Raw genomic sequence first — 113,156 nt, 5'->3', positions numbered from 1 at the left:
GACGCAGCCTTCGCGGCGATAGATGTCCCGGCCTTCCAGTTCCAGTGCGGACAGCGGCTCGAGGCCCTCGACCGGCTCCGTGGTCTGCTTCTGGAAGAACAGCGGTACGATCTCGGCCAGGCCACCGAAGCTGATCACCACCAGCACCAGCACCGCCATCAAACCGACGTTCTTTTCTATGATCTCGTGTTTCATGTCAGTCTCGGTCCTTCGTTGACTCAGGCGGTCTGGGGCAGGGGCGCGCCGCGCTTGGCGGAACCCTTGACGGTCATGGCCACGTTGACGGCCATGATCAGCATGCCGGTCACCCAGAAAAGGCCACCGATCAGGCGCACGATGTAGCCGGGGCCGCTGGCCTCGACGGTCTCGACGAAGGTGTACATCAAGGTGCCGTCTTCGTTGATGGCGCGCCACATCAGGCCCTGCAGGATGCCGTTGACCCACATCGCGGCGATGTACAGCACGGTGCCGATGGTGGCCAGCCAGAAGTGCACCGCCACCAGCTTGACGGAGTACATCTCGGTGTGACCGAACAGGCGTGGAATCAGGTGGTACATCGAGCCGATGGTGATCATCGCGACCCAGCCGAGGGCGCCGGCGTGGACGTGACCGATGGTCCAGTCGGTGTAGTGGGACAGGGCGTTGACGGTCTTCACCGCCATCATCGGGCCTTCGAAGGTCGACATGCCGTAGAACGACAACGCGACGACGAGAAAGCGCAGGGTCGGGTCGGTTCGCAGCTTATGCCAGGCCCCGGAGAGGGTCATCATGCCGTTGATCATGCCGCCCCAGGAGGGCGCCAGCAGAATGATCGACATCACCATCCCCAGCGACTGCGCCCAGTTCGGCAGGGCGGTGTAGTGCAGGTGGTGGGGGCCGGCCCACATGTAGACCATGATCAGTGCCCAGAAGTGGACGATGGACAGGCGGTAGGAGTAGACCGGGCGCTCGGCTTGCTTGGGCACAAAGTAATACATCATGCCGAGGAAGCCGGCGGTCAGGAAGAAGCCTACCGCGTTGTGGCCGTACCACCACTGCACCATGGCGTCGATGGCGCCGGAGTAGATGGAGATGGAGTAGGTGGCGGTGACCGGAAGGGCCGCGCTGTTGACGATGTGCAGTACGGCAACGGTCAGGATGAAGGCGGCGAAGAACCAGTTGGCCACGTAGATGTGGGAGGTCTTGCGGACCTTGATGGTGCCGAGGAAGACGGCTGCGTAGGTCACCCACACCACCGCGAGCAGAATGTCGATGGGCCATTCCAGCTCGGCGTATTCCTTGACCTCGGTGAGGCCCAGCGGCAGGGTGACGACCGCGCACAGGATGACCGCCTGGTAGCCCCAGAAGGTAAAGGCGGCCAGCTTGTCGCTGATCAGCCTCACCTGGCAGGTGCGCTGGACGACGTAGTAGGACGTCGCGAACAGGGCGGAGCCGCCGAAGGCGAAGATGACCGCATTGGTATGCAGCGGGCGAAGCCGACCGAAGCTTGTCCAGGGCAAGCCAAGGTTGAGTTCCGGCCAGACCAGTTGGGCGGCGAGAATGACACCGAGGGTCATGCCCACGATGCCCCACACCACCGTCATGATCGCGAACTGCCGGACCACCTTGTAGTTGTAGGTCGGATGTTCAAATGCTGTGCTCATGATCAGTTTCCCATCGATCGCGTAAAGGGGACGATCCCCCGGCCATAGTGCCTGCCCGGCAATTGCCTCAGAATGATGCAGATCAACAACCACTCAGAATTCTAGCCCAGCCTGGCAGTGAGAAGAACTTAGCCTCTGGTGGCAGTGAACTTTGGAAACTTGGCCGTGTCACAACTCGTTTTACCCGACGCTTTTACTCAGGAATTCAGCCAGGCACTCGCCGCCGGGCACCGTGGCGAGTGGCAGGTGCCCGACCTGGCGCCGGTGATCCTGGAGGGACCACCTTGCCGAGACGTGTTGTTGCTGGCGCATGGGGCCGGTGCCGGACACGATTCACCCTTTTTGCTTGAATGGCGCGCGGCGCTGGCCCGGGCCGGCGTACAGACGCTGTCATTCGAGTTTGCTTATCTGCGCGAGATGCGTGCGGCGGGGCGTCGGCGGCCGCCGCCCAGGGTGGCTCGGCTGGTGGAGGAAATGCGCCTCTGGCGTGACGTTTTGTCGCAGATGGTGCCAGGGGCGCTGTGGCTCGGCGGCAAGTCCATGGGCGGGCGGGTGGCCAGTCTGCTGGCCGCCGAGGACGGTGCACCGGGGCTGGTGCTGGCTGGCTACCCCTTTCATCCCGTGGGCAAGCCCGAGCGCCTACGGCTGGATCACTGGCCGTCGCTGGCTTGCCCTCTGGTGGTGCTGCAGGGTACCCGGGACCCTTTCGGTACTCGAGACGAGGTGGCGGGCTATGAGTTGCCGGCGCATGCGCGTCTTGAATGGCTCGAGGATGGTGACCACGACTGGTCGCCGCGGCGCTTGAGTGGACTGTCGCGTCAGGACCTGATGGCTAAGGCGGCGCGCGCTACCGCGGACGCCATGGGCAAGTCGTGAGCGCTTCTTTCTGCAAGGGTGGATATCACGGCGCTGTGGCGCCAGCCCTTGCGCCGTCTGGCTTTCGGCCCAAGTCGATGAATGCACGGGCAAAAGTCGGGACAAAAAAAACGAGAAAGATGCGTGGAGCGCGTTGACATCCCCCGGATGTTCTGTAGAATGCAGCGCCACGTGACCAGGGGTGGTTAGCTCAGCTGGGAGAGCACCAGCCTTACAAGCTGGGGGTCACAGGTTCGAACCCTGTACCACCCACCATCATGAAAATGATGGATGGACACGTAGAGTAGAGAGCGCTGGACCGGTAGTTCAGTTGGTTAGAATGCCGGCCTGTCACGCCGGAGGTCGCGGGTTCGAGTCCCGTCCGGTCCGCCAGCGTCTCTTCTCGAATTGGTCATCATTGCGGACCGGTAGTTCAGTTGGTTAGAATGCCGGCCTGTCACGCCGGAGGTCGCGGGTTCGAGTCCCGTCCGGTCCGCCACGATGACAAGCCAAAGACGACGTCTTCAGGAAACTCGAGACATCGCACCGTGTGAAATAACGTGGGTGATTAGCTCAGTTGGTTAGAGCACCAGCCTCACATGCTGGGGGTCACTGGTTCGAATCCGGTATCACCCACCACGCGGACCGGTAGTTCAGTTGGTTAGAATGCCGGCCTGTCACGCCGGAGGTCGCGGGTTCGAGTCCCGTCCGGTCCGCCAGTTTCACTCGATCCAGTTCGCTGGAAAAGTCCGGTCCTGTTACCGGCGCTTATTTCGGAAGGCCCCGCTGCTACGCAGCGGGGCCTTTTTCGTGTGCGTCAGGTCAGCGGTGGTGGACGAGGGTTGACTGGAGGGCTATCCAGGGAGCTGTTCCAGGAGGGCGATTCCAGGGGCTATTTTAGGAGCTCTTTCAAGAGCTCTTTCAAGAGCTATCCCCGGAGCTGGCCAGAAAGAAACCTTTGCCCGACGATGCGTTTTGCGCGCATTTTCATCGAGGGGGGTGGCAGAGGGTGGACTGCTATCATACAGTTGTTTGAAATTGGTCGATGAGTGGCGCCAATTGTGTGAGCGCGCCATCCGACACCGCCAACAACAACGCGCAGCCTGTGCTGCGAAGGACCGCCCCGTGACCGCCTATCCCCAGCTCTTCACTCCCTTGCGCCTGGGCCATCTGAGCCTGCCCAATCGTGTGCTGATGGGCTCCATGCATACCAACCTGGAAGAAGCACCGCGCGGCTTCGAGCGTCTGGCCGCCTTCTACGCCGAGCGTGCCCGCGAGGGAGTGGCGCTGATTGTGACCGGCGGCATCGCCCCCAACGCCGAAGGCGCCGTCTTCCAGGGGGCCTCGCAGTTGACCAGCGAGGACCAGCTCGAGGGACACCGTCAGGCCGTCGAGGCGGTGCACGCCGAGGGCGGACGCATCTGCATGCAGATCCTGCACGCTGGGCGCTACGCCTACTCGCCGGAGCTGGTGGCGCCGTCGGCGATCCAGGCGCCGATCAACCCCTTTACCCCGCGTGAGCTCACTGACGAAGATGTGGAGCGGCAGATCGACGACTACGTGCGCTGCGCGCGCCTGGCCCAGCAGGCCGGCTACGATGGCGTCGAGATCATGGGCTCCGAGGGCTACCTGATCAATCAGTTCATCTGTCGGCGCACCAATCAGCGGCAGGATCGTTGGGGCGGCGACTTCGACAATCGCTGTCGCTTTGCGCTAGAGATCCTGCGCCGGGTACGCGCGGCGGTGGGGGATCGCTTTCTGCTGATCTACCGGCTGTCGATGATCGACCTGGTGGAGGACGGCAGCACCCATGACGAGGTCATCGCCCTGGGGCGGGCGGTGGAAGCCGCCGGTGCCGACGTCATCAACACCGGCATCGGCTGGCACGAGGCCAGGGTGCCGACCATCGTCACCAGTGTGCCGCGGGCGGCCTTTACCGAGGTATCCCGGCGCATGCGTCAGGTGGTGGCGATTCCGCTGATCACCACCAACCGCATCAACATGCCCGAGGTGGCTGAGCGGGTGCTCGCCGAGGGCCACGCCGACATGGTCTCCATGGCCCGGCCTCTGCTGGCCGACCCCGCCTGGGTGGCCAAGGCTCGCGGCGACAGAGCGGATGAGATCAACACCTGCATCGCCTGCAACCAGGCCTGCCTCGACCACACCTTCCAGGGCAAGCTGACCTCGTGCCTGGTCAACCCTCGCGCCTGTCACGAGACCGAGCTGTCGCTGGAGCCGGCCGCCACGCCGCAGACGGTGGCGGTAGTAGGGGGCGGTCCTGCTGGACTCGCTACCGCCGTCAGTGCCGCCGAGCGGGGACACAGGGTCACCCTGTTCGAGCGCCAGGCCAGTCTGGGGGGGCAGTTCAACTTTGCCCGTCGGATACCTGGCAAGGAGGAGTTCGACGAGACGCTGCGCTACTTCCGGGTCATGCTCGACAAGACCGGCGTCGACGTCAGGCTGTCCTGTGAGGCAACGCTGGCCGACCTCGAGGGCTTTGATCACGTGGTGCTGGCCACCGGCGTCCGTCCCCGCCAGCTTCAGTTGCCCGGTGCCGATCATGCCAGTGTGCTGAGCTACGCAGAGGCAATCGAGTCACCCGGGCGGGTCGGGCGGCGGGTCGCCATCATCGGCGCCGGCGGTATCGGCTTTGACGTGGCGGAGCTACTGACCCACGTCGCCCCGGGTGACGACCCCCTGGCCGAGTGGTGTGACGAGTGGGGCGTGGATCTCGCCGTGAGCGCGCCGGGAGGGCTCAAGCCCGCACAGCGTCCCGAGTCACCGCGGGAGGTCTTTCTGCTGCAGCGCAAGAGCTCCAAGCCCGGAAAGGGGCTCGGCACTACCTCTGGCTGGGTGCATCGGGCCTCGCTGCGCCATCGGGGCGTCCAGGCGATACCCGGCTGCGAGTATCAGCGTATCGACGACCAGGGCCTGCATCTGAGCGTTGACGGCGAGGAGCGCACCCTGGCCGTGGACAGTGTGGTGGTGTGTGCCGGGCAGGAGTCGGTGCGCGAGCTGGTAGCGCCACTTGAGGCTGCCGGCGTTCGGGTGTCGATCATCGGTGGGGCGGACAAGGCAGCGGAGCTGGACGCCAAGCGCGCCATCGATCAGGGCGTACGTCTGGCGGCGTCGCTGTAGGATTGTCGACAATAAAATATGCAGATTCGGTAATCCTCAGGAGGTGCGCTGTCGTGCCTCATGAGGACCGGGCAGGTGGCGTCCGGCGCTGGCTTCCCGACCGTCGGCTACCTCGGCTTTGGTGCCTCTTGACCCTCTTAGGTCGAATTACGTCTGGACAATGAAACGCTTCTGCTGGCATGAGTTCTTATAGGTAAGGACGTTCAGCGTTGAAGACTCGAGCATCGTCATTGGCTAATGCTGTTCTACGCTGAGAGTACCCCCTCGACAAGGGCGATGGCAGGCAAGGGTGGGTGACGTCGTCCAGATCGAGTCCCGGGCATCACAGGAGGCATCGATGAGCATCTTCGACCACGTGCAGAACCGCTTCGCTCGCGTCCAGCAGGAAGAAATGTCCCTGCAGGAATATCTGGAACTCTGCCGTCAAGACCCTTCCGCCTACGCCAGTGCGGCCGAACGCATGCTGGAGGCCATCGGTGAACCCGAGGTGATCGACACCGCCAAGGACCCGAGGCTGGCGCGGATCTTTTCCAACAAGGTGATACGCCGTTACCCGGCGTTCAGTGAATTCCACGGCATGGAGGAGGCCATCGAGCAGATCGTGGCCTACTTCCGCCACGCCGCTCAGGGCCTGGAAGAGAAAAAGCAGATTCTCTACCTGCTGGGGCCGGTGGGTGGCGGCAAGTCGTCGTTGGCCGAGCGGCTCAAGCTGTTGATGGAAAAAGTGCCGTTCTACGCCATCAAGGGTTCTCCGGTGCACGAGTCCCCGCTTGGCCTGTTCTCGCCGGAAGAGGACGGCGAGCTGCTCGAGAAGGAGTACGGCATTCCCGGTCGGCACCTGCGCAGCGTGATGTCCCCCTGGGCCGCCAAGCGACTCAAGGAGTCCGGTGGTGACATCTCTCAGTTCCGGGTGGTGCGGCTATATCCCTCACGGCTCAATCAGATCGCCATCTCCAAGACCGAGCCTGGCGACGAGAACAACCAGGACATCTCCTCGCTGGTGGGCAAGGTGGACATCCGCCAGCTCGAGCTCTACTCCCAGGATGATCCGGACGCCTACAGCTTCTCCGGTGGCTTGTGTCGGGCCAACCAGGGTCTGATGGAGTTCGTCGAGATGTTCAAGGCGCCGATCAAGGTGCTGCACCCGCTGCTGACCGCCACCCAGGAAGGCAACTACAACCCCACCGAGGGCATGGGCGCGATACCCTTCGATGGCGTCGTGCTGGCCCACTCCAACGAGAGCGAGTGGCAGGCGTTCCGCAACAATCGCAACAACGAGGCCTTCCTCGACCGGGTCTACATCGTCAAGGTGCCTTACTGCCTGCGGGTCTCCGAAGAGATCAACATCTACAAGAAGCTGCTCGAGCACTCCTCGCTCAACCAGGCTCCCTGCGCGCCGGATACCCTGCGCATGCTGGCCCAGTTCTCGGTGCTGTCGCGGCTCAAGGAGCCGGAGAACTCAAGCGTCTACTCCAAGATGCGGGTCTATGACGGCGAGAACCTGAAGGACACCGATCCCAAGGCCAAGTCGATCCAGGAGTATCGCGACAGCGCCGGGGTGGACGAGGGCATGGACGGGTTGTCCACACGCTTCGCCTTCAAGATCCTGTCGAAGGTATTCAACTTCGACAACCATGAGGTGGCGGCCAACCCGGTGCACCTGCTGTACGTGCTGGAGCAGCGTCTGGAGCAGGAGCAATTGCCCAAGGAGACCTTCGAGCGTTACCTGCGCTACATCAAGGAGTACCTGGCGCCGCGCTACGTCGACTTCATCGGCAAGGAGATCCAGACCGCCTACCTGGAGTCCTACTCCGAGTACGGTCAGAACATCTTCGATCGCTACGTCACCTACGCCGACTTCTGGATCCAGGATCAGGAGTATCGGGATCCCGAGACCGGCGAGCTGTTCGATCGCCAGTCGCTCAATGACGAGCTGGAAAAGATCGAGAAGCCGGCGGGCATCTCCAATCCCAAGGACTTCCGCCACGAGGTGGTCAACTTCGTGCTCAGGGCGCGTGCCCAGAACAACGGCATGAATCCGGGCTGGCAGTCCTACGAGAAGCTGCGTGGTGTGATCGAGCACAAGATGTTCGCCAACACCGAGGAGCTGCTGCCGGTGATTTCCTTCAACGCCAAGGCATCCTCTGCCGACATCAAGAAACACGAGGACTTCGTGGCGCGGATGAAGGATCGAGGCTACACCGAGAAGCAGGTGCGCCTGCTGTCGGAGTGGTACCTGAGGGTGCGCAAGTCGCAGTAGCCGTGAAGGCACCGGGAGCGTCCCGGTGCCTGCCACCCTTGTCGACTGCGCCCAGGAGGTCCCATGACCTACTTCATCGATCGCCGAGCCAACGCCAAGAACAAGAGCGCGGTCAACCGCCAGCGCTTTCTTGACCGTTATCGGACCCATATCAAGCGCTCCGTGGAGGAGGCGGTGAATCGCCGTTCCATCACCGACATGGAGCGCGGCGAGAAGGTCTCGATCCCGAGCCGTGATATCTCCGAGCCGGTATTCCAGCACGGTAGCGGGGGGCGTCGCTCCATCGTCGCGCCGGGCAATCGCGAATTTCAGGAAGGGGATCGCCTGCGCCGTCCGGACGGTGGCGGCGGTGGCGGCGATGGCAGCGGCGAAGGCGGCGCTTCCAATCAGGGTGAGGGCATGGACGAGTTCGCCTTCACCCTGACGCGGGAGGAATTTCTCGAGTTTGTCTTCGACGGCCTGGAGTTGCCCCACCTGGAGCGCAAGCCGCTGGTCGACGTCGAGGAGGTGCGGCCGGTGCGCGCAGGGGTGTCCCGGGACGGGGTGCCGGCGAGGATCAACATCGTGCGCTCCATGCGCGAGGCCCAGGCCCGACGTATCGCCATGCGGGCGCCCATTCGTCGGGCCCTGCGCGAGGCTCAGGAGGCACTGGAGGTCGAGGAACGCAAGGATCCGGTGCTCAGAAACCCCGCTCGCATCCAGGAGCTCAAGGACGAGATCGAGCGCCTGGAGCGGCGCCTGGAGGCGGTGCCCTTCATCGACACCTACGATCTTCGCTACAACCACCTGATCAACCAGCCCCAGCCATCGAGCAAGGCGGTGATGTTCTGCGTGATGGACGTCTCCGGGTCGATGACCCAGGCCCACAAGGACATCGCCAAGCGCTTCTTCCTGCTGCTGTACCTGTTTCTCGAGCGCAGCTACGAGCGGGTCGAGCTGGTCTTTGTCAGGCATCATACCGCCGCCAAGGAGGTCGACGAGGAGGAGTTCTTCTACTCCAGGGAGACCGGCGGCACCATCGTCTCCAGCGCCTTGACCCTGGTCGACGAGATCATCGACAAGCGCTACCCGCCGGGTCAGTGGAATCTGTACGTGGCCCAGGCCTCGGATGGCGACAACTGGGACGATGATTCGGTGAACTGTCGCGAGCTCCTGACCAAGTCACTGATGGGGCGCCTGCAGTACTTCACCTACGTGGAGATCACGCCCCACGCCCACCAGGCCCTGTGGGAAGAGTACGAGCGGGTGGAGGCGGCCTATCCTGACCGTTTCGCCATGCGTCAGATCGTCGAGCCGGGGGATATCTATCCGGTGTTCCGTGCCTTGTTCAAGCGTCGCGCCGAGAGTTGACCCCTCGGTCGACTCGACAGCCGACCGGGGCCTTGCGGCCCCTGAACAAGCGCTACGCAACTCCGGGCGATGATAGAGCCCCGGAGAGGAGGGGAGCTCCATGACCACCTTGACCAAGCGCCACGCCAAGCCCATCGCCACCGGCTCCGACTGGAGCTTTGACGATCTCACCGAGTTCGAGGCCGAGATCGCGCGACTGGCAGACGAGTACCGGCTCGATACCTACCCCAACCAGATCGAGATCATCACCACCGAGCAGATGATGGACGCCTACGCCAGCGTCGGCATGCCGGTGGGCTATCACCACTGGTCCTTCGGCAAGCAGTTTCTGGCGGTGGAGCAGGCCTATCGGCGTGGTCAGATGGGGCTGGCCTACGAACTGGTGATCAATTCAGATCCCTGCATCGCCTACCTGATGGAAGAGAACACCCTGATGATGCAGGTGCTGGTCATGGCGCACGCCTGCTATGGCCACAACTCCTTCTTCAAGGGCAACTATCTGTTTCGGACCTGGACCGACGCCTCCTCGATCGTCGACTACCTGGTGTTCGCCCGCAAGTACATCAGCCAGTGCGAAGAGCGCCACGGTGTCCAGGCGGTGGAGCAGCTACTCGACGCCTGTCACGCCCTGCAGAATTATGGCGTCGACCGCTACAAGCGTCCGTCCCCGGTATCTCCCGAGGAGGAGGCTCGCCGTCAGCAGGAACGCGAAGACTACCTGCAGACCCAGGTCAACGCCCTGTGGCGCACCATTCCGACCGGTGATGTGGGCAGCATCGCAGAGCCCATGGCGTCCGAGGACGATCCGCTGGGGCTGCGAGGCGGCGGGCGTTATCCGCCGGAGCCCCAGGAAAACCTGCTGTACTTCATCGAGAAGAACGCTCCGCTGCTGGCGCCCTGGCAGCGTGAGGTGGTGCGCATCGTGCGCAAGCTGGCCCAGTACTTCTACCCCCAGCGTCAGACCCAGGTGATGAACGAAGGCTGGGCGACCTTCTGGCACTACACCCTGATGAATCGCTTGTTCGACGAGGGCGCGGTGGACGAAGGGCTGATCCTCGAGTTCCTGCAGTCGCACACCGCCGTGGTCAGTCAGCCGGCCTTCGATAGCCCCTACTACAACGGCATCAACCCCTACGCCCTGGGGTTCGCCATCTTCACCGACCTGAAGCGTATCTGCGAGGCGCCCAATGACGAGGACCGCGAGTGGTTCCCCGACATCGCCGGCAGTGACTGGCGCGAGACGTTGAACTTTGCCATGCGCAACTTCAAGGACGAGTCCTTCATTCAGCAGTTTCTCTCGCCCAAGGTGATTCGCGATCTGAAGCTGTTCCAGATCGTCGACGATGATCAGGAGGAGACCCTGGAAGTCGGCGCCATCCACGATGAGCGCGGCTACCGGCGGGTGCGCGAGGCGCTGTCCACGCAGTATGCGCTGTCGCTGCGTGAGCCCAATATTCAGGTCTATGAGGCGGATATCCGTGGTGATCGTTCGCTGACGCTGCGCCACGTGCAGGATCAGCGGCGACCGCTGGCACGCAGTGTCTATCCGGTGATCCGTCATCTGCATCAACTGTGGGGCTTTCCGGTCAAGCTGGAGTCCTGGGACGGCGACGAGGTGGTGCGTCGCTATCAGTGGCCGCTGCCGGACAGCGAAGAAGGCGCTTGAGACTCGGCAAGAGCGGCAAACGACAACACCCCGGGCCATCGGCCCGGGGTGTTGTCGTTCTGGTGTGGCTCAGGGGCGAGTTCTTTTCAGCCTACCCCTGGTAAATCCGACGCTGGGTCAGCCAGACGTCAAGGCTTGGCGGTCCAGGACTGGCACCACCCGCCCGGCTCCACGCTGTTCTGCGGGAACAGCTGGCAGCCTTCGGTCTCGGCGTTGAAGAACATGCAGTTGGCGCAGGTCTCTCCCTCTTCGTAGGCGGCGTTGCCACTGGCGTCGCTGGCGTTCTCGACGTAGCCGAGCGCCTTGGCCTGGGCGTTGTCGGTATCCAGGCGCGGCAGGCTCTGGGCCAGGGCGGTGCGGGACAGTACGCCAGCGCCCAGAGGCAGGGCGGCGATGCCCAGCAGACTGTGGCGCAGGAAGTCACGGCGGCTGTGCTTGGCCATGGTGGGGCTCCTCGTTGTGGCTCGATCGATGGTGATCGAAGTCGATAGTCGAACGGTCTTGGTTGGGTCCGTTTCTGCTGGACCGATGTTATCGAGTGTGCCCGGTGAGCCTGGGCGACCTCGTGCGCTCTAGGCGGCGCTGAACATTCAGATTAGCTAAGCCTTTGAGTCTTGGCGAATCCTCGCTACTCCGCTGCGGCAATCCGCCACGCAGGTGGTGCCTGTCGGGTGGTGCTGCCCGTGCCGCGCCGGCGCTGATATACTGCGCCGCGAGCACACCACATCTTGCCGTCTGTGCCGTGGGCTTGGTTGGCCAGGCGAAGACGGACATCGAAGGAGGGCGACCATGCAGAATGCAGTGATCCTGATCAATGCCGAAAAGGGCCAGGTCAAGGCGGTGGCGGAGCGCCTCGCCGAGGTCGACGGCATCAGCGAGGTGTACTCCACCTGTGGTCGCTACGACCTGGTGGCGATCGCGCGCACCCGTGATTTCGAGAGCCTGGCCGAACTCGTCACCGGTCGCCTGAACGCGGTGGAGGGGATCGCCGACACCGAGACCCTCAACGCCATGCAGGTGCACTCCCGTCACGACCTGGAGACCATGTTCTCGCTGGGGTGGTAGCAAGATCGCGTGTGCAGCCCGGTGACTGCGCCGGGCCGGCGCAACGCCGCTCGTTCGACGCGCCGGCGACCAGCACCTCTTCGCCATCTCGTGACTCTTTGCATCAAGGAAGCGTGTGGACCTTTCACTCGATCGCCTGATACCCCGCCCCCGAAACCTCCTTGTCTCGCTGGTGCTGGTCGCCGCGGGTGCCTTTCTGTGGCACAGCACAGAGCAGGGCTACCGTGATCGCATGAGCTGGATGGGGGTAACCGAGTGGGCCGAGCCCGGCGTCTTGTCCTTCACCCGCGTCATGCGCAACGATGGCTATCTGCTCGGATGGTCGGATGTCCGCGTCGGTGCGCTGTGGGTCAGCTATGAGCTACGCCAGAGCGGGGATCGACAGATCGGGCCGCGACCCGGTTTCCGCCAGGACTGGCGCACGCTGTGGCCTGTCAGCACCACGAGCTACTCGGGCAGTGGTTACGACCGCGGCCACCTGGCCCCGAACTACGCCATGGCCAAGGTGTGGGGAGAAGACGCCCAGGACGACAGCTTTCTGATGAGCAACATGATGCCGCAGAAGCCCGCGCTCAATCGGCAGCTGTGGCAGCGCCTGGAGGAGGTGGTGATGGACCACTTCCTGCCGCGCTTCGGCCGGCTGCAGGTGATCACCGGCCCGATCTACGCCGAGACACGAATCACCGATCTCGAGATCGATCGTCTACTCGATCGCGTCGGCTTCGTCGAGGTGCCGGTGGCGTTCTACAAGATCGTGGTGGTGCCGGGCGATACGCCGCTGGCGGTGGCGTTTGTGATGCCCCAGGACGTGCGTGGCGACGAGTCGCTCAAGCAGTTTCTGGTCAGCATCGACGAGGTAGAAGCAAGCACCGGGCTGAATTTCCTGCCGCGGCTGGCGGCGAGCCAGGAAGCCGACTGGGAGTCGGTCGCGGGGGTCGGCGACTGGGCATTGTCCCAGGTGGCCGAGTTGCCCTCTCGATTCGACTAGGTAGAGAGTTCGCGGGTGCCGGAAAGACGGCGGAGCTGGCTGTTGCTGTTCTGCTGCGTCAGGAGGGGGCGCAGAGGGATAGTGCAAGAGGAAGGTGAGGTAGAGGGATAGCCGGGAGCGGTGCAGATTTCAGGCACAAAAAAACCGCGACGAGGCGCGGGTTCTTGTTGATCCGATGTGGATCCGTTGTCTGCATGACGATGGTGCCCAGGAGAGGACTTGAACCTCCACGTCCATAAGGACACTAGCACCTGAAGCTAGCGCGTCTACCAATTCCGCCACCTGGGCATGTCATGCGATTCTCTTGTCAATCTTGCATCAGTCTGTCGTGTTCGTCGACCCTGACGAGTCGATGGTGCCCAGGAGAGGACTTGAACCTCCACGTCCATAAGGACACTAGCACCTGAAGCTAGCGCGTCTACCAATTCCGCCACCTGGGCGAACACGTGCTGCTTGACTGACAAAGAGCGTGACGACTTGCATCGTCGTGATCCCGAAGGATCGTTGGTGCCCAGAAGAGGACTTGAACCTCCACGTCCATAAGGACACTAGCACCTGAAGCTAGCGCGTCTACCAATTCCGCCATCTGGGCAAGTGGCGCGTATGTTACCGAATCATCTGAATAATGCAAGCGTCTCGATAGGGAATCGCGCGATTTTTTTTGCCGTTGTGACCATCGCCTGAATGGGCCCTCGGTGGGCGGCGGGTCTATCCACGGGCGCTTATGGTTGGGTCAAGGCCGCGCCAGCGCTATACTGCGCGCATGTTACGACAAATTTTCGACAAGACCGCACGCTCGCGCCCGGGAGTCGGCGCTCACCTGCCGTCCTCGACCCTGCCAAGGATGCCTTTCGCATGACCCATTGGACGCTCGACGCCGACGAACACGCTCTCCGCGAAGCCCACAAGTACGACAACCCCGCCCCGTCCCGCGAATACCTGCTCAAGCGGCTCGAGGAAATCGGGGCGCCGGTGACCCATGAGGCCATGAGTGATCAGCTGGGTCTCGATGACGAGGACCTGCGCGAGGCTGTGCGTCGCCGACTGTCCGCGATGGAGCGGGACGGCCAGGTGCTGCGCAACCGTCGCAACGCCTATGCGCTGATCGACAAGCTCGATCTGATCAAGGGCAAGGTGCTGGGGCATCGGGACGGTTTCGGCTTTCTATTGCGCGACGACGGCAAGAAGCCTGATCTGGTGATCCCCCCGCGACAGATGCGCCGGGTGTTTCACGGTGACCACGTGCTGGTGCGCATCAGCGGACGCGATCGCAGGGGCCGTGACGAGGCCACGGTGGTGGACGTCATCGCGCGCAACACCCAGACCATCGTCGGTGTGTATCGCGAGAATACTCCCGAGTTCGGGGTACTGATCCCCGAGAACAATCGGATCACCCAGGAGGTGATCATCCCGCACAGCGCCTGTGGTGGCGCCCAGGACGGCCAGGTCATCTCGGCACGCATAGTCAAGCAGCCCGAGACCCGGGTGCAGCCGGTGGGTGAGGTCATCGAGGTGCTGGGAGAGCGTATGGATCCCGGTATGGAGATCGACATCGCGCTGAGAAGCTACGAGATCCCGTCCGAGTTTCCGCCGGATGTCACCGACCAGATCGCCAGCATGTCCGCCGAGGTCGCCGAGGAGGACAAGCTCCACCGCATCGACCTGCGTGACAAGCCGCTGGTCACCATCGATGACGAGACCGCCAAGGACTTCGACGACGCGGTGTGTGCCTACAAGACGCGTTCGGGCAGCTGGAAGCTCCTTGTCGCCATCGCCGACGTGTCGCACTACGTGCGTCCCGGCAGCCCGCTCGATCAGGAGGCCATCGCCCGCGGCAACTCGGTGTACTTCCCGGGGCAGGTAGTGCCGATGCTGCCGGAGCTGCTGTCCAATGGACTGTGCTCGCTGAATCCGGACGTCGATCGTCTGGCGCTGGTGTGCGAGCTCAACATCTCCAAGACCGGGGCCATCAGCCGTTATCGCTTCTACGAGGCGGTGTTCCGTTCCCATGCCCGGCTGACCTACAACAAGGTGGCGGCGATCCTTCAGGACGAGGGGGAGGAAGGCGAGGCCCTGCGCCAGGAGTACAAGTCGCTGGTGCCGTCGCTGAAGAACCTGCACAGCCTCTACCAGTTGCTGCGAGAAGCGCGCACCGAACGGGGTGCCATCGACTTCGAGACCACCGAGACCGCCATCGTCTTCAACGACGAGCGCAAGATCGAGAAGATCGTGCCGCGCTCGCGCAACGACGCCCACAAGATCATCGAGGAGTGCATGCTGGCGGCCAACGTTGCCACCGCGCGCTTCCTCGACAAGCACGACCTGCCGGCGCTGTACCGTATCCACGAGCGTCCGTCGCCGGAGCGCCTGGACAAGCTGCGGCTGTTCCTCAACGAGATCGGCATGTCACTCGGCGGTGGTGATGAACCGACGCCCCAGGACTACCGTGACCTGGCCGAGGCGATCAAGGGTCGCGACGATGCCGACATCATCCAGACGGTGATGCTGCGCTCGATGAGTCAGGCGGTGTATTCGCCCCACAACGAGGGCCACTTTGGCCTGGCCTACCCGGCCTACGCCCACTTTACCTCGCCGATTCGTCGCTATCCCGATCTGCTGGTGCACCGCGCCATTCGTTCGGTGATCCGCGGACCGCGCCAGACCAACACCGTGCTGCGCGCCGAGGGAGCGCCGGTGGAGCCGCCGACCAAGTGGTGTCCCTATACCTTCGAGCAGATGCTCGAACTTGGCGAGCACTGCTCGATGACCGAGCGTCGTGCCGACGACGCCACCCGTGACGTCGAGGGCTGGCTCAAGTGCGAGTTCATGTCCGACAAGCTCGGCGAGGTCTACGACGGTACCATCGCCTCGGTCACCCAGTTCGGTATCTTCGTGCGCCTCGACGCGTTCTATGTCGAGGGGCTGGTCCACGTCACCTCCTTGCCGTCGGACTACTACCACTACGAGCCCGAGAAGCATCGTCTCAAGGGCGAGCGTACCGGCACCAGCTATCGTCTGGGCGATGGGGTCACCGTTCAGGTGGCTCGAGTCGACCTCGACGAGCGCAAGATCGACTTCGAGATGGCCGACGACAAGCCGCGCCCTCGTCGGGCACCGCGCAAGCGTCGCGACGCAGGCGCGCAGGGCAAGGGGCGTAGCAATGGGCAAGGTGACAAGCCCGCCCAGGCCAGCAAGGGGCGTGGCGGCAGGTCGGCCCAGGGCGACACCAAGCGCCGTGCCGACGGCCCTTCCGGGGTCGGCGAACAGGACGCCCCGAAGAAGAAGGGCGGACGTCGGCGCCGCGGTCCGCGGCGTGGCAACAAGGGATGAACACCCGCGTGATGATTGACCAGGAGGCCGCCCGTGGCCAAGCATGATTCCAGACGCCGTCGCCACGGCCAGAGCCAGTCCCAGACGCATGACCAGGCGCGTACTCAGGCGCGTGGCAAGGGGCGTGGTCAGCATGGTCCGGCAGTGCCGAACGGCCTCGACAGTGTGTTCGGCGTTCACGCCGTCCGGGCACTGCTGGAGCGTGGCGAATCACCCAAGGAACTGTGGGTGCAGGAGGGCGACGCAGAGCGTCGTCTCAGTGAGCTGGTCGATACCGCGCGCAGTCGCGGCGCCAGGCTCAGGAGCGTGCCTCGTGAAGAGCTCGACGGCCTTTCCCAGGGTGCCTCCCATCAGGGTATCGTGGCGTTCTGTCCGCCACTGGCGCCGGAGGGCGAGGAGTCCCTGTGGCACAAGCTCAAGGCCTGGCCGCTGGAGACGCCGCCGCTGTTGCTGATCCTCGATGGTGTCACCGACGTTCACAACTTCGGCGCCTGTCTACGCAGTGCCGACGCCGCCGGGGTGCACGGCGTGATCGTGCCCAAGGACAAGTCGGCACCGCTCAACGCCACCGTGCGCAAGGTGGCCTGCGGTGCCGCCGAGAGCGTGCCGGTCTATCAGGTGACCAACCTGGCCCGCGCCATGGCGCGACTGAAGGAAGAAGGGGTGTGGATCACCGGTACCGCCGGCGAGGCCGACGCCAGCGTCTTCGCTGCCGACTTCACCGGGCCCATGGCGCTGGTGATGGGGGCCGAGGGCAAGGGCATGCGTCGGTTGACCCGGGAGGCCTGCGACAACCTGGTCAAGCTGCCCATGGCGGGCACCGTCTCGAGTCTCAATGTGTCGGTGGCCACCGGCGTCTGTCTGTTCGAGGTGGTGCGCCAGCGCGAGCTCAAGGCCCGCGGATGACGGTGTCGCCCCAGCATCGGCTTGCAACCCTGATCACAACTCCGTAGAATCTGTGCGCCCGTGCGTTCTGCGCGGGACAGGCTAATTGTTATTCACTCCTTGCTTCCCCCGGCGCCGAGACTACTCAGGCCCCTGCGGAAGCTGCCAAACCGAAAGGAGAATCCATGCGTCACTACGAGATCGTCTTCATGGTCCACCCGGACCAGAGTGAGCAGGTTCCGGCCATGGTCGAGCGCTACACCAGCATCGTCACCGAGAACGCCGGTACTGTTCACCGTCTCGAGGATTGGGGCCGCCGTCACCTGGCCTACCCGATCAACAAGATCCACAAGGCTCACTACGTGCTGATGAACGTCGAGTGCAGCGGCGAGACCCTCGAGGAAATCGAGAACATCTTCCGTTTCAACGACGCCATCATTCGCAGCCTGGTGGTGCGCTGCAAGGAAGCCATCACCGAAGCGTCTCCGATGATGAAGCCGGTGGAAGAGAAGCGTGCCCGTCGCGAAGAAAAGCCGCGCACCGCTGAATCCGCCTGAGCCGCGCATCACTAGCTCTGCAACGCACGTATAAGGAGTCTTTCCATGGCACGCTTTTTCCGTCGCCGCAAGTTTTGCCGTTTCACCGCTGAAGGCGTGAAGCAGATCGACTACAAGGATCTGGACACGCTCAAGGCCTACATCACCGAGACCGGCAAGATCGTTCCCAGCCGCATCACCGGTACCAAGGCCCGTTACCAGCGCCAGCTGTCCACCGCGATCAAGCGCGCACGCTACCTGGCCCTGCTGCCTTACACCGACAGCCACCAGTAAGTCGTCGCCGATGCTGCCCGTCGCCCGATGGTCGATGAAAGGCATGCCCCAGGCGACTCTGGTCGCGCTGGTGGCGTCTGCGGTGCCCTGGCTGTTCTGGTTCGGGGCGGCGATTGCCGCTCTGGTGACCTTGCGCAAGGGCATGGCACCGGCGATGCCGGTGATCGCCGCTGCGGCGGTGCCGGCAGGCTGGTGGTGGACCCAGGGAGATCCGATCCCTCTGGCGACCACCCTGCTGGCGCTGTTGATGGCCATCGTGCTGCGCTCCCGCATGCGCTGGGGCGAGGCGCTGATCCTGGGGTCGCTGGCCGGCGCTGCGATGATCCAGTTGGGGGTGTTCCTGCCCAAGGCAGACACCGCCCTGATGCTGGAGCAGCTGCGCCAGAGTTCCTCCGAGGTGGCGGCCATGCTCGACGAGCTGGCTGCCCAGGGGCTCGACGCCAGTCGGCTGGCCGAGCTGGTCATCAGCGGTGTCACCGGTCTGGTGGTGATGCTCGCTGCGGTGGCCTGTCTGGCCCTGGCACGCAGCTGGCAGGCGGGGCTCTACAACCCGGGAGGTTTCCGGGAAGAGTTCCACGCCCTGCGGCTCACCCCGAGGGAGCTGATCCTGTTGGTGGTGCTGGTGATCGCCGGCACCCTGCTGGGTCTCCCCGGGATCGGCATGCTGGCCTGGATTCCGCTGCTGATGGCCGGCATCGGCCTGACACATGGTGTAGTTGGACGTAAGGGAATGAACGGGTTGTGGCTGGTCGCGTTCTATCTGCTGCTGATCACCACCTGGCCCATGATTCTCATCGTGCTGGTTGTGGCCCTGATCGATACCTTCGCGGACTTCCGCGGGCGTCTGGGTCACAGCAACTGACATAGAGGTTTACGAGATGGAAGTCATTCTGCTCGACAACATTGGCAAGCTGGGCGGTCTCGGTGACAAGGTCACCGTCAAGCCTGGTTACGGCCGCAACTACCTGGTGCCCTACGGTCTCGCCGTACCGGCCACCAAGGACAACATCGCTGCCTTTGAAGCCCAGCGTGCCGAGCTCGAAGCTCAGGCCGCCGAGCGCAAGGCCGAAGCCGAAGCTCGCGCCGAGCAGCTCAACGACATCGAGCTGTCTCTGGTCGCCAAATCTGGCGACGAAGGCAAGCTGTTCGGTTCCATCGGTCCGCGTGACCTGGCCGAGGCGATCTCCAGCGCCGGTATCGACGTCGCCAAGAGCGAAGTCCGCATGCCGGAAGGCCCGATCCGCCAGACCGGCGAATACGACATCGTGCTGCACCTGCATGCCGACGTCGACGCCACCGTGCGCGTGGTGGTGGTGGCCGAGTAAGGTCGTCTCCCACGGCAGTGGCAAGGGCGCGGGAGTCACATCCCGCGCCCTTTTTTGTGGCTCGCGATCGCCCGCACGGGTGATCGTGCGACGGACCCGGCTTCGGGTAGACTAAGGCTTGTCTGGAGAGTGGCTGCGCTCGTCGACTTTTCGGACACAGCCTGGATCCAGTGGCATGGCGCCGTGAACAACAGCGAAGAGACAAGCGCATGAGTGACGTCCAGACCATCGATCGTGAAGCCGCGGCGCTGAAGGTTCCGCCGCACTCGGTGGAGGCCGAGCAGTCGGTGCTGGGTGGCCTGATGCTCGACAATCAGGCCTGGGACAATATCGCCGACCGGCTGGTGGCCGACGACTTCTATCGCTACGAGCATCGCCTGGTGTTCAACGCCATGGTGGCGCTGGCCGAGTCGAGCCGTCCGCTGGACGTGGTGACCCTGTCCGAGGCCCTGGAGGGGCGCGACCAGCTCGACACCGTGGGCGGGCTCGCCTACCTGGCGGAGCTGGCCCGCAACACTCCCTCGGCCAGCAATATCCGCGCCTATGGCGACATCGTGCGCGAACGCGCCACCCTGAGAAAGCTGATCCAGGCGGCCAACCAGATCGCCGACGGCGCCTTCAGCCCCAATGGGCGTCCTGCCGATGAGCTGGTCAACGAGGCCGAGCGGCTGGTGTTCCAGATCAGCGAGGACCGCCCCAAGGCCGGCGGCCCCATCGGCATGAGCGAGCTGCTGACCAAGGCCGTCGATCGCATCGACGAGCTGTTCAACATGAAAGGCGAGATGACCGGCCTGTCGACCGGCTTTCGCGATCTCGATGACATGACCTCCGGGCTGCAGCCCTCCGACCTGGTGATCGTCGCCGGCCGCCCGTCCATGGGCAAGACCACCTTCGCCATGAACCTGGTGGAGCACGCGGTGGTGTCCAGCGACAAGCCGGTGATGGTGTTCTCCATGGAGATGCCGGCGGACTCGATCATGCTGCGCATGCTGTCGTCACTCGGGCGTATCGACCAGACCCGAGTGCGCTCCGGTCAGCTCGAGGACGAGGACTGGCCGAGGTTGACCTCGGCGGTCAACCTGCTCAAGGACAAGCAACTGTTCATCGATGACACCGCTGCGCTGTCGCCCAACGAGATGCGCTCACGGGTGCGTCGCGTGGTGCGCGAGCACGGCAACCTGGCGATGATCATGATCGACTACCTGCAGTTGATGCAGGTGCCGGGGTTCGGTGACAACCGTACCGGCGAGATTTCGGAGATCTCGCGCTCGCTCAAGGGGCTTGCCAAGGAGTTCGGCTGCCCGGTGATTGCGCTGTCGCAGCTCAACCGCTCGCTGGAGCAGCGCCCCAACAAGCGTCCGGTGATGTCGGACCTGCGTGAATCCGGGGCCATCGAGCAGGACGCCGACCTGATCGGTTTCGTCTATCGTGATGAGGTCTACAACCCGGATAATCCCGACAACAAGGGGCTCGCCGAATTCATCATCGGCAAGCAACGTAATGGTCCCATCGGGACGGTGCACATGGCCTTTATCGGCAAGTACACCCGCTTCGAGGATCTGGCGCCGGACAGCTACGGTGATACCTTCGGCGAATAAACGTGCTTGAGCCTGACCGACGGGCTCGTATAATGCCGCCCCTTGCGATTTCGACAGACACAGTGAAGGAGACCTGACATGGCAGGCGGATTTCGACGCGGCAATCGCCGTCGCGCGCCCAAGCTGGAAGCCCGTGGCGAATTGACCTCGGTGGAACGGGAAGGCCCGTTCAAGGAATGGCTCGGCATGCCCGATCTGTATCGCTATCACCTGGTAGTGGACGGCGTGGACTACAGCTACCAGACAGAAGACTCCGAGCTGCCGGTGCAGATCGGCGACAAGGTGGTGTTTCGCTACAAGGAGACCAAGGCCGGCAATTGGGTCGACCGCAACTCCCTCGGCAAGGCCATCGATCCCTCCGACTACCAGTAGTCTCACCGCCGGATCCGTCGCCCGCGAGCATTCGTGTCGCGGGCCTTCGTTTTCCCTCCTTCAAGCTCTCCACTTCCTCCCGCAAAGGCGCTGCCTGCCGCTGAAGACCCCCTTTCTCCGCCGCGATCATGGAGGTCGTTTAACCCGCTGTGCGCGCGAAACGGCCAATATGTATCCAGATCAGAGAAATTCTTCACACCGTCACGGGAATGTCACCCGAAGGGCCCAGGCTGTGCCATGATCAGAGAGTCACATGCGCGGCACAGGGAAATGAAACGAGCGTCATGGTCTGCCGAAATATCATCGGCACGCTCGTCGCCGTAGTGTCGTCACATAAGGAGGGCGGGGGCCACAGGACCCCCGTCGCGACAGGATGAAAAGAGGCGAAAGATACGATGGAAATTAATGATCTCAAGGCCTTTGTCGGCCGCCACGACAACTTCGAGATTCGCGTGATCGGCCATGCCGGCAGCCGTTTTTACCAGGTCGAACTGGAAGACGTGGAAGGTGCCCGCAAGATGCTCTGCCGCCGCGGCAAGCCGGTGTTGTTCCGCTCGCTGGACGACGTCTACCTGGAGCTCAAGCGTGCCGGTATCCACCGCGCCTACCTGGTCCAGCACGTGGCCCACGACGAGGTGATCGGTCGCGAGGCCCACTATGCCGAACCGCTGGCCTCACGTATGCCCCTGGTGTTTTGAGTGACATCGTTCCACACCACCCTGGTGCTGGAACCCTCTCGACGGCAGTCTCGCCGTCTCTGCCTTGCCACTGATGTACCCACGTTCACCGAACAAGTCCCTGGCGCAAGCTGCCAGGGCCCTTGGCGGTGTCGACCTGCCTTATCGCTTCCTTTGAGTCCCTGTTAGCCAGGGGCGCAGTCGGGCGAAGCCCAGATAGCCGATGTCCAGCAGTCCACGCAAACCGGGTACGCTGCTTAGCTGCACCCAACGGCGATGACCCAGCGTCGCGTACAATGCGCGAGTGGCATCCATGCCGATGAACCAGCGACCTGTGGCGTCGCGCAGGTGCAGCTTGCCCAGCATGTCATCGAAGCGCTGGCCCCAGGCCTCGGCGCAAAAATCGTCGTCGCGGACATCGATAAAGTGGATCAGCCGGCTGCGCGGATGCCGCCTCAGCCAGGCGATCTCCTTGCGGCATAGTGGGCACTGACCATCATGAAACAGCGCAAGCGGTGTGGCGAGTGTCTCGAACCGATTCATGGATTCGCTCCCTGAGGTCGATAGCCGTCGCGGTGGGGACCCTGACCGTAGCTCGGTTCGCATGCCAGGTTGTCGAGAAAGGACGTGGCCTGGCGGCGCATGGCGCTGCGCTTGTCATCGCTCATGCGGCGCAGCGAGCCATAGATCAGCTTCATGCGAGGATTGCTCGCCAGGGTGTCGGCGTGACGTTCGAGAAAGTCCCAGTAGAGGCTGTTGAAGGGACAGGCGTCTTCGCCCAGGGTCTTTTTCACGTCATAGCGACAGTGGCGGCAATGGTCAGACATCCGATCGATGTACTTGCCTGACGCACAGTAGGGCTTCGAGCCCATCAGTCCACCGTCGGCGTGCAACACCATGCCAAGCGTATTGGGCAATTCGACCCATTCGCAGGCGTCGGCGTAGACCGCCAGGTACCAGTCGCACAGGGCCTCGGGGCTGACGTCGCACAGCAGAGCAAAGTTGCCGGTCACCATCAGACGCTGGATATGGTGCGCGTAGGCGTTGTCCCGGGTCATGCCGATCGCGCGGGATAGACAGCGCATGCCGGTGTCACCGCTCCAGTAGAAGTGGGGCAGACCCCTGCGGGCCTGCAAGGCGTTATAGCCCTTGTAGTCCGGCATACGGGTCCAGTAGATGCCCCTGACGTACTCTCGCCAGCCGAGGATCTGGCGGATAAAACCTTCCACCGCATTGATCGGTGCATGCCCCTCGAGATAAGCGGTTTCGGCGGCCTCGCAGACCTCTCTCGGGCTGAGCAGGCCAAGGTTCATGGGAGCGGACAGGCGCGAGTGGAAGAGAAAGGGATCGCTGTCGCTGATGGCGTCCTGGACGTCACCGAAGCTCGGCAGCAGGTGATCGATGAAGTGTCTGAGATCGACCAGCGCCTGGCGTCGGGTGACCGGCCAGTGGAAGCCATCCAGACGACCGAAGTGTTCATCGAAGTGTTCCTCCACCAGTGTCAGCACCTCACGGGTCAAGTCGTCGACGGTGTGGCGGGGAGGCTTGGGCAGCGTGTAGTGCTGGGGCAGGGGCCGTCGGTTGTCCTTGTCGAAGTTCCACTGGCCGCCCATGGGTTCATCGCCCTCCATCAGCAGGCCGGTGCGGCGACGCATCAGTCGATAGAAGCCCTCCATGCGAGGCTGCCGGCGATGGGACAACCAGTCGCCGAATTCACCAGGCGTGCAGTAGAAGCGGTCGTCCTCGACCCATTGCCAGGGTATCCCGCCCTGGCGGCGCTCCATGGCATCCAGCAGCCGCCATTCGCCGGGCCTTGTGGTGACAATCCGCGAACAGTCGTAGGCTTGCGCGAGGCGTTCCGCCTCCGCCAGCAGGCCATGGGCGTTGTCCGGATCATCGAGGGCGCTGTAGTGGACGCGATAGCCCTTGTCGCGAAGAGTGGCGGCGAAGTGGCGCATGGCCGACAGCATCATGGCGATCTTCTGAGGATGATGCGGCACGTAGCGGCCTTCCTCGGCGACCTCGCACAGCGCGACGACGTCGTCGTCGCCAGTGGTCTGCAAGAGTCCGAGGTCCAGGCTCAACTGGTCGCCGGTGATCAGGATCAAGGATCTGGACATGGGTTCACCAAAAATTGTACAAATCCTCTTCATAGTAACACTTCATTCGAGCCTGATACCCACCGGTGATAGGCTTTGTGCATTCGCTACCAAGAGGAAGTCACCTTCATGGATCAGTCCGTTCCCCCCTCAGTGGTGGAGGCCCATCGCCCGGAGCAGGCGCCGGTCGACCACCCCGCCGTCGCACGTGAAAAGATCGGCGTGCTGGTCGCCAACCTGGGTACGCCGGACGATACCGACTACTGGTCCATGCGCCGCTATCTCAGCGAATTTCTGTCGGACCAGCGGGTGGTCGACTATCCGCGCTGGCTCTGGCAGCCACTGCTGCAGTTGATCATCCTGAGTCGCCGGCCATTTGCTTCCGGGGCGGCCTATCGCAGCATCTGGAACACCGACAAGGACGAGAGTCCATTGCTGACCATCACCAGAAGCCAGAGCGAGAAGCTGTCGACGCGGCTGCGCGCTGAGCTGGGGGACTCGATCGAGGTCAGCTTCGGCATGCGCTACGGCAATCCTTCCACCGACAAGGCGCTCAAGGAGCTGGAGGAGAAGGGATGTCGGCGTATCCTGTTCTTCCCGCTGTATCCCCAGTACGGCTCGCCCACTACCGCCACCGCCTGCGATCAGTTCTTCCGTCAGCTGATGAAGCGCAAGTGGCAGCCATCGGTGCGAACGGTGCCGGCCTACTTCGACGAGCCGGGCTACATCGAGGCCCTGGCCGCCTCGGTCAGCGAACGCCTGGAGAACGAGACGCACCAGCCTTCGGTGGTGGTGGCGTCCTATCACGGCGTACCCAAGCGCTTTCTGGAGGAAGGCGACCCCTACTACTGTCAGTGCAGGAAGACCACTCGGCTGCTGCGCGAACGGCTGGGGCACGCCGAGGACGAAGTGGTCACCGCCTTCCAGTCCAAGTTCGGGCCTGAAGAATGGGTGGGCCCCGCCACCGTCGACAAGGTGGCGGAGCTGGCGCGTCAGGGACACAAGAGTATCGCCGTACTGTCCCCCGCCTTCAGCGCCGACTGCGTGGAGACCCTGGAAGAGATCGAGGAAGAGATCCGCGACGCCTTCATGGAGGCCGGCGGCGAGCACTTCATCTACATTCCGTGTCTCAACGATCGCGACGACCATATCGCGGTGCTGGCCGATATCGTCAAGCGCGAACTGGGCGGCTGGATCTGATCGCTCGGCCTTTCGCGCCACGATAGCCAGACACAGAACGGGCAGCCCATGGGCTGCCCGTTTCGTGTCTGGCTTGCATGATGCCCAGGCTTTGTACGAAAAGCCGGCGAGCGATGGTTAGACAAGGCAAAAATCGGTGAGAAAGCGCAGTTTACGAGGTGTAAATGAGCATTTTGACCTGATTTTTAACGCCGTATTACCGAGCGCAGGCACTTTTCGAACAAGCCTTAGTCTCGGTCGGGGTGGGGCACCGGCTTATCCCCAACCTCTTCCTCACGGAATTCGAGCGGCTTGCCGCGGGTCTTGTCCAGATACTTGAGGCGCTGGTGCAGGCCAGTCTTGGCCAGCATGTGGGCGCTTACCGGGGCGGTGATGAACAGGAACAGGGTGATCAGCATCTCCTGTAGGTGGGTGCCTTCCTGGGTGGCGCTGAAGTACACCATGGAGCCGGACAGGATGCAGCCCATGCCCAGGGTGGTGGCCTTGGTCGGGCCGTGCAGGCGCATGTAGAAGTCCCGCAGGTGGGCCATGCCCAGCGAGCCGATGAAGGCAAACAGCCCGCCGGCGATCAGCAGCACCGAGATCAGCCCCTCGAGAATGACGTAGAACATGGAATTCTCCCGAAGTTACTCGATGATATCGCCGCGCAGCAGATACTTGCAGACGGCAATGGTGCTGATGAAGCCGAGCAGCGCGATCAGCAGCGCGGCTTCGAAGTAGGTCTTGGAGTTGAGCCACACTCCCATCAGGATGATCAGGGCGATGGAGTTCACGTACATGGTATCCAGCGCCAGGATCCTGTCGGGCATGTCCGGGCCCACGGTCAGGCGAAACAGGTTCAGCAGCAGCGCCAGGCAGACCAGCGCCAAACTGATGGTCAAGGCGGTGTCTAGCATTCGAAGATCTCCTTCAGCGGCTGCTCGTAGCGTTCGCGGATGGTGCGGATCAGGGTCTGTTCGTCACGCACGTCCAGAGCGTGGATCAGCAGCGTCTTGCCGTCCATGCGCAGGTTGGCCGACACCGTCCCTGGGGTCAGGGTGATGGTGCTGGCCAGCAGGGTGATGGTGAATCGCTCCTCGAGCATCAGCGGATACTCGACGAAGTGGGGCCGAGTGCGGCGCCAGGGATTGATGATGATCCAGGCCACCTGCATGTTGGCCACCACGATGTCACCAATCACCCGGAAGAAGAAGCGCACCAGTTTCCAGGGCTTCTTTACACCGGGCTGCATGTCCCAGAAGGGGTAGGTCAGCCAGGGGATGAGCACGGCCAGAAAGCCGCCAAGCAGCAGGTGACCGACCGAGACCGTGTTGACCAGCAACAGCCACACGACCAGCAGCAGCAGGCTGAGCAGCGGTGTCGGCAGTAGTGAGCGAGTGCGTCGGTTCATTGGGCGTCTCCCTGATCGATCAGAACGGCCTGAATCATCGGTTGCGGGTCGCTCAACTGTTCTGCCGTGGCCTCGGTGTAGCCGGCCAGGGGGCCGGCCAGGATCACCAGCAACGGCGACGATGCCAGCAGCCAGCCGGTGCCCGCCCACTGCCAGGGGGACAGCGAATCGCCGTCATCGCTGGCCTGGCTGCGCCAGAACAGGGTGGACCCTGCCCGCGACAGCGCCACAATGGCGCACAGGCCGGTGGCCAGCAGCAGAGGCCAGAACCAGAGACGTTGGGCGCTGTCGCCGGCGTTCATCAGCATGACCTTGCCCAGCGCCCCGGACAGCGGGGGCAGGCCCGCCACCGCCATGGACCCGATCAGGAACATCAGGCCCAGCGCCGTGGCGTTGCGCGGTATCCGGCCGCGCACCAGGCGGGTACCGGCCTTGCCACGCTGGACGCCGATCATGTCCGCCAGCAGGAACAGCCCGCCGGTGACCAGGGTGGTGTGCACCAGATAGAACAGGAGGCCCGACACCGCCTCGGGGGAGCGCATGCCGACGCCGGCGAGCAGGGTGCCCACCGACACCAGTACCAGATAGGCCACCAGCAGACGCAGGTCGCGGGCGGCCAGCACGCCGACACCGGCAATCGCCAGGGTGCCGAGCGAAAGCCACCACACCCAGCTCTGCTCAAGCGCCTCCAGGGGACCTGCCTGGTCGCCGAAGACCAGCCAGTAGACCCGCAGGATGGCGTAGACGCCGATCTTGGTCATCACCGCAAACAGGGCGGCCACCGGCGGCGGCGCGCTGGCGTAGGCCCGCGGGAGCCAGAAATACAGTGGCAGTACCGCCGCCTTGAGGCCAAATACCACCAGCAGCAGCAGAGCGCCGGCGACGACCATGCCCTGACGCTCTCCCGGCAGCTGACTCACCGCCTGGGCCATGTCCGCCATGTTGAGGGTGCCGGTGGCCCCGTACAGCAGACCCACGGCGAACAGGAACAGCGCCGATCCCGCCAGGTTGAGCACGGCGTAGTGCACCGCCGACTGGATGCGCGCCTTGCCACCACCGTGGACCAGCAGGGCGTAGGAGGCCAGCAGCAGCACCTCGAAGAACACGAACAGGTTGAACAGGTCGCCGGTCAGGAAGGCGCCGTTGATTCCCATCAGCTGCAGCTGGAACAGGCCGTGGAAGTTGCTGCCCTTCTCGTCGTCGCCGCCGCAGGCGAACAGCACCGCACCAACCGCCAGCATCGAGGTCACGAACAGCATCAGCGCCGATAGCCGGTCCAGCACCATGATGATGCCGAAGGGCGGCTGCCAGTTGCCCAGGGCGTAGTACTGGATCTCGCCGCTGGCCGCCTGGCGCAGCAGCATCACGCTGATCACCAGCAGCGCCAGGGTGGTGGCAAGGCCGAGACCACGCTTGAGCGTGGCATTGCCGAATCGGGTCAGCAGCAGCGCCACCGCTGCTGCCAGCGGCAGCACGATGGGCATCACGATCAGGTGGGACATCAGCGTCGCTCCTCCTTGTCCTCGGCCTTGCGCCCGTCCACGTGGTCATTGCCCATGTCGCCCCGTGCACGCATCGCCAGGATCACCGCGAAGGCGGTCATGGCGAAGCCAATGACGATGGCCGTCAGCACCAGCGCCTGGGGCAGCGGATCGCTGTAGTCGCTCTTGCCGTCGATGATGGCGGAACCACCGGTGGTCAGTCCGCCCATGGAGAACAGAAAGAGGTTGGTGGCGTAGGAGAGCAGCGTCAGACCGACCACCACTGGGAAGGTTCGGCCGCGCAGCATCAGATACAGGCCACTGGCGGCGAGCACGCCGGTCGTTATGGCATAGAGCATTTCCATGTCACACGGTCTCCTTGCCGTCGGGGGTGGGGTCGTCGGTGCGGTGCAGGCCGCGTTCCGTCGCGTCATGGTCTTCCTTGGCCGGACGGTGGGGGGTGGTCACCTTGCCCAGGTTGGCCAGGATCATCAGGGTCGCACCGACCACCGCCAGATAGACACCGAGATCGAACAGCATCGCGGTGGCCAGTTCGATATCGCCGATCAGCGGGATATGGAAATGGCCGAAGGACGAGGTCAGGAAGGGTGCGCCGAACAGCCAGCTGCCGAAGCCGGTCAGGGCGGCGACACCGACGCCGAGGATCGCCACCGGCTGGTAGGGGAAGTCGAGACGCTTCTGGGTCCAGGCAACGCCCCGGGCCATGTACACCAGGATCAATCCCACCGCGGTGATCAGGCCGGCGATAAAGCCGCCACCGGGCTGGTTGTGGCCGCGCAGGAAGATGAATACCGACACCAGCAGTGCCAGCGGCAGTACCGTCTGGGAGATGGTGGTCAGAATCATCGGGTAGCGATCCGGCGCCCAGATGCGCCCCTCGCTGTCGCTGTGAGGCATGAACAGGCGCAGACGGTTGAGCAGCTTGAAGATGGCGAGACCGGCGATCGCCAGCACCGTGATCTCGCCCAGGGTGTCGAAGCCACGGAAGTCGACCAGGATGACATTGACCACATTGTGGCCGCCGCCGCCGGGCACGCTGTTGTCGAGGAAGAAGTCCGAGATGCTTTCGGTGTCGCGGGTCAACACGGTGTAGTTGAGTCCGGCGATCACTCCGCCCAGTCCGGTACACAGCACCAGGTCGCGCAGCGCCCGCGCCGGGGTGGATTCCCGAGGGGTCTTCTGGGGCAGGAAGAACAGCGCCAGCATCAGCAGGATCATGGTGACCACCTCGACCGATAGCTGGGTCAACGCCAGGTCCGGTGCCGAGAAGCGGGCAAAGGTCAGTGATACCAGCAGGCCCACCACCGACAGCATCAGCAGCGAGATCAGACGATGGCGATGGGTAATGGCGGTGCCAATGCCGGTGAACACCAGCAGCAGGGCGCCGACCAGCAGCACGCCGTCCACCGGTTGGTTGCCCTTGGCCCCGGTCAGGGTATCCATCTGGGCCAGACCGATGGCGCCGACCACCAGGGAGGCGGTCAGCAGCAGGGTCATGAAGCGCTGCAGCGAGGCGTTGTCGACGCATTCGGTGATGCGCTCGGCGCGATCGCCGATGCACTGGATGACACCCTCGAAGATACGGCTGGCATCACGCGGCGGGAAGTCCCGCACGAACTGGCGAATCTTGCGATGCAGGATATAGGTGATGACGCCGGCGACCAGGGCCACGGCGCTCATCGCCAGCGGCAGGTTGAAGCCGTGCCACAGGGCCAGGTGGAACTCCAGCGGCTCGAGCAGCACCGCCTCGACCGCAGGCGCCATCAGCCAGGTGGCCATCAGCGCCGGGAACAGGCCGACCAGGATACACAGCACCGCCAACAGCTCCGCCGGAGCCCGCATCAGATGGGGCGGCTCGTGCGGCGTCTTGGGCGGCGCGTGGCGCGGAGGGGAGAAGAACACCGCGTGGACCAGCCGCGCGGAATAGGCCACCGACAGCACGCCGCCAATGGTGGCCAGTACCGGCAGCACCAGGCTGAGGCCGCCGAAGGCGTGGGTCTCGAGGGCCTCGGTGAAGAACATTTCCTTGGAGATGAAGCCATTGAACAGCGGCACGCCCGCCATGGCGGCGCCGGTGATGCTCATCACCACGCAGGTGACCGGCATCGCCTTGGCCAGTTTGCCCAGCCGGGCCAGGTCGCGGGTGCCGGCCTCATGGTCGATGATCCCCGAACACATGAACAGTGCGGCCTTGAAGGTGGCGTGGTTGAGGATATGAAACAGCGCCGCCAGCACCGCCATGGGACTGCCGATGCCCAGCAGTACGGTGATCAGGCCCAGATGGCTGACGGTGGAGAACGCCAGGATACCCTTGAGATCCGCCTTGATCAGAGCAAACCAGGCGGCATACACCATGGTGACGATACCGATCACGGTCACGATGGCCGACCACAGCTCGCTGCCGGCGATGGCGGGATGCAGGCGCGCCATCAGGAAGATCCCCGCCTTGACCATGGTGGCGGAGTGCAGGTACGCAGACACCGGAGTCGGTGCCGCCATGGCATGGGGAAGCCAGAAGTGGAACGGGAACTGGGCGGACTTGGCGAAGGCGCCGAGCAGCACCAGGACCAGCATCAGCGGGTAGCGCGGGTCGGCCAGGATCGTCTCGCCGCTTTCCAGCACCACCTGCATGTCGAGACTGCCGACGATATCGCCCAGCAGCAGAAAGCCCGCCAGCAGGGCGAGGCCACCGGCGCCGGTGACCGTCATCGCCATGCGCGCGCCCTTGCGCGCCTCCGAGCGGTGTGACCAGAAACCGATCAGCAGGAAGGATGACAGGCTGGTCAACTCCCAGAAGAACCACAGCACCAGCAGGTTGTCGGCCATGGCGATGCCCACCATGGAGGCCATGAACAGGATCAGGTAGGCGTAAAAGCGGGCGTAGTTCTCGCTGGGGTCGAGATAGTAGTGGGCGTACAGGATGATCAGCAGGCCGATGCCCAGGATCAGCACATTGAACAGCAGTGACAGGCCATCGAGGCGAAAGGCCAGGTCCAGCCCCAGTTGGGGCACCCAGCTCAGGGAGACCCGAGGGATATCCCCGGCACCCAGGGCGGGTAGCTGGGCCAGGGTCATGGCCAGGGCAATGGCGGGAAGGACCGCCGTGGCGAGGGTGCAAAGAGGGCGGCCTCTAGATCCGGTCAATGCGGGGACCAGCACACCGAGAAGGGGGAGCAAGGGAATCCATAGCAAAGTCATCTGTCGGTCATCCTGCCTGTCCTTGAACGTGGTGAGCGCCGCGATGGTCTGAAAACACGAGCCCTCACAATGCCTTGGCCTACCGCCAGGGGTGTTGATCAGCTCACCCTGAAGCGCCGACCCACTTTACCCGAAAGATGGACGGACCGCTGCCCCGTGCGGATTCAACGTGATAGCCGTAGGCGCTCTAAAAATTGTACATGTAGTGTACAAGGCCTATATATTATCGCTATGCAGTAGGGCAATGCCTCCGGCGGTAGCGCACGATCTGTGTCCACGGGGCGCGTGCCGCGAATCCTCAGGCCTGTCGGGAGCGTGACATGGAAACAGAGCTGGTGTGGTTGCGTGGGGAACTGCGGCTGGCCGACAACCCCTTGCTGGACATCGCGCCCTCGGTCAGCGAGCGCCTGGTGGTGTTCGTGATCGACGAGGCGCTGCTTGATGGCACATCGGCAGACGGCGTGGCCGGTATCGGCGCTCGTCGGCTGCGCTTTCTGTGGCAGTGTCTCAAGGAGTTGCGTGGGACGCTGTTGAAGAAGGGTAGCGACCTGCTGGTGGCGGTGGACGAGCCGGTATCGCTGGTCGCCCGGCTGGCCGAGCAGTATCAGGTGACACGGGTGGTGGCCAGCGAGGCAGCAGGCGGGGACGACCAGCTTGAGCGACTGGCACGCTGCCTGCCAAGGCAGTGTCGACTGGAGCGTCGTGGTACGGGCACGCTGTGGACGTCGCAGACGTTGCCGATGACGTTGGATGAGGTACCGGCAAGCTGGTCGGCTTTCCGGCGTCGCCTCGGCGAGGCGTCTCCTCGAAGTCACAGCCGTCCGGCCCCGGCGACGCAGCCGGCGTGGCCGGAACGAGCGCCGCGCGGACTGCCCTCGTTGCAGCGATTGTCACGCGAAGCGGACGCCTTGAACGACGTGCCCGACAGCGCCGGGCTTGCCTTTGTCGGCGGTGAAGCGCCCGCCTGGCAGCGTCTCGACGACGTCGTGTGGGAGTCCGATTTGCTGGCGACCTATCAGCAGACGCGCAATGGTTTGATCGGCGCTGGCTTTTCGTCCCGTCTATCGCCCTGGCTGGCGCTTGGCTGTGTGTCGGCGACCCAGGTCCTCGAAGCACTGCGTGAATGGGAAGACCGGCGGGGCGCCAACGCATCATCTCGCCACTTCTATCACGAGTTGTTATGGCGCGACTACTTCCACTGGGCGGCACGCCAGGAAGGCAAAGCGCTGTTCGGCGATCCTCCATCATCGCCGGGGCAGGCATTCGAGTGCTGGCGCCTGGGCGCTACCGGGCAGCCGCTGATCGATGCAGCCATGCGTGAGTTGACGGTCAGCGGCTGGCTCTCCAATCGCGCGCGTCAGCTCGTCGCCAGCTACCTGGTGCACGATCTCGGGGAGGACTGGCGCCACGGCGCCGCCTGGTTCGAACGCTGTCTGATCGACCATGACGTTGCCAGCAACTGGGGCAACTGGAAGTACATCGCAGGAGTGGGCCGCAACGCCAAACCCAGGATCTTCGATATCGACGAACAGAGCCGGCGCTACGACCCCGATGAACGCTATGTCCGCCACTGGAAGGAGGTGAGCTTGCAGCCGTCTTCCTACGAGGCACTGGGGCATTGAGGCACTGGGGCATTGAGGCACCGGTGTATGGAAGGACGAGCGATGCCCAGTTCACCACGTTGTTCGACCTCCCGTATGAGGTCTCTTGCCCCTGCGGGTGGCTCCCACCTTGGTGGTAGTGGTGCCACATCTTGCGATGCTCTGGTGTCCTGACTGGCTGGTATGACAGCGGGTCCTGGGTCATCATGCCCGCATATTGATCGCCAAGGATTGCTTCATCATGCTGACCCGATTGTTCCCCGCCCTTCTCGTGGTGACCCTGGCCGGTTGCCAGAGTACCTCCGCCGCCCCCTCCGGCGATGCCGCGGCCGGTACCAATGCCAGTGCTGGTGCAAGCGTCACCGCCAGCGCCAGTGGCGAAGCGTCTGGGCAGGCCGCCCCTGCCGCCGCTGCAGCCGAGCCCCAGAGCTTCGATCAGTGGCTGGCCGGCTTTCGTGATCAGGCGCGTGCAGAAGGCATCAGCGAAGCGACCCTGGCGCGCGCGCTGGATGGCCTGCGCTACCGTCCCCGGGTGATCGAACTCGACGGCTCCCAGCCGGAGTTCGTGCGCCCGATCTGGCAATACCTGGATACCGCGGTCTCCAACGCCAGGGTGACCCAGGGGCGTGACAAGCTCGCCGCCAATCGCTCCGCGGCCGACCGCGCCGAGGCCGACTACGGTGTGCCCGCCGAGGTCCTTACCGCCATCTGGGGTATCGAGAGCAACTACGGCCAGAACTTCGGTGACTTCTCGACCCTGGAGGCACTGGCGACCCTGGCCTATGACGGTCGGCGCCGAGACTTTGCACGCGGTGAACTGATGGCAGCGCTCGAGATCATCGACGCCGGCGATATCACACCGCAGCGCATGAAGGGCTCCTGGGCGGGGGGGATGGGCCACACCCAGTTCATTCCTTCCAGTTTCGTGGCCTACGCCAAGGACGGAGACGGCGACGGTCGCCGTGATATCTGGGCGAGTATCCCCGACGTCATGGCGTCGACTGCCAACTATCTGGATCGTGCCGGTTGGCGTCAGGGCGAGCCCTGGGGTGTCGAGGTGCAACTGCCGTCCGGGTTCGACTACGCCCAGACCGAGCTCGATACCCGCAAGAGCGCTTCGGCTTGGGCCGGCCTGGGTGTGAGCCCGCTGGGCGGTGGCGATCTGCCGGCCTTCGATGAGGCGTCGGTGATCACTCCGGCCGGCGCGCGTGGTCCTGCTTTCCTGGTGGGACCGAACTTCCGCGCCATCCTGCGCTACAACAACGCCACCAGCTACGCCCTGGCGGTGGCCTCGCTGAGCGACCGTATCGCCGGGCGCGCCGGCATCGAGGGTGGCTGGCCTCGTGACGAGCAACCGCTCTCTCGTACTCAGGTGAAGACGCTGCAGTCGCGGCTTCAGGCGCTTGGCTACGAGGTGGGAACCCCGGACGGCATCATGGGTCCCAATACCCGGGCAGGGTTGCGCGCCTGGCAGCGCGACCAGGATCTGGTGCCCGACGGCTTCGCCACGCTCAAGCTGCTCGAACGCCTAAGCCACTGAGCGATCAATCAGCCCTGAAAACATCAAGGTGGCCCCTGACTCAGGGGCCTGACGTATCGGCGTCCGGCGGGACGCCCTCCACATGGAAATGGCACGATGACTCTCTGGAATCGATGGCTGTCGGGCCCCGCCCGACGGATGGCGCTGGCGGCGCTTCCCCTGTGCATGGCGCCGGCCGGCGGCGCCCTGGCCGATGACGGCCCTGACGTCTTTGGCTGGGTCGAGATGGCGACCCTGGAGCCCTGGGACGTCGAAGTGAAGGCAAAGCTGGACAGCGGGGCGCTGACGTCTTCGCTGGATGCCCGGGATATCGAGCGCTTCGACAAGGAAGGCGAACCCTGGGTGCGTTTCGCCCTCGAGCTCGAGGACGAGGAGACTGGCGAGACCTTCAAGAAGCAGCTCGAACGCCCGCTCTATCGCGACATGACGGTGCGCGGGGCCGGCGGTCGCGACGAGCGCCTGGTGGTGTTGATGGAGGTGTGCATGGGGGACACCATCCACGAGGAGCAGTTCAGCCTGCGCAACCGGGAAGAGATGAACTACCCGATGCTGCTGGGGCGCCGTACCATCGGTGAGCTCGGGCTGCTGGACGTGCGCGAGACCTTCATGATCGAGCCGAGTTGCGACGAGAACTCCCCGGTCATCGAGCATGAGGGAGAGGGCGAGTACGGCACCAACAAGGATGACGGTGCCGATGACGAGGACAGCGAGAGCTGATACGTCGATGGCACCGCCGGTGTGGTCTACAGGGTTGGCCTAGAACAGCCTGGACAGTAGCGCGGTCACCGCGGTTTCCACCCGCAGGATGCGCTCGCCCAGGTGGATGCCCTCGCAGCCTGCCGCCAGCATCTGTTCCACCTCCCATTCGATGAAGCCGCCCTCGGGGCCGACCAGCAGGGTCACAGGCTCGGTCAGGCCTCGAGGGCAGGCAGTCGCCATCCCGGGGTGCGCCAACAGGCCCCGCCGTCCTTCCAGCAGGGACGGCAGACGGTCCTCGACGAAGGGCCGAAAGCCCCGCGCCGTGTCCACCACCGGCAGCGCAGTATCGCGGGCCTGCTCCAGGCCAAGCACCAGGTGCTGGTGGATCTTGGCGGGATCGAGTTCGGGGGACTGCCAGTAGCTCTTCTCCACCCTGCGGCTATGCAGCAACGTGATGCGCTTCACCCCCAGCGCGGTGGCATGCTCTATGCTTCTTGCCAGCATGCGTGGGCGAGGCAGCGCCAGCACCAGGTGCACCGGTAGCGCCGCGGGCGGAGCCTGATCGAGCCCGGAAACGTCGAAGCAGGCCTCATCGTCGGTCAGCGACACGAGCTGACCGCGGCCCAGCGGGCCGTTCTCCAGTCCCAGGGTCATCACGTCGCCCTGGCGGGCGCGGTGGACCTGGCGCAGGTGGGCCAGGCGCCGGGGGTCGCGGACCCGTGCCAACCCGGCGTCATCGACGTCGTTCCGGGTGAGAAGTATCAGATTCATGGAGCCTCGAGTACCGGTTTGTCTTGCAAGGGCCGTGTCGCGGTGCAAAATGGATGCGAACGAAGCCGAGGATCTGCAGCTGCAGTCCCTGGGCTTCCCACGAACAAAGGAGCAGCGCCGTGCGCGTGATTCGCAAGTATGCCAATCGCCGGCTCTATGATACCGAACAGAGCCGCTATGTAACGCTCGAGGATCTACGAAGCCTGATTCTCGAGGAAGTGCCTTTCCGTGTGGAAGATGCCAAGAGTGGCGAGGACCTGACGCGTACCATTCTGCTGTCGATCATCATCGAGCAGGAGCAGGCCGACAGCGACGCCGAGGTGTTCTCCAATGACCTGCTGCAACAGCTGATTCGGGTGTACGCCATGTCTCAGCCGCTGCCCCTGGCGCGCTACCTGGAGCAGGGCACCCGGTTGATGATGGAGCAGCAGAAGAAGATGCAGGATCAGTGGCAGCAGGCCATGCGGCATTCGCCGATGGAGCTGATGCGCGAGCTGGCCGAGGAAAACATGCGTTTCTGGCAGAACACCATCAGCCAGGGCGGAACCAGCCAGGGCGGGACCACCAAAGACGACGACGAGCGTTCCTCCTGACCCTCCCACGCCCGGCTCTGATGGAGAGAGGCCAGGAGGGCGAGAGCGGGCTTTTTCTGCCATAATGCCGCCTCATTTGGTACTCGAAAGGTAGTTGAGCGGATGAAGGTCCTGATCATCGGCGGCGGTGGCCGCGAACATGCCCTGGCCTGGAAGGTCGCCCAGTCGTCCAGCGTCTCCTCGGTCTTCGTGGCGCCAGGCAATGCCGGCACCGCACGGGAGGCGGGACTGACCAACGTCGATATCGCGGTATCCGACCTCGACGGGCTGGTGGACTTTGCCCGGCGCGAGAGCGTCGGCCTGACCATCGTGGGCCCCGAGGCGCCGCTGGTCGAGGGAGTGGTGGATCGTTTTCGTGATGCCGGGCTCGCGATCTTCGGCCCGACCCAGGGCGCTGCCCAGCTCGAGGGATCCAAGTCCTTTACCAAGGACTTTCTGGCTCGCCACGCCATTCCCACCGCTGACTACAGCACCTTCACCGCCGTGGAACCGGCGCTGGCCTATCTGCGGGACAAGGGCGCACCCATCGTCATCAAGGCCGACGGCCTGGCGGCGGGCAAGGGCGTCATCGTGGCCATGACCGAGGCCGAGGCCGAGGCGGCGGTGCGCGACATGCTCGAAGACAACGCCTTCGGTGATGCCGGTGCTCGTGTCGTGATCGAGGAATTCCTCGAAGGTGAGGAAGCCAGCTTTATCGTCATGGTGGATGGCGAGTCCATCGTGCCCATGGCCACCAGCCAGGACCACAAGCGGGTGGGCGAGGGCGACACCGGCCCCAACACCGGCGGCATGGGCGCCTATTCGCCGGCACCTGTGGTCACCGACAGCGTCTACCAGCGCATCATGGACGAGGTGATTCGCCCCACGGTGCGTGGCATGGCCGACGAAGGGCATCCTTATACCGGCTTCCTCTACGCCGGGCTGATGATCACCGACGCGGGTGAACCCAAGGTGATCGAGTACAACTGCCGCTTCGGCGACCCCGAAACCCAGCCGATCATGATGCGCCTGCAGAGCGATCTGGCCGAGCTGTGTCTGGCCGGCGCCGAGGGTCGCCTGTCCGGTCACGATTGCCGCTGGGACCCGCGTCCGGCCATCGGTGTGGTGATGGCCGCCGAAGGCTACCCCGGCAGCTACCGCAAGGGCGACGTGATCAGCGGAGGCGACAGTGCCGAGGCCCTGGGCGTCAAGGTCTTCCACGCCGGCACCGCGGAAAAGGATGGCCAGGTGGTCACCTCCGGCGGACGAGTGTTGTGCGTGACCGCCCTCGGTCAGGATCTTGGCGAGGCTCGGGAGCTGGCCTACCGCGGGGTCAAGACGGTGAGTTTCGAAGGCGCCTTCTGGCGTTCGGACATCGCCCACCGCGCCATGGCCCGGCAGTCCTGATCGTCGGGTACCGGTCTGGCTTGCCCCATGGTACTGACCAACAATAATCAGCAAGGAGCGAGCATGGAACGCGTCAAACTGGAGTTTCCCGAGCAGGCGATCGTCCACCGTCATGGTTTGACGGTGCGCGTGACCGACATGAACTACGGGCACCATCTGGGCCATGACGCCGTGATTTCGCTGTTGCACGAGGCCAGGGCGGCCGCCCTGGCCCATCTCGGGCTTCACGAAGGTGACATGGGAGGCTATCCCAGTGTCGCCGCTGACCTGGCGGTGCAGTACCAGGCCGAGTCTCGTTGGCCGGATGCCTTGACGGTCGAGACCGCCATCCCCGAACCGGCGCGCAAGGCCATCACGGTCTACCATCGCATGCGTCGCAACAGCGACCAGCGGATAGTGGCGACCGCCAGGCTCAACCTGATGGTGGTCGACCCCCAGGCAGGGCGTGCGGTGGCGGTGCCCGAAGCGGTACGTGACGCCCTGGCGAGGGCTGGCTGATGTCGAGGGAGTATCCAGTCATCGCGGTCACCGGCTCGTCCGGTGCCGGCACCACTACGGTCAAGCGTACCTTCGAGCGCATGTTCGCCCGGGAAGATGTCCATGCCGCCTTCGTCGATGGTGACGCCTTCCATCGCTACACCCGCCAGGAGATGGCGCGGATCTTTCGCGAGGAGCCCGAGCGCAAGGATGAGCTGTCCCACTTTGCGGTGGAGGCCAACCTGCTCGATCGCCTGGAGACGCTGTTCCAGGAGTACGGTGACAGCGGCGCCGGGACCTTCCGGCACTATATCCACGCCGAAGACAAGAAGATGATCGAGGCCGGCTACCAGGTCGGCACCTTCACCGAATGGCAGCCGCTGCCCACCGGTACCGACCTGCTGTTCTACGAGGGTCTGCACGGTGGGCTGGTCACCAGTGAGGTGGACATCGCCCGCCACGTCGATCTGCTGGTGGGCGTCGCCCCGACCATGAACCTCGAGTGGATCCAGAAGATCGACCGCGACATGCATGCCCGCGGCTACACCCAGGAAGCGGTCATCGACACCATCCTGGGGCGCATGGATGACTACGTGCGCTACATCCTGCCGCAGTTCTCGCGTACCCATATCAACTTTCAGCGGGTGCCCACGGTAGATACCTCGAACCCCTTCGAGGTCCAGGATATCCCCACCGATGCCGAGTCCTTCGTGGTGATCCGGTTCCGCGATCCGTCCACCGTGGATTTTCCCTACCTGCTGGCGATGATTCAGGACGCCTTCATGAGTCGCCCCCACACCCTGGTGGTGCCCGGCTCTCGTCTATCCTTGGCGATGGAGCTGATCCTCGGTCCGCTGGTGCGTCATCTGCTGGCCCAACGACGTTTTCGTTGAGCTGCCGCACCGTTGATGCCGGCTTCGTCTGACTGACAGGTCGGGATCGACGGCACCGGAGCTGGTGTGGCGAAGCGTTTTGCGCCGGCGACGCACACCACGACCGCGGCACAGGTGGCGAGCATCGCCACGCTGATCGACTCGTTCAACAACCAGGCCGCCAGGCCAAGCCCGAGAAACGGCTGCAGCAACTGTAGCTGACCCACCGCGGCCACCCCACCGAGCGCCAGGCCGCGATACCAGAAGATGAAGCCAATCAGCATGCTGAACAGCGATACATAGCCCAGCGACCACCAGGCGGCGCTGCCGATACCCTGCAGGGTCGGCGGTTGCGATGCGACCGCCAGAGGCAGCATCAACGGCAGGGTCAGGGTCAGCGCCCAGCAGATCACCCGCCAGCCTTGCAGCCGTCTTGATAGTCGCGCGCCCTCGGCGTAACCGAGCCCGCAGACGGTCACGGCGGCCAGCATCAACAGATCGCCGGTCAAGGAGGCGCTGCCAGGCTGGCCGAGCGCGAAGCCTGCGACCAGCGCAGCACCGCTCAACGAGCAGGCCCAGAACGCCGGGCGGGGCCTGTCGCCGGTACGCAGCACCCCGAACAGCGCGGTAGCCATCGGCAGCAGGCCGATATAGACCAGCGAGTGCGCTGCGCTGACGTGCTCCAGCGCCATGGCGGTCAGCAGTGGAAACCCCACCACCACGCAGGCGGCAACCAGCCCCAGCGATGCAAGCTCATCGGTCCGCGGCCGGCGTCCCTTCAGGCACGCCAGCAATACCACCGCCACCAGTCCCGCCAGGCTGGCCCTGGAAAAGGTCAGAAACAGCGGATCGAAGGCCCTCACCGCCACCCGGGTGGCGGGCAATGAACCGCTGAAGATGGCCATGCCGAGGGCGCCGCAGGCCCAGCCCTTGCCAAGGTCCGGGCGGTGTGTCGGGTTCAATGGTCGGTGTCGTGAGGGCATCTGCGCGAACTCCGTGGCGGGTCAGTAGCGCCTAGGGTGAAGGGCGTGCGCTGGTGCAGCCAGAGACGGTGCAGTACAGTTTTGACAAACTGTCATGGTGGAGCCTCCAGTACAGATGAAGGCACAGGACATCGATCGTCGGGCGGGCATCAGCCTGGTCGAGCAGGTGGTAGCGCTGATCCAGCGCCGCATGGCCCAGCGTCAGCTGGCGCCAGGTGCGCGCCTGCCGTCGATTCGCGGCTTGGCTGAATCGCTCGGGGTGTCACGCTCCACCGTGGTCGAGGCCTACGATCGGCTGGTCGCCGAGGGCGCCATCCATTCCCGTCGCGGCGCCGGCTTTTTCGTCGGTGATCGCTTGCCGCCGCTGTCCCTGGCGGAGCTGGCGCCCCGTCGCGAGCGCGAAGTGGACCCGCTGTGGCTGACCCGCCAGGCGCTCGAGAGCGACCATTACCGGCTGAGGCCAGGCTGTGGCTGGCTGCCGGCAGAGTGGATGCCCCACGAGGAGATTCGCCGTGGGCTGAGGCAGTTGGCGAGGCGTTCCGGCGCTGTCGCCAGCCTGACCGACTATGCGTCGCCCCAGGGCCTGCAAGCACTGCGTCAGGTGCTGGCGCATCGCCTTACCGAGCGGGGTGTCGAGGCGGCGCCGTCCCAGATCCTGCTGACCGAGTCCGGCACCCAGGCCATCGATCTGTTGTGTCGGTTTCTGCTCGAGCCGGGCGACCGCGTGCTGGTCGATGACCCCTGCTATTTCAACTTTCATGCCCTGCTGCGTGCCCACCGGGTCAAGGTGGTGGGGGTGCCCTTCAGCCCTGCGGGGCCGGACCTATCGCGCCTTGCCGAGGCCCTCGAGCAGCATCGTCCGCGGCTCTATATCACCAACTCGGGGCTGCATAATCCAACCGGTGCCAGCCTGTCACTGGCGGTGGCCCACCGCGTGCTGCGCCTGGCCGAGCGTCACGACCTGCTGATCATCGAGGACGACATCTTCGCCGACTTCGAGCACCAGGCGTCACCACGCCTGGCGGCGCTGGACGGGCTCGAGCGGGTAATCCAGGTGGGCAGCTTCTCCAAGACCCTGTCGGCCTCGGTGCGCTGTGGCTATATCGCCATCCGCCCCGAGTGGTTCGAGGAGCTGGTCGACCTGAAGCTGGCGACCTCCTTTGGCGCCAGCGCGCTGTCGGCAGAGCTGGTGTTCCAGCTGGTCAGGGAAGGCGCCTATCGACGTCACCTCAACGTGCTCAGGACGCGCCTGGCAGACGCCATGGGACAGGTCATGCCGCGACTGCGCTCGGCGGGCCTGGAGCCCTGGGTGGAGCCCAGTGCGGGGCTCTTTCTGTGGACGCGACTGCCCGCGGGGCTCTGCGCCAAGGACGTGGCCAGAGCGGCGTTGGACGAGGATCTGGTACTGGCGCCTGGGGAGGTGTTCAGCCCGGAAACGGCGAACAGTCACTACCTGCGCTTCAATGTGGCGCAGTCGCTGGATGATGACGTCTTCAGGGCGCTGGACCGGGCCATGGAGCGGGCGGCCAAGGAACGGGTGGCCAAGGAACGGACGGCCAGGGATCGGGACTGACGCTATCGTGGTGAAACGTCAGTCCCGCCCACCCTCGAGCAGGCGGCTCTAGTGGCCAGGAGGCCCCTGCTTGGCCGCTGCGTCCTTGGTGGGGCGAGAAGCGACGAAGCGCTGGGCCATGGGCTGGGCGCTGACGCCGTGCAGCACCACCGAGATCATGACCGTCAACACCACGCAGGCGAGGATCTCGTCGCTGCCGGGGATCGGGTACTGGTCGTAGATCAGCAGCGCAAACAGGATGCTGGCCAACCCCCGAGGTCCGAACCAGCCGAGGAAGGTCTTTTCATAGGCGGACAGCCCGAGTCCGGTGAGCGATATCCAGATCGGGATCATGCGAATCACCGACAGGTACATCAGCGCCAGGGCCACGGTCTTCCAGGATGCATGCGAGATGGCCAGCGGCACCATTACCGCACCGAAGATCAGGAAGGTGGCGATGGTCAAGAGCTGGCCCTCGCTCTCCATGAACTCCTCGATGAAGGTGGTGTCATGGCGTAGCTGGTTGCCGAAGGTCAGGCCGCCGAGGAACACCGCGATAAAGCCGTTGCCGCCGACGGTTTCGGCGACCAGATAGATCAGGAAGGCCAGCGCCAGAAACAGGATGCCCTGATAGATGACGGTGACGTAGCCGCGGTCGATGGCGGCGTCGAGCAGGCGGGCAAAGCCCCAGCCGAACAGCACCCCGACCAGCGGCCCGAGGGTCAGTTGCAGCAGGGCGAAGGTCCAGAGGTTGTTCGGGGCGTCGGCGACCTCGGTGCCGGTGGCCGCCACCGCCAGCAGTGCCGAGGCAAGAATCACGGGTACAGCCAGACCATCATTGAGCCCACTTTCGACGTTGATCGACTGGCGGATACGTTCCGGCACGCTGGGGCTCGATACCACCGCCTGGCCCAAGGCCGCGTCGGTCGGGGTGAGAATCGCCGCCACCAGCATGGCGGTGCCCCAGGCTGCTTCCGGCGAGACCCACTTGGCCATCAGCGTGCCCAGCAAGACCGTCAGGGGCATGCCGATCAACAGCATGCGCAGCGGAATCGCCAGGTTCTGGCGCAGAGACTTCAGCTTGACCACCGAGGCATCGGCGAACAGCACTATGATCAGGGTGATCTCGGCGATCACCTGGGTCAGCTCCTGCTGCATGTCGATGGGCACCAGGTCCGGCGTCAGCGCGCCCAGCCCCATCCCCGCGGCCATGAACACCATGGGCAGACTGATCAGCGAGGCCGAGATGCGCCGCGACAGCAGGGCAAAGGCGATGATGATCAGAAGGATCAGCAGCAGGGCAGTGTGATGCATGGCAGGCGACACTCCGAAAATGCATGGGAGCTACGGTTGTACCATAGCCGCAATGGCTTGGGGGGGCAGGCGAGCGCGATGACCAGAGGTGCATAACTGGCGGTTTGGGAACGTTGCTCATGGGGCCTGGGTCAGTGATCGGGCGAGTCAGGGGACTGACAGCAGCCCTGTTGGCGGGTAATCTCGAAGACACCGTTTTTTCAGTGTGCCCCGGAGCCTGCCATGGATTGCCTGTTCTGCAAGATCATCAACCGCGAGATTCCCGCCGATATCGTCTACGAGGACGATCAGGTGCTGGCCTTCAACGATATCGATCCCAAGGCCCCGACCCATATGCTGGTCATCCCCAAGAAGCATATTGCCACCCTCAACGACATCACCGAGGAAGACCAGGCACTGGTGGGGCGCCTGCCGCTGACCGCCTCGCGTCTGGCCAAGGACCTCGGGTTTGCCGAAGACGGCTTCAGGGTGGTGATGAATTGCAATGAAGACGGCGGCCAGACGGTCTATCATATTCACATGCACGTGATGGGCGGTCGTCGCTTCACATGGCCGGCTGGCTAGCCGGCGCGCAACGGAGTCTCTTCCGGCAGTTCAAGCGCTCGACGCATCCGTGCATTCTCCGGCGTCGCCTGGTGTCCCCCAGGCGGCGCCGATCGCTTTTGGTGTGTGTTGAGCGTCGAGGCGTCGCCGCCCTCAACATGAAGAACCGGCGCCGATCGGTTTTTGTTTCTAGGCGCCGCCGAGGGGCTGGTGCCCCATTTGAAGAGCCGGCGCCGATCGGTTTTTTTCGATGTGTTGAGCGTCGAGGCGACGCCGCCCTCAACATGAAGAGCCGGCGCTTGAGTGCCGCCGACGCTTGCGTAGAATAATCCCTTGATGCGAACGTTCATCGTTTCGCCCATGTTCGCTGGCTCACTTAGTCGTACAAGGATCGCGCCATGTCCCGCTCTCTCAGCCCCGCCGATCGGGCCATCCATCAGTTCGACAATGTATTGCGCACCCTGGTGCCGGGGGCGGCGCGGGCATCTCGGCCGACGCCCGCGGTCGATACGATCCATGACGGCGAAATGAGCCCGGATGAGCGCCATCACGCGGCCGGCCTGATGCGCATCAACCACACCGGAGAGGTATGCGCCCAGGCGCTGTACCAGGGCCAGGGCCTGACCGCCAAATTGCCGGAGGTGCGCGGCCAGATGGAGGAAGCCGCCCAGGAAGAGATCGATCACCTTGCCTGGTGCGAGGACCGGCTCAGGGAGTTGAATGCGCCGACCAGTCGACTCAATCCGCTGTTCTATGCGGCGTCCTTCGGCATGGGGGCACTGGCGGGGGCGGTTGGCGATCGTGTCAGCCTGGGCTTTGTCGCCGCCACCGAGGAACAGGTGGGCAAGCATCTGGACGAGCACCTCGAGACCTTGCCCGAAGGAGACAAGCGCTCCCGGGCGGTGCTCAGGCAGATGGCCATCGACGAGGCCCACCACGCCCAGCAGGCGCTGGAGGCTGGTGGCGCCAGGTTCCCTGGCCCGGTCAAGGCCGGCATGACGCTGATGTCCAGGGTGATGACCAAGAGCGTCTACCGCATCTGATCCTGTGCCGGTGGCCAGCGCCTGATGCTGCGATGGCCTCGCCCTCACGCAAAAGCCCCTGCCGATCGGCAGGGGCTTTTGCGTGAGGGTGGCTGTCGATCCGAGGCGCTCGCTGCTGCGCGGCGCTCGAAGCGGCCTCAGGACTCGACGATGGTGTAGGAATGGGTGACCTCAACGCCGCCCTTGGCCAGCATGATGGAGGCGCTGCAGTACTTGTCGGCGGAGAGTTCCACCGCGCGCTGGACCTGCTTTTCCTTGAGCCCCTTGCCGGTGACGGTGAAGTGCACGTGGATCTTGGTAAACACCGACGGCACGCTGTCGGCGCGTTCGGCCTCGATGTCGGCGACGCAGTCTTCCACCGGGGCGCGGGACTTCTCGAGGATCTCCAGCACGTCGAAGGAGGTGCAGGCGCCCATGCCCATCAGCAGCATCTCCATCGGGCGCGGCCCGGTGTTGCGGCCACCGTGATCGGGGGGGCCGTCGATGACCACGGCGTGGCCACTACCGGATTCGGCCACGAACTGACGGCCGTCGGTCCATTTGACGCTGGCTTTCATGGGGATTCCTTCTTTTTCTGCGATAGTGATGTCGATGTTTTTTGATGCGGTCTGCAGGATGCAGCCGGACTCAATCAGCGTTCGCCAGGAGCGCCGCCGAGTCTGTGATTCAACGCCTCGAGGCGCTCGGGCGTACCCACGTCGACCCAGTCTCCCCGATGGTGGGTGCCGGCGACGAGGTCGCGGGCCATGGCCTCGCGAAGCAGTGGAGCGACAGGATAGCAGGGAGCGGGCAGGTCATTCACCAGACGCGGGTCGATCAGCGCTATCCCCGAGTAGGTCAACTTTGGCGAGCCGTCGCTCGAAACTCTGCCGCCGGCCGCCAGGTGGAAGTCGCCGTCCGGGTTGTGGACGGGGTTGTCGACCAGCACCAGATGGGCCAGATCGCCCTCCAGAGAGGGCAGGGCGCTGGGGTCGATGTCGCAGAAGGCATCGGCGCTGACCAGCACGAAGGGCTCCTCGCCGAGCAGTGGGCGAGCCTTGGCGATACCGCCGGCGGTCTCCAGCGGCTCGTCCTCGCGACTGTAGGCAATCGATACCCCGTAGCGTTCACCGTCGCCCAGGGTCTCGATAATCTGGTCGGCACGGTAGCTGACGTTGATCACCACCTGTTCGATACCGCAGCCGGCCAGGCGCCTGAGGTGGTGGCCAATCAGCGGTTCGCCGGCCACCGGCAACAGGGGTTTGGGGCAGTGGTCGGTCAGCGGCCGCATGCGTTTGCCGAGACCGGCGGCCAGGATCATGGCTTTCATGGGCGCACCTCTGCGACGCGGGCTTCGATCAGCGGGCGCAGGCTGTCTTCGACCCAGGCGCTGAAGTCGGCGTGTCCCGCGAGGCCCTCCAGCCCCTCGAGGCTGTCCTGAAGATGGGCAAGAAAGTGAGGTAGACGCGCCAGGTAGCCGTCGCGCTGGTCGCGCAGGGTCAGGCGACAGAAGATGCCGAGCACCTTGAGCGCACGCTGGGCAGCCATGGCATTGACCCAGCGCAGGAAACTGTCGCTATCCACCGAGTCAGACAGGCGCCCGTCGGCTATCGCGCGCTGGCGGAAAGCCTCGCTCCAGGCCGCCCGGGTGGCCGCATCGAAGCGCCGATAGCGCCCGTGCAACAGCGAGATCAGGTCATAGGTGATGGGGCCTGCCAGGGCGTCCTGGAAGTCGATCAACCACAGTTCGGCGGCGTGACGCATCAGGTTCATGGCATCGAAGTCGCGGTGCACGGTGACCACCGGCTGGGCCAGCGCCTGTTCGATCAGCGCCTGGCGCAGCGCAGGCCAGCCGGGAGGCTGGCCATCCAACTCCAGCCACTGGGCGAGGCACCAGTCGGGGAACAGGTCCAGCTCCCGGGCCAGCGTTACGGCGTCGTAGGGCGGCAGGCTATCGCTCGGAGCCTTCCGCTGAAGCTCCTCGAGCAGCGCGATGGCGGCGTCGAAATGGGCGTGGGTGGTGGCCTCGTCGGCACCGTCGAGGGCCAGGTGCAGCGGCTCGTCGCCGAGGTCCTCAAGCTCCACGAAGCCCTGGTCGGCGTCCACGGCATAGACCCGGGGTACCGGCAGGCCCGCTGCGTGCCAGTCACGGGCGATGGCGACGAAGGGGCCGACGTCCTCCTGGGGGGGTGGGGCGTCCATCAGCATGCGGGTCTCCCCACTTTCCAGGGTGAGGCGGTAGTAACGCCTGAAGCTGGCGTCGCCGGCGGCCAGCACGAGATCGCTCGAGCCCTCGATGGACGGGTGCTGTGCCTGTGCCCAAAGGCGCAGTTGCTCGAGTCGGCGGGGGCTTTCAGCCTGGGACATCGGGGGGAAAACTCCTGGTGGCGGCAGGGCGAAGGATGCCAATGTCGGTTGACGCTCCGTTGGCCTCACCGCATGCTGTGCATGGATCAAGGGCGGCCGTGGCGCGAATCTCGTTGGTACAGATCGGCGTTACAGGTCGGCCGCGGCCTGTATAATACCGATTCACCCCGTCGAGGACAGCGTGCAACATGGCCAAGCGATACGCATGGACGGCCCTGGCGGGCCTCGCCACCACCAGTCTGGTGTCGTCCCCCCTGTGGGCGGCCCCACCTGAACCCCTGCCGGCAAGCCAGATGGATTGGCAGCCCTGGGGCGATGACCGTCCCGCCGGGACGGTGTGCCGAGGCTACTACGTTCAGCCCGAATACCGCCTTCCTGCGCCGGCCATCGATGGCCAGGTCAACAGCGAATCCAACACCGCCAACTACGGCACCGACGGTGACACCGTGCTCGACGGTGAAGTGGTGCTGCGCAAGGGCGATACCCAGCTCGAGGCAACCCGGGTGCAGGTACCACCGGAGCGTGACCTGGCCAACGCCAGTGGTCCCCTGACCCTGCGCGACAAGGGCCTGCTGGTGCGCGGTGACAGCGCCGAGGTGTCGCTGAACAGCGACCAGGCCACCATCGATTCGGCCCACTACGTGGCCCACGAGTCGCGCCTGCGCGGCGATGCCATCCAGCTCGAGCGAGTCAGTGACAACGTCTTTCGTTTGCGCGAGGCCAGCTTCACCACCTGTGAGCCTGGCGACAGCACCTGGCGCCTGATCGGCAACGATATTCTGCTGGATCGCAATCAGGGCTACGGTACCGCCAAGCATGCCCGCCTGGAGGTAGGCGATGTGCCGGTGTTCTACTGGCCCTGGGTGCGCTTTCCCATCGACGAGCGGCGCCAGACAGGCTTCCTGTGGCCGACCATCGGCGTCTCCGACGGTGGTGTCGACTACGCACAGCCCTTCTATCTGAATCTGGCGCCCAACTATGACGCCACCATCACCCCGCGCTGGATCGACGACAGCGGGTTACTGATGGGGGCGGAGTTCCGTTACCTGTTTCCCACCGATCAGGGCACTCTGGAAGGCGCCTACATCGGTGACGACGAGTCCGCCGGAGATGACGACTCCACCACCGAGCTCGAGAACGGCGACGAACGCTGGTACTTCGACTACAGCCATTACGGGCGCTTCAGCTCGCGCGTTCCCTACCGGCTGCGCTATGGCGCCGCCAGTGACGGCCGCTATTTCGATGACTTCGGGCGTACCTTTGGTGAGACCGATACCAGCAACATGGCGCGTCTGGCCCAGATCGACTACCTCGGCGACACCTGGAACCTCCAGGCCAAGGCCCAGGGCTATCAGCTGCTGGACGATCCGGTCGACGAAGGCGACAAGCCCTTCTACCGGCTGCCGAGCCTGACCGCCAACGGCCGCTGGTCCCAGGACCTCGGCTTCTATCAGGAGTGGAACTCCAACGCCACCTACTTCTGGCGCGATATCGAGGGCGACGAGAACGGCTTCTACGACTACGAGGATACCCAGCGCCGCATCCCGCTCAGGGAAGACGTCAAGGGCGCCCGCCTGGATCTGGCGCCGGCGGTGGGCTACCGCTTCGAGCCGAGCTGGGGCTTCTTCGAACCCCGCGTGGCGCTGCAGCACACGAGCTATGACCTCGACTATGACGAGCGCATCACCGACAACAGCGAGAGCCCGACGCTGACCGCACCGGTGACCACCATCGACGCCGGGCTGATCTTCGAGCGCGACTTCGCCTTTGGCGGTGACGACTGGCGCCAGACCCTCGAGCCACGCCTCAACTACGCCTACGTACCGGAGCGCGACCAGAGCGACTTCCCCGACTTCGACACCGAGGAGCTGGCGTTCTCGTGGGGCCAGCTGTGGTCGCCGTACCGCTTCTCCGGCGGCGATCGTCTGGGTGACCTGAACCGTTTGTCCTACGGCGTGGAAAGCCGCTTCCTCGAAGACCAGAGCGGCCGCGAGCGGTTGTCTGTGGGGGTCGGGCAGTCGGCCTACTTCGAGGACCGCAATATCGATATGGCCGGTGATCCCGACACCTTGCCCGGTGATGAGGAGTCCTTCGACTACTACGAAGCCACCCGCGATCGTTCGCCCTGGGTGACCCGAATCAACTGGCAGATCACCGACAATTGGAGCACCCGCTGGCAGTGGCTCTACGACGACGAGGAGAGTCGCACCGAGAGCACCGGCCTCGGCGTGCAGTACCGTGCCGACGCCGGTCACGTGCTCAACCTGGGCTACCGCTGGGAGATCGAAGGCTTCGACAACGCCGACGATGACGATGACGTTCGCAACTACAACCGCGAAGAGTACGACATGTCCTTCGCCTACAAGGCGACGGATCGTTTCGACGTCATCGGCCGGGTGCTCTACGACAACACCAACGACCGTGCCCTCGACCAGATGGCGGGTGTGCAGTGGAACGACTGCTGTTATGGTGTGCAGGTCGTGTGGCGCGAGTGGATCGAGGACGAGGACACCGCCAACAACATCGAGGACGACACCACGGATCGCGGGCTCTTCCTGCGCTTTGTGCTCAAGGGCTTCGGTGGCATCGGTGGCGACGCGGACACCTACTTCCAGTCTGCGGTGCCCGGTTACCGTCCCGGCCTGAACTAAATACCCTGGCGTATCCCCAACGGCGAGCACGAGACGTGCTCGCCGCATCGAATCTGAGTGAACGAGGAAGCATGACTATGCGTAGCCGACCCCTTGCCGCCCTGGCGATGGCCGCCTGCCTGGCACTGACCACCGTGGCGGCCCACGCCCAGGATGGTTACCGCCAGCCGCTGGATCGGATCGTCGCCGTGGTCAACGAGGACGCCATCATGGCCTCCCAGCTCGATGACCGTGTCGAGCAGGCCATGGCCAGACTGCGCGCCAGCGACATGGACACTCCTCCGGAGCAGGCCCTGCGTGAGCAGATTCTGGACCGCATGATCGTCGAGGAGATCGAGGTGCAGATGGCCGAGCGCATGAACCTGAGCGTCGACGATACCGAGCTCAATCGTCAGGTGCGCGCCGTGGCCAACCAGAACGGTGTCAGCCTGGAGCAGTTCGCCGATCGGCTCGAGTCCCAGGGCATGAGCCTGTCCCAGGTGCGTGATCAGATCCGTCGCGAGATGCTGATCATGAAGGTCCAGCAGGCCCAGGTGTCCAGCCGGATCAACATCTCCGAGTCCGAGGTCGAGCGCTATCTGCAGCAGCAAGGCGTCGGTACCAGCCGCGAGGAGGCGCGCCAGGCGATCTTCCAGCGCAAGGCCGGCGATGAACTCGAGAAGTGGGTTCAGGAAATTCGCGGCGAGGCCTTCGTCGAGAAGCGCCTGAACCAGGGCTGATGTCGCAGCGGATGAAGGCACCGATCGTGGTGACCACCGGCGAACCCGCCGGCATCGGTCCCGAGCTTGCCCTGATGCTGGCTGCGCGCCACGCCACCGACTGGGTCGCCATTGGCGACCCAGAGCTGTTGAGGGCTCGCGCCTTGGCGCTCGGACTGGATGTCGAGGTGGTAATAGCGGCACCGGGCGAGGCGCACCCGGGGCCGCGCCGGCAGCGTCTGGCGGTATGGCCGGTCGCGCTCAAGGAGGCCAGCGAGCCTGGCGTGCTGTCGACGGCCAACGCCGACTATGTGCTCGAGACCCTGGATATGGCGGTGGTCCAGTGCCTGGCCGGCAAGGCCTCGGCGATGGTCACGGCGCCGCTGCACAAGGGGGTGATCCGCGACGCGGGCCATCACCACTTCACCGGCCACACCGAGTACCTGCGCGATGCCTGCGGGGTCGAGGAGGTGGTCATGATGCTGGCCACCGACAGCGCCCTGCACGGGCGCGTCGTCTCGGCCGACGCCACCACTGATTCATTGCGTTCGATACCGCTGCGGGTGGCCCTGGCGACCACCCACCTGCCGCTGCGCGAGGTGGCCGACGCGCTGTCTCGAGAGGGTCTCGAGCGAGTGCTGCGTATTCTGGCCCGGGACCTGACAGACTTCTTTGGCGTTGTCTCTCCGCGGATCGCCGTGTGCGGTCTGAACCCCCACGCCGGCGAGGATGGGCATCTCGGGCGCGAAGAGATCGAGATCATCACCCCGGTGCTCGAACGGCTACGTGAAGAAGGACTGGCCCTTGACGGGCCGCTGCCGGCGGATACCCTGTTCACCCCGCGTCATCTCGACGGCGTCGACGCGGTGCTGGCGATGTATCATGACCAGGGTCTGCCGGTGCTCAAGTATTCGGGATTCGGCCAGGCCGCCAACATCACATTAGGGCTGCCGCTGGCACGGACCTCGGTGGACCACGGCACCGCCCTGGACCTGGCCGGGCATGGCACTGCCAGTCCCGATAGCCTGGCGGTGGCGATTGCCCTCGCCGAGGATATGGGCAGCCGGGTGGCCGAGCGCTGAAGGTCCGTCACCCCAACCCTCGTTTTGCAAAGGATTCAAGCATGTCATCCCGCCCCACGGCGCACCGGGCCCGCAAGCGCTTCGGTCAGAACTTCTTGCGTGATCCCGGCGTCATCTCGCGCATCGTGCGTTCCATCGGGGCGCGCCCCGGCGACCGTATGGTCGAGATCGGCCCAGGCCAGGGGGCGCTGACCGAACCACTGCTCGATGCCACCGACGGTGATCTCGAGGTCATCGAGCTGGACCGGGACCTGATTCCGGGGCTGCGGGTGCAATTCTTCAATCACCCGAACTTCGTCATCCACGAAGGCGACGCCCTCAAGATGGACTTCGTTGCGCTACGCGGCGAGGGCCAGCCACTCAGGGTCGTCGGCAACCTTCCCTACAACATCTCGACCCCGCTGATCTCGCACCTGCTCAAGGCTGGCGACGCCATCCAGGACATGCACTTCATGCTGCAGAAGGAGGTGGTGGATCGTCTTGCGGCGCCACCGGGCGGAGGTGATCGTGGGCGGCTGTCGGTGCTGGCGCAGTACTTCTGCGACGTCGATTCGCTGTTCGTGGTACCGCCGGAGGCCTTCGTGCCGCGTCCCAAGGTGGACTCGGCCATCGTCAGGCTGACCCCGCGTGAGCGACCCCAGGGGCGGGCCAAGGACGAGACGTTGCTGTTCGACGTGGTGCGCGAGGCCTTCGGTCAGCGGCGCAAGACGCTGCGCAACAATCTCAAGGGACGCATCGACGGTGACGCCCTCGAGGCCCTCGGTATCGATCCGAGCCGGCGGCCCCAGACGCTGGAGGTGGAAGAGTTCGTGTCCATCGCCAACGCCTTGAGTGCAGAGGAGAATCCGTCATGAGCGAGATGCCCGACGTAAGGGTCGATGTGGAGCCCGCCTATCGTGAAGATGAATCTTCGCCGATGGAGAACCGCTTCGTGTTCAGCTACACGGTGACGGTGCACAATCATTCGCCGGGGAATATTCAGTTGATGGCGCGTTTCTGGAAGATCACCCAGACCAGCGGGCAGGTCCAGGAGGTTCGTGGCAAGGGGGTGGTCGGCAAGCAGCCGATGATAGGCCCCGGTCAGACCTTTCAGTACACCAGTCGTGCCATTCTCGACGGGCCGGTAGGGTTCATGGAAGGGGCCTACACCTGCGTGGACACCGCCAGCCAGCGTCCCTTCGAGGTGCCGATCACGGTGTTTCGCCTGGCCACACCCAACCAGATTCACTGATCTGGCGAATCGAACGCCCTTCAAGAGCCCCGAGATCCTATGAAACGCTACGCTATCGGTGACCTTCAAGGCTGTCACGAGGAATTCATCGCCCTGCTCGAGGCGCTCGACTTCGATCCACGTCGGGATCAGTTGTGGCTGGCCGGAGATCTGGTCAACCGCGGGCCGGGGTCGCTGGCCTGCCTGCGCGAAGTGATGGCGCTGGGGGAGGCGGCCAGGGTGGTGCTAGGCAACCACGACCTGCATTTGCTGGCGGTGGCGCGAGGTGGCGCCGCGACCAAGCGCAAGGACACCATCGACGATATTCTAGAGGCCGAGGATCGCGAGACCCTGCTCGACTGGCTCCAGGCCAGGCCGCTGCTGGTGCGCGATGGCAATACCCTGATGACCCACGCCGGCCTGCCGCCCCAGTGGGGGCTGGATCAGGCCGAGTCGCTGGCCGGTGAGGTCGAGTGGATGCTGACCGGCGAGCGTGCCGGCGATTTTCTCACGCGCATGTACGGCAATCGTCCGCGCCGCTTCAAGCCGCACCAGGAAGGGGTCGACCGCCTGCGGGCCATCGTCAACACCCTGACCCGTATGCGCTTCATCGACGCCGAGGGGCGCCTGGATTTCGACGCCAAGGAAGGCCTGGACAGTGCGCCGGATGGCTTCGCTCCCTGGTTTCAGTACCCTCGCCAGGATGATCCCTGGCTGCTGTTCGGCCACTGGGCCGCGCTCAACGGCGAGGCCAGCGGCAGTCGGGTTCGCGCCGAGGCGCTGGATACCGGCTGCGTCTGGGGCGGCAGCCTGACCGCGCTGGACCTGGACAGCGGCGAGCGCATCAGCGTGCCCAGTCGGCAGTTTGCGTAACGCCGCAGGCCACTCGCCGAGACCCACTTCCCCGTGCCCGACCCTTCCCTTTATCAAGGAGTCCATATGACGTCCGCCGCCTTCGAACATCTGGATATCGAGCGCCTGAGCCAGTGGCTCGATGAGCAAGGCGAGCTGTGTCTCGTCGATATTCGCGATCCCGGCAGCTACGCCCAGGGCCACATTCCCGGCAGCCGCCATCTGGACAACCACAGCGTAGGGCCGTTGGTCGAACAGACGCCGAAGGATAGACCCCTGGTAGTGGTGTGCTATCACGGCCATTCCAGCCAGCAGGCGGCAAGCTGGCTCAGCGCCCAGGGCTTCGAGCGCGTCTACAGCCTCGATGGTGGCTTTACCGAGTGGCAGCATCGCCTGCCCGAACGGGTGAGCCGGATGGCGTCATGACCCAGGAACGCGAGCAGCGTCAGGGCGACGAGCCTTGTGCGGGGCTGGAGGTCTATCGGGTGGGTGGCGCGGTACGCGACGCGCTGCTTGGCTGGCCGGTGAAGGACACCGACTGGGTGGTGGTCGGTGCCACCCCCGAGGCCATGCGCCAGCGTGGTTTTCGCCCGGTGGGGCGCGACTTTCCGGTATTTCTGCACCCCGAGACCCACGAAGAGTACGCCCTGGCGCGGACCGAGCGAAAGTCTGGTCACGGCTATACCGGCTTTGTGGTGCACGCCAGCCCCGAGGTGACCCTGGAGGAAGACCTGGCCCGCCGCGATCTGACCATCAACGCCATGGCCGAGTCACTCGACGGCGCGCTGGTGGATCCCTTCGATGGCCGTCGAGACCTCGATGATCGACTGCTGCGCCACGTCAGCCCGGCTTTCGTCGAGGATCCCTTGAGGGTGCTGCGTACCGCCCGCTTTCTGGCCCGTTATGCAGGTCTTGGTTTTCGCATCGCCGAACCGACCCAGGCGCTGATGCGCCAACTGGCCGACAGCGGTGAGCTCGACCATCTGGTGGCCGAGCGGGTCTGGGTGGAGACCGAGAAAGCGCTCGGCGAGCCCGAGCCGCGGCATTACTTCGATGCCCTGGCCGCCTGCGGTGCACTTAAGCGGCTGATGCCGGCGCTGAGCGAGGCGGGCGGTGATGCCCTGGAGCGTGCGCTTGTTCGGATGACGAGATTGCCCGAGGCGTTGTCCGGTTCGCCCTGTTGGCGCTGGGGGCGACTGGTGGAGGCACTGAGTGCGCCCGCACGCAAGGCCCTGGAGGAGCGCCTCAAGCTACCCAACGACTATCGTGACGCCGGGCATCAGTTAGCGTCGACCCGACAGCTGGCGTCGTCGCTTGCTCAGGACGGTGATCGCTCGGCGCCGTTGATCGCCATGGACTGGCTCGATGGCATCGACGCCTGGCGCCGCGGTGAGCGGGTGTCGCCGCTGCTGGCGGTGCTGGCACTTAGGCGTCCCGGGGACGCCGAACGGTTGGCGCTGGGCTATCGTACGGCGCTGGCGCTCTCGCCCAGAGACCTGCTCGATGAGGGCTTCAAGGGTGCGGCGCTGGGTCAGGAGCTACGACACAGGCGGCTTGCCGTCCTGGAAGACGCCTGGCGCTAGCGGGCTTGCGGGGCTACTGCTCGAGAGTCCCCTCGAGTGCTGCGCGTGAAGGCAGCGCCCGATCCCCCCAGTGGAACTCGATGGGCCACAACGGCTGGTCGTCCGCGTCGAAGGCCTGCCAGATCTCCTGATAGCAGCGCCCGTCGAGGGGGTGGCGGTGCTCCGGCAGCAGCTCGGCCATGGGCCAGAGCACGAAGGCGTGGTGCAGGATTTCGCCTCGCGGCAGGCTGACGCCGTCGATGTCGCCTACCTGCTCGCCGACGGTGAGGATGTCCACGTCGAGGGTGCGAGGGCTGAACTTGGGGCTGTCCTTGCGTCGACCATTGGCGGCCTCGAGACGTTTGCACCAGGCCTGCAGTTCGCCAACGGACCAGTCGCTGTAGAGGGCGACCACCAGGTTGTAGAAGTTGCGACCGTCTTCGAAGCCGACCGGCTTGCTTTCGTAGACCCGCGAGATGGCAAGCTCGCCAAAGGTCTCCGACAGGGCGTCCAGGCAGACGCGAATATGCTGGTCGCGCTCGATATTGCTGCCAAGACTCAGGGTTACCAGCGCCATCAGTGGCCCCCGGGGCGCTGACCGCGCTCGATGCTGACGCCTACGGCGCGGGCGTTGGCCACCGCCCCGGGCTTGCGCAGGGTCATCTTCAGCCAGGGCACGCCGAACTCCTCCTGCAATAGTTCCGCCAGCCGCTCGGCGAAGGTTTCCACCAACTCGAAGCTGTGTTCTTCGGCGAAGACCCCGATGCGACGGCTGATGGCGTCATAGTCGAGGGTCTGGCTCAGGTCATCGTCTTGCGCTGCAGCGCGGATGTCGGTGGCCAGCACCAGGTCCAGCGTCAGGCGCTGGGTGATGCTGCGCTCCCAGTCATAGACGCCGATGACGGTATCCAGTTCAAGGCCTTCGATCAGTACCTGATCCATCGGTGATCCCCGGTGATTGTCCTCCCGGCCGCTAAGTAAGAACCGGGAAAAGCAGGTGTGACAAGGCGCCCGATTGTACTTGAGCCGCCCCCCGGGAAACAGGCCGCGGGTGACTCGCGAGTGCTCGTACTGGCAAACTACGACGGAATGCCCTTGAGTGTGGCATCTTTCGCCAGCACCGGTTGCGTCGGGTCAGGAGTCGCCATGGGTTCATCGTTGGAAGTGATACTGCCCTTGACCGCTCTTGCCTACCTGAGCGGCACCTGGCTGGGAGCCATCAGCGTCTGCCGCTGGGCCGGGCGCCCGGATCCGCGGCTCAGCGGCTCCTGCAATCCCGGCTTCTCCAATGTGCTTCGCCAGCACGGAGTGCCGCTGGCGCTGGCGACGCTGGCGATCGACGCCCTGAAAAGCTGGCCGGTGCTGCTGCTCGGCCTGTGGCTCGAACTGCCGCCCTGGGGGCTAGGCCTGGTGGGGCTCGGTGTGCTGCTGGGCCACTGCTACCCGGCGTGGTATCGCTTCCGTGGTGGCAAGGCGGTGGCCAGCGCCTTCGGCGTGATGCTGTTGTTGACCCCTGGGGTAGCCCTGGTCAGCGCCGTGATCTGGGCGCTGCTTGCCTGGTGGGCGCACACCGCGGCGGTGGCCTCACTGACCAGCGCCACCCTGGCCCCGCTGCTGAGCCTGTGGCTGGCGCCGGACTTTGTCTGGGTAGTGCTGGTATTCGCCGGTCTTGTGGTGGCCCGCCACGCCATCAATATCGGCCGGTTGCGCCAGGGCAAGGAGCCCCACCTGTAAAGCGACCGGCTCGATGGGGCAGGCAGGGCACCTGGGCGTATAGAGAGCGCAATCATGGCCCTTTCTTCTTGCTAGTCGACTACGGCGCGCTGAGTTGATCCATCGGCCAGCGCGGCACCGCCTTCATCTGTCCCACGGTATCGCGTTCTCCCGCCAGCAGGCGCTGAGCACCGGCATAAGCGATCATGGCCCCGTTGTCGGTGCAGAAGCGGCCGCGAGGGTAGTAGGCGCGAGCCCCCTGTTTTCGCGTCGCTTCTTCCAGCTTGGCGCGAAGACGCACATTGGCACTGACACCGCCGGCCACCACCAGGCGGGTGAGCCCGGTCTGCTTGAGGGCCCGACGGCACTTGATCGCCAGGGTGTCGGCGACGGCCTCCTCGAAGGCTCTGGCGACGTCGGCGCGGGCCTGGTCGTCGAGCTGGCCAGCCTGTTCTAAGTGACGAATGGCGGTCAGGGTGTGGGTCTTGAGCCCCGAAAAGCTGAAGTCGAGACCCGGGCGATCGGTCATCGGCCGGGGGAAGCGGAAGCGGCCCGGGTCGCCGCCCTCGGCCAGGGCGGCTACCCGCGGGCCGCCGGGATAATCGAGGTCCAGCATCTTGGCAGCCTTGTCGAAGGCTTCACCGGCGGCATCGTCCACCGATTCGCCCAGCAGTTGATAGCACCCGATGCCGTCAACCTGGACCAGCTGGGTGTGGCCGCCCGAGACCAGCAATGCCACGAAGGGAAAGGCCGGAGGCTCGTCCTCGAGCATGGGAGCGAGCAGGTGTCCTTCCATATGGTGAACGCCGAGCACCGGAATGCCGAGTGCGCGGGCCATGCCGTGGGCGGTGCTGGCGCCGACCATCAGCGCGCCGACCAGCCCGGGGCCTGCCGTGTAGGCGATGGCGTCCAGCTGGGTGCGTTCGAGCTGTGCTCCAGAGAGCACCTGGTCGATCAACGGCAGCAGGCGCCGGGTATGGTCGCGAGAGGCGAGTTCCGGCACCACACCGCCGTAGTCCGCGTGCATCGCCACCTGGCTATGCAACGCATCGGCCAGCAAGCCGCGGTCGGTGTCGTAAAGGGCGACGCCGGTCTCGTCGCAGGAGGTTTCGATGCCTAGTACGCGCATGGATCGGGCTCGGGAAACGGTGAAAGGGGGGAGTATTCTACGCCGATTTGGCTTCCGCTGCATAAGCGACGGGCTCCCTTTCGGCGGCCGCGGCGCGCCTTGTGGCAGGCAAGCAGCGCTGGCGGCGGGTACAGATTGAAGGGTGAGCGAGACGAAAGCATTTGCAAGAAAGCGGGATGGTCACTAAAATACTGTCCGCTGCAAGACTGGGTCGTGCATCCAGGGCTCGCTTCCCCCGTCTCTGTTCCGTTTCAGGTCATGCCCGCAGGGTTCCTGCGCTGAGCTGTTGTCAGCTCAAGGGTTGGCCGGACAAGGAGTGGTGCGGGGTATTGGCCTTGAAGGTGTGCGTACAAACCGAACTCAAGTTACCCAAGGTAGGTGAGTGCTTAATGCCTTCTGTCAAAGTACGTGATAACGAGCCGTTTGACGTCGCTCTGCGTCGCTTCAAGCGTTCCTGTGAAAAAGCCGGCGTTCTGTCCGAGGTTCGTCGTCGTGAGCAGTACGAGAAGCCGACTGCCGAGCGCAAGCGCAAGGCTGCTGCCGCTGTCAAGCGTCACGCCAAGAAGCTCCAGCGCGAGCGCAAGCGTTTCGAACGGCTCTATTGATCCGTACTTGAGTCGAGCGCGGTCCGCCGCCCTCGGTTCAGGAGGACGCCAAGCGGCCGCCATTGAGGTGGCCGCTTGTTTTTCTGACGTTTGTCGCCGACTCCCGCTTCGCTTCTCTTGCTCCTGCTAGTGCATTGTCTAGCGCGTTTCAGTCTAGACTAGCGCGCTTAAGTCGAGAGAGCTCCTGTCGAGCAGAATATGGCCGGTCAGATTCCCCAGCGTTTCATCGATGATCTCCTTGCCCGCGTCGACGTGGTCGAAGTGGTGGGAGAGCGCGTCAAGCTGAAAAAGGCCGGGCGCAACCATTCCGGTCTGTGCCCCTTCCACCAGGAAAAGAGCCCGTCTTTCACGGTCAGTGCGGACAAGCAGTTCTATCACTGCTTCGGCTGCGGCGCCCACGGCAACGCCCTGCGCTTTCTGATGGAGTACGACAAGCTGCGGTTTCCCGAAGCGGTGGAGCAGCTGGCCTCGCGGATGGGAATGGAAGTGCCGAGGGAAGGGGCGGACGACCCTCGCGCCCAGGCCCGCGAGAAGAAGCGCAAGGAAGGCGTCAACCTGCTGGAAATGTCGGCCAGCTATTTTCGCGAGCGGCTCAAGATGCCAGAAGGCAAGGCGGCGCGCGAATACCTCGAGGGTCGAGGGCTGTCCGATGAGGTGCGCGAGACCTTCGGCATCGGCTACGCGCCGGCCCAGTGGGAGGCGCTGAAGCGACACCTGGGCAGCCAGGGCGTCGATGAGTCGGTGCAGATCGAGTACGGCCTGCTGGTGCATCACGAGGACAGTGGCCGCAGCTACGACCGCTTCCGCGATCGGGTCGTCTTTCCGATCCGCGACATTCGCGGCAGGACGCTTGGCTTCGGCGGCCGAGTGATGGGCGACGCCAAGCCCAAGTACCTGAACTCTCCAGAGACGCCGGTGTTCCACAAGGGGCGCGAGCTCTACGGCCTCTATGAGGCACGTCAGGCCAATCATCGCCTGGAACGCCTGCTGATCGTCGAGGGCTACATGGACGTGGTGGCGCTGGCCCAGTTCGGCATCCGCAACGCGGTGGCGACGCTTGGCACCGCCACCACCGCCGATCACCTGCGTCGGCTGTTCCGTCTGGTCAGCGAGGTGGTGTTCTGCTTCGACGGCGACAAGGCGGGACGTCAGGCGGCGGCGCGGGCGCTGGAAACGGTACTGCCGGAGATGATCGATGGTCGCCAGGCACGCTTCCTGTTCCTGCCGGAGGGAGAGGATCCCGACTCCCTGGTGCGCAAGGAGGGAACCGAGGCCTTCGAGGATCGGGTGACGTGCGCAAGCCCTCTGTCGGAGTTTCTGTTCGAGCACGCCGCCCAGGGGCGCGATCTGGCCCAGCTTGAGTCGCGAGAGCGCTACGCCAGTCAGGTGCTGGCAGCGATCGAGAAGCTGCCGCAGGGGGTGCTCAAGTCGCTGATGCTGACCGAGCTCTCGCGTCGCACCGGGGTCGAGCAGTCGCGCTTCGAGGCGCTGCTGGCGCCGGCGCCCGAAGACAACGACGTCGCGCCGGTCGATGAGTTGTTCGAACCCGTCGTCGAGGACGGCGAGCCGGCGCCGCGACCGCGCCGTTCCGGGGGCGCCCTTGGCCTGATGGCGCGAACCCTGCAATTGCTGGTTCACGAGCCCAGGCTGGTGGAGCGCTTGCCCGAATCGCTGGACTGGTGCGGGGGGCAGGACGAGGACGCCCGGCTATGCCGGGAGGTCATTACCTTGCTGCGCGCTGGCGGCTACTCAAGCGCTCAGGTGCTGCTGATGCACTTTCACGGCAGCGAGGACGGTGAGCGGCTGGCGGCGCTGGCGCGACGGGAGTTGTTGATCCCGGTGGCGGCCAGGGCGGCGGAGCTCGATGGTCTGGTGAGCTATTTTCAGAGAGCCAGTCAGACCCCGTCCCGGCAGGAAGAGATCGACGCCTTGCTGAGGCGGCAACAGTCCGGCGAGCGGTTGTCGAGTGAAGAACGCGGGCGCTTGATGGAGTTGCTGGCGGCGGGGCGCTAGGTCGCTTGCGGCAGGGCGCGAGCGCTGTCACGACGGCAGGTTCGGCTACCACCAATGGTAAGAACCTGTGAGCGATCGACGACAAATATGAGGTATGGATGCGGGTAGGGTTGAATTTTGTCCTACCATCACCATCTAAGGGATACGGCGCTGACAAGTGGCGCAACCAGATAAACTAACACACCTGAGACATCGCGCAAACACTCCAGACTGGCAGAAGTGGCCCCAAAACCGCTATACTGTCCGGCTTACCGAGTTTCTCCACCTTAGCGCTTCAGGTGCTTCATTCTTCTTCGTCGAGATAGGGTTTCTATGGCTGGAAATGCGCAGCAGCAGTCACGTCTGAAGGAGTTGATCGCGCGCGGCAAGGAACAGGGCTTCCTGACCTATGCCGAGGTCAACGACCACCTTCCCGAAGATATCGCCGACCCCGACCAGGTGGAAGATATCATCGGCATGATCAATGACATGGGTATTAACGTCGTCGAGGAAGCTCCCGACGAAGATACCCTGATGATGTCGGATCACTCAACCGATGAATCCGCGGCTGAAGAGGCAGTGGCGGCCCTGGCCGCGGTGGAAAGCGATGTCGGTCGCACCACGGACCCGGTGCGCATGTACATGCGCGAGATGGGCACCGTCGAGCTGTTGACTCGTGAAGGCGAGATCGAGATCGCCAAGCGCATCGAAGAAGGCACCCGTGAAGTCATGTCGGCGCTGGCCTATGTGCCGGGTGCCGTCGAGTCGATCCTCGATGCCTACGATGCCACCCAGGACGAGGAAGCGCCGGGACGTCTCTCTGACCTGTTTTCCGGCTTCATCGACCCCGACGAAGGCATCCCCGGCGTGGCCGAGGCCGAAGTGCCCGAGGTGGACGAGCAGGCTGCCAGCGACGACGACGAAGACGGCGAGGAAGAAGAGGACGACTCCGGTGGTGGCCCGGATCCGGAAGAGGCCCGTGCGCGTTTCGGGCAGATTCGCGAGCAGAGTCAGGCCGCCAACGCCGCCATCGAGACCCACGGTCGTCAGTCCCGTGAGGCTCAGGAAGAGCTGGCACGTCTGGCCGAGCTGTTCTCTCCGATCAAGCTGGTGCCCAAGCACTTCGAACGTCTGGTCGGACAGGTCCGCATCAGCGTCGAGCAGGTGCGTGCCCAGGAAAAGACGGTGATGCAGCTCCTGGTGAAGCAGGCCAAGGTGCCGCGCAAGGCCTTTATCAAGGCCTTCCCGAGCAACGAGTCCCGGCTCGACTGGCTCGACGACTTCATGGCCGACAACGCCCGCTACGCCGATCGTCTCGCGCCGCTCAAGGCTGACGTACAGCGTGCCCAGCGCAAGATCGCCTTCGAGGAGGAGATGATCCAGCTGCCGGTGAGCGAGGTGAAGGAGGTCAATCGTCGCCTGTCCATCGGTGAGGCCAAGGCTCGCCGTGCCAAGAAGGAGATGGTCGAGGCCAACCTGCGTCTGGTCATCTCCATCGCCAAGAAGTACACCAATCGCGGCCTGCAGTTCCTCGACCTGATCCAGGAAGGCAACATCGGCCTGATGAAGGCGGTGGACAAGTTCGAATATCGTCGCGGCTACAAGTTCTCGACCTACGCCACCTGGTGGATTCGTCAGGCGATCACGCGTTCCATCGCCGACCAGGCGCGCACCATCCGTATTCCGGTGCACATGATCGAGACCATCAACAAGCTCAACCGCGTTTCGCGGCAGATGCTGCAGGAGATGGGGCGCGAGCCGACGCCTGAAGAACTGGGCGAACGTCTCGAGATGCCGGAAGACAAGGTGCGCAAGGTGCTCAAGATCGCCAAGGAGCCGATCTCCATGGAGACGCCGATCGGTGACGACGACGATTCGCACCTGGGTGACTTCATCGAAGACTCCACCATGGTGCTGCCGATCGACTCGGCCACCGGCGAGGGCCTCGTCGAAGCCACGCGCAACGTGCTCGGTGGCCTGACCGCCCGCGAAGCCAAGGTGCTGCGGATGCGCTTCGGTATCGACATGAACACCGACCACACCCTCGAGGAGGTCGGCAAGCAGTTTGACGTGACCCGCGAGCGTATCCGTCAGATCGAGGCCAAGGCGCTGCGCAAGTTGCGCCATCCGACCCGCTCCGAACCGCTGCGCTCCTTCCTCGACGAGTAACGCCTGTCTCGACCGAGCAGGGCTTGCGTCGACAGCGAAGCAGTAGGGTGAGCTCAGGACGCCCGTGGCGAAAGCCACGGGCGTTTTTTCATGTCATCGAATCAGGGTGAAGCGCTGCCGCACGCGAGCGTTTCCGGCGAGCGAAGGCTGAAAACGACAACGCCCGCGGTGATGGCCGCGGGCGTTGTCGTGTCACGACGCTGTGGTGGTCACGAGCTATTGGCTTCTGGCCTGACGCCGGCGGATCCACAGCACCAGTTCGACCATGGCGAACATCAGCAGGGTATAGCCGAACAGTTCCGTGACCTCTTCGGCGGCGTCCTTGAATACCCTGACGTAGCGTTCGGCGAGCAGGGCCTCCCACATCTCGCTGCGGCCGTAGAGCCGCGAGAAGGCAAAGGTGCAGAGGAAGCCTGCTGCAAACAGGCCGAAGGCGAAGCTTTCGACGAACTCCTCGAACTCGCGTACGAAGGCGTGACGCTGGCGAAGCACGCAATAGAGAATGGGCAGCAGCAGCAGGGTCACCAGGGTCTGCCAGGCGCCGTCGAAGACGTAGGCGTCGAGAAAGGCGTCCTGCTCGCGAATCAGGGCGGCGCCGAGCAGGCCGAACATCAATAGCGTCACCCGTGGCAGGCCGCCCAGCACCTGGCGGGCGTAGATCAGCAACAGGCAGCTGATCAGCAGCCACAGCGTCTGCATGCTCTCGGTAAAACCGACTTCGCTGAAGCGAATCTTTTCGGGCAGGCCGGTCTCCCACAGCACGCCCTGCATCATCGCGCCGATGATCAGGATATAGAGCAAGGCTCTGGCGCAGGTCGCGCGAAAGCTGATGGTAGGCGTGATGGAAGGGGGGGTATTGAGCATCCCTCTCAATCTCCAGAAAAGGGGTGTATCTGGAAGTGATTATACCCGTCGAGCCGGGGGAGTGTCTGGGAATCCCGAAGGATTCTTCGCCAGTCTTCGCCATATGCTTATACAGCATAGGTAAGGCGCAAGACAGGTGCCCAATGGCTTGGTCAGGGCCGCTCGTCCAGGCACGGGGGCTAGTGGTTAGCGCTGCGGCCGGCCTCCTCCACCAGCCAGTCGTGCACGGCCTTGACCCGGCGATCGTCGGTGGCGCCTGCCGCGTGGACGATGCCGTACTGCTTGCCACTGTCGACGCGGGCACGGAAGGGGGCGATCAGGGCGCCGCTCTTCAACTCGCTGGTGATCAGTGTTTCCCGGGCGATCGCCACGCCCATGCCGGCGATGGCGGCCTCCATGGTGAGGTGATTGCGGTTGAAGGTGTAGCCACGCTCCAGATTGATCGAAGGGGCGCCGATGGCGGATAGGTAGTGGCGCCACTCGCCATACTCCTGGCTGCCGCGCCAGGCGGTGATGTCATGCAGCAGCGGGTACCAGGCCAGGTCTTCGGGACGTCTGAGCGGTGGGCGGCCCTTCAGCAGGCCGGGTGAACAGACCGGGAAGATGCGTTCCTGCATCAGCGGGGTGATGGCAAGTCCCGGATAGTGGCCGTCGTTGAGGTCGAGTGCGAGGTCAAAGTCGCCGTCACGCAACGAGATGTTGCTGTCCTCGGCGGTGATATGCAGTTCGATATCGGGAAACCTGGCCTGCAGACGCGGCAGGCGGGGCATCAGCCACTTGTTGAGGAAGGAGGGCACCGAGCGCAGGCGGATGACCCCGCTCATTACCCCGCTGCGCAAGCGACTCACCTCGAGTCCCACCGCCTGGTAGGCGTCGTCCACCACGGCGGCCAGGCGCTTGCCTTCTTCGGTCAGTTCCAGGCGACGGGGCAGGCGCCGGAACAGCTTGAAGCCCAGCCGGTCCTCCAGTTGCTTGATCTGCTGGCTGACGGCGCCGGTGGTGACGTGCAGTTCCTCCGCCGCTCGGGTGAAGGACAGGTGGCGGGCGCTGACGGCGAAACCCTTCAGCCAGGCGTGGGTCTGGGCGTTGAGCAGTCGACTCATTGCGATGTGTTCCGACAAGAGGTCATGGTCTGGCCGTGGTATGGCGGTGGTTTAGGTATGGTTTAGCTGAGCTATAGTGAAGGCAAGATATTCTGCCTTGTCCATCGAAGCGATGGCAGCCAGCATAACGATATCCCGGAGGAACGGCAGCCCTCGCTTTAGCGAAATTGACCTCGCAGGTCTCGGACCTCCGCCCCTCATGCCCCACACTTCGCGTCATTCGTACAAGAGGCAGCGCCATGGCTATCAGCGTATTCGACCTGTTCAAGATCGGGATCGGGCCGTCCAGCTCCCACACCGTGGGGCCGATGAAGGCCGCCTACGACTTCGTCGAGGCGCTGCGGTCGCAGGACCTGCTGGAGCGCGTCGCGGGGATCGAGATTCACCTCTACGGTTCGCTGTCGGCCACCGGCAAGGGCCACGCCACCGATCGCGCCTGCGTGATGGGACTGATGGGTGAGCGTCCAGACCGCATCGATCCGGCCGTTGTTGGCCCCTGCATCGAAGAGCTGCTCGAGAGCCAGACCCTGTTGCTCGGTGGTCAGGTGGCGGTGCCTTTCCTGTGGGCCAGAGACCTTAAGTGGCACGAGGAGAGCCTGCCCTATCACCCCAACGCCATGACGCTGGTGGCCAAGGGGCACAGCGAGGAGGTCAAGCGCGAGACCTACTACTCGGTCGGAGGTGGCTTCGTCGTCGACGAGGCCCAGGCCCGGGACGGAGCGCTGGATTCCGACACCACCCCCTTGCCTTATGACTTCAATAGTGGCGCGGAACTGATGGCGCTGTGTCGTCTGCATGGCATGAGCATCAGCGAGCTGATGCTGGAAAACGAGAAGGCCTGGCGCAGCGAAGCCGAGGTGCGCTCCGGTCTGTGGGATATCTGGCAAGCCATGCAGGCCTGCGTCAACCGTGGTGTCGAGGGGGAAGGGGTGTTGCCTGGCGGGCTCAACGTCAAGCGTCGCGCCGCGTCGCTGTATCGCCGTCTCGAGGCGATGGGCGATGACGCCGGACTGATCGCCACGACGTTTTCGGCGATGGACTGGGTCAACGTCTACGCCCTGGCGGTCAACGAGGAAAATGCCGCCGGTGGGCGGATGGTCACCGCGCCCACCAATGGCGCCGCGGGGATCATTCCCGCCGTGCTGCACTACTACATGAAGTTTCAGCCCGGTGCCTGTGAGAAGGACGTGGTCAACTTCCTGCTGACCGCCGGTGCCGTCGGCATCCTTTGCAAGAAGAATGCTTCCATCTCCGGCGCCGAGGTGGGCTGTCAGGGTGAGGTGGGCTCGGCCTGCGCCATGGCCGCGGCCGGGCTCGCCGAAGTCATGGGGGCCAGCGTCCCCCAGGTCGAGAACGCCGCCGAGATTGGGCTCGAGCACAACCTGGGGCTGACCTGCGATCCGGTCGGAGGCCTGGTCCAGGTGCCCTGCATCGAGCGCAATGCGATTGCCTCGGTCAAGGCCATCAACGCCGCCCTGATGGCCTGTCGCGGTGATGGTGAGCACTTCATCTCGCTGGACAAGGCCATCCGCACCATGCGCGACACCGGCGCCGACATGCAGGAGAAGTACAAGGAAACCTCCAAGGGTGGACTCGCCGTCAACGCCATCGAGTGCTGAGCAGGACGCGGGCGCTGGTCGTGGTGGTTGACCAGTCGCTCGACGAGGACCGAACCATTTGAGCCTCTTCTTTCAGGCCCCCGTCGCGCCAGCGCGACGGGGGCCTTGTGCTTTTCAGGGGGAAAACCTCGCGGGGCCAAGGTGTTGCCGGTTTGTCGTAAGCAACCTATTGAAATGCGGAGAATACATCTTTGGTCTTGTTCAACGCTTGGCCAATTGCGTCGGGCCTTTGACTCTTCTAGCTTACGTAAACGTAAAGTAGAGCGTCGCCATCGCGGCATCGAACAACCATAACAACCTCAAGCCAGGGACCCCGGTCCCGCAGAGGACGCCACATGACCCAGCAGTACGTGCTAGAGACCCGTGGCCTGACCAAGTCGTTTCGTGGCTTCACCGCCGTGGACGGCGTGGATCTCAAGATCACGGAAGGGCATATCCACGCCCTGATCGGCCCCAACGGCGCCGGCAAGACCACGGTCTTCAATCTGCTCACCAAGTTTCTTCCGCCGACCCGCGGCGAGATCCTCTATCGCGGCAAGCCGATCACCCGCATGCGGGCCAACGAGATCGCGCGGCTGGGGCTGGTGCGTTCGTTCCAGATATCCGCCGTGTTCGCCCACATGACCGCGCTCGAGAACGTGCGTGTGGCCCTGCAGCGCAAGCTCGGCACCTCCTTCCACTTCTGGAAGTCAGAGCGCTCGCTGGAGCCACTCAACCAGCGTGCCATGGAACTGCTCGAGCAGGTGGGACTGGCCGACGTCGCCGATGTCCTCACCGTGGAGTTGCCCTACGGACGCAAGCGTGCGCTGGAGGTGGCCACCACCTTGGCGCTGGAGCCCACCGTGATGCTGCTCGACGAGCCCACCCAGGGCATGGGAGCCGAGGACGTCGACCGTATCGTCGAGCTGATTCGGCGGGTTTCTGCCGGGCGTACCGTGTTGATGGTCGAGCACAATCTGAGCGTCGTCAGTCGTCTTTGTGATCGCATCACCGTGCTGGCCCGGGGCTCGGTACTGGCCGAAGGCGACTATGCCAGCGTCTCGGCCGATCCGGCGGTGCGTGAAGCCTACATGGGCAGTGAAGCCAGCGTCGGTGAGGAGGCCAGCGCATGAACCAGACTCTCGACAGGCCAACTGCTTCACCGGCGGTCGGCGCCCATGGCGACGAAGCGCTCAGTCTAGCGGACGTCAACGCCTTCTACGGCGAGTCGCATATCCTGCATGGCGTGGAGCTGCGCGTGAAGCGGGGAGAGCTGGTGACCCTGCTGGGGCGCAACGGTGCCGGACGCAGCACCACCCTGAAGACCATCATGAACATGGTCGGTTCGCGCAGTGGCTCGATCAAGATCAACGGCCAGGAGACCCTGGCCATGAAGCCTCATCACATCCCGCGTCTGGGGGTCGGCTACTGCCCCGAGGAGCGTGGCATCTTCGCCAGTCTCGACGTCGAGGAGAACCTGCTGCTGCCGCCCACCGTGCGCTCGGGCGGAATGAGCCTGGATGACATCTACGCCATGTTCCCCAACCTCTACGAGCGGCGCCGCAGTCAGGGGACGCGGCTGTCCGGCGGCGAGCAGCAAATGCTGGCGATGGCCCGCATCCTGCGTACCGGGGCCGAGATCCTGCTGCTCGACGAGATCACCGAGGGGCTGGCACCGGTCATCAACCAGAAGCTCGCCGAGGTGCTGATTACCCTCAAGTCTCGGGGCATGACCATCGTGCTGGTGGAGCAGAACTTCCGCTTCGCCGCGCCCCTGGCCGATCGCCACTTCGTGATGGAACACGGTCGCATCATCGAGACCATCGAGGCGCGTGATCTGGACGCTCGTCGTGAGCACCTCAACAGCCTGCTCGGGGTCTAGTGTCCATGGCCGCTGTCTTCCAGGCCTTAGAGGACCTTTGCATCAACCACAAGATGTCCGGCAGTAGCCGTTCAACAACCACTTTCTAAACAACAACCTATTCAACAACAACAAGGGCCGCTGGCCCCAGGAGCCTCCCATGACCAAGGTACACGCTTCCTCCCCCCGTCTTGCCCGCCGCCACCTGGCCCTGGCGGTCGCCGCCGCCACCGGCCTGGGCCTGGCATCGTCGGCCATGGCGCAGGATGCCATCAGCGATGGCGAGGTGCGTATCGGCTATCTGGCCGACATGTCCGGCACCTACCGTGACCTGGCCGGCCCCGGCGGCCTCGAAGCGCTGAAGATGGCGGTAGAGGACTTCGGCGGCGAAGTCGCCGGTGCCCCCATCGAGGTGTTCAGCGCCGACGATCGCAACAGCGCCGACGTGGGCGCCAACACCGTGCGCGGCTGGGTCGACCAGCAGAACGTCGACCTGGTGGCCGGCATGGTCGCCTCCTCGGTGTCCATCGCCGTGACCAAGGTGCTGGAGGAGGCCGGTGGTCTGGCCATCATTTCCGGCTCGGCGGCCTCGAGCATCACCAACGAACACTGCACCCCGAACCATATTCACTACGTCTATGACACCTATCCGCTGGCCAACGGTACCGCCAAGGCGGTGGTCGAGCAGGGCGGCGACAGCTGGTTCATGCTCACCGCCGACTACGCCTTCGGTCATGCCCTCGAGAGCGACGTGGAAAAGGTGGTCACCGACAACGGTGGCACGATCATCGATCGCGTTCGCCATCCGTTCCCGACCAGCGACTTCTCCTCCTACATCCTTCAGGCCCAGGGCTCCGGCGCCAAGATCGTCGGTCTGGCCAACGCCGGCTCCGACACCGTCAACGCGATCAAGACGGCCAGCCAGTTTGGCCTGACCCAGAGTGGCCAGCAGCTGGCCGGCCTGCTGATCTTCCTCAACGACGTCCATGCCATGGGCCTGGAGACGACTCAGGGCCTGTTGTTGACCACCGGCTGGTACTGGGACATGGATGACGAGTCCCGCGAGTGGGCCGAGCGCTACTTCGAGCGGGTGGGCAAGATGCCGACCATGGTTCAGGCCGGCATCTACTCCAGCACCACCCAGTACCTGAAGGCGCTGGAAGACGCCGGCACCGACGATCCTGCCACCGTCAGGGCCAAGCTGGGCGAGGCGCCGATCAACGACTTCTTCGCTCGCAATGGCCAGATTCGCGAGGATGGTCGCATGGTGCATGACATGTACCTGGCCGAGGTGAAGGCTCCCGCCGACTCCGAGGGCGAGTGGGACCTTTACGAGATCCAGGCCACGATCCCGGCCGAAGAGGCCTACCGTCCGCTGTCCGAGAGTTCCTGCAAGCTCGTCAACTGAGCCGCCCGCGCTCGATCTACGCCGGGGTCACCAGGGTGGTGCCCCGGCCTGATGCTCAAGGGAAATCATCATGACCATGATATTCGGCGTACCGCTGGCGGTGTTCATGGGCCAGCTGATGCTGGGGCTGATCAACGGCGCCTTCTATGCGCTGCTCAGCCTGGGGCTGGCGGTCATCTTCGGTCTGCTGAAGATCGTCAATTTCGCCCACGGCGCCCAGTACATGCTGGGTGCCTTTGCTGCACTGCTCGGGGCTCAGTACCTGGGCATCAACTACTGGCTGGCGCTGTTGCTGGTGCCGCTGGTGGTCGGCGCCTTCGGTGCTCTGCTCGAGCGTCTGGTGCTGCGGCGCATCGCCCACCTGGATCACCTCTATGGGCTGCTGCTGACCTTCGGCCTGGCGCTGATCTTCGAGGGTAGCCTGATCAACCTGTTCGGCGTGTCCGGGGCCAGCTACCCGATTCCCGAGGCGTTGAGCGGCGGCATCAAGCTGCCCTTCATGTTCCTGCCGACCTATCGCGGCTGGGTGCTGGTGGCGGCCCTGGTGGTATGCCTGGGCACCTGGTTCATCATCGAGCGAACCCGGCTTGGCGCCTACCTGCGGGCGGGCACCGAGAACCCCGCCTTGATGCAGGCCTTCGGCGTCAACGTGCCGCTGCTGGTCACCCTGACCTACGGCTTCGGGGTGGCCCTGGCGGCCTTCGCCGGGGTACTCGCCGCGCCCTTGTACCCGGTGTCACCGACCATGGGCTCGAGTCTGTTGATCGTGGTCTTCGCGGTGGTGGTGATCGGCGGCATGGGCTCGATCCTCGGTGCCATCCTGACCGGTCTTGCCATGGGGCTGATCGAGGGGCTGACCAAGGTGTACTACCCGGAGGCAGCCAACACCGTGATCTTCCTGGTGATGATCATGGTGCTGATGCTGAGGCCCGCCGGGCTGTTTGGAAAGGAGGCCTGAGATGTCCACAACCACTACTTCGCCGACGCCGACTCAGACCCGGGCCCGCGCCGCGCGCCGACGCCAGGGCATGCTGATGATCGTGTTGCTGGCCATCGCCCTGGTCGCGCCGCTGTTTGCCTACCCGGTGTTCCTGATGAAGGTGCTGTGCTTCGCGCTGTTCGCCTGTGCCTTCAACCTGCTGCTGGGCTTCGCCGGACTGTTGTCCTTCGGCCACGCCGCCTTTCTCGCCACCGGGGGCTACGTCACCGGCTTTCTGCTGTCGAGCTATCCGGGCCTGACGCCGGAACTCGGGATCGTCGTCGGCACCCTGGCGGCGGTGATCCTCGGCACCCTGTTTGGGGCGCTGGCGATCCGTCGTCAGGGCATCTACTTCGCCATGGTGACCCTGGCGCTGGCCCAGATGATGTTCTTCTTCTACATCCAGGCGCCCTTCACCGGGGGCGAGGATGGCCTGCACGGTGTGCCGCGGGGCAAGCTGCTGGGGCTGATCGATCTGTCCGACAACCTGGCGATGTACTACGTGGTGCTGGCGATCTTCGTGATCGGCTTCGCCATCATCCAGCGCACCGTGCACTCGCCCTTCGGTCAGGTGCTCAAGGCCATCCGCGAGAACGAGCCACGGGCGGTGTCACTGGGCTACAACGTCGACGCCTACAAGCTGGTGGCCTTCGTCATCTCGGCGGGGCTTGCTGGCCTTGCCGGCGCGACCAAGACGGTGGTGTTCCAGCTTGCCTCGCTCACCGATGCCCACTGGCACATGTCCGGCGAGGTCATCCTGATGACCCTGGTCGGTGGTGTCGGCACCCTGTTCGGCCCGCTGGTCGGCGCTGGCCTGGTGGTCAGCCTGCAGACTCAGCTCGCGCAGTCGCCGCTGGGCAACTGGGTCAGCGTCATCCTGGGGTCCATCTTCGTGCTCTGCGTCCTGAGCTTTCGCAGCGGTATCGTCGGCGAGATCCAGAACATGGTGCGCAAGAACTTCAAATAGACACGGCGATTGCCGCTGTTCTCCCGCTGCCCGGCCTCAAGGCCGGGCTTTTTTTTGTCAGGATTTTTATCTCAGGGTGGAGTGCGTGGTTTTGATGTGGAGAAAAATATTGAAGATATGGTGAAATATAATGAGAACGCCTGGAGGTTGGGTGCAGTTGATGCGGGATACGTTCTGTTTGGAATGTACTATACCGGGGGTGGCGTCGAGAAAAACAAAGGAGTTGCATTAAGATATCTATTGGATTCAGCTAGGCTAGGTTTTATTAGATCGCAAAGACAATTGGGCGTGGCATATAGGGGGCTAACTTTACGTGACTTGGTGGATAAAGATGAAGCTGCAGCATTCGAATGGTTTTTATTGGCTGCAGAGCAAGGAGATAGGACTTCTGCAACGAATGTGGCAGTGTTTCTTCACGAAGGAAGAGGTGTAGATAAAGATGACGATGAGGCATTTCGTTGGTTTTCTAGGACGGAGGATATGCCTTATGGCCGCGATACATCAGGGTTTAGAGGGCTGGCAGCATTTTATGAAAAAGGTATCGGTACCGACATAGATCTCGTCCAAGCCTATAAATATTACGACCTTCTCTCCCCCGGCAGCGCCCCCGACAAAGCCCGCCTTGAAGAACAAATGACCCCTGAGCAGATCCGTGAGGCGATCCGACTTTCTCGCCAGTGGCAGGAAGAACACAATATCTTTGTTCCCAGCTACTACGGGCTTGAGTATCAGGAGGATGGGACCTTTCAGTAGTCGCAGGTGGCAGGCAACAAGAGGCAAGGCTTTTGGTGACCAGATGTCGAAGGCCCTCGATACGAAAACGTGTCGAGGGCCTTTTTGTCGCTGGGGGTTAGTCGGATGGCGCTGGCTCGTCTGTGCCTCGCCTGTCGCGGTATCGCGGTGGCAGGCGCTCTGCGAGGTGTTCGGCCAGGTAGTCGATGACCACGCGGACCTTGGGGGAGCGGTGGCGGTGGTGGGGGGTGACGGCCCAGACGCCGGTATCGCTGTGGCGGTAGGTGTCGAGCACGGAGACCAGCTCACCCTGGGCCAGATGATGCTCGACGTAGTAGTCGGGAAGCTGACCCAGGCCCACGCCCTTCAGCACGGCGTCGAGCAGGGCCGGGCCGGAGTTGCCCTGCCAGGGCCCCTTGATCGCCACTTCCCGGGGAATGCCGTCGACGGCGAAGCGCCAGCGATCGCGTGAGCCATGCAGACAGCGGTGATGCTTCAGCTCGGACAGGGCGTGGGGCTGCGAATAGCGCTGGAAGTAGTCGGGGGAGCCCACCACGTACTCGCGGCGATCGGCCAGACGACGGGCGATCATGGTGCTGTCCTCCAGCGTGCCCATGCGGATGCCGATATCGAAGCCTTCCTCGATCAGGTCCACCTGGCGGTTGGTGAAGTGCAGGCGCACGCCGAGCTGGGGGTACTGGATCAACAGGTCATTGATCAGAGGCGCCACGTAGCGCTCGCCAAAGGTGGTGGCGCAGGTCAGCGCCAGCTCGCCCCTGGGGTGAGCCTCGAAGTCCTTGACCACGGCGTCGGCCTCGCGAAAGCCGTCGACCAGTGCCTCGCATTGTTGATAGTAGAGCCGACCGGCCTCGGTCAGGCTTATCTGGCGGGTGGTGCGATACAGAAGCGGCGTATCGAGGCGGCTTTCCAGGGCGGCCACCTGTCGGCTGACGTGGGAGCTGGATACACCCAGGCGTCGGGCGGCGGCGGCAAAGGACTTCAGGCGCACCACCTCGATAAAGGCTTCAATGCCGGCCCAAGGATGCATGGCGCTCTCCATTGTTGCGAGACAGCAACAATGTTATGCCGAATGCGTGCTTTATCCCAGTCCGTAGCGAGGTCTAGACTGTGGTCATCATCCACCGGGTCAGGATGACCCGTGCCCCTTACGTTAGTGCGCCAGGCTTGGTCGTTCATGCCTGGCGTGCAACCCCCGATCCGAGGAGATTGCCATGAAGTCTCGCGCCGCCATTGCCCTGGAAGCCGGCAAGCCGCTTACCCTGACCGAAATCGATGTCGAAGGCCCCAAGGCCGGCGAAGTGCTGGTCAGGGTGGTCGCTACCAGCGTCTGTCACACCGACGCCTATACCCTGTCCGGAGCCGACCCGGAGGGGCTGTTTCCGTCGGTACTGGGTCACGAGGGTGCCGGTGTGGTGGAAGAAGTGGGGGAGGGCGTCACCAGCCTGAAGCCCGGTGACCACGTCATCCCGCTGTACACGGCCGAGTGCGGCGAGTGCAAGTTCTGCCGTTCGGGCAAGACCAACCTGTGCAGCTCGGTCCGTGCCACCCAGGGCAAGGGCCAGATGCCTGACGGCACCACGCGCTTCTCGCTGGACGGCAAGCCGCTCTATCACTATATGGGCACTTCCACCTTCAGCGAGTACACCGTGGTGCCGGAGGTCTCGCTGGCCAAGGTGTCCAAGGAAGCGCCGCTGGACAAGATCTGCCTGCTCGGCTGCGGGGTGACCACCGGGATCGGCGCGGTGATGAACACCGCCAAGGTCGAGCCGGGCGCCACCGTGGCTGTGTTCGGTCTCGGTGCCATCGGCCTTGCGGTAATCCAGGGTGCGGTGATGGCCAAGGCCGGTCGTATCATCGCCATCGACGTGAATCCGGACAAGTTCGAGCTGGCCAAGCAGTTTGGCGCCACCGACTTCGTCAATCCGAAGGACTACAGCGATTCCATCCAGCAGGTGATCGTCGACCTGACCGACGGCGGCGTCGACTACTCCTTCGAGTGCATCGGCAACGTCAACGTCATGCGCTCGGCGCTGGAGTGCTGTCACAAGGGCTGGGGCGAGTCGATCGTCATCGGTGTCGCCGGCGCCGGCGAAGAGATCTCCACCCGGCCTTTCCAGCTGGTGACCGGTCGGGTATGGAAGGGCTCCGCCTTCGGTGGCGTCAAGGGCCGTAGCCAGCTGCCGGGCTACGTCGAGCAGTACATGAAGGGCGAGCTGAACATCGACGACTTCATCACCCACAACATGGAGTTCGAGAAGATCAACGAAGCCTTCGACCTGCTTCACGCCGGCGAGAGCATCCGCACCGTACTGCATTACTGAGCCGGTAGCATCGAGACGGCGCTGATGAGGCCACGCCCGCCTGACCCAAGCGATGGGCCAGGCGGGCGCCGATTGGCGGTGAGTCGAATGCTGGCGCAGTATTGATGCCAGCTCGCCCCACCGCCAGACGGCCGCGTCGTCCGCCAGAACGCACCGCGTCGTTTTATCCGCCCCGGACCTCGGGGCTTCATCGTTGAGGGGAAGTCGCCATGTCCATGAGCGAACATCTGGAACTGGTCAGCGCCAATCGCAGCTTCGGCGGCTGGCACAAGCGCTATCGTCATCATTCGCGGGCGCTGGACTGCGAGATGACCTTCGCCATCTATCTGCCGCCCCAGGCCGAGACGGAAAAGGTGCCGCTGCTGTGGTGGCTGTCGGGGCTGACCTGCACCGACGAAAACTTCATGCAGAAGGCCGGTGCCCATCGGCTGGCGGCGGAACTGGGCATCGCCATCCTCTGCCCCGACACCAGTCCCAGGGGGACCGACCTGCCGGGTGAGCACGACAGCTATGATCTGGGCTCCGGGGCGGGCTTCTACGTCAACGCCACCCAGGAGCCTTGGAAGGCCCACTACCGGATGTACGACTACGTCACCGAAGAGCTGCCTTCGGTGGTTCGTCAGCACTTCCCGCTCAACGGTCGCGAGTCCATCAGTGGTCACTCCATGGGAGGCCACGGTGCCCTGATTCTGGCGCTGCGCAAGCCGGGGCACTACCGCTCGGTGTCGGCGTTCTCGCCGATCGTCAACCCGACCCAGTGCCCCTGGGGGCGCAAGGCTTTCTCGGCCTATCTGGGCGAGGATTCCAGCAAGTGGACCCAGTACGACGCCTGTGAACTGGTGGCCCGTGGCGCCTCACGTCAGCCGTTGTTCATCGACCAGGGCGACGCCGATGACTTCCTCGATGAGCAGTTGTGTCCAGAGCGGCTCGAGGCGGTCTGTGCCGAGCGCGATCACCCGCTGATCCTGCGTCGCCAGCCCGGCTACGACCACAGCTACTTCTTCATCGCGACCTTTATCGAGGATCACCTGCGCTACCACGCCGAGAAGCTCTACGCCAAGCGCTGAGCGAGACTTCTCGCCAACCTGCAGTACCCTCCAAGGTATCCACCACGGCCCCCGATCATCGGGGGCCGTGGCGTTTCTGGGCTCTTGATTCTTGGGTCCAGAATTTCTGCGGCCTGAACTTCCGGGCCATGGAGTGGGAGAAGAGAGTGCTGGGTTTTGGCGTGTCCGGGCGGGGGCATGCGCTGGCTGGCGAGCCAAAGGCGGTGTCCCGGCAAGGCATCGCCGGGTCGCCTGGAGAGATAGCCCTGTCGTGAATGGGGAAATATGGCCGATCCTTTGCCTTGTCAGATGACAGATGCGACCTCGTCATAGTCACCAGCGACATCATTGTCGGAGACGACTGGTCAAGCGGCAGCCGATAGCGATTATTGTGATGCCGAGACTCAGTCGCCAGGCGTAAAGTCGTCGGAGAAAAGCACGGACGCTCCTGCCTGCGATACCCGTAGCGACGCTGGCAACGTCGAGGGTGTCGACACCATGCGCGAGTCCTGTTCCGTTTACGACGTCGCGATAACAACAAATGGACGTGACGGTACCTCGTGGCTTGCGACGAGGAGGCCGACGCTGTGGAGAAGATGACCATGACCCTGCCCAGCCGGCCCGAGGGGCCACAGACCGTAGGTTTTCTGCTGCTCGAGCATTTCACCCTGATCTCGCTGGCCTCGGCCATCGAGCCGCTGCGCATGGCCAACCAGTTATCGGGCCAGGAACTCTATCGATGGTTCACCCTGAGCCTGGATGGTGCGCCGCTTCAGGCCAGCGACGGTCTGACCGTGACGCCGGACTCGTCGATCACGGTGCCGCTGTCGCTGGACATGGTCGTGGTCTGCGGCGGCGTGGCGCCGACCCGGCATGTGCACCAGGGCCACGTAAGCTGGCTGAAGGCCCAGGCACGCCACCTCAAGCGATTTGGCTCGGTGTGTACCGGCGCCTGGGCGCTGGCCCGGGCCGGGCTGCTCGAGGGTTATGAGGTCAGCACCCATTGGGAGTGCCAGGCAGCGCTGCAGGAGGCCTACCCGGGCATCGGCCTGACGTCGAAACTTTTCGCCATGGACCGGGACCGTTTCACCTGCTCCGGCGGCACCGCGCCGCTGGACATGATGCTGACGCTGATCGGGCGTGACCATGGGCGCGAGCTGGCGGCGGGCATTTCCGACATGTTCGTGTGCGACCGGGTGCGTGGTGAGCAGGACCAGCAGCGGGTGCCGCTCAAGCATATGCTCGGCACCACCCAGCCGCGACTGCAGGAGATCGTCGCGCTGATGGAGAACAACCTTGAAGAGCCCATCGACCTGGACGAACTGGCCCGCTACGTCAGCCTGTCGCGGCGCCAGCTGGAACGGCTGTTCCAGCGCAACCTGCACTGCTCGCCGTCGCGCTATTACATGCGCCTGCGGCTCAATCGCGCCCGTCAGCTGTTGAAGCAGACCTCGATGTCGATCATCGACATCGCCGCCGCCTGTGGCTTCGTCTCCACCCCGCACTTCTCCAAGTGCTACCGCGAGTGCTTCGGCCTGCCGCCGCGGGAGGAGCGACTGGGCTGGAGCGCCTTCTCGCCGGTGGTGGCCGGTAGCACCGTATCCCCGCTGCTGGCGGCGGCCCCTGACGAACCGGTATCCCGGGCGCTGTCGGCGTTGGAAGAAGCCCGCGGGGAGCCGACCTACGGCAGCTTCAAGGTGTTGCCCAAGTAGCGAAGGGCGTATTGAAAAATGCGCCTTCGCTGGCTGAATTGCTGGATGAGGCCTGGGACCAGGCTTCGGCATGCCTGGACGCCAGATATCGGCAGAAGGGCCTTTGGCCACACCGGTAAAATGCTGACAGCGGCGATTGCCCGCCCCACCCAAGGCCTTGATATACTCCCCGGATCGATTCCAACCGAGCCCGATGCATGCGCAACTGGTGGCGCCCTCTCAGCCGACTTCTGCTACGCGCCACCCTTGCCTTTGCGCTGGGGTCAGTGGTGCTGGTGCTGGTGTTTCGCGTGGTGCCGGTGTTCGGCTCCATGGTGATCCTGGAGCGCGAGGTCTCGTCCTGGTTCTCCGGCGAGCCGCTGGACATCCAGCAGCGCTGGCGTCCCTGGGACGAACTATCCGACAACGCCAAGCTGGCGGTAATCGCGGCGGAAGACCAGCGCTTCCCCGATCATCATGGCTTCGACCTGGTGGAGTTGAAGCGCGCCATCGAGTCCGCGATGAATGGTGGCTCACTGCGCGGGGCCAGCACCATTACCCAGCAGACCGCCAAGAATCTGTTTCTGTGGACCGGGCGGGACTATGTGCGCAAGGTGTTCGAGGCCTGGTTCGCCACCCTGATGGAACTGCTGTGGCCCAAGGAGCGCATCCTCGAGGTCTATCTCAATATCGTCGAATTCGACCGGGGGGTCTTTGGCCTGGAGGCCGCCAGTCGCCACTACTTCGGCGTCGGTGCCAACCAACTGAGCGCCGCCCAGGCGGCCCGCCTGGCGGCGGTACTGCCCAACCCGCGAGAGCGCAGCGCCTCGCACCCGGGGCCGCGCACCGCCCGTCACGCCGCCTGGATTCAGCGGCAGATGAATAACCTGGGCCTTGGCTACCTGGAGAAACTGTAGCCGGCAGGCGTCGCAGTCCTTGATCCTTTGGGTTCTGTCCATTCACTTCTTTCCCTCTTCGCCCCTTTGCTTCCGGCACGTCTTCGCGGTGTTTTGAGGCGCGTCGTTTCGCTTCTTTCCTTTGCCCACGGGTGCCTTTTGTCGCTGCCGGAACGGCGGTGACGTTTTTGGAATTCTCGTCGTCGCAATCAGGCGTCGTGGCCCCCCGGGGCGGCGCTATCCTGCCCGCACAACGCCAGCGTTTGCCGCTGGCGCTCTCCCTGAAGCGGGTAAGGACAACAGCGATGAACTCCCCTCTGACGCAAACCGAAACTGGTGCCATCGACGCCCGGGCGCTTCACCGCGAGGCCACGGTGATCGACGGTCTGATCATCGCCAAGTGGAGCCGCGAACTTCTCGAGGACATGCGCCGTGGTGGGCTGTCGGCGGCCAACTGCACCGTGTCGGTGTGGGAGGGGTTCCAGGCCACGGTGGACAATATCGTGGCCACCAACGCGCTGATGGAAGAGTGCAGCGACCTGGTGCTGCCGGTGCGCACCACCGCGGACATCCGGCGTGCCAAGCAGCAGGACAAGACCGGCATCATCTTCGGCTTTCAGAATGCCCATGCTTTTGAAGACCAGATCGGCTACGTCGAGATCTTCAAGAAGCTCGGCGTCGGTATCGTCCAGCTCTGCTACAACACCCAGAACCTGGTGGGCACCGGCTGCTACGAGCGCGACGGTGGCCTGTCCGGCTTCGGTCGCGAGATCGTCGCCGAGATGAACCGGGTCGGGGTGATGTGCGACCTGTCGCACGTTGGCGCCAACACCTCCCGCGAAGTGATTCTCGAGTCGTCCAGGCCGGTGTGCTACTCCCACTGCCTGCCCTCCGGGCTCAAGGAACACCCGCGCAACAAGTCCGACGAGGAACTCAAGTTCATCGCCGACCACGGCGGCTTCGTCGGCGTGACCATGTTCACCCCCTTCCTGCGGGCCGGGGTCAACGCCACCATCGACGACTACGTCGAGGCCATCGTCTACGTGATGAACATCGTCGGCGAAGACGCCATCGGTATCGGCACCGACTTCACCCAGGGCCACGACCAGGCCTTCTTCGAGTGGCTGACCCACGACAAGGGCTACGCCCGTCGCCTGACCTCCTTTGGCGAGATCATCAATCCCAAGGGCATTCGCACCATCGGCGAGTTCGGCAACCTCACCGAAGCGCTGTTGCGCCACGGCCTCAGCGAGGCCCAGGTGCGCAAGATCATGGGCGAGAACTGGGTACGGGTGCTGGCCGATGTCTGGGGCGAATAGCACATAACCACCACAACAATACCGCCTGCCAAGGAGTCGACCGTGACCAAGATGGCGCCTGAACTGCCCATAGAGGTGGACGTCGAGACCGGTGTCTGGACCACCGACGCCCTGCCGATGCTGTATGTGCCGCGACACTTTTTTATCAACAACCATATCGCTGTGGAGCAGGCGCTGGGCGTCGAGGCTTACGCCGAGATTCTCTACCACGCCGGCTACAAGAGCGCCTGGCACTGGTGCGAGAAGGAGGCCGAGTTGCACGGTCTGGCCGGCGAGGCGGTGTTCGAGCACTACATGACGCGTCTGTCCCAGCGGGGCTGGGGCCGCTTCATCACCGAGGCCATCGACCTGGAGGCGGGTACCGCCCGGGTGCGACTGGAACACAGCGCCTTCGTCTACCAGCTGGGCAAGGTCGGCTACCGGGTCGAGTACATGTTCACCGGCTGGTTCGCCGGTGCCATGGACCAGATTCTGGCGGCCTCGGGGTCGGCACTTCGCACCCGTGCCGAGCAGACCCAGAGCGCCGCCGAGCCAGGCTGCGAGGTAGGCCGCTTCGAGGTCCAGCCGCTCGCCACCGTGTCTCGCTGAGCTGCGCTATCTCGTCGATTCGGCGCGCCGCCCTGGTCTCCCTGTTGGGTGACCCTGTTCAGCAACCCCATCGGCAAGCTCAGCCAGCAACCTCCGTCGGCGAGCCCAGCCAGCGGCTCCCGTCAGCGACCCCAGTCAGCGACCACCGCAGGCCAAGGCGTCTGTCGTGGTTCCACCTTCGTCCGGGCAGAGGAGTTTCCCCATGGCCTTTGACGCGATCTTCGAGCCGATCACCATCGGCAGTCAGACCATTCGCAATCGCGTGGTCAGCACCGCCCACGCCGAGGTCCACGCCACCGACGGTGGCATGACCACGGAGCGCTACGTGCGCTACTACGAGGAGAAGGCCAAGGGCGGCTGCGGGCTATGCATCTGCGGCGGCTCCTCGGTGGTCTCCATCGACAGCCCCCAGGCCTGGTGGAGCTCAGTCAACCTGTCCACCGACCGCATCATCCCGCACTTCCAGAATCTGGCCGAGGCGGTGCACCGTCACGGCGGCAAGATCATGATCCAGATTACCCATATGGGGCGTCGTTCGCGCTGGGATGGCCACGACTGGCCCACCCTGGTGTCGCCCTCGGGCATCCGCGAACCGGTCCATCGTTCCACCTGCAAGACCATCGAGGAAGAGGAAATCTGGCGCATCGTCGGTGACTTCGCCCAGGCCGCGCGCCGGGCCAAGGAGGGCGGTCTCGATGGGGTCGAGCTGTCCGCCGTGCACCAGCACCTGATCGACCAGTTCTGGAGCCCCCGCGTCAACAAGCGCGAGGACGCCTGGGGCGGCACCTTCGAGGGCCGCATGCGCTTTGGCCTGGAGGTGCTCAAGGCGGTGCGTGCCGAGGTCGGCGACGACTTCGTGGTGGGCATGCGCATCTGCGGCGACGAGTTCCACCCCGATGGCCTGACCCACGAGGACATGAAGGCCATCGCCGCCTACTACGACGCCACCGGCAAGGTGGACTTCTTCGGCGTGGTCGGCTCCGGCTGTGACACCCACAATTCCCTGGCCAACGTCATTCCCAACATGTCCTATCCGCCGGAGCCCTTCCTGCACCTGGCCGCGGGCATCAAGGAAGTGGTCAGCGTGCCGGTGATCCACGCCCAGAACATCAAGGACCCGACCCAGGCCAACCGCATCCTCGAAGGCGGCTACGTCGACCTGGTGGGGATGACCCGGGCGCATATCGCCGACCCCCACCTGATCGCCAAGATCAAGATGGGCCAGGTCGACCAGATCCGTCAGTGCGTCGGCGCCAACTACTGCATCGATCGCCAGTACCAGGGTCTCGACGTGCTGTGCATCCAGAACGCGGCGACATCGCGGGAGTACATGGGCCTGCCACATGTCATCAGCCAGAGCGAAGGCCCGAGGCGTCGTGCGGTGGTGGTGGGTGGCGGCCCCGGTGGCATGGAGGCCGCCCGCGTGCTGGCCGAACGCGGCCACGAAGTGACCCTGTTCGAGGCCGAGGACAGCCTGGGCGGCCAGATCACCCTGGCGGCCAGGGCCCCGAGTCGCGACCAGATCGCCGGGATTACCCGCTGGTATCAGCTCGAGCTTGCTCGGCTCAAGGTGGACCTGCGCCTGGGCACCCGGGCCGATGTACCCACCATCGACGACCTGGGGCCCGACCTGGTGGTGCTGGCCACCGGCGGGCGGCCGTTTCTCGACCAGTACGCCGACTGGGGCTTCGACCCGGACCCGGAAAAGAGCCTGGTCGTCAGCACCTGGGACATCCTCTCGGGCAAGGTGGCACCGGGCCAGAACGTGCTGGTATTCGATTCCATCTGCGAGTTCTCCGGGGTATCCGCCGCCGACTTTCTGGCCGACAAGGGCGCCCGGGTCGAGATCGTCACCGACGACATCAAGCCCGGGGCCGCGGTGGGGGGCACCACCTTCCCCACCTACTACCGCAGCCTGTACGAGAAGGAGGTCATCATGACCTCGGACCTGATGCTGCACGAGGTCTACCGCGAGGGGGCGTCGCTGGTGGCGGTGCTCGAGAACGAGTACAGCGGGGTGCAGGAAGAGCGTGTGGTCGACCAGATCGTGGTGGAGAACGGCGTGCGCCCGGACGAGCGGCTTTACCTCGAGATGAAGGAGGCCTCGCTCAATCGCGGTCAGGTCGATCTGGAAGCGCTCTACGCGGCCAGGCCGCAGCCCTGCCTGGCGCACCTGGACGCAGAAGGTCGCAGCGCTGGAGATCGCAGCGCCGGTTTCGTGCTGTTCCGACTGGGCGACGGTGTGGCGCCGCGCAATGTGCACGCCGCCATCTATGACGCCCTGCGTCTGTGCAAGGACGTTTGAGCGAGCCACGAGGGCGGCCCAGTCGCCGCCCGCCTGCCCCTCGTCGAGAGGAGATAGAAGATGCCCGCAACCGTTCTTCCTGACCTGCTGGCCGTGCTGGTGCTGGCCGTGCTGACACTGACCCTGGTGGGTGGGGCCAGACGCTTCACCCTGTGGCGACGCGGGCGGCCCTCGCCGGTGCCCTGGTTGGCGGGCCTGGCGGCGATGCCACGACGCTATCTGGTGGATCTGCACCACGTGGTGGCCCGGGACAAGGCCTTCGCCCACACCCACGTGGCCACCGCCGGGGGCTTCGTCGCCGCCGCGCTGCTGATGCTGCTGGTGTTGCTGGTGCCGATGCCGTCAGGGCTAAGGCTTGCCCTGACCGGCCTGATGCTGGCCGCCAGCGTGCTGATGCTGGTCGGTGCCAGGCTGGTCGCCAGGCGGCGGCGCTCGCCGCCGGCGCGGCTGTCACGTGGCCCCTGGATGCGCCTGCCCAGGAGCCTCACGGTTTTCTCGGCAAGCCTTGTCGGCGTTGCACTGGTCGGTCTGCTGTCCTCGCTGCTGCCGCCAGGCTGGCTCGGCGGCATCCTCGGCTGGGCGCTTGCCGGCGTGCTGCTGGTGGGGCTCGCACTGGGGCTCGCCGAGATGTTGCTGGGCATGACCTGGGGCGGGCCGATGAAGCACGCCTTCGCCGGTGCGCTGCACCTGGCCTGGCATCGCCGGGCAGAGCGCTTTTCCACGCGCTCAAGCGAGCGCGAGGGGCGCACGCCGCTCTCCACCGGGCTCAAGGCGCTCGATCTGGACGACCCCGAGGCGCCGCTGGGGGTGGCGTGTCCCGAGGACTTCACCTGGAACCAGCGCCTGGGCTTCGATGCCTGCGTGCAGTGCGGGCGCTGTGAGGCGGTGTGCCCGGCCTTCGCCGCCGGCCAGCCGCTCAATCCCAAGAAGCTGATCCAGGACATGGTGCGGGGCATGACCGGTGCCAGCGCCGACAGCTACCACGGCTCGCCCTATCCCGGCCGGCCGCTCACTCAAGATAGAGGTCAAGACAAGTCTCAGAACCAGGGCCGGCCGGGAGGACCCATCGTCGTCGAGGCGGGTGGCGCCCTGCTCGATGCCGATACCCTATGGTCCTGCACCACCTGCCGGGCCTGCGTGGAAGAGTGCCCGATGATGATCGAGCACGTGGACGCCATCGTCGACCTGCGCCGTCACCTGACCCTGGAGTGCGGCAAGACCCCGGGCAAGGGCGCGGCGGTGCTCGACAATCTGATCGCCACGGACAATCCCGGCGGCTTTGCCCCCGGGTCACGCATGCACTGGGCGGCCGACCTGGCGCTCCCCCTGATGCGCGACTACGGCCAGGTGGATGTGCTGCTGTGGCTGGGGGACGGCGCCTTCGATATGCGTAACCAGCGCACTCTGCGTGCCCTGGTCAAGATCCTTCGGGCGGCGTCGGTGGACTTCGCCGTGCTTGGCAACGAGGAGCGCGACAGCGGCGACGTGGCGCGCCGGCTGGGAGACGAGGCGACCTTTCAGCGTCTGGCCAGGGCCAACGTGGCGACGCTTTCACACTATCGCTTTCAGACCATCGTCACCTGTGACCCCCACAGCTTCCACGTGCTCGGCAACGAGTACGGCGCCTTCGGCGGCGACTATCGGGTGCGCCACCACAGCACCTTTATTCAGGAATTGATCGCCGATGGACGGCTTGCGCTCGAGTCCCGTCAGCGTGGCCGTGTCACCTACCATGACCCTTGCTATCTGGGGCGCTACAACGGCGAATACGAGGCGCCGCGCCAGGTGCTGGCGGCGCTCGGCATAGAGCTTGCCGAGATGCAGCGCTCCGGCTTCCGTTCGCGCTGCTGCGGTGGGGGTGGCGGCGCCCCGATCACCGACGTGCCCGGCGAGCGGCGGATTCCCGACATGCGCATGGCCGACGTGGCCGAGACCGGCGCCGAGCTGGTGGCGGTGGGCTGCCCCCAGTGCACCGCCATGCTGGAAGGGGTGGTCGATGCCACCGCCCAGGTGCGCGATATCGCCGAGCTGGTGGCGGAGGCGCTGATCGAGCCGCCTGCCGGCAAGCGCCAAGCGCGCAAGACGCAAGCACACGACAGGACGGTCGCCGCAAAAGGAGGTGTGGCAAGAGGCGCCGACCCGGTCGTGGATCGAGGCGTGGGCCGTGATGTAGAGGAGCTGAGCCAATGAGTACGTCCGATGAAGCGACGCGAGGCAGCACCCCAGTAGCGACGGCTCGGCGGCGTCGCGATCCCCGGCAAGACTGGATCGTCCGCAACCGCCTGCATCCGCAGCATCAGTCGGTACTGGCCGCTTTGGAGGACGCCACCTCGCCGCCGGCGTGGATGGGCCCCCAGGGGCGGTTGCGCCGGAACCCGCACGCGGTGGGCTTTATTGGCCCCAACGGTCGCCGGCGTATCGACCGCAGCGGTGTCCAGGCGGGAGCCTCCGCGTCGCCTGCAGGTCGCGCCCAGAACATAGACGTTCAGGTCGCTCGCGACCGGCGCCGCGCGGTGACGCTGGAGGCCCCGGCGGGCTGGATCGTGGTGGTCCCGGATACCGCCACCGGCAGGCTGACCGATCACGATCGCGATCTGTTCGGCCTGGCCCGTCGACTGGCCGATAGCGGTTTGCAGCCAGAGGGTGCTGAACTGGCCGTGGTGGCCATCCTGTTCGGGGATTCGCCGCCACCCGCGCTGGAGCAGGCGCTCGGCGAGGCCGGGGCCGATCGGGTGGTCTGCCTGGCGGTGGCGGAGGGTTATGCCCCCGAGGCACGCCTGGCGGCCTGTACTCGAGTGGACGACGCGCTGGCCCCGCGCCATTGGCTGTTCCCGGATACCGCCCTGGATGGCGGCGATCTGGGGCGCAGGCTGGCGGTGCGGCTGGGCGAGCGGCCCGCCTGTGGGGTGTGGCGGGTCGAGGCGGATGGCGGGCTCGATACCGGCGGGTCCTGCGTCTGTCGGACCGGGTCCGGGCGCGAGGACCAGCCCCGTCCGCTGCCGCGCATCCTGATGGCGCTGGCCGAGTGCGCCGAGCCAGTGGTCGAGACCCGCCACGAGGCGAGAGCGATGGTCCTGGAGCCACCGCACGCGCCCCAAACACCCCAAGCAAGGCTCGAGGATCTTGGCGCGGTGGCGGTGGATCCTGCCGAAATCGCCCTGCACGAGGCGCCCTTTATCCTGTCCGGCGGCAATGGCGTTGGCGACTGGCCCGGCTTTCACCGTGCCGCCCAGGCGCTGGGCGCCAGCGAAGGCGCTTCCCGGGTGGCGGTGGACGACGGCCATATGCCACGCCATCGCCAGGTGGGGGCCACCGGCACCTTCGTCAGCGCCCGGGTCTACCTGGCGGTGGGGATCAGCGGGGCGATCCAGCACCTGCAGGGGATCCAGCGCTGCGACAAGGTTATCGCCGTCAACCGCGACGCCGGCTGCGATATGGTCAAGCGGGCCGATCTGTCGGTGATTGGCAATGGCGACGAGATCCTCGCCGAACTGGTACGTCTGGTCGAGGCCAGGGGGGAACGTGGAGGCAAAGGTGATAGCGAGCGTGGCGATACCCACGAGTCCCGGCCAGCGGAAACATCCCCGAAGGAGGCCCTGAATGTTGCCTGAATCTTCCTCCCCCCATGGCGAAGCCCAGATCGGTGCCAGTGCCGATACCAACGGCGGTGTCAAAAACAAAGCCAAAGCCAAAGCCAACGCCAACGCCAACGCCAACGCCAACGCCTCCAGCGCAGACGCTGCCTACCTACAAGCCAGCGCCATCACCTCGCTTCGCCTGGATGTGCTTTTGTCGGTGGGGCGCCACCGCCTCACCGGTCGCGCCCAGCGTGCCGATGGCGACGCCCGGGCGCTGGAAATGGCGCTGTCACTGAGAGAGGCATTAGTGGCTGAGAAGACGACCCCTCCCGAGGTGGAGTTGATTCCCTGGCACCAGGGGCCGGAGGGCGACGACACCGAAGCAGCGCTGCGTGGTTATCTGGGCATGGGCCTGGACGCCATTCGCTGGATCAAGGCACCGGCGGCGGCGGACGCCATGGCGCCACTTCGGGCGTCGCTGACATCGCCCTCGGCGGAGGACGCTTACCACCGTCAGGCGCGCCTGGTGCTGTGCGGGATGCGTGCCGAGCAGGGCGAGGGCACCGGCATGCTGCCCATGGTGCTGGCCGAGCAACTCGGCTGGGCCTGGGTCCCTGGGGTGGTGGCCCTCGAGCGTATTGAAGCGATCGAGGGTCGCCAGCGGCACGCTGAGGACGGCGAGCCGGGCAAGGTCAATGACTGCGAGGAGACCGCGCTGTTCCGGGCCATCGTGCTGCAGGCGCTGCCGCAGGGACAGCGACGCCGTCTGGCGGTGACCCTGCCGGCGATCCTGGGGGTGGACAGTGCGGCACCGGCCGCGCGCCAGAGTGCCTTCGGTCCTGCCCGGCGTGGTCAGCTGCGTCTGGTCGAGTCAGGCGAAGAGCTGGTGCTGGACCCGGCGGTGGAGCAGTGGCCGCTGATACCGGCCCGGGCACGTCCCAAACGACTCAAGATCGTCACCGCCACCAGCGCCCGCGATCGCTTCAAGGCCGCCGCCGCCAAGGCCGAAGGGGGCGGTGGTCGGGTGCTCGAGGATGTCTCGGCCGCAGAAGGGGCCGCCGCCATCCTGTCGATGCTCGAGGCAGAGGGTGTCTTGCCTGCCGGCGGGGTCCGGCACGGTCAACAAGGTAGCCCACAAGGCGATGGACGCTGACGCCAAGCGGTGCCAGCATCAAGGCAGGGACCGCCAGTGGCAGGGCGCGTCGACCCGGCAAAGTCCGCACCGCTGCCTTACATGGACATAACTAGAGTCAAGCAATGACCGTCGAACCCGATACCACCGTGACTTCCGACGCCAGTCGACCCCGGCGTACCCGGGCGACCCTCAAGGGGCGCCAGACCGATCCCGACCTCCTCGAGGCATTGCGTCGGTTGCTGGGCGATGAACGCAAGCACCCCGAGCTGCGGCGGCGCGATCTATTGATCGAGCACCTGCACGCTATCCAGGACGCCAATGGTCATCTGGCGCTTGACTGGCTGAGGGCGCTTGCGAGCTACATGACGCTGCCGATGGCGGCGGTCTACGAGACGGCGACCTTTTACGCTCACTTCGATGTGGTGCATGACGGCGAGGCGCCGCCACCCGCACTGACGGTGCGCGTGTGCGACTCGCTGTCCTGTGAGCTTGCCGGGGCTGAGCGTCTGGCCGAGGCCCTGAACGGCGGTCTCGACCCCGAGCAGGTGCGTGTCGTCCGCGCCCCCTGCATGGGCCGCTGCGATCTGGCGCCGGTGGTCGAGGTGGGGCACCACCACCTGGGCCACGCCACCCCGCAGGCGGTTGAGGTGCTGGTGGAAACCGGCAAGACCCATCCCGAGGCGGTGCTGTGGCAGCGCCTCGACGAATATCGCCGAGAGGGCGGCTACGAGCTGCTGCGCGGCTGCCGGGAAGGCCAGGTGACGGTCGATGAGTTGACCTCGATGCTCGAGCGCGCGGGGCTGCGTGGCCTCGGAGGCGCGGGTTTCCCGACCCATCGCAAGTGGCAGAGCGTTCGCGCCGAGCCCGGTCCTCGCTGGTGCGCGGTCAACGCCGACGAAGGTGAACCGGGGACCTTCAAGGATCGCTACTACCTGGAGCGCGCGCCCCACCAGATGCTGGAAGGCGCCCTGGTGGCCTGCTGGGCGGTCGAGGCAGAAGGCGTCTATATCTACCTGCGCGACGAGTATCCCGGCGTCCACCGGGTACTGATCGAGGCCATCGAGGAGCTCGAAGACGCCGGTATTGCGCAGCCGGGCCAGCTTATCCTCAGGCGTGGCGCCGGGGCCTACATCTGCGGCGAAGAGTCGGCGATGATCGAGTCTCTGGAGGGCAAGCCCGGCAAGCCCAGGCATCGTCCGCCGCTGGTCGCCCACAAGGGCCTGTTTGGCCGGCCTACGCTGGTCAACAACGTCGAGACCCTGTACTGGATACCGGTGCTGTGGCGCGAGGGGGTGGCCATGTACGCCGGTCAGGGCCGGCGCGAGCGTAGCGGCCTGCGCAGTTTTTCGCTGTCCGGGCGGGTGCGGCGGCCTGGTGTCTATCTGGCGCCCGCCGGCATCAGCCTGCGCGAGCTGGTCGACGAGTACGGCGGCGGCATGGCGCCGGGCCATCAGTTGGCCGGCTATCTACCGGGGGGCGCCTCCGGCGGCATCCTGCCCGCTGCCAAGGCGGATATCGCACTGGACTTCGACACCCTCCAGGCCGAGGGCTGCTTTATCGGCTCGGCGGCGGTGATCGTGTTGTCCGACCAGGACGACCTGCGCGCGGTGGCCACCAACCTGCTGGCCTTCTTCGCCGATGAATCCTGCGGTCAGTGCACCCCCTGTCGGGTCGGCAGCGAGAAGATGCTGAGCCTGCTCGAGCGCGATCGATGGGTGGTGGAGGACCTGGAGCGGTTGTCCCGGGTGATGCAGGACGCCTCGATCTGCGGCCTGGGGCAGGCGGCGCCGAATCCGGTGCTGAGTCTGCTGCGCCACTTCCGCGATGATCTGGGGCGCCACGACATCATCGTCACCGATACCGCCGAGGGAGCGTGCTGATGACCGGATCCAGGAACGCTTTTGTCTCCCACGTCGCTGATGATTCGACGCTTGAGTCCTTCACGCTGACGCTGGATGGTGTCGAAGTGAGCGCCTGGCCCGGCGAGACCCTGTGGCAGGTGGCCAAGCGTGCCGGGGAGACCATACCGCACCTGTGCTTCAAGGACGCCAGCGGCTACCGCGCCGACGGCAACTGCCGTGCCTGCATGGTGGAGATCGAAGGCGAGCGGGTGCTCGTCGCCAGCTGCCTGACGGAGGCGCGCCCCGACATGGTGGTCAGAAGCCAGTCGTCCGAGCGCGCCCGGGTCGCCCGCGAGGGCGTGCTGGAGCTGCTGCTCAGCGATCAGCCGCCGCGCGACGATAGCCCGGACCGTGCAAGCCAGCTGTGGCAGATGGCCGATCACCTGGCGGTGGACGCCACCCGCGCCCGCGCACGCTATCCCAGGCGCAGGCCCGACGTCGTGCGTCATGCGCCCGGCGCTCGCCTTCCCGGCCAGTGCCCGCCGATCGCAGATGATGCGAGCGGGGGGCGCCGTGCTTCCGCGACAGCAGGCCACGACACCAGCCATCCGGCGATGACGGTCAATCTGGACGCCTGTATCCACTGCACCCTGTGCGTGCGCGCCTGTCGTGAGGTGCAGGTCAATGACGTCATCGGCATGGCCCATCGCGGCGCCGCCAGCAAGGTGGTGTTCGACCTCGATGACGCCATGGGCCAGAGCAGCTGCGTGGGTTGCGGCGAGTGCGTCCAGGCCTGTCCCACCGGCGCCCTGTCGCCGACCAGCCTGATCGATGCCCAGGGCCGTGGTAACAGCGACAGCGCCGAGCGCAAGGTGGACTCGGTGTGTCCCTACTGCGGCGTCGGCTGCCAGTTGACCTACCACGTCAAGGATGACGCCATCCTCTACGTGGAAGGCCGCGACGGCCCGGCCAACCAGGGACGGCTGTGCGTCAAGGGACGCTTCGGCTTCGACTACGGCCGCCACCCGTCACGGCTGACCCGACCGCTGGTGCGGCGCGAGGGCGTGCCCAAGGGCATGGACGAGGGCTTCGATCCCGCCCGGCCACTGACCCATTTTCGCGAGGCCGACTGGGACGAGGCGCTGGCGCTGGCCGCCGGGGGCCTGACCCGGCTCAAGGCCGACCACGGTCCCAGGGCGCTGGCAGGCTTCGGCAGTGCCAAGTGCTCCAACGAGGAGGCCTGGCTGTTCCAGAAGCTGGTACGCACCGGCTTCGGCTCCAACAACGTCGACCACTGCACCCGGCTGTGTCACGCAAGCTCGGTGGCGGCGCTGATGGAATGCATCGGCTCCGGTGCGGTGACCGCCTCCTTCATGCAGGCGCTGAACGCCGACTTGGTGATCCTCACCGGCTGCAATCCGGCGGTCAATCATCCGGTGGCGGCGACCTTCTTCAAGCAGGCGGCCAAGGGTGGCACCCGGTTCATCATCATCGATCCACGGGGCCAGGCCATGGGCGCCTATGCCCATCGGGTACTGCGCTTCACCCCGGGGGCCGACGTCTCGCTGTTCAACGCCATGCTGAACGTCATCATCGACGAGCAGCTCTTCGATGAGGACTATATCCGTGAGCACACCGAGGGCTTCGAGCGGCTCAAGGCAGCGGTGCGCGATCAGACGCCGGAGTCGGTGGCCGCGGCCTGTGGCGTGCCCGCCGACGAGATCCGCGCGGCGGCGCGGGAATACGCCAACGCCGAACGGGCGATGATCTTCTGGGGCATGGGGATCTCCCAGCATACCCACGGCACCGACAACGCCCGTTGCCTGATCTCGCTGGCGCTGGCCTGTGGTCACACCGGGCGCCCCGGCACCGGCCTGCATCCGCTGCGTGGCCAGAACAATGTCCAGGGAGCCTCCGACGCCGGCCTGATCCCGATGGTGCTGCCGGACTATCAGCCGGTGTCCGACGCCCAGGTGCGGGCCTCCTTCGAGGAACTCTGGGGCAACGCCGGCACAAGCAGCGACGGCAGCGGCGACGCCCTGGATCCCGAGCCGGGCCTCACCGTGGTCGAGATCATGGACGCCATCCACGCCGGCACCATCCGCGGCATGTACATTCTGGGCGAGAACCCGGCCATGTCGGACCCGGACCTGACCCACGCTCGTGGTGCGCTGGCAAGCCTCGAACATCTGGTGGTGCAGGACCTGTTCGTCACCGAGACGGCGCAGTTCGCCGACGTCATCCTGCCGGCCTCGAGCTGGCCGGAAAAGGACGGTACCGTGACCAACACCAACCGTCAGGTGCAGCTAGGGCGCCAGGCGCTGCCGCTGCCCGGTGATGCGCGGCCGGACTGGTGGATCATCCAGGAGATGGCGCGGCGCTTCGGCCTCGACTGGGACTATGGCCACCCGCGCGAGGTCTACGCCGAGATGCAGAAGGGGATGGCCTCGCTGAACCATATCGACTGGGAGCGACTCGAGCGCGAAGGCGCGGTCACCTATCCCTGCCTGGCGGAAGGGGCGCCGGGCGAAGACGTGGTGTTCTCCGAGGCCTTCCCCACGGCGAGCGGCAAGGCGCGCTTCTCGCCGGCGCTGCCGCTGCCGCCCGATGAACCCATCGACCGTGACTACCCGACGGTGCTGTCCACCGGACGCCAGCTTGAGCATTGGCACACCGGTTCGATGACCCGCCGGGCCCAGGTGCTCGACGACCTGGAGCCCGAGGCGGTGGCCAGCCTGTCGGCGGGGGAGCTCACCCGGCTGGGCGTGCACCCGGGAGAGCGGGTGACCATCACCACCCGGCGTGGCGCCATCACCCTGGTGGCGCGGCTCGACGACGGCATGCCCGACGGCATGGTGTTCGTACCCTTCTGCTATGTGGAGGCAGCGGTCAATCTGCTGACCAATCCGGCGCTGGACCCCTACGGCAAGATTCCGGAGTTCAAGTATGCCGCCTGTCGCTTGAGTCGGGCCGAGCCGGCCCAGGTCACCTAGGCGATGTCCGAAAAGTCGACGAGCGAAGGTTAGACAAGGCAAAAATCGGTGAGAAAGCGCAGTTTACGGGGTGTAAATGAGTATTTTGATCCGATTTTTAACGCCGTATTACCGAGCGCAGGCACTTTTCAGACAAGCCCTAATCTGAACGTAAGACACAGCAACAAGGAGTCACCCACCATGATGATTGCCGAGCTGATCGACGGTCGTGACTTTCGTGATCGGCTGTTGGCGCTGGGAGTGCGCCTGCCCGAGGATGCCTGTCCCGAGACCTGCGCCAGGATGGCCCGGCTCAAGGCACGTGAGGTCGGCCTGCCCGGCCTTGCGGCGCTGGTGCACGAATTGATGGACAAGCAGGAGGTGCTGTTGCCGTCGGTCCATCAGGCCATCCAGGCCCACCTGCTGGGGCTCGATGATAACGGCGAATCCAGGGCAGCAGGGAAGGGCTCAGCCTAGGGCGCCGACTGTGGTGCCGTCTATGGCTCAGCCTGGGGCGCAGGCTAGACCGCTGGCTTGCAGCCGCTCAGTCGCAAGGCGAAGATGGCGTTTCTTCGCCAGCGGCGGCAGGTGGCCCCATGATTCTGAGCGCTGAGCTCGCACAGCAGATCATCGACAAGACCCAGGATATTCTCGACGCCAACATCAACGTGATGGACGCGCGCGGGGTGATCATCGCCAGCGGTGATCACTCGCGTCTGGGTACCCTGCACGACGGCGCGGTGCTGGCGCTACAGCGTGGCAGTGGACTCGAGATATCCGAGCATGACGTCGATGCCTTCAAGGGGGCGCGACCGGGCATCAATCTGCTGCTTCAGTGCGCCGGCGAGACGGTGGGGGTGCTCGGTATCACCGGTCCGCCATCGCAGGTACGTCAGGCGGCGCGGCTGGTCAAGGTGACCGCCGAGATGCTGGTCGAACAGGCCGACATGCTGAGTCAGCTTGAGTGGGCCAAGCGCCACCGGGAAGGTTTTATCCTGTCATGGGTCAACGCCGAGCTTTCTTCCGAGCAACTTCATGACTGGGCCGAGCGACTGGGGATCGACGTCGCCTGTCGACGACTGGCGGTGCTGATCGAACTGGACAGAGGATCGCCCAGCGCAGACCTGGACGCCATGCAGCGATTGATGGACCTTCTGGCCCACGACAGCCTGGTCACCCAGGTGTCACCCCATCGCGCTCTGGTGCTCCAGCCGGTGATGGATCAGGCTGGACAGCGCAGGCAGGGCGCACACCCAGGCCCCGACGGGGCTATCGAAGCCCTGCTGGCGCGACTGGCACGCCACGATATTCACGGGGTCAAGGTCGCCGTCGGGCGTGCCTTCGATGCACCCGGCCACCTCCACCTGTCCTACGAGAGCGCCCGGCAGGTACTGGCGATCGGCAAGCGCCAGTTTCCCGAGCGAATGACCTATCACTACGACGAGCTGCGCCTTCCGGTGCTGCTGTCGCCACTGAACGATGGCTGGCAAGGCGAGCAGTTGCGCGAGGCGGTCGAGCGCATCCGTGGCGCCGACAGCCATGGGCGTCTGCTCAAGACCCTGGCAATGCTGATCGAGCACGAGGGCAACCTGAGTCGCTGCGCCGATGCCCTGCATGTCCATCGCAACACTCTGCGCTATCGGCTGGATCGCATCCACGAGATTACCGGTATTTCTCCCCATTGCTTCACCGGCCTGGTGGAGCTTTTCCTGGGTCTGGAGCTGTCGTCCGGCGACGGCGCTCATTGAAACCCACAGGCTGATCTTTCTCGCAGGTGCCGAGCGGCGGCTTGCGAGCTGTCGCTTGCGAGGTAGTGCCTAGATGCTGTCCGTCATCATGTCGCAGGGGGCATCGGGCCTGCTGGTGTGTCTGCAGGTAGGGTGGTGGTTGCCACAAAGTCTGCCGTCAGGACTTGCCCGCGATAAGAATGTGAAGCCACGGCGCTTAGCTTGTGGCTTTTTTCTTACATTAAATTACGAATTAGTTACTGAGAGTCGTAGCGACATTTTGTGCAGGATAATTAGCAGGGAGACAAATCTGTGCAGCTTTCCCCTGAGGCGGGCTGATCTAAGGCGTTCGCCCAGGAGGCTTGCGCCGCCCATCTGGACGCTCCTTCACCACTGAGGCCGGCCGATGAGTGACTGGAAGTCCGAGGAAGAACGTAATCTGGGCTTTCCGCCACTGCTGCTGGTGGTGCTGACCTTCGGGGCTCTGATGGCCCTGCATACCCTGTTCGCCTCCTCCTCGTCCTCGTTGTTCCTGTTCGATCTTCTGACTTTCAGCCGTTCGGGCGCGGTGGCGTCGTTGCTGGCGACGCTCGGTATTCTGGCGCTGGTTATCGGCTGTGATCGTGTCAGGCGGCTGGCCTCGCTGGCACTGCTGGCGTTCAGCCTGGGGCAAGCAGTGTGGCTGCTTGATCAAGTCAATCGTCAGGTGAGCCTCGAGGCGTTGCCGGCAATGTCGTTGCTGCTGATGCTGCTGTTCGCCTTCTGTCTGTGGCACGGTCGAGGCGTCGGGCGCAGGCGCTACGCGGCCCTGGGAATCGTGTGCATGGTGGCTGGTACGCTGGGTTTTTCGATCCTGTGGACGACGGAGGATGCCCCTCGCTGGCGCCTTTTGCTGTTCGAGTCTCGACCGCTTGGCACCGTCATGGTGTTTACCTACGGCGTCATCTTCTGGCTGGTCGCCCGCCAGCGCAGCTTGAGCTTGCGACGACTGGCACCCAGGGTGATCAAGGTCGGGCTCATCGGCACCAGTCTCAGCGTGCTGGTGGGCTTTGGGGGCTACCACCTCTATTCGCTCGATCTGAAACAGGATCTGAGCACGCAGCTGGATGCCTTGAGTGAGCGCATCGCCAATTGGGAAGAACGCTACCGCCTGGGCTGGAGCGAATGGAGCCTGCCACTGACGCAGGCAGGAGGGTCGCCGGAACCCACCGGTCCTGCGGCCCGGGAAGAGGTGCTTGCCTACGTCTGGTGGCAGGACAGGGGCGCATTGCGCTGGAACCCCGCTGACGGTGATGGGGCGACGTCTCGACTCGAAGAAATGCTGGCGTTGCACGAGGTTCTAAGTTGGCTCGAACAGCGCCAGAACGAGGCCATGCGCTGGTGGATTCAGGACGAAGGCGAGGCGCTGCTGGAGGTCAACAGCTTCGGTGCTGCGGGCCCCCGGCTGGTCGTACTGGTCGACACGATGCCGTGGCTTGAGCATATGAGTGAAGGACTGACGGCGAACCTGTCGCTGTTGGGGCTCCGCCCAGCAGAGGCGTTGGACCATGCTGCCCGCGAGGTCTGGGTCGAGCGCGGCAGGCTGGCCGGCGTGATGCGAGACGATATTGCCCTGGCTGGCGGCACGCTGCTGCGGGTTCAGGCATCGAAGCCGCTGTCGCTCAAGTGGGTGCTATTGCCGGCGCTGTTGCTGGCGTTGGGCCTTTTTGTCACCTATCAACTGATGACCTGGATTGCGCTGGCGCGATTGCGTAGAGAGCAGGCGATTTCGCTGGCGACGCGTGAACAGGAGTTTCATTCCCTGTTTGGACTTAACCCCGTGCCGATGCTGCAGGTGCGACGTTCGGGCCTGATCGGTGCGCTCAACGACTCTGCCGCGGAAGCTCTGGGTGACAGGGCAGGGGAGGCTATCGCTCGACCCTTCACCGAGGTGGCCAGTCGACTGCTGGGATGCGGTGATGCGCCCGATGAATTGATGAAGCACTTCGACAATGTCATGACCGGGCGACAGCGGTCCGTGGTGTTCGAGTGCTCGATCGCGGATTCTACCTTCAGGATACGCCTGCAGCAGGTCCGGGTGGGGGCGGCCTGTGTGGGCCTTTTCGCCAGTTTCGCCGACATCAGTCTGCGTCAGCAGGAGCAAGCCAGGCTGTCGATCATGGAGCACTGTCTCAGGGAGAGCAGCAATGGGGTCGTGATCTTCGACGCCCAGTCCAGGGGCTGCCCCGTGATGTATGCCAACGCTGCTCTGTGCCGCATGCTGGATGCTTCGGCATCTTCGGTGACCGGACTGCTGGCGAGTGAGCTTGCCAGGACCATGTGTCTGGACCCGGTGACCGAAGCCGAGATCTGTCACTGGATGAAGACCCAGCAGCCGGGCTCGGTCACTGCGCTGGCCAGCCAGGGAGGAGGAGGCGGTCGCTGGTACGACCTGACGCTCTCGCCGGTGCATGCGCTCCGCGAAGGGGTAAGTCACTACATCGGCATCGTCGATGACGTCAGTCAGCGCAAGGTTCAGGAAGAGATGCTGGCCCACCAGGCCACCCACGACGCCCTGACGGGTCTGCCCAATCGCACCCTGCTGGCCGACCGACTGGAGCACGACGTAGCCCTGGCGACACGTCATCGGCAGGGGCTGGCGGTGCTGTTCATCGATCTGGATGCGTTCAAGCCGATCAACGATAGCCTGGGGCATGAGGTCGGAGATCGCGTGCTGATACAGGTCGCCAAACGCCTGAGCCGAGGGCAGCGACGCTCGGATACCCTGGCGCGTCTGGGCGGGGACGAATTCGTGCTGGTGCTGGTGGATATCGGTGGCAAGGACAAGGCCATCGCGGTGGCCGAGCGTCTGCTGAACCAGTTGCGTGAACCCTGCCGCGTCGACGGCTTCCAGCTGCAGATATCCGCGAGTATCGGGATCGCCTTGCTGGACACCGGGACCACTCTGTCGCCACAACGGCTGATCCAGCAGGCCGATCTGGCCATGTACCAGGCCAAGCAACGCGGGCGAAACCAGTATCAGTTGTTCACACGCACCCTCGACGGTGTCCCCGGACGTCATGTGACCCTGCGCAACGCGCTGCGTATTGCCATGGAGCAGCAGCGTCTGCAGTTGTTTTATCAGCCCCAGGTGGATGGCGAGGGCAGGATCACCGGTCTGGAGGCACTGATACGCTGGTCCCATCCCGAATTCGGCTGGGTACCGCCGTCGGAGTTCATTCCACTGGCCGAAGAAACCGGCCAGATCATCGATCTGGGTCGCTGGGTAATGCGCAGGGCCTGCTACGACGCCAAGCGCCTGTGGCGAAGCGGACTCAAGCCGGGGCGGGTGGCGGTGAACCTGTCACCGCTGGAATTTCATCGCATGGATTTTCTATCGAGCGTGTGCCAGACGCTGGATCAGACCCACCTGCATGCCGAGTGTCTAGAGCTGGAAATCACCGAAGGCATGTTGCTGGATGACCAGGAACGCGTGGCACGTACACTGAGGGCCCTGGCGGCCCGCGGGGTCACCACGGCGATCGATGACTTCGGAAAGGGATACTCGAGCTTCGATTACCTCAAGTCCCTACCGATCGACAAGATCAAGATCGATCGTGGCTTTGTCGCCCAGTGCCTGGACAGCGAGCCCGACCTGGCGGTCTGTCGCAGCGTGATCACCCTGGCCCAGGAGTTGGGCCTCGAGGCGCTGGCAGAAGGGGTCGAGACACCGCATCAATGTGCCGCCCTGAAGGACCTGGGGTGCACCACCTTCCAGGGCTATCTGTTCTCTCGACCGGTGCCTTTCCGGGAGCTTGCCGGCCTGCTGCGTCGCCCCCATCTGGCGCCGCAGCAGGAGGTCCCGATGGATCGGCAGGACTTGATTGGGGCGGAAGCGCGCCGACGCTGAGCGCCCGCCGAGTCCTGAAATCCGCCCTGGTGTCGTCTTGAAGACGACACCAGGGCTGGCTTCGGGGCAAGCGATGACGGCAGGCTGTGTCAGCGGGCTATGTCAGCAGGCTGTGTCAGCGGGCTGTGTCAGCAGGTCGGACACCAGGCCGTGACAGAGAGACACCCAGGGGGCTGCAATGTCGACGAGTGCAGGGGCTTTTCCGCCAGCGCCTAGCCGCTGGCCAGGCTCAACGCCGGGCTGCTGCCCAGGTTGGCTGCCAAGGTGGTGCGGTACCAGTCGATAAAGTCGATCACCCCGTATTCGTAGGTGGGGGAGTAGGGGCCGGGACGATAGGCCAGGGAGTTGATGCCTCGCTGGTTCTCTTCGGCAAGCCTTCGGTCCTGGGCGTTGGTGGCGTCCCATACCCGGCTCAGGTTCTCGACGTCGTAGTCGACACCCTCCACCGCATCCTTGTGGACCAGCCATTTGGTGGTGACCTGGGTGCGCTGGGGACCCAGCGGCAGCACCCGGAACACCGCGGCGTGGTCGCCGACAAAGTGATTCCAGCTATTGGGCAGATGCAGGATGCGCAGGGAGCCCATGTCCTCGATGCCCTGATGGGTCAGCGGCCGGCGACAGGCGGCCCTGCCGTCCATGGTCATGGACACGGTGCCCTCGACCAGCGGGGTGCGGGTCAGACGATTGCGCTTGCCTCCCGCCCAGCTCATCCTCCAGGGGATGCCGAGGCCGTCCCACTCCTTCTGCTTGCGTGCCACCAGACTGCGGTATTCCGGCGTGGCACGGGGGTCCTCGGTGTCGTCAAACTCGTAGAGCGACTTGATCAGCTCCGGGTGAGAGCCGTTGCAGTGGTAGCACTCGCGGTTGTTCTCGAGCACCAGCTTCCAGTTGGCCTGCTCCTCGATGGTGGTGGTCACGGCCACCTTGAGGTTGGCCATGTCGTAGAAGCTCAGGTAGCTGTCGAAGATGGCCTTGAGGTCGCTCACGTCCGGCGGATTCTCGGCGAGGCTGACGAACAGGTAGCCGCCGGCCTCGGTCAGCGCGACCGGGGCGAGTCCGTAGTCCTCGAGTCGAAAGTCCTCGCCCATCTCGGTGCCGGCGAACAGCAGGCGTCCGTCCAGCTCGTAGGTCCACTGATGGTAGGGGCACACCAGCTTGGCCAGCTTGCCCTTTTCGGTGGAGCACAGGCGAGATCCGCGATGGCGGCAGGTGTTGTGGAAGGCGTGAATGGCGTCGCCATCGCCGCGCACGATGACCACCGGATTATGGCCGATGTCGAGGGTGATGAAGTTGCCCTTGGCGGGAATCTCGCAGCTCATGCCGGCGAAGATCCACTCGCGCTCGAAGATGGTCTGCATGTCGAGCTGGAACAGTCGTTCATCGTTGTAGAACGGCTGCGGCAACGAGAAGCCGAAGGGGTGATGTGACATCGTCTCCAGGGCGAAACGACGGGCGTCCCCCAGGGGATCCTCCAGATTGAGATGGGCGATGGGCTCCATGGTGCACTCCTCGTGATGCGATAGATGCGGTGTCGATGGGCGCGGTGGCCCATGGCAAGGGGCGCCGCTATGGATCAGGGGAAAGCATTAGCGGCGCTATTGGCTGGCGTGCGTCGCGGTTGTCATGCTGCGCAGTCTGGGGCAAGGGGGATGACCCTGGGTATCTGGCGGCGACACTAGATGATGCCGTTGCGACCTCTTTGTCGCTGCAGCGAGCGTGGCCGGAGGATTCGAGTATGCTGATGTCGCGATCAGACAAGTGGCGCGCGAGGCGCGAGGGGCAGAATGCGCTCAATGACCAGGCCTCGAACGAGGTTCGGGGCCTGGATGAACCGCCGACTGTCTGCGAGCGAAACCGCCATGGTGACGAATTTTCTCAATCCGGTGACCACCCAGACCTGGGCCAATGGCCGCCACGTCGTGCGCTGCGTCAAGGTCATCCAGGAGACCTGGGACGTCCGAACCTTCTGCTTCATGGCCGAGCAGCCGGTGATGTTCTTCTTCAAGCCGGGGCAGTTCGTCACTCTGGAGCTCGAGATCGACGGTGAGTGCGTCTTTCGCTCCTATACCATCGCCAGTTCACCCTCCATCCCCTACAGCTTCTCGATCACCGTCAAGCGGGTGCCGGGGGGGCGCGTCTCCAACTGGCTGCATGACCAGATGGACGTGGGCCACGAGCTGGCGGTGCACGGCCCGGTGGGGGACTTCAACTGCATCGACCACACCGCCGACAAGGTGCTGATGCTCTCCGGCGGTGTCGGCATCACGCCGCTGATGTCGATGACCCGCTGGTTCTTCGATACCAATGCGGCGGTGGACCTGGCCTTTATCCACTGCGCCAGGACCCCCAGGGACATCATCTTTCACCGTGAGCTTGAGCATATCTTCTCGCGCATTCCCGAGTTCCGGCTAAATATCGTGTGTGAGCGGGACAACGAGCTGAACCAGGCCTGGTCGGGTTTCCGCGGCTTCCTGTCGGAGCCCATGCTGGAGCTGATGGCGCCTGATTTTCTTGATCGAGAGGTCTTCTGCTGCGGGCCCACGCCCTTCATGTCGGCGGTCAGGCGTCTGTTGACCCAGCGTGGCTTCGACATGAGTCGCTACCACGAGGAATCCTTCGGTGCCACGCCGGTCGACGTCCAGGAAGACGTCCACGAGCTGGCGGAGCAGGCCGAGGCGGAGGCCGAGGAGCTCGTTGCGGCCGACATGCACTGTGTCGAATTCGCCTCGGCGGGCAAGAGCGTACGCATCCAGCCGGGCGAGACCGTGCACGCCGCGGCCTCAAAGCTCGGACTGCATATTCCCAAGGCCTGCGGCATGGGCATCTGCGGCACCTGCCGGGTGCCACTGGTCGCCGGCGAGGTGGACATGGAACACAACGGTGGTATCACCGACGAGGACGTGGCCGAGGGCTTCATCCTGTCCTGCTGCAGTCGGCCCAGGGGTAACGTCACGGTGGACTGGTAGCGGCGGTGGCTCCCGGCGGAGGAGGGTCGTGGGCCACCCAGCGCGGCAGTGGTGTAACCGTCCGGTGCAGGTGACTCCGTATGGCGTTGATAAATAGGAGGGCCGTGAGAAATTCGGTTAGGCTGGAGTCTGATTTTTGCTGGTATTCGGACGCCATGCCATCCTCGCCCCTGCACCCGCTCCATCCATCACGGCCATCGCCGGCACCAGCGTCAGCACAGCAAGGGCACGCCGATGTCTCTGGCGGCGAGCCGCTCACGCCGGCGCTGTCGGTGGGCTTTGTGTTGCTGTCGCGCTTTACCCTGCTGCCCTTTGCTGCCTTCGTCGACTGCCTGCGGCTGGCGTCCGACGAGGGCGACCGCAGTCGTCAGCTACGTTGCCGCTGGCGCTTTCTGTCAGAGGATGGCGCCGAGGTTGCGTCAAGCTGTGGTGCGGTGATCTCGCCCTGCGAGCCGATAGGGGGGCGTCATGGGCAGCCTTTCTGTGATCCCCGCCAGTTCGACTACCTGGTGGTCATCGGCGGGGTGCTGGGGGATGGCGAGGAACCTGGTAGCCCTGAACGAACGAGCCATGAACGACGGGCTCTCGAGCGAAACCGCCCCGAGCGAGATGGCGGCACCCTCGACTATCTGCGCCATGCGGCAGAGTTGGGCGTGCCGCTGGTGGGGGTGTGCACCGGGGTCTACTCGCTGATCCAGGCCGGTGTGATGGAGGGGCGGCGCTGCTGCGTCAGCTGGTACCACCACCTGGATCTGACCCGGCGTTTTCCCGCCGTCAGCGCGGTGGCCGACCGCCTCTATGTCGACGATGGCGACCGCTTGACCTGTGCCGGTGGCGCTGCGGCGGCGGACCTGGCCGCCTATCTGGTGGAGCGCCACCTGGGACGCGCCTGGGCACGCAAGAGCCTGCACATCATGCTGCTGGACGGCCACCGAAGCGGCGACCACTCCCAGCCCCAGCCGGTGGTCTTCGATCGCATCGAGGATCGCATCGTGCGTCGTGCCGTGGCGATTCTCGAGCAGCATCTGGGCGAGCCGCTGTCGGTGGATGAGCTGGCGACGCGCGCCGGCGCCTCGCGTCGGGGGCTCGAGCGCAAGTTTCGCCAGGCCTTCGGTGTCGGCCCGCAGAAGTTCGCCCGTGACCTGCGCCTGCGCTACGGCCTGTGGCTTCTGTACTTCACCGACCATAGCGTCACCGAGATCGGCGAGCGCTGTGGTTTCGCCGACACCGCCCACTTTTCCCGCCACTTCCGCAGCGCCTTCGGACAGTCACCCTCGCGCCTGCGGCGCGATCCCGTCGGTCGCGAGGAGGCCGGCGTCGATCCCTTCTTCCTGCATGTCGGTGCACGTCTGGGGCATCGCTGAGCGCCCCCGCTGGCGCAATTGCCCCGGATAGTTCTCCTGACAACGTCATCCGAGCGCTCTTCCACGGCGCTCGGCTCATGCCTGCGTCCAACAAAGCTGTCGCATTTGTTCAAGTTCTGAAGGAGCCGCTCGGCTTCAATGACCTTATCCCGACGGGCACCTGCGCTCGTCTGAGCCGTGCTCAGCCAGTCTGGGCCCGTCTGGGCCTATCTGGGCCCATCTGGGCCCATCTGGGCCGGTCTGGGCCGGTCTGGGCCGGTCCGGGCAGCGTCGATGTCCCTGACGGCGACGCCGATGTCGTTTCCAGAATATCGGCGCCGGGATAGCGGCTTACCTTGGAGGCGGGGGACTGCCCGTCTTCGTCAGCCATCACAACGACAATATCGACCAGGCGAAAGCGGCCGCGAAGAGGCGCTTCGCCATTATCGGAGATACCCCATGCCAAGCGCTCATCTGTCCAGCTCGTCACTGTCCCGGTTCGATCCGCAGATCGCCGAGGCCATCGCCGACGAGGTCGTTCGCCAGCAGGATCATGTGGAGCTGATCGCCTCCGAGAACTACGCAAGTCCCGCGGTGATGGAGGCCCAGGGCACCCAACTGACCAACAAGTACGCCGAGGGCTATCCCGGCAAGCGCTACTATGGCGGCTGCGAGCACGTCGACGTGGTCGAGCGTCTGGCCATCGAGCGGGCCTGCGCGCTGTTCAGCGCCGACTACGCCAACGTGCAGCCCCACAGCGGCGCCCAGGCCAATGCCGCCGCCTTCATGGCGCTGGTGTCCCCCGGCGATACCGTGCTCGGCATGAGCCTGGCTCACGGCGGCCACCTGACCCATGGCGCGGCACCGAACTTCTCCGGCAAGCACTACCACGCGGTGCAGTATGGTCTGGACGAGGCCACCGGCCAGATCGACTACGCCGAGGTCGAGCGTCTGGCCAGGGAGCATCGCCCCAAGTTGATCGTCGCCGGCTTCTCGGCCTACTCCCAGGTGGTCGACTGGCGCCGCTTTCGCGCCATCGCCGACAGCGTCGGCGCCTGGCTGCTGGTGGACATGGCCCACGTCGCCGGTCTGGTGGCGGCCGGGCTCTATCCAAGCCCGCTGCCCCACGCCCACGTGGTCACCACCACCACCCACAAGACCCTGCGCGGGCCGCGCGGTGGCCTGATCCTGTCCGCCAGCGGTGACGAGGCGCTGTACAAGAAGCTCAACGGCGCGGTCTTCCCCGGCCAGCAGGGCGGCCCCCTGATGCATGTCATCGCGGCCAAGGCGGTGGCCTTCCGCGAGGCCATGAACCAGGACTTCGTGCGCTACCAGGAGCGGGTCATCGTCAATGCCAAGGCCATGGCCGGGACCTTTCTCGAGCGCGGCTACGACGTGGTCTCCGGCGGCACCGAAGACCATCTGTTTCTGGTCTCGCTGATTCGCCAGGGGATCACCGGCAAGGACGCCGACGCAGCCCTGGGTCGCTCGCACATCACCGTCAACAAGAACGCGGTACCGGGAGACCCGCAGAGCCCCTTCGTCACCTCGGGCCTGCGCATCGGGACCCCGGCGGTGACCACCCGCGGCTTCGATGCCGAAGAGTGCGAGCGGCTTGCCGGCTGGATCTGCGATGTGCTGGACGTGCTGGCCCGTGGCGAGGACACCGCCGCCATCGAGGCCGACGTACGCCAGCGGGTCGGCGAGCTATGCGCGCGCCACCCGGTCTATCCGACCCCTCGGCAAGCCGCTGCCGTGCCGGCCTGATGACCCCCCGGCGGTCGTGACGCACCAGCGACCGCCCAGGCACTTTTCAGACACGCTCTAGCCCAGAGTTTTGAGGGACACCCTATGCAACGCTACTCCGGATTCGCGCTGGCCCGCCACGCCCTGAGTCACCACGAGAACTGGCAGCGCCAGTGGCGCAACCCGACCCCCAAGGCCGCCTACGACGTGATCATCGTCGGTGGTGGCGGCCACGGCCTGGCCACCGCCTACTACCTGGCCAAGGAATTTGGCGTGCGCAATGTCGCGGTGATCGAGAAGGGCTGGCTGGGCGGCGGCAACACCGCCCGCAACACCACCATCGTGCGTTCCAACTATCTGTGGGATGAGGCTGCCGCGCTCTATGAGCACTCGATGAAGCTGTGGGAAGGGCTGTCCCGGGATCTCAACTACAACGTGATGTTCTCCCAGCGTGGCGTGCTCAATCTTGGCCATACCCTGCAGGACATGCGCGACATCCAGCGCAGGGTCAACGCCAACCGGCTCAACGGCATCGACGGTGAGGTGCTCGACGCCAGGGGCGTGCAGGAGATCGTGCCTATCCTCGACTGCTCGAAGAACGCGCGCTACCCGGTGATGGGGGCCTCCTGGCAGCCCCGCGCCGGGGTCGCCCGCCACGACGCCGTGGCCTGGGGCTACGCCCGTGGTGCCGATGCACTCGGCGTCGACATTCTGCAGCAGACCGAGGTGACCGGGTTCAAGATCCGCGACGGCCGCATCCTTGGGGTGCACACCAATCGCGGCGATATCGAGGCTCGCACCGTGGGCTGCGTGACCGCCGGCAACTCCGGGGTGATGGCCTCGCTGGCCGGGCTGCGCCTGCCGCTGGAGAGCCACCCGCTGCAGGCGCTGGTGTCTGAGCCGCTCAAGCCGGTGCTCGATACCGTGGTGATGTCCAACCACGTGCACGGCTATATCAGCCAGTCCGACAAGGGCGACCTGGTCATCGGCGCGGGCATCGACGGCTACAACGGCTACGGCCAGCGTGGCAGCTACGCCACCGTCGAGCACACCCTGCAGGCCATCGTCGAGATGTTCCCGATCTTCTCGCGGGTGCGCATGAACCGGCAGTGGGGCGGCATCGTCGATACCTGCCCGGACGCCTGTCCGATCCTGTCGAAGACCCGGATCGAGGGGCTCTACTTCAACTGCGGCTGGGGCACCGGTGGCTTCAAGGCGACCCCCGGTTCCGGGCATGTGTTCGCGGCGAGCCTGGCCAAGGGCGAGATGCATCCGCTGGCTGCCCCCTTCTCGATCGACCGCTTCCACAGCGGCGCGCTGATCGACGAACACGGCGCCGCCGGTGTCGCCCACTGATTCAGGAGGTTTCCATGTTCCATATCCATTGTCCCTACTGCGACGAGTGGCGCGAGGAAGAGGAGTTTCATCCCAGGGGTCAGGCGCACATCGCACGCCCCGAGGATCCGGCCGGCTGTTCCGACGAGCAGTGGGGCGACTACCTGTTCTTCCGCGATAACCCCCGCGGCATCCACCACGAGCTGTGGGTCCACGCGGTGGGCTGTCGCAAGTTCTTCAACGTGACGCGCCACACCCAGAGCTACGAAATCCTCGAGACCTATCGCATCGGCGAGCGACCGCGCTTTACCCGGGATAACCCCGACGGGGTGGTGGCGTCCGCGCCTGAGTCCCTTGACGACAGCGATATCGCCACCGCCGCCCAGGAGGTTCGCGCATGAGCCAGCCCAATCGCCTCGACACAGGGGGACTGATCGACCGCAGCACACCCCTGCGCTTTACCTTCAATGGCAAGGAGTACACCGGCTTTCACGGGGACACTCTGGCCTCGGCGCTGCTGGCCAACGGGGTGGACGTGGTCAATCGCAGCTTCAAGTACTCGCGTCCCCGCGGCGTCGTCGCCGCCGGTGCCGAGGAGCCCAATGCGGTGGTCCAGCTCGGCCAGGCCGAAGCCGAGCAGGTGCCCAATGTGCGCGCCACCCAGCAGGCCCTGTTCGAGGGGCTGACGGCACGTTCCACCAACGGCTGGCCCAACGTCCAGCGCGACCTGATGGGGACCATCGGCAAGCTTGGCGGCAAGCTGATGCCCCCCGGCTTCTACTACAAGACCTTCATGGCGCCGGCCTCGCTGTGGATGACCTACGAGCGCTATATCCGCAAGAGCGCGGGGCTGGGGCGCAGCCCGCTGGAGCACGACCCGGATATCTACGACCACATCAATCGCCACTGCGAGGTGCTGGTGATCGGGGCAGGGCCTGCGGGACTGGCTGCCGCCCTGGCCGCCTCGCGCAGCGGCGCCCGGGTGATCCTGTGCGACGAGCAGGAGCTCTTTGGCGGCTCGCTGCTGGACGGGCAGGACTTGCTGGACGATCGTCCGGCGTTGCAGTGGGTCGAGGAGGTGCTCGAGGAGCTTGCCGCCAACCCCGAGGTGACGCTGCTGCCGCGTACCACCGCCAACGGCTACCACGACCACAACTTCGTCACCCTGCACGAGCGGCGCAGCGAGCACCTGGCCCACTGCGCGCCTCGAGTGGAGGGACGGCGTCAGTCGCGCTCGCGCCTGCATCGGGTGCGCGCCGCGCGCGTCGTGCTGGCCACTGGGGCCCATGAGCGTCCGCTGGTCTACGCCGGCAATGACGTGCCGGGCAATCTGCTGTGCTCGGCGGTGTCCACCTACATCCGCCGTTACGGTGTGGTGCCGGGCAAGCGGCTGGTGGTCTCCACCGGCAACGACGACGGCTACCGTGCCGCGCTCGACTGGCTGGATGCCGGGCGTGAGGTGGTGGCGGTGGCCGACGCCCGCCCCGCACCCGACGGTGAACTGGTCGAGATCGCCCGGGCTCGCGGTATTCGCATCCTGCCGGGCTCTGCCGTGGTCGAGGCCAGGGGCGAGCAGCGGGTCACCTCAGCGCGGGTCGCCGCCATCGATATCGACGCCTTTCGCGTTACCGGCGCCAGCGAGACGCTCGACTGCGACACGCTGGCCAGTTCCGGTGGATTCAGTCCGGTGATTCACCTGGCCTCCCATACCGGAACGCGGCCGAGCTGGCGCGACGACCTGATCGCCTTCGTGCCCAACCTGCCCAGGGGCATGTTGGCGGCCGGTGCAGCCGGCGGCACCTTTGGCCTGGCCGAGGTGCTGGCGGAAGGTCGCGACGCCGGCCTCGAGGCGGCAAGCCAGGCCGGCTTCGAGGGTGCCGAGCTTAAACTGCCGGCGGTAGCGTCGCGGCGCGACGGTGCGGCGGTGGCGCTGTTCCAGGTGCCCCACGAAAAGCCGACCCTGCGGGCGCCCAAGCAGTTCGTCGACCTGCAGAACGACGTCACCGCCGCCGGGATCGAGCTTGCCACCCGGGAAGGCTTCGAGTCCATCGAGCACGTCAAGCGCTACACCGCCATGGGCTTCGGTACCGATCAGGGCAAGCTTGGCAATATCAACGGCATGGCCATCGCCGCGCGCTGCCTGGGGCGTTCGATTCCCGAGGTCGGCACCACCGTGTTCCGGCCCAACTATACCCCGGTCACCTTCGGAGCCATCGTCGGTCGCCACTGCGGTGCGTTGTTCGATCCCGAGCGCTACAGCGCGCTGCACCAGTGGCACGTCGGGCAGGGCGCCGAGTTCGAGGACGTGGGCCAGTGGAAGCGGCCCTGGTACTTCCCCAGGACCGTCAACGGCAAGCGCGAGACCCTGCACGAGGCGGTGATGCGCGAGTGCCGCGCGGTGCGCGAAGGCGTCGGCATCCTCGACGCTTCGACCCTGGGCAAGATCGATATCCAGGGGCCGGACGCCCGCGAGTTTCTCGGCCGCATCTACACCAACAAGTGGGCCAAGCTGGGCGTGGGTAAGGTGCGCTACGGCTTGATGTGCAAGGACGACGGCATGGTCATGGATGACGGCACCACCAGTTGTCTGGCCGAGGATCACTTCCTGATGACCACCACCACCGGTGGCGCCGCGGGAGTGCTCGAGTGGCTGGAGCTGTGGCACCAGACCGAGTGGCCGGAGCTCGACGTGAGCTTTACCTCGGTCACCGACCACTGGGCCACCATGACCGTCACCGGCCCCAGGGCGCGGGAGCTGATGAGCGAGCTCGCCGAGGGCATCGATCTGGATCGCGAGGCGTTTCGCTTCATGGACTGGCGTGAGGGCAAGGTGGCCGGGGTGCCGGCACGGGTGTTCCGGATCTCCTTCACCGGCGAGCTGGCCTACGAGATCAACGTCCAGGCACACGCTGCCATGCACGTGTGGAAGGCGCTGTTCACCCACGGCGAGAAGTACGACCTGACGCCCTACGGTACCGAGACCATGCACGTGCTGCGTGCCGAGAAGGGCTTCATCATCGCAGGTCAGGACACCGACGGTTCGGTGACCCCGGAGGATCTGGGCATGCAGTGGGCGGTAGGCTACGACAAGCCGTTCTCCTGGGTGGGCCAGCGGGCGCTGACCCGCAGCGACACCGCGCGCCAGGACCGCAAGCAGCTGGTGGGGCTGAAGCCCCGGGATCCGTCGGTGGTGCTGGAGGAGGGCGCCCAGATCGTGCTCGACCCTGACCATCCGATTCCCATGCCGATGGTCGGCCACGTGACCTCGAGCTACTACAGCCCGACGCTGGAAACCGGCTTCGCCCTGGCGGTGGTCAAGGGTGGCCACCAGCGGATGGGCGAGACCGTCTACCTACCCTGTGTCGACGGCACGGTCCACGAGGCCGAAATCGTTTCCACCATCTTCCTCGACCCCAAGGGGGAGCGCCAGAATGTCTAGGCATGTACCAGCTTCCCGCCTCTTGAGCGGCAAGGTCCACGAGGCCGACATCGTCTCCACCCCCTTTTTTCTCGACCCCAAGGGAGAGCGCCAGAATGTCTGAAGCTATAGAACGTGCCCGTACCTTTGATGCCTTCCCGGACGAAGGCATCCCCCTGGAGTCGCCGCTGGCCTGGTCGTTTCAGCATGTCGGCTGCCCAGCGCCCGGCACTGACTCGCGGGTGGTGATGCGCGAACGCCTGCACGACCATCTGATCCTGCGCGGTGGCGCCATCGTGCTCGACGAGGCGGTGCGCGCGGTGCTGGGGGTGTCGTTGCCGGCGCGTCCGCTGGAACTCAGTCAGGGAGATAGGGCTTCGCTGCAGTGGCTAAGTCCCGACGAGTGGCTTGCCGTACTGCCCCAGGGTGACGCCTTTCGCGTGGAGACGGCGCTGCGCAGCGCCCTGGGCGACGCCAGCGTGGCCTTCTCCGACGTCAGCGCCGGTCAGACGGTGATCGAGCTGACCGGTGATGACCAGGCCATGCGCGAGCTGTTGATGAAGTCGGTGGTCTACGACGTCCACCCGCGCCACTTTGCGGTGGGCAAGGGGGTGACCACGGTGCTGGCCAAGACCAGCGTCATCCTGCGTCGCCCCGACGAGCGACGCTGGGAGCTGGTGGTGCGGCGCAGTTTCGCCGACTACGTTTATCGTTGGTTGCTCGATGCCGGTGAGGAGTTCGCCATCGGCGTGGAGTGTGACGTCACCGCCGGGGAGACGACATGACGATCAGCGTGAGCGCCGTGCGCACGACCCACTGGATCCTGACCGCCCAGTGCCCCAGTCGTCTTGGCACCGTGGACGTGGTCACCCGCTTTCTGCGCGAGCAGGGTTGCTACATCACCGAGCAGCAGTCCTTTGACGACAGCAGCTCCTGTCGTTTCTTCATCCGCACCGAGTTTCGCCCTCCCGAGGAGGGCGAGCTCGATGCAGGCGATTTCGAGGCGGCCTTTGCCGAGCGGGCAGCGCCGTTCTCCATGGCATTCGAGCTGACCTCACCAGAGCGCCTCACACCGGTGGTGATCATGGTTTCTAAGGCCGATCACTGCCTCAATGACCTGCTCTATCGCTATCGTACCGGCCAGCTTCCCGTTGCCATCAAGGCGGTGGTGTCCAACCACCCCGATCTGGCGCCGCTGGCCGAGTGGCACGGGCTGCCCTACCACCATCTGCCGATCAGCGCCGACACCAAGGCCGAGCAGGAGGCCGAGGTGTGGCGGATCGTCGAGGACAGTGGCGCAGAGCTGGTGATCCTGGCGCGCTACATGCAGGTGCTGTCGAGCGAGATGAGCGAACGCCTGGCCGGTCGAGCGATCAATATCCATCACTCGCTGCTGCCTGGCTTCAAGGGCGCCAAGCCCTACCACCAGGCCTTCGAGAAGGGCGTCAAGCTGGTCGGGGCGACCGCCCACTACATCAACGATGACCTGGACGAAGGCCCGATCATTACCCAGGGGGTGGAGCCGGTCACCCACGCCGATACCGCCGAGGACCTGGTGGCCCGGGGGCGTGATATCGAGTGCATCACCCTGGCCCGGGCCGTCACCCTGCACCTGCAGCGTCGGGTGTTTCTCAACGGCTCGCGCACGGTGGTGTTCCAGCGCTGATGTCAGGGACAGACAGGCGGCGACGACGAGGCGCTGAACTCCATCTTGCTGAACCAGGCGGTGGCGTCGCCTCCGGCGTTGTCGCCATCGCTCATCAGCGCCAGGCCATCGACGCCGTCGGGGCTCGCGCCGAACAGTCGACGGTAGTCGGCGGCCACGTCGCGCACCTCGCCGACCCACTGGCCAGCCTTGGCACCTCCGCTTTGCAGCGCCAGCAGGACGGCGCGATCGGTAAAGGCGTTGGGCCAGCTGGTGTCTGCCGGCTGATTCGATGACCACACGTAGTTGACCGACTCCACCTGCCAGGGCAGAAGGCCGGTGCGTCTGGCCACGTAGACCCGGGCGGGATAGTCGTCGCCACTCTCTGTGCGTTCGTCGACCCCGGAATAGACCCCGGATACCTGCCAGCACCAGCGCAGGTAAGGCGTCTCGCCGAGGTCGATGTCGCGCTCCAGATAGCGGGCCGAGGCCTGCCCCCGGGAGCGCGCTTCGAGCACGCTGACGCCATCGCGCTCGACCAGTCGGTAGGCCGTTTCGCCGGCGAAGGATTTGGTTGGCCAGTCGAGCATGGCGCGCGGGCTGAAGGTCTGGGCCTGGGCCTGGGCGCAGGTGGCAAACAGGACCGCAGCCGAGACGAGGGCGTGGGTCAGGGGACGCGGCGGTGGGGCAGCGAGGTGGCGAAGGGGAAGAATCCGGGCCATGCAGGCTCCTGTTATCGGCAATCGGCAATCGGCAATCGGCAAAGCGGCTGAAACGACGCGAACGATATGAACGATATGAACCATCAGGTGCAAATCGTGTGGGCGACCATCGCCTGTACGCAAATCGTTTAGCTACATTGCGCGCACTATGCCCAGTCGCGTCGGCTATTGGTGCTGGGTCGTCGCCCCGGCGTTGAACCTTACACAGCGTCAACCCGGATTGTGAGAGATTTCCCCTTGTGGTGGTCGGGGACCGGCGACCATGCTGTAGGCACATTGACCTGGAAAGGAAGCTCCATCATGAAGCAGTGCTATCGCAAGATGTTCACCCTGTGCCTGGGCAGCGTGCTGGCGGGATCGATGGCGACCATGGTCTGGGCGCAGGGCGAGGTCGAGGTGAGCGACGGCGGTATCGCCAGCCTGACGTCGACCGATAGCCTGGAGGCGGTGGAATCTCGCTTCAAGGAGGGGCTGGAAAAACGGGGAATGGGACTGATGGCAAGCGTGGACCACCAGGCCAACGCCGCCGGGGTGGAGCTGGAATTGCCAGCGACACGCACCTACATCTTCGGCAAGCCCGAGGTGGGCACTCGACTGATGCAGTGCGAGGGCAGTGTCGCGCTGGACCTTCCCCAGAAGATGCTGGTTCGCCAGCAGGATGATCACCTGGTGATCGAGTGGAACGACCCTCATTACCTGGTGGAGCGCCACGGCCTGCAGGACTGCGAGCTGCCCGTGGACAAGATCGCCGAGGCCCTGACCGGGCTGGCGCGGGAGGCAGCGGGCCAGCAGTGATGGCCTGGTCTTGCCCAGGCATCTCCCGAGCCTTGCTCACCGGGTCCGGCTCGGGACCTCTTTACCGGGGATCTGGCACGCAATCGCTTGAGGCTGACTCAGGTGGGGGGTAACTGGCGCCCCGTCGGCGGGCTGCCTTGGTGGCCCGCCAGGGGGAGGCAGAATGGTGGGTCGACCAGCGAGATGCTTTCCTCGAGGTAGGGCAGTCGAGGTCTGGCAGTCGAGGTCCTTGCGCCAAGTCCGTCAGCCGAGTCCTTCAGTTCTGGCGACGGGTCTCCGCCTCGGCCATCGCTTCCTTTACCTTCAGCAGGTCCTGATCACTGGCGACGTTGTCGGTAGTCGCGCCAGGGGACGTACCGTCCTGGGGTTTATCAATTGTGCCGTTATAGGCATTGCCGACCCTGTGCAGCATGCCGAACTGCTTTTCGCAGTTGCGACAGGCCGAGCACAACATCAAGTGAAACCGCAGCGAAATACGCTCCCTGGCCGTCAGGGGGGCATCCAACTGCTTTGACATCAGCCGCGTAGCGGCCTTGCACATCATCATGCCGCGTCCTCCTTCCATCCCTTTTCAATGCAAGCGCGAAGCTTGAGGCGAGCCCGATGCAGGATCACCCAAGCGTTGTTTTCCTTGATGCCCACTTCCTTACAAATATCGTCGGTGGAAAGGCCCATCAATTCGCGCAGGGAGAAAACGCGAGCCACGTTTTCTGGAAGACTCAGCATACAAGCGTCGAATACTTTCCAGAAATTTTCGTTCTCGAACGCTTGCTCCGGGGTGCTCCATGCCTGGGGCTTGGCGTCGGCGGCCCAGTGCCCATCCTGCTGAAACATGCGGTCGATGGCGTCGTCGCTGTGCTCTTCATCGAAGGGCTCCCAGCGACCATGACGCTTCTGCTGGCGCATCTGGTCGAGCAGCTTGTACTTGAGGATGCCGAATACCCAGGTTTCGTAGCCGGAGCGCCCCGAAAAGCTGTCGTTCTTCTCGATGGCGGCGATCATGGCTTCCTGCACGGCGTCCTCGGCAGCGGCATGATCGCGCAGGTGCATGCGGGCGAAGGACACCAGGCGGGGGCGCACGGCGGCGAGTTTCTTGTGGCGGTCGGTGAGCGTTTCTTGGGTCACGGCAGAATCTCCAGGGCGAGGGCTTCCATGTCGGCGAGGCGAGCCAGGTCCTGGGGCGTATCCAGGTCCCATACGGTCGTTGGACACTCCAGCGTCCACAAAAGCTCCGCAAGACGTGTGCGCGTCTGGGACATGACGCTGGACGTGCCCCAGTCGATTCCTCGGAAGAGACGGGGATCGGGGCGACGAACTCCAACCAGAGCATAGCCGCCGTCCTCGGCCGGAAGAAAGACGCTATCTGCGTCTTTAAGCCGTTTATGACAAGTTTTTAGTAATGTCTTATCCAATATCGGGCAATCTGTGCCGATTAGAAGGCTCGGGCCACCTGCCGAGCACAGCGCCGCGTGCATGCGCACCCCCAGGTCGCCTTCAGGCTGTGGTCTCAGCGTCACGCCGAACCGCTGGCGGATATCGACAAAGCACGGATGGTCGTGCTCAAGCGCCGTCCACAGCGTGATGTTGCGCG

General features: G+C 64.8%; 99 protein-coding genes and 8 tRNA genes (2 of these 107 running past the window's edge). 75 read left to right on the top strand and 32 right to left on the bottom strand.

Translation table 11 applies throughout. From position 1 onward, the window contains the following. Positions 1 to 195: the 5' end (the start) of a cytochrome-c oxidase, cbb3-type subunit II gene (gene ccoO / locus KUW00_RS03145; RefSeq protein ID WP_108131320.1), read on the bottom strand. It extends 423 nt beyond the left edge of the window; the window shows 195 of its 618 coding nt (coding positions 1-195); it begins with the start codon at positions 193 to 195; the stop codon falls past the left edge of the window. 23 nt (positions 196 to 218) lie between these two features. After that, entirely contained in the window at positions 219 to 1,643 is a 1,425-nt protein-coding gene (gene ccoN, locus KUW00_RS03140) for a cytochrome-c oxidase, cbb3-type subunit I (RefSeq protein WP_045992149.1), read from the bottom strand. Positions 1,644 to 1,808: 165 nt separating this feature from the next. On the opposite strand from ccoN, the gene KUW00_RS03135 reads away from it, so the two are divergent. The 10 genes from KUW00_RS03135 to KUW00_RS03090 all read left to right on the top strand — a co-directional run bounded on the left by KUW00_RS03135 (position 1,809) and on the right by KUW00_RS03090 (position 10,912). Beyond that, on the top strand, positions 1,809 to 2,519 hold the full coding sequence (locus tag KUW00_RS03135) for an alpha/beta family hydrolase (protein ID WP_124802784.1): 711 nt from the start codon (positions 1,809 to 1,811) through the stop codon (positions 2,517 to 2,519). Between the two features lie 179 nt (positions 2,520 to 2,698). After that, positions 2,699 to 2,774 (top strand) — tRNA-Val (locus KUW00_RS03130). A 40-nt stretch (positions 2,775 to 2,814) separates the two neighbouring features. Continuing rightward, positions 2,815 to 2,891, top strand: a tRNA-Asp gene (locus tag KUW00_RS03125). Positions 2,892 to 2,920: 29 nt separating this feature from the next. Then, positions 2,921 to 2,997: transfer RNA gene (locus KUW00_RS03120), tRNA-Asp, on the top strand. Between the two features lie 63 nt (positions 2,998 to 3,060). Then, positions 3,061 to 3,137, top strand: a tRNA-Val gene (locus KUW00_RS03115). A gap of 3 nt (positions 3,138 to 3,140) precedes the next feature. After that, positions 3,141 to 3,217, top strand: a tRNA-Asp gene (locus tag KUW00_RS03110). A gap of 406 nt (positions 3,218 to 3,623) precedes the next feature. Further along, positions 3,624 to 5,636 (top strand): NADPH-dependent 2,4-dienoyl-CoA reductase, encoded by a 2,013-nt coding sequence (locus tag KUW00_RS03105; protein ID WP_222568203.1) that lies wholly within the window; start codon positions 3,624 to 3,626, stop codon positions 5,634 to 5,636. Positions 5,637 to 5,973: 337 nt separating this feature from the next. After that, positions 5,974 to 7,896 (top strand): PrkA family serine protein kinase, encoded by a 1,923-nt coding sequence (locus KUW00_RS03100; RefSeq protein WP_045992147.1) that lies wholly within the window; start codon positions 5,974 to 5,976, stop codon positions 7,894 to 7,896. 63 nt (positions 7,897 to 7,959) lie between these two features. Beyond that, positions 7,960 to 9,246, top strand: coding sequence for a YeaH/YhbH family protein (locus KUW00_RS03095; protein WP_045992146.1), 1,287 nt, complete (start codon positions 7,960 to 7,962; stop codon positions 9,244 to 9,246). A 100-nt stretch (positions 9,247 to 9,346) separates the two neighbouring features. Further along, on the top strand, positions 9,347 to 10,912 hold the full coding sequence (locus KUW00_RS03090; protein ID WP_222568202.1) for a SpoVR family protein: 1,566 nt from the start codon (positions 9,347 to 9,349) through the stop codon (positions 10,910 to 10,912). 128 nt (positions 10,913 to 11,040) lie between these two features. Here the strand turns inward: KUW00_RS03090 and KUW00_RS03085 are convergent, their stop codons facing one another. Then, positions 11,041 to 11,355 carry a high-potential iron-sulfur protein gene (locus KUW00_RS03085; RefSeq protein ID WP_045992144.1) on the bottom strand — a complete coding sequence of 105 codons (315 nt, stop codon included), beginning with the start codon at positions 11,353 to 11,355 and terminating at the stop codon, positions 11,041 to 11,043. 346 nt (positions 11,356 to 11,701) lie between these two features. Between KUW00_RS03085 and KUW00_RS03080 the strand changes: the two genes are divergently transcribed. Continuing rightward, entirely contained in the window at positions 11,702 to 11,977 is a 276-nt protein-coding gene (locus tag KUW00_RS03080) for an Lrp/AsnC family transcriptional regulator (RefSeq protein ID WP_045992143.1), read from the top strand. Positions 11,978 to 12,092: 115 nt separating this feature from the next. Further along, positions 12,093 to 12,965, top strand: a complete 873-nt coding sequence (locus KUW00_RS03075; RefSeq protein WP_315901102.1) for a DNA/RNA non-specific endonuclease — start codon at positions 12,093 to 12,095, stop codon at positions 12,963 to 12,965. A 201-nt stretch (positions 12,966 to 13,166) separates the two neighbouring features. On the opposite strand, the gene KUW00_RS03070 is transcribed toward KUW00_RS03075, so the two are convergent. From KUW00_RS03070 to KUW00_RS03060, 3 genes are all read right to left on the bottom strand, one after another. Continuing rightward, a tRNA-Leu gene (locus KUW00_RS03070) sits at positions 13,167 to 13,253 on the bottom strand. Between the two features lie 65 nt (positions 13,254 to 13,318). Next, positions 13,319 to 13,405, bottom strand: a tRNA-Leu gene (locus KUW00_RS03065). Positions 13,406 to 13,470: 65 nt separating this feature from the next. After that, a tRNA-Leu gene (locus KUW00_RS03060) sits at positions 13,471 to 13,557 on the bottom strand. Between the two features lie 263 nt (positions 13,558 to 13,820). On the opposite strand from KUW00_RS03060, the gene rnr reads away from it, so the two are divergent. The 9 genes from rnr to KUW00_RS03015 all read left to right on the top strand — a co-directional run bounded on the left by rnr (position 13,821) and on the right by KUW00_RS03015 (position 22,003). Continuing rightward, positions 13,821 to 16,295 (top strand): ribonuclease R, encoded by a 2,475-nt coding sequence (gene rnr, locus KUW00_RS03055; protein WP_108131325.1) that lies wholly within the window; start codon positions 13,821 to 13,823, stop codon positions 16,293 to 16,295. Between the two features lie 165 nt (positions 16,296 to 16,460). Continuing rightward, the gene (gene rlmB, locus KUW00_RS03050; protein ID WP_222568414.1) at positions 16,461 to 17,201 is read left to right on the top strand and encodes a 23S rRNA (guanosine(2251)-2'-O)-methyltransferase RlmB; all 741 of its coding nucleotides are present in this window, start codon (positions 16,461 to 16,463) and stop codon (positions 17,199 to 17,201) included. A gap of 164 nt (positions 17,202 to 17,365) precedes the next feature. After that, a complete protein-coding gene (gene rpsF / locus KUW00_RS03045; protein WP_045992140.1) occupies positions 17,366 to 17,737 on the top strand; it encodes a 30S ribosomal protein S6 in 372 nt (123 codons plus the stop codon). Positions 17,738 to 17,782: 45 nt separating this feature from the next. Next, a complete protein-coding gene (gene rpsR / locus KUW00_RS03040; protein ID WP_016853668.1) occupies positions 17,783 to 18,010 on the top strand; it encodes a 30S ribosomal protein S18 in 228 nt (75 codons plus the stop codon). Between the two features lie 10 nt (positions 18,011 to 18,020). Beyond that, the gene (locus tag KUW00_RS03035; protein ID WP_222515625.1) at positions 18,021 to 18,872 is read left to right on the top strand and encodes a hypothetical protein; all 852 of its coding nucleotides are present in this window, start codon (positions 18,021 to 18,023) and stop codon (positions 18,870 to 18,872) included. A 16-nt stretch (positions 18,873 to 18,888) separates the two neighbouring features. Continuing rightward, complete coding sequence (gene rplI, locus KUW00_RS03030) at positions 18,889 to 19,335, top strand: 50S ribosomal protein L9 (protein ID WP_045992138.1); 447 nt, start codon at positions 18,889 to 18,891, stop codon at positions 19,333 to 19,335. 209 nt (positions 19,336 to 19,544) lie between these two features. Further along, the gene (gene dnaB / locus KUW00_RS03025) at positions 19,545 to 20,933 is read left to right on the top strand and encodes a replicative DNA helicase (RefSeq protein WP_045992137.1); all 1,389 of its coding nucleotides are present in this window, start codon (positions 19,545 to 19,547) and stop codon (positions 20,931 to 20,933) included. A gap of 78 nt (positions 20,934 to 21,011) precedes the next feature. Beyond that, positions 21,012 to 21,305: a hypothetical protein gene (locus KUW00_RS03020; protein WP_045992136.1), complete on the top strand. Its 294-nt coding sequence runs from the start codon at positions 21,012 to 21,014 to the stop codon at positions 21,303 to 21,305. A 395-nt stretch (positions 21,306 to 21,700) separates the two neighbouring features. Further along, complete coding sequence (locus KUW00_RS03015; RefSeq protein ID WP_045992135.1) at positions 21,701 to 22,003, top strand: DUF6482 family protein; 303 nt, start codon at positions 21,701 to 21,703, stop codon at positions 22,001 to 22,003. A 141-nt stretch (positions 22,004 to 22,144) separates the two neighbouring features. Here the strand turns inward: KUW00_RS03015 and KUW00_RS03010 are convergent, their stop codons facing one another. Beyond that, positions 22,145 to 22,525: a thiol-disulfide oxidoreductase DCC family protein gene (locus tag KUW00_RS03010; RefSeq protein WP_222568201.1), complete on the bottom strand. Its 381-nt coding sequence runs from the start codon at positions 22,523 to 22,525 to the stop codon at positions 22,145 to 22,147. Beyond that, positions 22,522 to 24,102 carry a cryptochrome/photolyase family protein gene (locus KUW00_RS03005; RefSeq protein ID WP_108131617.1) on the bottom strand — a complete coding sequence of 527 codons (1,581 nt, stop codon included), beginning with the start codon at positions 24,100 to 24,102 and terminating at the stop codon, positions 22,522 to 22,524. The genes KUW00_RS03010 and KUW00_RS03005 overlap by 4 nt, the downstream gene beginning before the upstream one ends. 108 nt (positions 24,103 to 24,210) lie before the next feature. Here KUW00_RS03005 and hemH point away from each other — a divergent pair, with 108 nt between their 5' ends. Next, positions 24,211 to 25,281 (top strand): ferrochelatase, encoded by a 1,071-nt coding sequence (hemH, locus tag KUW00_RS03000; protein WP_108448054.1) that lies wholly within the window; start codon positions 24,211 to 24,213, stop codon positions 25,279 to 25,281. 227 nt (positions 25,282 to 25,508) lie between these two features. Here hemH and KUW00_RS02995 read toward each other — a convergent pair whose 3' ends face one another. The 6 genes from KUW00_RS02995 to KUW00_RS02970 are packed head-to-tail and all read right to left on the bottom strand — an operon-like array spanning position 25,509 to position 31,371. Further along, a complete protein-coding gene (locus tag KUW00_RS02995; protein WP_045992131.1) occupies positions 25,509 to 25,892 on the bottom strand; it encodes a Na+/H+ antiporter subunit G in 384 nt (127 codons plus the stop codon). Positions 25,893 to 25,907: 15 nt separating this feature from the next. Next, positions 25,908 to 26,177, bottom strand: a complete 270-nt coding sequence (locus KUW00_RS02990) for a K+/H+ antiporter subunit F (protein ID WP_045992130.1) — start codon at positions 26,175 to 26,177, stop codon at positions 25,908 to 25,910. After that, positions 26,171 to 26,671 carry a Na+/H+ antiporter subunit E gene (locus tag KUW00_RS02985; protein WP_108448055.1) on the bottom strand — a complete coding sequence of 167 codons (501 nt, stop codon included), beginning with the start codon at positions 26,669 to 26,671 and terminating at the stop codon, positions 26,171 to 26,173. The genes KUW00_RS02990 and KUW00_RS02985 overlap by 7 nt, the downstream gene beginning before the upstream one ends. Further along, positions 26,668 to 28,176: a monovalent cation/H+ antiporter subunit D gene (locus tag KUW00_RS02980; RefSeq protein WP_108448056.1), complete on the bottom strand. Its 1,509-nt coding sequence runs from the start codon at positions 28,174 to 28,176 to the stop codon at positions 26,668 to 26,670. The genes KUW00_RS02985 and KUW00_RS02980 overlap by 4 nt, the downstream gene beginning before the upstream one ends. Beyond that, entirely contained in the window at positions 28,173 to 28,517 is a 345-nt protein-coding gene (locus KUW00_RS02975; RefSeq protein WP_045992127.1) for a Na+/H+ antiporter subunit C, read from the bottom strand. Before KUW00_RS02975 ends, KUW00_RS02980 begins: the two co-directional genes overlap by 4 nt. A 1-nt stretch (position 28,518) precedes the next feature. Continuing rightward, positions 28,519 to 31,371 (bottom strand): monovalent cation/H+ antiporter subunit A, encoded by a 2,853-nt coding sequence (locus tag KUW00_RS02970; RefSeq protein ID WP_124802768.1) that lies wholly within the window; start codon positions 31,369 to 31,371, stop codon positions 28,519 to 28,521. Between the two features lie 320 nt (positions 31,372 to 31,691). Here KUW00_RS02970 and KUW00_RS02965 point away from each other — a divergent pair, with 320 nt between their 5' ends. The 3 genes from KUW00_RS02965 (at position 31,692) to KUW00_RS02955 (ending at position 35,229) form a co-directional block, all read left to right on the top strand. After that, complete coding sequence (locus KUW00_RS02965) at positions 31,692 to 32,993, top strand: DASH family cryptochrome (protein WP_222568200.1); 1,302 nt, start codon at positions 31,692 to 31,694, stop codon at positions 32,991 to 32,993. Positions 32,994 to 33,213: 220 nt separating this feature from the next. After that, positions 33,214 to 34,512 (top strand): lytic murein transglycosylase, encoded by a 1,299-nt coding sequence (locus KUW00_RS02960; RefSeq protein ID WP_222568199.1) that lies wholly within the window; start codon positions 33,214 to 33,216, stop codon positions 34,510 to 34,512. A gap of 138 nt (positions 34,513 to 34,650) precedes the next feature. Next, entirely contained in the window at positions 34,651 to 35,229 is a 579-nt protein-coding gene (locus tag KUW00_RS02955) for an ATP-dependent zinc protease (protein WP_045992177.1), read from the top strand. A gap of 39 nt (positions 35,230 to 35,268) precedes the next feature. Here KUW00_RS02955 and KUW00_RS02950 read toward each other — a convergent pair whose 3' ends face one another. Beyond that, positions 35,269 to 35,982, bottom strand: a complete 714-nt coding sequence (locus KUW00_RS02950; protein ID WP_045992123.1) for a 16S rRNA (uracil(1498)-N(3))-methyltransferase — start codon at positions 35,980 to 35,982, stop codon at positions 35,269 to 35,271. Between the two features lie 119 nt (positions 35,983 to 36,101). Here KUW00_RS02950 and phaR point away from each other — a divergent pair, with 119 nt between their 5' ends. The 4 genes from phaR to KUW00_RS02930 all read left to right on the top strand — a co-directional run bounded on the left by phaR (position 36,102) and on the right by KUW00_RS02930 (position 39,331). Next, complete coding sequence (phaR, locus tag KUW00_RS02945) at positions 36,102 to 36,575, top strand: polyhydroxyalkanoate synthesis repressor PhaR (protein WP_045992122.1); 474 nt, start codon at positions 36,102 to 36,104, stop codon at positions 36,573 to 36,575. 102 nt (positions 36,576 to 36,677) lie between these two features. Further along, entirely contained in the window at positions 36,678 to 37,961 is a 1,284-nt protein-coding gene (gene purD / locus KUW00_RS02940) for a phosphoribosylamine--glycine ligase (RefSeq protein ID WP_045992121.1), read from the top strand. Between the two features lie 63 nt (positions 37,962 to 38,024). Then, positions 38,025 to 38,459 carry an acyl-CoA thioesterase gene (locus KUW00_RS02935; protein WP_222568198.1) on the top strand — a complete coding sequence of 145 codons (435 nt, stop codon included), beginning with the start codon at positions 38,025 to 38,027 and terminating at the stop codon, positions 38,457 to 38,459. Then, the gene (locus KUW00_RS02930; protein ID WP_045992119.1) at positions 38,459 to 39,331 is read left to right on the top strand and encodes a phosphoribulokinase; all 873 of its coding nucleotides are present in this window, start codon (positions 38,459 to 38,461) and stop codon (positions 39,329 to 39,331) included. Before KUW00_RS02935 ends, KUW00_RS02930 begins: the two co-directional genes overlap by 1 nt. Here the strand turns inward: KUW00_RS02930 and KUW00_RS02925 are convergent. Next, entirely contained in the window at positions 39,301 to 40,293 is a 993-nt protein-coding gene (locus KUW00_RS02925) for a DMT family transporter (protein WP_108131332.1), read from the bottom strand. The genes KUW00_RS02930 and KUW00_RS02925 overlap by 31 nt on opposite strands. Before the next feature lie 115 nt (positions 40,294 to 40,408). On the opposite strand from KUW00_RS02925, the gene KUW00_RS02920 reads away from it, so the two are divergent. Then, positions 40,409 to 41,866, top strand: a complete 1,458-nt coding sequence (locus KUW00_RS02920; RefSeq protein WP_222568197.1) for a PLP-dependent aminotransferase family protein — start codon at positions 40,409 to 40,411, stop codon at positions 41,864 to 41,866. A gap of 48 nt (positions 41,867 to 41,914) precedes the next feature. On the opposite strand, the gene KUW00_RS02915 is transcribed toward KUW00_RS02920, so the two are convergent. Continuing rightward, the gene (locus KUW00_RS02915; RefSeq protein WP_222568196.1) at positions 41,915 to 43,159 is read right to left on the bottom strand and encodes a cation:proton antiporter; all 1,245 of its coding nucleotides are present in this window, start codon (positions 43,157 to 43,159) and stop codon (positions 41,915 to 41,917) included. 222 nt (positions 43,160 to 43,381) lie between these two features. Between KUW00_RS02915 and KUW00_RS02910 the strand changes: the two genes are divergently transcribed. Further along, the gene (locus KUW00_RS02910; RefSeq protein ID WP_045992116.1) at positions 43,382 to 43,723 is read left to right on the top strand and encodes a histidine triad nucleotide-binding protein; all 342 of its coding nucleotides are present in this window, start codon (positions 43,382 to 43,384) and stop codon (positions 43,721 to 43,723) included. Here KUW00_RS02910 and KUW00_RS02905 read toward each other — a convergent pair. Beyond that, positions 43,720 to 44,064 carry a hypothetical protein gene (locus KUW00_RS02905; RefSeq protein ID WP_222568195.1) on the bottom strand — a complete coding sequence of 115 codons (345 nt, stop codon included), beginning with the start codon at positions 44,062 to 44,064 and terminating at the stop codon, positions 43,720 to 43,722. The two genes, KUW00_RS02910 and KUW00_RS02905, sit on opposite strands and share 4 nt — an antisense overlap. Positions 44,065 to 44,100: 36 nt before the next feature. Between KUW00_RS02905 and coq7 the strand changes: the two genes are divergently transcribed. Further along, positions 44,101 to 44,745 carry a 2-polyprenyl-3-methyl-6-methoxy-1,4-benzoquinone monooxygenase gene (gene coq7, locus KUW00_RS02900; RefSeq protein ID WP_108131334.1) on the top strand — a complete coding sequence of 215 codons (645 nt, stop codon included), beginning with the start codon at positions 44,101 to 44,103 and terminating at the stop codon, positions 44,743 to 44,745. A 137-nt stretch (positions 44,746 to 44,882) separates the two neighbouring features. Here coq7 and KUW00_RS02895 read toward each other — a convergent pair whose 3' ends face one another. The 3 genes from KUW00_RS02895 to KUW00_RS02885 form a co-directional block, all read right to left on the bottom strand. Beyond that, on the bottom strand, positions 44,883 to 45,302 hold the full coding sequence (locus tag KUW00_RS02895) for an OsmC family protein (RefSeq protein WP_108131335.1): 420 nt from the start codon (positions 45,300 to 45,302) through the stop codon (positions 44,883 to 44,885). A 74-nt stretch (positions 45,303 to 45,376) separates the two neighbouring features. Continuing rightward, complete coding sequence (murU, locus tag KUW00_RS02890; protein WP_045991846.1) at positions 45,377 to 46,054, bottom strand: N-acetylmuramate alpha-1-phosphate uridylyltransferase MurU; 678 nt, start codon at positions 46,052 to 46,054, stop codon at positions 45,377 to 45,379. Next, complete coding sequence (locus KUW00_RS02885; RefSeq protein WP_045991847.1) at positions 46,051 to 47,091, bottom strand: aminoglycoside phosphotransferase family protein; 1,041 nt, start codon at positions 47,089 to 47,091, stop codon at positions 46,051 to 46,053. The genes murU and KUW00_RS02885 overlap by 4 nt, the downstream gene beginning before the upstream one ends. 188 nt (positions 47,092 to 47,279) lie before the next feature. Between KUW00_RS02885 and KUW00_RS02880 the strand changes: the two genes are divergently transcribed. From KUW00_RS02880 to KUW00_RS02845, 8 genes are all read left to right on the top strand, one after another. Continuing rightward, positions 47,280 to 49,742, top strand: coding sequence for an LPS-assembly protein LptD (locus KUW00_RS02880; RefSeq protein WP_045991848.1), 2,463 nt, complete (start codon positions 47,280 to 47,282; stop codon positions 49,740 to 49,742). A gap of 71 nt (positions 49,743 to 49,813) precedes the next feature. Then, positions 49,814 to 50,461, top strand: coding sequence for a SurA N-terminal domain-containing protein (locus tag KUW00_RS02875; RefSeq protein ID WP_253555377.1), 648 nt, complete (start codon positions 49,814 to 49,816; stop codon positions 50,459 to 50,461). Between the two features lie 11 nt (positions 50,462 to 50,472). Next, positions 50,473 to 51,522, top strand: a complete 1,050-nt coding sequence (gene pdxA, locus KUW00_RS02870; protein WP_222568194.1) for a 4-hydroxythreonine-4-phosphate dehydrogenase PdxA — start codon at positions 50,473 to 50,475, stop codon at positions 51,520 to 51,522. 41 nt (positions 51,523 to 51,563) lie between these two features. After that, entirely contained in the window at positions 51,564 to 52,376 is an 813-nt protein-coding gene (gene rsmA, locus KUW00_RS02865; protein ID WP_108448069.1) for a 16S rRNA (adenine(1518)-N(6)/adenine(1519)-N(6))-dimethyltransferase RsmA, read from the top strand. Further along, positions 52,373 to 52,753 carry a Co2+/Mg2+ efflux protein ApaG gene (apaG, locus tag KUW00_RS02860; RefSeq protein ID WP_045991851.1) on the top strand — a complete coding sequence of 127 codons (381 nt, stop codon included), beginning with the start codon at positions 52,373 to 52,375 and terminating at the stop codon, positions 52,751 to 52,753. The genes rsmA and apaG overlap by 4 nt, the downstream gene beginning before the upstream one ends. Positions 52,754 to 52,792: 39 nt before the next feature. Then, positions 52,793 to 53,605, top strand: coding sequence for a symmetrical bis(5'-nucleosyl)-tetraphosphatase (locus tag KUW00_RS02855; RefSeq protein WP_108448070.1), 813 nt, complete (start codon positions 52,793 to 52,795; stop codon positions 53,603 to 53,605). A gap of 66 nt (positions 53,606 to 53,671) precedes the next feature. After that, positions 53,672 to 54,010: a thiosulfate sulfurtransferase GlpE gene (gene glpE / locus KUW00_RS02850; RefSeq protein ID WP_222515613.1), complete on the top strand. Its 339-nt coding sequence runs from the start codon at positions 53,672 to 53,674 to the stop codon at positions 54,008 to 54,010. Continuing rightward, a complete protein-coding gene (locus KUW00_RS02845; RefSeq protein WP_315901101.1) occupies positions 54,007 to 55,167 on the top strand; it encodes a polynucleotide adenylyltransferase in 1,161 nt (386 codons plus the stop codon). Before glpE ends, KUW00_RS02845 begins: the two co-directional genes overlap by 4 nt. Before the next feature lie 13 nt (positions 55,168 to 55,180). Here the strand turns inward: KUW00_RS02845 and folK are convergent, their stop codons facing one another. Together folK and folB are read right to left on the bottom strand one after the other, a co-directional pair. Beyond that, positions 55,181 to 55,723 (bottom strand): 2-amino-4-hydroxy-6-hydroxymethyldihydropteridine diphosphokinase, encoded by a 543-nt coding sequence (gene folK / locus KUW00_RS02840; protein WP_045991855.1) that lies wholly within the window; start codon positions 55,721 to 55,723, stop codon positions 55,181 to 55,183. Continuing rightward, on the bottom strand, positions 55,723 to 56,088 hold the full coding sequence (gene folB / locus KUW00_RS02835) for a dihydroneopterin aldolase (protein ID WP_045991856.1): 366 nt from the start codon (positions 56,086 to 56,088) through the stop codon (positions 55,723 to 55,725). Before folB ends, folK begins: the two co-directional genes overlap by 1 nt. A 204-nt stretch (positions 56,089 to 56,292) precedes the next feature. Here folB and KUW00_RS02830 point away from each other — a divergent pair, with 204 nt between their 5' ends. Continuing rightward, the gene (locus KUW00_RS02830) at positions 56,293 to 56,880 is read left to right on the top strand and encodes a glycerol-3-phosphate acyltransferase (protein WP_045991857.1); all 588 of its coding nucleotides are present in this window, start codon (positions 56,293 to 56,295) and stop codon (positions 56,878 to 56,880) included. A gap of 79 nt (positions 56,881 to 56,959) precedes the next feature. Here the strand turns inward: KUW00_RS02830 and tsaD are convergent, their stop codons facing one another. Continuing rightward, complete coding sequence (tsaD, locus tag KUW00_RS02825; RefSeq protein WP_222568193.1) at positions 56,960 to 57,988, bottom strand: tRNA (adenosine(37)-N6)-threonylcarbamoyltransferase complex transferase subunit TsaD; 1,029 nt, start codon at positions 57,986 to 57,988, stop codon at positions 56,960 to 56,962. 389 nt (positions 57,989 to 58,377) lie between these two features. Between tsaD and rpsU the strand changes: the two genes are divergently transcribed. The 3 genes from rpsU to rpoD all read left to right on the top strand — a co-directional run bounded on the left by rpsU (position 58,378) and on the right by rpoD (position 62,754). After that, positions 58,378 to 58,593 carry a 30S ribosomal protein S21 gene (rpsU, locus tag KUW00_RS02820; protein ID WP_013333229.1) on the top strand — a complete coding sequence of 72 codons (216 nt, stop codon included), beginning with the start codon at positions 58,378 to 58,380 and terminating at the stop codon, positions 58,591 to 58,593. A gap of 198 nt (positions 58,594 to 58,791) precedes the next feature. Then, positions 58,792 to 60,606, top strand: a complete 1,815-nt coding sequence (dnaG, locus tag KUW00_RS02815) for a DNA primase (protein WP_222568192.1) — start codon at positions 58,792 to 58,794, stop codon at positions 60,604 to 60,606. 312 nt (positions 60,607 to 60,918) lie between these two features. Continuing rightward, a complete protein-coding gene (gene rpoD, locus KUW00_RS02810; protein WP_108131339.1) occupies positions 60,919 to 62,754 on the top strand; it encodes an RNA polymerase sigma factor RpoD in 1,836 nt (611 codons plus the stop codon). A gap of 216 nt (positions 62,755 to 62,970) precedes the next feature. Here the strand turns inward: rpoD and KUW00_RS02805 are convergent, their stop codons facing one another. After that, positions 62,971 to 63,618 (bottom strand): hypothetical protein, encoded by a 648-nt coding sequence (locus KUW00_RS02805; RefSeq protein ID WP_108131340.1) that lies wholly within the window; start codon positions 63,616 to 63,618, stop codon positions 62,971 to 62,973. A 179-nt stretch (positions 63,619 to 63,797) separates the two neighbouring features. Further along, on the bottom strand, positions 63,798 to 64,721 hold the full coding sequence (locus tag KUW00_RS02800; RefSeq protein ID WP_124802750.1) for a LysR substrate-binding domain-containing protein: 924 nt from the start codon (positions 64,719 to 64,721) through the stop codon (positions 63,798 to 63,800). A gap of 239 nt (positions 64,722 to 64,960) precedes the next feature. On the opposite strand from KUW00_RS02800, the gene KUW00_RS02795 reads away from it, so the two are divergent. From KUW00_RS02795 to KUW00_RS02765, 7 genes are all read left to right on the top strand, one after another. Further along, the gene (locus KUW00_RS02795) at positions 64,961 to 66,340 is read left to right on the top strand and encodes an L-serine ammonia-lyase (RefSeq protein ID WP_124802748.1); all 1,380 of its coding nucleotides are present in this window, start codon (positions 64,961 to 64,963) and stop codon (positions 66,338 to 66,340) included. A 335-nt stretch (positions 66,341 to 66,675) separates the two neighbouring features. Then, positions 66,676 to 67,452 carry an ABC transporter ATP-binding protein gene (locus KUW00_RS02790; RefSeq protein ID WP_124802746.1) on the top strand — a complete coding sequence of 259 codons (777 nt, stop codon included), beginning with the start codon at positions 66,676 to 66,678 and terminating at the stop codon, positions 67,450 to 67,452. Then, positions 67,449 to 68,201, top strand: a complete 753-nt coding sequence (locus KUW00_RS02785; RefSeq protein WP_045991865.1) for an ABC transporter ATP-binding protein — start codon at positions 67,449 to 67,451, stop codon at positions 68,199 to 68,201. Before KUW00_RS02790 ends, KUW00_RS02785 begins: the two co-directional genes overlap by 4 nt. 139 nt (positions 68,202 to 68,340) lie before the next feature. Beyond that, positions 68,341 to 69,588, top strand: coding sequence for an ABC transporter substrate-binding protein (locus KUW00_RS02780; RefSeq protein WP_045991866.1), 1,248 nt, complete (start codon positions 68,341 to 68,343; stop codon positions 69,586 to 69,588). A 70-nt stretch (positions 69,589 to 69,658) separates the two neighbouring features. Further along, positions 69,659 to 70,546, top strand: a complete 888-nt coding sequence (locus tag KUW00_RS02775) for a branched-chain amino acid ABC transporter permease (protein ID WP_045991867.1) — start codon at positions 69,659 to 69,661, stop codon at positions 70,544 to 70,546. Positions 70,547 to 70,616: 70 nt separating this feature from the next. After that, a complete protein-coding gene (locus KUW00_RS02770; protein ID WP_371931873.1) occupies positions 70,617 to 71,534 on the top strand; it encodes a branched-chain amino acid ABC transporter permease in 918 nt (305 codons plus the stop codon). Positions 71,535 to 71,543: 9 nt separating this feature from the next. After that, positions 71,544 to 72,287 carry a tetratricopeptide repeat protein gene (locus KUW00_RS02765; protein WP_222568191.1) on the top strand — a complete coding sequence of 248 codons (744 nt, stop codon included), beginning with the start codon at positions 71,544 to 71,546 and terminating at the stop codon, positions 72,285 to 72,287. 97 nt (positions 72,288 to 72,384) lie between these two features. Here the strand turns inward: KUW00_RS02765 and KUW00_RS02760 are convergent, their stop codons facing one another. Further along, complete coding sequence (locus KUW00_RS02760) at positions 72,385 to 73,314, bottom strand: LysR family transcriptional regulator (protein ID WP_222568190.1); 930 nt, start codon at positions 73,312 to 73,314, stop codon at positions 72,385 to 72,387. Between the two features lie 184 nt (positions 73,315 to 73,498). Here KUW00_RS02760 and KUW00_RS02755 point away from each other — a divergent pair, with 184 nt between their 5' ends. The 15 genes from KUW00_RS02755 to KUW00_RS02685 all read left to right on the top strand — a co-directional run bounded on the left by KUW00_RS02755 (position 73,499) and on the right by KUW00_RS02685 (position 97,595). Continuing rightward, positions 73,499 to 74,608, top strand: a complete 1,110-nt coding sequence (locus tag KUW00_RS02755; RefSeq protein WP_045994980.1) for an S-(hydroxymethyl)glutathione dehydrogenase/class III alcohol dehydrogenase — start codon at positions 73,499 to 73,501, stop codon at positions 74,606 to 74,608. A 209-nt stretch (positions 74,609 to 74,817) separates the two neighbouring features. After that, complete coding sequence (fghA, locus tag KUW00_RS02750; protein ID WP_045994979.1) at positions 74,818 to 75,675, top strand: S-formylglutathione hydrolase; 858 nt, start codon at positions 74,818 to 74,820, stop codon at positions 75,673 to 75,675. Positions 75,676 to 76,250: 575 nt separating this feature from the next. Continuing rightward, complete coding sequence (locus tag KUW00_RS02745; protein ID WP_045994991.1) at positions 76,251 to 77,366, top strand: GlxA family transcriptional regulator; 1,116 nt, start codon at positions 76,251 to 76,253, stop codon at positions 77,364 to 77,366. 197 nt (positions 77,367 to 77,563) lie between these two features. After that, on the top strand, positions 77,564 to 78,262 hold the full coding sequence (gene mtgA, locus KUW00_RS02740) for a monofunctional biosynthetic peptidoglycan transglycosylase (protein ID WP_222568189.1): 699 nt from the start codon (positions 77,564 to 77,566) through the stop codon (positions 78,260 to 78,262). Positions 78,263 to 78,546: 284 nt separating this feature from the next. Next, positions 78,547 to 79,560: a dipeptidase gene (locus tag KUW00_RS02735; RefSeq protein WP_108448107.1), complete on the top strand. Its 1,014-nt coding sequence runs from the start codon at positions 78,547 to 78,549 to the stop codon at positions 79,558 to 79,560. A 42-nt stretch (positions 79,561 to 79,602) separates the two neighbouring features. Continuing rightward, positions 79,603 to 80,148, top strand: a complete 546-nt coding sequence (locus KUW00_RS02730) for a DUF5943 domain-containing protein (RefSeq protein ID WP_222515607.1) — start codon at positions 79,603 to 79,605, stop codon at positions 80,146 to 80,148. A 202-nt stretch (positions 80,149 to 80,350) separates the two neighbouring features. Then, entirely contained in the window at positions 80,351 to 82,453 is a 2,103-nt protein-coding gene (locus KUW00_RS02725; RefSeq protein ID WP_222568188.1) for an NADH:flavin oxidoreductase, read from the top strand. Positions 82,454 to 82,513: 60 nt separating this feature from the next. Next, the gene (locus KUW00_RS02720; protein ID WP_222568187.1) at positions 82,514 to 84,643 is read left to right on the top strand and encodes a DUF3483 domain-containing protein; all 2,130 of its coding nucleotides are present in this window, start codon (positions 82,514 to 82,516) and stop codon (positions 84,641 to 84,643) included. Continuing rightward, positions 84,640 to 86,064, top strand: coding sequence for an electron transfer flavoprotein subunit alpha/FixB family protein (locus tag KUW00_RS02715; RefSeq protein ID WP_222568186.1), 1,425 nt, complete (start codon positions 84,640 to 84,642; stop codon positions 86,062 to 86,064). Before KUW00_RS02720 ends, KUW00_RS02715 begins: the two co-directional genes overlap by 4 nt. Next, positions 86,054 to 87,184 (top strand): electron transfer flavoprotein subunit beta, encoded by a 1,131-nt coding sequence (locus tag KUW00_RS02710; RefSeq protein WP_261391948.1) that lies wholly within the window; start codon positions 86,054 to 86,056, stop codon positions 87,182 to 87,184. The genes KUW00_RS02715 and KUW00_RS02710 overlap by 11 nt, the downstream gene beginning before the upstream one ends. 104 nt (positions 87,185 to 87,288) lie before the next feature. Further along, positions 87,289 to 89,046, top strand: coding sequence for an NADH-ubiquinone oxidoreductase-F iron-sulfur binding region domain-containing protein (locus tag KUW00_RS02705; protein WP_222568185.1), 1,758 nt, complete (start codon positions 87,289 to 87,291; stop codon positions 89,044 to 89,046). Continuing rightward, positions 89,046 to 92,000: a formate dehydrogenase subunit alpha gene (fdhF, locus tag KUW00_RS02700; protein ID WP_222568184.1), complete on the top strand. Its 2,955-nt coding sequence runs from the start codon at positions 89,046 to 89,048 to the stop codon at positions 91,998 to 92,000. The genes KUW00_RS02705 and fdhF overlap by 1 nt, the downstream gene beginning before the upstream one ends. A gap of 180 nt (positions 92,001 to 92,180) precedes the next feature. Next, positions 92,181 to 92,456: a hypothetical protein gene (locus KUW00_RS02695; protein ID WP_222568183.1), complete on the top strand. Its 276-nt coding sequence runs from the start codon at positions 92,181 to 92,183 to the stop codon at positions 92,454 to 92,456. A gap of 119 nt (positions 92,457 to 92,575) precedes the next feature. Then, on the top strand, positions 92,576 to 93,727 hold the full coding sequence (locus tag KUW00_RS02690; RefSeq protein ID WP_222568182.1) for a sugar diacid recognition domain-containing protein: 1,152 nt from the start codon (positions 92,576 to 92,578) through the stop codon (positions 93,725 to 93,727). A 385-nt stretch (positions 93,728 to 94,112) separates the two neighbouring features. Further along, a complete protein-coding gene (locus KUW00_RS02685) occupies positions 94,113 to 97,595 on the top strand; it encodes a putative bifunctional diguanylate cyclase/phosphodiesterase (protein WP_222568181.1) in 3,483 nt (1,160 codons plus the stop codon). A 212-nt stretch (positions 97,596 to 97,807) separates the two neighbouring features. Here KUW00_RS02685 and KUW00_RS02680 read toward each other — a convergent pair whose 3' ends face one another. Further along, positions 97,808 to 99,094: an aromatic ring-hydroxylating oxygenase subunit alpha gene (locus KUW00_RS02680; RefSeq protein ID WP_222515599.1), complete on the bottom strand. Its 1,287-nt coding sequence runs from the start codon at positions 99,092 to 99,094 to the stop codon at positions 97,808 to 97,810. Positions 99,095 to 99,454: 360 nt separating this feature from the next. Here KUW00_RS02680 and KUW00_RS02675 point away from each other — a divergent pair, with 360 nt between their 5' ends. The 8 genes from KUW00_RS02675 to purU all read left to right on the top strand — a co-directional run bounded on the left by KUW00_RS02675 (position 99,455) and on the right by purU (position 110,069). Continuing rightward, positions 99,455 to 100,561 (top strand): hybrid-cluster NAD(P)-dependent oxidoreductase, encoded by a 1,107-nt coding sequence (locus KUW00_RS02675; protein WP_124802720.1) that lies wholly within the window; start codon positions 99,455 to 99,457, stop codon positions 100,559 to 100,561. A gap of 155 nt (positions 100,562 to 100,716) precedes the next feature. Further along, positions 100,717 to 101,925, top strand: coding sequence for a GlxA family transcriptional regulator (locus tag KUW00_RS02670; protein WP_222568180.1), 1,209 nt, complete (start codon positions 100,717 to 100,719; stop codon positions 101,923 to 101,925). 438 nt (positions 101,926 to 102,363) lie between these two features. Then, on the top strand, positions 102,364 to 103,671 hold the full coding sequence (glyA, locus tag KUW00_RS02665; RefSeq protein WP_222515598.1) for a serine hydroxymethyltransferase: 1,308 nt from the start codon (positions 102,364 to 102,366) through the stop codon (positions 103,669 to 103,671). A gap of 84 nt (positions 103,672 to 103,755) precedes the next feature. Next, complete coding sequence (locus KUW00_RS02660) at positions 103,756 to 105,006, top strand: sarcosine oxidase subunit beta family protein (protein ID WP_108448117.1); 1,251 nt, start codon at positions 103,756 to 103,758, stop codon at positions 105,004 to 105,006. 14 nt (positions 105,007 to 105,020) lie between these two features. Then, positions 105,021 to 105,386 (top strand): sarcosine oxidase subunit delta, encoded by a 366-nt coding sequence (locus KUW00_RS02655; protein ID WP_108131358.1) that lies wholly within the window; start codon positions 105,021 to 105,023, stop codon positions 105,384 to 105,386. Then, the gene (locus KUW00_RS02650; protein ID WP_222568179.1) at positions 105,383 to 108,424 is read left to right on the top strand and encodes a sarcosine oxidase subunit alpha family protein; all 3,042 of its coding nucleotides are present in this window, start codon (positions 105,383 to 105,385) and stop codon (positions 108,422 to 108,424) included. The genes KUW00_RS02655 and KUW00_RS02650 overlap by 4 nt, the downstream gene beginning before the upstream one ends. Before the next feature lie 95 nt (positions 108,425 to 108,519). Further along, on the top strand, positions 108,520 to 109,188 hold the full coding sequence (locus KUW00_RS02645; RefSeq protein WP_222568178.1) for a sarcosine oxidase subunit gamma: 669 nt from the start codon (positions 108,520 to 108,522) through the stop codon (positions 109,186 to 109,188). Further along, a complete protein-coding gene (purU, locus tag KUW00_RS02640; RefSeq protein WP_222568177.1) occupies positions 109,185 to 110,069 on the top strand; it encodes a formyltetrahydrofolate deformylase in 885 nt (294 codons plus the stop codon). The genes KUW00_RS02645 and purU overlap by 4 nt, the downstream gene beginning before the upstream one ends. Positions 110,070 to 110,071: 2 nt before the next feature. Here the strand turns inward: purU and KUW00_RS02635 are convergent, their stop codons facing one another. After that, a complete protein-coding gene (locus KUW00_RS02635; RefSeq protein WP_222568176.1) occupies positions 110,072 to 110,770 on the bottom strand; it encodes a DUF3047 domain-containing protein in 699 nt (232 codons plus the stop codon). Between the two features lie 300 nt (positions 110,771 to 111,070). On the opposite strand from KUW00_RS02635, the gene KUW00_RS02630 reads away from it, so the two are divergent. Beyond that, a complete protein-coding gene (locus tag KUW00_RS02630; RefSeq protein ID WP_249742754.1) occupies positions 111,071 to 111,565 on the top strand; it encodes a DUF302 domain-containing protein in 495 nt (164 codons plus the stop codon). Between the two features lie 256 nt (positions 111,566 to 111,821). On the opposite strand, the gene KUW00_RS02625 is transcribed toward KUW00_RS02630, so the two are convergent. The 3 genes in view from KUW00_RS02625 to KUW00_RS02615 are tightly spaced (each overlapping or abutting the next) and all read right to left on the bottom strand, a layout consistent with a single transcriptional unit that may run on beyond the window. Continuing rightward, a complete protein-coding gene (locus KUW00_RS02625; protein WP_045991007.1) occupies positions 111,822 to 112,112 on the bottom strand; it encodes a zf-HC2 domain-containing protein in 291 nt (96 codons plus the stop codon). Next, a complete protein-coding gene (locus KUW00_RS02620) occupies positions 112,109 to 112,690 on the bottom strand; it encodes a sigma-70 family RNA polymerase sigma factor (RefSeq protein ID WP_045991008.1) in 582 nt (193 codons plus the stop codon). The genes KUW00_RS02625 and KUW00_RS02620 overlap by 4 nt, the downstream gene beginning before the upstream one ends. Continuing rightward, positions 112,687 to 113,156, bottom strand: partial view of a TIGR04282 family arsenosugar biosynthesis glycosyltransferase gene (locus KUW00_RS02615; RefSeq protein WP_222568175.1) — the 3' portion only. The gene runs 292 nt beyond the window's last position; the window shows 470 of its 762 coding nt (coding positions 293-762); its start codon lies beyond the right edge, outside the window — the gene reads right to left on this strand; its stop codon occupies positions 112,687 to 112,689. The genes KUW00_RS02620 and KUW00_RS02615 overlap by 4 nt, the downstream gene beginning before the upstream one ends.

It is taken from the genome of Halomonas sp. DP5N14-9, assembly GCF_019802175.1.
Lineage (GTDB): Bacteria > Pseudomonadota > Gammaproteobacteria > Pseudomonadales > Halomonadaceae > Halomonas > Halomonas litopenaei.
This window is presented reverse-complemented; position numbering and strand designations above follow the sequence as displayed.

Bases quoted from the DNA above. Each gene is read 5' to 3' on its own strand.
- ccoN (WP_045992149.1), bottom strand. From the start codon at position 1,643: ATGAGCACAGCATTTGAACATCCGACCTACAACTACAAGGTGGTCCGG.
- KUW00_RS03100 (WP_045992147.1), top strand. From the start codon at position 5,974: ATGAGCATCTTCGACCACGTGCAGAACCGCTTCGCTCGCGTCCAGCAG.
- KUW00_RS03095 (WP_045992146.1), top strand. From the start codon at position 7,960: ATGACCTACTTCATCGATCGCCGAGCCAACGCCAAGAACAAGAGCGCG.
- KUW00_RS03090 (WP_222568202.1), top strand. From the start codon at position 9,347: ATGACCACCTTGACCAAGCGCCACGCCAAGCCCATCGCCACCGGCTCC.
- KUW00_RS03085 (WP_045992144.1), bottom strand. From the start codon at position 11,355: ATGGCCAAGCACAGCCGCCGTGACTTCCTGCGCCACAGTCTGCTGGGC.
- KUW00_RS03080 (WP_045992143.1), top strand. From the start codon at position 11,702: ATGCAGAATGCAGTGATCCTGATCAATGCCGAAAAGGGCCAGGTCAAG.
- rnr (WP_108131325.1), top strand. From the start codon at position 13,821: ATGACCCATTGGACGCTCGACGCCGACGAACACGCTCTCCGCGAAGCC.
- rpsF (WP_045992140.1), top strand. From the start codon at position 17,366: ATGCGTCACTACGAGATCGTCTTCATGGTCCACCCGGACCAGAGTGAG.
- rpsR (WP_016853668.1), top strand. From the start codon at position 17,783: ATGGCACGCTTTTTCCGTCGCCGCAAGTTTTGCCGTTTCACCGCTGAA.
- KUW00_RS03035 (WP_222515625.1), top strand. From the start codon at position 18,021: ATGCTGCCCGTCGCCCGATGGTCGATGAAAGGCATGCCCCAGGCGACT.
- rplI (WP_045992138.1), top strand. From the start codon at position 18,889: ATGGAAGTCATTCTGCTCGACAACATTGGCAAGCTGGGCGGTCTCGGT.
- dnaB (WP_045992137.1), top strand. From the start codon at position 19,545: ATGAGTGACGTCCAGACCATCGATCGTGAAGCCGCGGCGCTGAAGGTT.
- KUW00_RS03020 (WP_045992136.1), top strand. From the start codon at position 21,012: ATGGCAGGCGGATTTCGACGCGGCAATCGCCGTCGCGCGCCCAAGCTG.
- KUW00_RS03015 (WP_045992135.1), top strand. From the start codon at position 21,701: ATGGAAATTAATGATCTCAAGGCCTTTGTCGGCCGCCACGACAACTTC.
- KUW00_RS03010 (WP_222568201.1), bottom strand. From the start codon at position 22,525: ATGAATCGGTTCGAGACACTCGCCACACCGCTTGCGCTGTTTCATGAT.
- KUW00_RS03005 (WP_108131617.1), bottom strand. From the start codon at position 24,102: ATGTCCAGATCCTTGATCCTGATCACCGGCGACCAGTTGAGCCTGGAC.
- hemH (WP_108448054.1), top strand. From the start codon at position 24,211: ATGGATCAGTCCGTTCCCCCCTCAGTGGTGGAGGCCCATCGCCCGGAG.
- KUW00_RS02995 (WP_045992131.1), bottom strand. From the start codon at position 25,892: ATGTTCTACGTCATTCTCGAGGGGCTGATCTCGGTGCTGCTGATCGCC.
- KUW00_RS02990 (WP_045992130.1), bottom strand. From the start codon at position 26,177: ATGCTAGACACCGCCTTGACCATCAGTTTGGCGCTGGTCTGCCTGGCG.
- KUW00_RS02985 (WP_108448055.1), bottom strand. From the start codon at position 26,671: ATGAACCGACGCACTCGCTCACTACTGCCGACACCGCTGCTCAGCCTG.
- KUW00_RS02975 (WP_045992127.1), bottom strand. From the start codon at position 28,517: ATGGAAATGCTCTATGCCATAACGACCGGCGTGCTCGCCGCCAGTGGC.
- KUW00_RS02970 (WP_124802768.1), bottom strand. From the start codon at position 31,371: ATGACTTTGCTATGGATTCCCTTGCTCCCCCTTCTCGGTGTGCTGGTC.
- KUW00_RS02965 (WP_222568200.1), top strand. From the start codon at position 31,692: ATGGAAACAGAGCTGGTGTGGTTGCGTGGGGAACTGCGGCTGGCCGAC.
- KUW00_RS02960 (WP_222568199.1), top strand. From the start codon at position 33,214: ATGCTGACCCGATTGTTCCCCGCCCTTCTCGTGGTGACCCTGGCCGGT.
- KUW00_RS02955 (WP_045992177.1), top strand. From the start codon at position 34,651: ATGGCGCTGGCGGCGCTTCCCCTGTGCATGGCGCCGGCCGGCGGCGCC.
- KUW00_RS02950 (WP_045992123.1), bottom strand. From the start codon at position 35,982: ATGAATCTGATACTTCTCACCCGGAACGACGTCGATGACGCCGGGTTG.
- purD (WP_045992121.1), top strand. From the start codon at position 36,678: ATGAAGGTCCTGATCATCGGCGGCGGTGGCCGCGAACATGCCCTGGCC.
- KUW00_RS02935 (WP_222568198.1), top strand. From the start codon at position 38,025: ATGGAACGCGTCAAACTGGAGTTTCCCGAGCAGGCGATCGTCCACCGT.
- KUW00_RS02930 (WP_045992119.1), top strand. From the start codon at position 38,459: ATGTCGAGGGAGTATCCAGTCATCGCGGTCACCGGCTCGTCCGGTGCC.
- KUW00_RS02925 (WP_108131332.1), bottom strand. From the start codon at position 40,293: ATGCCCTCACGACACCGACCATTGAACCCGACACACCGCCCGGACCTT.
- KUW00_RS02920 (WP_222568197.1), top strand. From the start codon at position 40,409: ATGAAGGCACAGGACATCGATCGTCGGGCGGGCATCAGCCTGGTCGAG.
- KUW00_RS02915 (WP_222568196.1), bottom strand. From the start codon at position 43,159: ATGCATCACACTGCCCTGCTGCTGATCCTTCTGATCATCATCGCCTTT.
- KUW00_RS02910 (WP_045992116.1), top strand. From the start codon at position 43,382: ATGGATTGCCTGTTCTGCAAGATCATCAACCGCGAGATTCCCGCCGAT.
- KUW00_RS02905 (WP_222568195.1), bottom strand. From the start codon at position 44,064: ATGGGCGAAACGATGAACGTTCGCATCAAGGGATTATTCTACGCAAGC.
- coq7 (WP_108131334.1), top strand. From the start codon at position 44,101: ATGTCCCGCTCTCTCAGCCCCGCCGATCGGGCCATCCATCAGTTCGAC.
- KUW00_RS02895 (WP_108131335.1), bottom strand. From the start codon at position 45,302: ATGAAAGCCAGCGTCAAATGGACCGACGGCCGTCAGTTCGTGGCCGAA.
- murU (WP_045991846.1), bottom strand. From the start codon at position 46,054: ATGAAAGCCATGATCCTGGCCGCCGGTCTCGGCAAACGCATGCGGCCG.
- KUW00_RS02885 (WP_045991847.1), bottom strand. From the start codon at position 47,091: ATGTCCCAGGCTGAAAGCCCCCGCCGACTCGAGCAACTGCGCCTTTGG.
- KUW00_RS02880 (WP_045991848.1), top strand. From the start codon at position 47,280: ATGGCCAAGCGATACGCATGGACGGCCCTGGCGGGCCTCGCCACCACC.
- KUW00_RS02875 (WP_253555377.1), top strand. From the start codon at position 49,814: ATGACTATGCGTAGCCGACCCCTTGCCGCCCTGGCGATGGCCGCCTGC.
- pdxA (WP_222568194.1), top strand. From the start codon at position 50,473: ATGAAGGCACCGATCGTGGTGACCACCGGCGAACCCGCCGGCATCGGT.
- rsmA (WP_108448069.1), top strand. From the start codon at position 51,564: ATGTCATCCCGCCCCACGGCGCACCGGGCCCGCAAGCGCTTCGGTCAG.
- apaG (WP_045991851.1), top strand. From the start codon at position 52,373: ATGAGCGAGATGCCCGACGTAAGGGTCGATGTGGAGCCCGCCTATCGT.
- KUW00_RS02855 (WP_108448070.1), top strand. From the start codon at position 52,793: ATGAAACGCTACGCTATCGGTGACCTTCAAGGCTGTCACGAGGAATTC.
- glpE (WP_222515613.1), top strand. From the start codon at position 53,672: ATGACGTCCGCCGCCTTCGAACATCTGGATATCGAGCGCCTGAGCCAG.
- KUW00_RS02845 (WP_315901101.1), top strand. From the start codon at position 54,007: ATGACCCAGGAACGCGAGCAGCGTCAGGGCGACGAGCCTTGTGCGGGG.
- folK (WP_045991855.1), bottom strand. From the start codon at position 55,723: ATGGCGCTGGTAACCCTGAGTCTTGGCAGCAATATCGAGCGCGACCAG.
- folB (WP_045991856.1), bottom strand. From the start codon at position 56,088: ATGGATCAGGTACTGATCGAAGGCCTTGAACTGGATACCGTCATCGGC.
- KUW00_RS02830 (WP_045991857.1), top strand. From the start codon at position 56,293: ATGGGTTCATCGTTGGAAGTGATACTGCCCTTGACCGCTCTTGCCTAC.
- tsaD (WP_222568193.1), bottom strand. From the start codon at position 57,988: ATGCGCGTACTAGGCATCGAAACCTCCTGCGACGAGACCGGCGTCGCC.
- rpsU (WP_013333229.1), top strand. From the start codon at position 58,378: ATGCCTTCTGTCAAAGTACGTGATAACGAGCCGTTTGACGTCGCTCTG.
- dnaG (WP_222568192.1), top strand. From the start codon at position 58,792: ATGGCCGGTCAGATTCCCCAGCGTTTCATCGATGATCTCCTTGCCCGC.
- rpoD (WP_108131339.1), top strand. From the start codon at position 60,919: ATGGCTGGAAATGCGCAGCAGCAGTCACGTCTGAAGGAGTTGATCGCG.
- KUW00_RS02805 (WP_108131340.1), bottom strand. From the start codon at position 63,618: ATGCTCAATACCCCCCCTTCCATCACGCCTACCATCAGCTTTCGCGCG.
- KUW00_RS02800 (WP_124802750.1), bottom strand. From the start codon at position 64,721: ATGAGTCGACTGCTCAACGCCCAGACCCACGCCTGGCTGAAGGGTTTC.
- KUW00_RS02795 (WP_124802748.1), top strand. From the start codon at position 64,961: ATGGCTATCAGCGTATTCGACCTGTTCAAGATCGGGATCGGGCCGTCC.
- KUW00_RS02790 (WP_124802746.1), top strand. From the start codon at position 66,676: ATGACCCAGCAGTACGTGCTAGAGACCCGTGGCCTGACCAAGTCGTTT.
- KUW00_RS02785 (WP_045991865.1), top strand. From the start codon at position 67,449: ATGAACCAGACTCTCGACAGGCCAACTGCTTCACCGGCGGTCGGCGCC.
- KUW00_RS02780 (WP_045991866.1), top strand. From the start codon at position 68,341: ATGACCAAGGTACACGCTTCCTCCCCCCGTCTTGCCCGCCGCCACCTG.
- KUW00_RS02775 (WP_045991867.1), top strand. From the start codon at position 69,659: ATGACCATGATATTCGGCGTACCGCTGGCGGTGTTCATGGGCCAGCTG.
- KUW00_RS02770 (WP_371931873.1), top strand. From the start codon at position 70,617: ATGCTGATGATCGTGTTGCTGGCCATCGCCCTGGTCGCGCCGCTGTTT.
- KUW00_RS02760 (WP_222568190.1), bottom strand. From the start codon at position 73,314: ATGCATCCTTGGGCCGGCATTGAAGCCTTTATCGAGGTGGTGCGCCTG.
- KUW00_RS02755 (WP_045994980.1), top strand. From the start codon at position 73,499: ATGAAGTCTCGCGCCGCCATTGCCCTGGAAGCCGGCAAGCCGCTTACC.
- fghA (WP_045994979.1), top strand. From the start codon at position 74,818: ATGTCCATGAGCGAACATCTGGAACTGGTCAGCGCCAATCGCAGCTTC.
- KUW00_RS02745 (WP_045994991.1), top strand. From the start codon at position 76,251: ATGACCATGACCCTGCCCAGCCGGCCCGAGGGGCCACAGACCGTAGGT.
- mtgA (WP_222568189.1), top strand. From the start codon at position 77,564: ATGCGCAACTGGTGGCGCCCTCTCAGCCGACTTCTGCTACGCGCCACC.
- KUW00_RS02735 (WP_108448107.1), top strand. From the start codon at position 78,547: ATGAACTCCCCTCTGACGCAAACCGAAACTGGTGCCATCGACGCCCGG.
- KUW00_RS02725 (WP_222568188.1), top strand. From the start codon at position 80,351: ATGGCCTTTGACGCGATCTTCGAGCCGATCACCATCGGCAGTCAGACC.
- KUW00_RS02720 (WP_222568187.1), top strand. From the start codon at position 82,514: ATGCCCGCAACCGTTCTTCCTGACCTGCTGGCCGTGCTGGTGCTGGCC.
- KUW00_RS02715 (WP_222568186.1), top strand. From the start codon at position 84,640: ATGAGTACGTCCGATGAAGCGACGCGAGGCAGCACCCCAGTAGCGACG.
- KUW00_RS02710 (WP_261391948.1), top strand. From the start codon at position 86,054: ATGTTGCCTGAATCTTCCTCCCCCCATGGCGAAGCCCAGATCGGTGCC.
- KUW00_RS02705 (WP_222568185.1), top strand. From the start codon at position 87,289: ATGACCGTCGAACCCGATACCACCGTGACTTCCGACGCCAGTCGACCC.
- fdhF (WP_222568184.1), top strand. From the start codon at position 89,046: ATGACCGGATCCAGGAACGCTTTTGTCTCCCACGTCGCTGATGATTCG.
- KUW00_RS02695 (WP_222568183.1), top strand. From the start codon at position 92,181: ATGATGATTGCCGAGCTGATCGACGGTCGTGACTTTCGTGATCGGCTG.
- KUW00_RS02690 (WP_222568182.1), top strand. From the start codon at position 92,576: ATGATTCTGAGCGCTGAGCTCGCACAGCAGATCATCGACAAGACCCAG.
- KUW00_RS02685 (WP_222568181.1), top strand. From the start codon at position 94,113: ATGAGTGACTGGAAGTCCGAGGAAGAACGTAATCTGGGCTTTCCGCCA.
- KUW00_RS02680 (WP_222515599.1), bottom strand. From the start codon at position 99,094: ATGGAGCCCATCGCCCATCTCAATCTGGAGGATCCCCTGGGGGACGCC.
- KUW00_RS02675 (WP_124802720.1), top strand. From the start codon at position 99,455: ATGGTGACGAATTTTCTCAATCCGGTGACCACCCAGACCTGGGCCAAT.
- KUW00_RS02670 (WP_222568180.1), top strand. From the start codon at position 100,717: ATGCCATCCTCGCCCCTGCACCCGCTCCATCCATCACGGCCATCGCCG.
- glyA (WP_222515598.1), top strand. From the start codon at position 102,364: ATGCCAAGCGCTCATCTGTCCAGCTCGTCACTGTCCCGGTTCGATCCG.
- KUW00_RS02660 (WP_108448117.1), top strand. From the start codon at position 103,756: ATGCAACGCTACTCCGGATTCGCGCTGGCCCGCCACGCCCTGAGTCAC.
- KUW00_RS02655 (WP_108131358.1), top strand. From the start codon at position 105,021: ATGTTCCATATCCATTGTCCCTACTGCGACGAGTGGCGCGAGGAAGAG.
- KUW00_RS02650 (WP_222568179.1), top strand. From the start codon at position 105,383: ATGAGCCAGCCCAATCGCCTCGACACAGGGGGACTGATCGACCGCAGC.
- KUW00_RS02645 (WP_222568178.1), top strand. From the start codon at position 108,520: ATGTCTGAAGCTATAGAACGTGCCCGTACCTTTGATGCCTTCCCGGAC.
- purU (WP_222568177.1), top strand. From the start codon at position 109,185: ATGACGATCAGCGTGAGCGCCGTGCGCACGACCCACTGGATCCTGACC.
- KUW00_RS02635 (WP_222568176.1), bottom strand. From the start codon at position 110,770: ATGGCCCGGATTCTTCCCCTTCGCCACCTCGCTGCCCCACCGCCGCGT.
- KUW00_RS02630 (WP_249742754.1), top strand. From the start codon at position 111,071: ATGAAGCAGTGCTATCGCAAGATGTTCACCCTGTGCCTGGGCAGCGTG.
- KUW00_RS02625 (WP_045991007.1), bottom strand. From the start codon at position 112,112: ATGATGATGTGCAAGGCCGCTACGCGGCTGATGTCAAAGCAGTTGGAT.